The organism is Salarchaeum sp. III, assembly GCF_036418315.1.
In the GTDB taxonomy this organism is placed as follows: Archaea; Halobacteriota; Halobacteria; order Halobacteriales; family Halobacteriaceae; genus Salarchaeum.
Genome location: NZ_JAZHPG010000027.1, coordinates 164266 through 272829, shown reverse-complemented (window position 1 = coordinate 272829; position 108564 = coordinate 164266). Strand labels below are relative to the sequence as shown.

Here is a 108564-nt window from a genome sequence, read left to right as displayed (position 1 = left end):
ACGAGCCACACGCCGGTCAAGTTCGCCTTCGCAGGCCAGTACGCGACGACGCTCCGGTACTCGGATTCGAGATACCCGGGGATGTCGAGGTCTGTTCCATCGGTCGGTTCGATTGGCTCACCCGAACGCCCTACGCGGTGCGCGAACCGAATGCTCGCGAAGAGCATCCCGAACAGTCCGAACAGACCCAGCCAGGTCACCACGCCCGCGACGTTGACGTTAATCTCGGTCGGCGCGTCGATGAAGTACCCGGTCGGGTTCAGCGAACTGTTCGGCGCCGGCTGGAGAGCGATCTCCTCGCCCCCCGCGTGGCCGCCGCTCGCCAGAGCGACGAACCACATCGGCACCAGTACGGCGCTGATGAGCAGTACGATGACAGCGGTTTCCCGTCTCATATCAAGCTTCGTGTCCATGACGCCGCCCGGAAACCGGACGACAGTCGATAGTTGGACTTCTAGTGGGGAAATTGGGAGAGACATACATCGTTGTTTCGGTTACGACGAACGTGAGACGGCCGCCCAACCGAAACCACTTCAACACTCCCCGCCCCAAACCCAACTAGAACGGTCCACACGGACACACTAATCATGAACAGGAGGGAATTCCTCGCGGGCACGGCCGGGACGAGCGCACTCGCGCTCACCAGCACCACGGCCACCGCCCAAGAAGACGGCGAAGGCAGCGACCCGCGGCAAGGAAGCGGCACCGAAGACGACCCGTACGTCGTCGAGATGCACACCGAGAGCAGCGAATACTACTTCGACCCCGTCGGCCTCCACATCGAACCCGGCGACACCGTCCAGTGGGTGAACGCGTCCGGCGACCACAGCGCGACCTCCTACACCACGGACAACCCGAGCGCGTCCGTCCGCCGCATCCCCGAAGGCGCCGCAAGCTGGAACAGCGGCACGCTCACCGAGGACGGCGCGACCTTCACACACACCTTCGAAACAGCGGGCACATACGACTACTACTGCGTCCCACACAAAACGCTCGGCATGGTCGCCCGCCTCGTCGTCGGCGAACCCGGCGGACCCGCCACCGAAGGCTCCATCCCGGACAGCGTCGGCTCCGGCGTCGTCCCCGACTCCGAAACCATCGTCGAAGAACAAGCGCTCTCCTACCCCTTCATCCCGAACACCGGCTCCGGCTCCCTCCCCGGACTCGCCATCGGCGCACTCACCCTCTTCGGGCTCGGGAACGCCTACATGCTCAGCGAATACGACATCCTCTCCGGCCGCTACGAGAACTCTGACGACACCCAGACCGGCCTCGAATAACCACTCCGTCTCACGACCCGTCTCCGCACACACTCTCCCCCCGGGTTCACGCTTCGAAAACTACCGCGTAGCGTCGCCACTCAACAGTACGTGCAAACACGACTACAGTGAGTTACCGACTCACGAACTCAGTTAGAAAAGCCAAGGGCCGGAAGCCGAGTGGGTCTTTACAAATCCAGCCCGTTTCGGGGGTGGTATGACGGACGCCGACCCCCGCCACCAGGTCGATGTGCTCCGCCGGAAGCTCGACTCCGGCGAACAGTACGTCCAGTACGAACGAGATCGGGACTTGCTGCTGCGTATGTCTGATCATATCTTTCTCGTGCCGAGCGAAATCGGCGACCATCGTCATCTGAAACTCCTCCGCCACAACGTCCGAATCGCCACGCTCGCCCAACCCCCGAAACCCAGCGACTTCGAGGACGTCCCCGGGGAGACGGTCTACGACGAGGACGAAATCGAAGCCCTCCTGGCGGAAAACGGACTCCTCGGACTCGCCCTCGAGGAGCGTGGGGCAGCCCAGGCGCTCGTCCGCTGGATTCATCAAGAGTACTCGAACGAGCACACGAATCAGGACTACCGGACGGCGCTGCGGTCGTTCGGCCGGTACCTCTTCCAGATGGACGAACCGCCCGAGAGCCTGGAGTGGATTCCGACCGGCACGTCGAACGATTTCGACCCGGTGCCGTCCGAGCGCGACCTCCTGCTCTGGGAGTCCGAGGTCCGCCCCATGATAGAGAGTGTGCAGAACCCGCGGGACGCCGCGCTCATCGCCCTCCAGTTTGAGGGCGGGCTCCGCGGTGGAGAGCTCTACGACCTCCAGGTCCGCGACATCTTCACCGCTGAACACACGACCGGCGTCCAGGTCGACGGGAAACGCGGGGAGCGAACAGTCCACTTGCTCGTCGCTATCCCGTGGGTTCAGCGGTGGCTGACTGCACACCCGGGCGGTCCTGAGGACTATCTCTGGTCGAAACTCTCGACTTCCGAACGGCCGTCCTATTCCGGGTTTCTCGACATCTTCAAGCGCGCTGCCAGCCGTATCGACGTCTCGAAGGACGCGACTCCTACGAACTTCCGGAAGTCGAACACGCGCTGGCTCATCATCCGCGGCATGGATCCCTCGAAGATTGAGGATCGGCAAGGTCGGAAGCGGGGGAGTGAGCATACGGCGCGCTATAACGCGAAGTGGGGTGACGAGTCGCTCGAGAAGAGTTACGCCCAGCTCCACGGGAAGGACGTTGAGGTCGAGGACGACCACGATGAGGCGGCGCCGGTGCCGTGTCCGCGCTGCGGGAAGGACACGCCGGGGGACGGGGACTGGTGCATTCACTGCAATCAGGCGTTGGACATGGACGCTCGCGATCTCGTTGAGCGGGTGACCGAGCTCTTCGACGAGCGCGCCATCGAGGAGGATGACCCCGCTGTTCGCGAGGACTTGGTGACGGCGCGGCGGACGGTCGAGTCCCAGCCGTCGATGATGGAGCGCGACGAGCTTCATGAGTTGGCGGCCTCGCTGGATTCGAGCACCTGAGCGCAGACGTCGCCGAGGATGTCGCCGTCGTAGTGGTCGCGAAGCCGCTCGAAGGCGGCCTGCTGTTCGTCTGAAAGGCCGTTGGTGTCGGTGCTCGTGCTCATGGGTGTCCTCCAGAATTGGTGATGTCGCGAATCTGTCCGTAGCAGTCGGTGTGGACGAGGACGACGCGCGCTCGGCCAGGCGTGAGGTCGAGCTGGGTAGCGACCTCACCGAGCGTTTCGTTCTCCTCGGCGGCAGCCTCGATATCGTCGACTGTGACGCCATCCGGGAGGTCGGTGTCAGGACTGGCGGTGTCTTCGTCGACGGCCGCGGAGACGTCGGTGACCTCGAGGTCGGTCGCGGAGGCGTCCGTGCTGTTACCCCCAGTGGACGCGTCCTCGTCGCCCTCGTCGTCACGGTCGTCGGTGTCGGTGAGGGAGTAGAGTTTCCGGCGGCCGTCCTCGGGATCCTGCCGGGCAGTGATGCGGCCCTCCTGTTTGAGTTCTCGGAGGACGCGGTGAACGGCAGCGGTCGTCACGTCAAGGGGGGACGCAATCTCTTTCGAGGGCAGCTCTCCCTTCTGGTCGAGTGCATCGATGACGTGGTCTGCGGTTGTTTTCCGAGCGGTCTCGTCGGCCGTGTCGGGGGTGGAGTCTGACGCCGTGTCGGTAGCGTCATCGTCAGTCGACGTGGTGGAGGACGTCTCTGCAGGCCGTGCCTCTGAAAGCGCGGGTTCTGTTGCGTCCTCCTGGCCGGTCGACTCCGTGGCCCCGATTTCGCGTGGGTCGGGGAGGTCCATTTCGGCGAGGTCCTCGCACAGCCGCTGGGTTGCCTCGACGAGTCGCTGGAACTTCTCGGGGTCTGGGGCGCCACGACCGCCGGCGGCGACCCACTGCAGTTCGTCGACGAGGTCGTCGAGTTCGAGCGCGTTCTCCCGGACCTGACGGGCGTACTCGCGGGCCTCTCGGTATTCGTTCATCTGCGCGACACGGTCGGGGTTACTCATCGTCATCACCTGTGAGGCCGGGGAAGCAGTGGCGGCATCCCCGGTAGAAGATGGTCGCACGCGGGTGGAGGGCTGTCCAGGTGCGGTCGGTCACGGGCTGGGCGGCGCACGCGGGTTCGGGGTCGTCTTCGGTGGCGTCGGGGTCGAGGCGATGCTTGACCGTCGTGGAGGGGCCGCGGAGGACAACGTGGATGTCGACGTCGTCGGGCGTGGTGCCGCCGAAGACGTTGTGGTGACCGCGGCGCAGACAGTTCAGACAGAACTCCACGTCGTCGAGGTCGCCGACGGTCATCGGGTCGAGGTCGGTGACGGTGTGGACGTTGCACGCGGCCTCGACAGGGTCGGTGGTGGCGAGGAGGTGTGCGCGGGCGTCCTCCAGGTCGGGGAGCACACCGACGGGGGTGTCGTCATCGATGTCGGTGTGCGCGACCGCGTCGTCGACATCGAACGATTTCGCCGCCATCACGCACCACCCTCCGAAGCGTCAGTGGTGGACTTCTCGCAGTCAAGCGCGGTCTCGAACCAGCGGACATCGTCGGCGACGTGCTCGACGTGCGCCTCGAACTCCTCGCGGCACTCTGGCTCGAAGTCGGGTGAGCAACTCGTGTGGTCGATTGTCTCGCCGACCGGACGCGTCGCAACGCCGATCACCGTGCTCGGATAGTGTTGCTTTATCTGGCGTTTCTCGCCGAAGGAGACCGTACTCGCGCTCCGAACGTCGTTGGAGTCGTCCCAGCGGTAGAGGAAGACGGCGAGATAGTCGTTACTCATCGGTATCACCCGAGAGGAAGCATTTCGCGCACGGAAGCCCCGTACTCGAGTTCGGGCCGGGACAGCCCGGCGTGCCGTGCTGGCAGCTGGTCGTCTGGTCGCCGACACCGGCGTTCGTGTGTCCGGCGGACGCGATGCTCGCGTTGTAGAATCGGTCAGTCATCGTCGTCACCTCTGTCGTTGAAAATTTGGACTTCAGTTGCGCCGGCAAGCACGGCTCCGGCCGCGCAGTGGATGGCGTCGTACTCCGCGGTGTCCTCGTTCTCGGGCGTCCACTCGCGCCCGTCTATTCGGACTCGGACGTCAGTCATCGCGACCACCGTCCGTGGGGACGAGGTAGCGCGCGGTGATGACGCCGTGCTCGTCGAGGTCGCCGAACGTCGAAACCGTAACACCGACCGCAGCGTCCGGAATGTCGACGGTCTCGTCCGCGCTGAACGTCGTCGAGGCGAACTCGTACTCAGTCATCGCGGTAGTCACCTCCGGCGCGGAAGATGCCGCCGTCGACGGTCGTCTGCCCGCTCGGTTTACCGCCGTCGAGCGCGGTCTGTTCGACGCCCCACTCGCCGTCCGTGTCGGGCACCTCGTAGTCGTCCTCGAGGCGTGGGTCGTCCTTGGCGGGGACGATGTCGAGGGTGTGGTCGCTGACACGGTAGACACGCACGTCGTCGCCAGGGTTGAGGCCGAGTTCGTGGGTGACGAACTGGCCGATGGCGAGGTCGCCGTTCGCCTGGGCTTCAGGCCGTGTGTCGTAGGCATCAGGGCGGTCGTGGGTGGTGACGCGGAGAGTGCGCTCGTCGGGCTTCATGGCCGCGAACTCGGTGCCGGGGGTGAATCCGAGCGTGCCGACGTTGATACTGCAGCCGCGCGAGCGCACCCGGTACGTGCCCTCGTAGCCGTCGCCCGTCGGGTTCGTGTACTTCGACCCGCTGCCGTCGGTGATAGCGCGCCGGCGCTTGTTCAGCTGGTTCGCGTTCTCGAAGCAGTTCGTGCAGAACCGGAGATCGAAACGGTCTGCGATGTCTTCGGGGCTGTCGGCGTTGACTCGCTGCCAGTTAGACTCGGGCGGAAGGCGCTGTCCGCACTTTGGGTGGTGTTCGTAGTCGTGGGCGTCACCGGCCCACTCATCGCGCTCGTGGACGGTTCCAGACTGAGAGGCGACGAACCGGCAGTCCAAGCTCAACCCGCCGTCAGCGACGAGCTGGCCGTGGCCGCACTCGGAACAGTACACACCAGTCCCTTCGTCGATCTCCTCGGGAAGACTCGCCCCACACTCGCTGCACGTCCCTCCATCAGCGACGGCGAGAGGGACATCCTCGGGGACGAGGTCGGTTCGCACCTTGTGGCCGTCATCGGTCGCGATGACCGGATGGCGAACCTCGTGGTCGCAACCTGAACAGGCCGCAATGTAGACAGCGTTCTCAACGCGTGCCGTGCCGAGCGAGTTCTCGCCACAATTCGGGCAGTCCGCGAGCGCAAGTACCGAGTCGCGGTCGACCTCGCTGGGGTCAGCCCGTTCGAGACCGCCGTCGGCGACGGGTGGCGTTCCGAACTTGACGTCGTGGTGTTCTTTCTGGGCGTGTTCCTCCATTTCGTCGGTGACCTCGATGTGGTCGCCGGAGGTGTCCCAGCTGCAGTCGGTGCAGTACGCTTCGGGCATCATCGACCACCTCCGCGGGTGACCGGTCCCGGGCCGTTGAGCGCGACGTTCCTCGCGCCGGACGGCACTGGCGGACTGGGCGTGCACGGGTGGGTGGCGAGCTCGTCGAGCGAGTCGTGGACGGTCTGACAGAGGTCGCATTTGTGCGGCCCTTCCAGGTCGAGGTACGCGCCGGTGCCGTCGGTGACGAGCGGCGCCGGCCCGCGCTCGTCGTCCTCGTCGTCGACGCCGGCGTCGTCCGCCTCGGGACAGTCGTGGTTTTCGAGCTCGTCGCGGTCGTCGAACTCGGTGTTGCACATCCGGCAGTGGTAGTCGACGCGGGCGAGCGAGCGGTGGATGTCCGCCATCAGGCGTCACCTCGGGAGATGTGGGCGTGGCCGAGTGTCTCGATCTCCGCGATGCCGGCGATGTGCTGGTAGTCGCGGTCGCCGTGGATGGTCGCTGCGCCTTCGAGGACGAGTTCTTCGCTGTCTGGGTCGTCGCCGTTGGTCTTGCGGGTGTATCGGATGCGGGCGTGGTCGTACTCGCGGCCGTTCCGGCACGTCCCGAGGTCGCCACGGGTGGTGGCGACTGTCGCGCGCACTCGGATGTGGCCGGGGTAGTGGAGTTCGTCGCCGTCCGGCGTGAGTTCAGTGCGTTCCGGCTGGGCGTTCGCTTGCACGTCTTCGACGATGACTTCGATGTCGCGGTCGTCGTCGAGGGCGAGCCGGAGCTCCTGGGTGACGGCGATGTCGCGTGGATGCAGGTGGTCGGTGGTCGGGTCGGTGATGGCGCGCGCGGTGCTCTGCGACATTTAGAGACCACCCTGTTTTTGCGCCGGGACGGCGTACTGTCCAACTGGGCGAACCCTCTGGCCTGAACAACCGTTCGTCCCTTTTCCGACAACTGCCGGACGCTGTTTCTCGTGAGAACTATCGCTCCGCAGAGTGCTCACCGGCCGCTCCGTGCGGCCATTCGATTCGACTGGCTCATTGGGCGTATTCTTATTACGCCCGCTGTTTTCGTTCGACATGGCTTCTGAAATCCCAGGGTAGGGAGGTAGGAAGCCGCGTCCGAGGTGTCTCAGCACCTCGGGCATTCCTTATGCCCGCGAGGACCACGGCTTCCACTCTCAACGATGGAGCCCGAGCACTTAATGATACCGCTGGTTAGGTGGCGCGGCTGGGTTGCCGGTGGTTCTTTATCCCATCATACCGTTGGTAACATATATGCCTGCGACGTTGCCCGAACCGATGCGACTGCAGATGCCCACCGACCGCCTCATCCTCGAAACACTCCTCGAGGGGCGGAACCTCGCGGCCAACATCGCCGCCCGAATCGACCGCAGTCGCAACTACATCAACCAGCGCATGGGCCAGCTCACCGACTACGGCCTCGTCGACAAAGTCGGCCCCGTCGAAGGAACCGGCCTCTACGAACTCACCCCGAAGGGCGGCGCCGTCCTCGTCCTCGCCGACCAGTACGACGAGGCCGACGACTTCGATGCGCTCGTCGAGAAACGCACTCCCAACATCGAAATCCGGCCGCCACAGCTGGTCGACCACAGTTCCGAATCGGAGTAGTTGCATCACGGGCATCATCGCGCTCTCTTCTACTGTTCCCCGCTCCATATACAGGGGGTGGATTTCCGACCCTATCCGCGGCGTTGGAGTTGTGCGATGACGTCCCCCATCCAGTCCGGGATGTCGACATCGGCGAGCGTGCCGTGCCGCCAGGTGGTGATCGGGTCGATGCCGCCGTTCCGGTCGACGTCGAGCTTCCAGCGGCGGCCGTCCTCGCTGGTGACATCGATACGCTGACCGCCCCCTGGGAGGGGTTTTACGAGTTCGATTTCCACGTCGGTGCCGTCGAACGTCGACATCTCAAGCGTCTGCGGCATACAAGGGACGGGACGGCAGGAGAGAGTGTAAAGAGGGGGTGTACTTCCGACCCCAAGAGAACCGGGGGCGGTTGGTGATGCTATCGTTGGAGAAGATGTAAGAGTTCGAGAGAGTTGAATTTCCGGAATTGGGTAGACCCGACTGTCGATGAGATTTGGGAGAATTCTCTCTTAATTTCGCTGGTCGTTGGTAGTGGCTGGGATCCATGGAGCTCGCCAAGAATAGCGGTGAGAGCACCGGAAACGATAGCGGCTGAAAAGCTAGTCCCAATATCCATTTTCGGCTCTCTATCCGCAGTCACCTGAACCATGGTTCCTGGTGCGAAAACATCAATATCGCCTTCGTTAGAGGGGTTTCCAGCCCATAGCTGTTCAGTACGGTGGGTTTCGCAGGACTGAGATCCGAAACACTTCGTCCCTCCACAATAGCGCTTTGTCGGAGCCCATTCTTCAGTACCATCACCGGCGTACGGGACTCTGTAACTCCCCGGCGGGTCTGCAGTGTGGACTGGTCGATTCATTCCTCGGCCGCTTAGCTGGACTTCGTTGGTGCAGAGAGCTTCGTAGACACCGACGCTGATAGTTTCGGGAGTGCGCGCCGGACAATAGAGTCCTTCATCGGGATCCATCGTGTTCCCCGCACCAGCTACAATTTGAATCCCATCCGATTCGACATCTCGAACAGCTTCACAGATTCGACAACGCCCCCGGCAGTCATCGTGATGAATTCCCGCCGAAGAATTGATGATGTCCACATGGTTTGAACGCGCTGCGTCAAGCGCCTTTAGATAATTGCTCGGCCGGAAGTTCCGATCTTCGGCAACTACGCGATAGAGATTGAAGACCGCATCTGGTGCGAAGAAGTTGATGCCAGCTGCTACTTGACTACCATGACCGGTCGTATCTGGCGTCGAACTGGCGATAAAGTTCCGCTGCTCATCCGCCGTTATCTCCCAGTCAGACGGGAATTGATAGGCAGAATCAATAATCCCGATCGAGATAAACTCGCCAGATGATTGATCGGGCGGAAGGTGGTTAATTTCGGTCGCGTGTCGGGTAAAGACCCACTTTCGAAAGTGGTCGGGATTTTCTACACCGGCAGGAGGCTTCAGTTTCCCGAGAGAGTCTCCATACCTTCGTCGAGCTCCACGCTCTCAACAGAGGGCGTATTGCAGAGGCTGTCAACTTGGGGCTCCGAAAGAACGACCACGAGACTGTCGAAGGGGAGCTCTTCCACAACCTCCCCGTTAAGTTCTCGAACCCGCTCGACCACATCTTGAGTGGCTCCACGAACCCCTACAAGGAGGCGGATTTCCTCACCTCGCTCAGGGTTTTCGCGGATTTCAGCCACCTTACGATGGACGTAGCGGGGCATCACATCAGGACATACGGCACCAAACAGAATAAGTTTCCGGCTCTGACACCTCCCCCGTCTTCATACCAATTCTCGCTGTCGTCAGTATGCGGTCCGAATCTCAACGCGGGGGCGGACAGATTCATCTAAGACTACGTACGTTCGGTCGTGATCGGGGCCGGTGTGCTCGACCAGGTCGTACTCGCGGAGCTTCGCGAGCTTCGTCCGCCGCGCCCGCCTCGAGACTGGCGTCAACTCTTGGCCTCCGTATAGCGTCTCCGAGAGCGAATCGTAGCGGCGATGCAGCTCGTCCGACCCAATTGGCGCCCCCTCGTGAATAATCGCGTATAGCACCTGGTGGTGGTAGGGGAGGCTGCGGAGGTTCATCCGGCGGATACGCTGACGCGCATGGCTGAAGCAGTCGTCGACGTCCGCATCTCGAATCGCGCCGCCATGTCGATCTTCCGCGAGCAGCGCCGCCGACCGGAGACTCTGAATGCCACGGCGCGCGACACCGGAGACCTCGTCGGCGATCCACCGGAGCTGGTCAAGTGAGACTGCGCCCCGAGTGAGCCCTTCGCGAGCACGGGCATGGAGGATGTCCGCGAGTTCGTCGACGGAGAACCGGTCGACCTCCTGGTGGGCGCCAATCGACTGGCGGAAGCCATCGTCGACGCGGGCGAGCCACTCCTCTGCGTTGTGGCAAATCGCCACCACCGACACGTGCGGGAGACTGGCGACGAGTTCGGGAATCTGTTTCTCGGGGAGGTCATCAGCCTCGTCGAGCACGAGCACGTAGGGCTGGGTGACGACGTCCTGGACGGTCTCGACGAGCTCGTCGAGCGGCGTGCCGCGGTGGACATCCACGGGCTGGGGGTAGGCGTCGAGAGCATCGCGAAGGATGGTAGCCGTCGTCGAACCGAGGCAGTCGATGTGCGCGTAATGGACGTCGGCGTGCGTCTGGAGTTCGGTGAGAGTGTGGCGTGCGAGGACGGTCTTCCCGACGCCGCTGGGGCCGGAGAGAAGGACGTCGTCGGCGCGCTCGCCCTGCCGGGCGGGCTCGAAGGCGTTCGCGAGCACGCGCTTCGCGCCTTCCCGGTGTTTGAGTTCCCGCGGGAGATGTTCGTCCTCGAAGACCCGTGGGTCGGTTATCATATCAGGCGGTGAGGTGGTCTGGTGATAAAAAGGCCCCCTGCAATTCCGGCCCGCCACACCTGTGTTGACAGTCGGAATTATAATTTAAGACAGTTGTTTGCGGCCAATTTCGGTGATTTCGGCACTTCTGTAACCTGCGTCTCCAATTCCCACCTGACTATTCGTCTCTACCCAGCCGGCCGTTTTCAGAATGTATAGATTGAGGTCAATCTTTGTTTCCGAGGCATCAAAGTCGGCAAGGATTTGGTCGCGCTCAACGGCAGGCCGACTTGGGCTTTCGAGATAATAGTCGTGGAGATAGTCTATAAGTTCTTCTTGAAAGTCCTCGTCGACGGGAACGTCGTCGCGTATTTCATCCACTCGCTCAATACCCTCGTGGGAGAGTAGGTCGCTGTTCTTCGTCGGTCGCTCACTTACGTAACGGTCTTTGAATAGTTGCCAGACATCTTGTGCTTCCCGGCTGTCAACGTTCAGGATGTCCTCAATTTGCTGAACCGCGTGTCCAGCGCTAATATAGAATGTGTGGGGTTGTGGGTCGATGAATTCGTCGTAAAGGTGTTCAAGAACTTTATCGAGTTGTTGCTGTCGGTCAGTCGGAGTCATCAGGTGATAGTAATATTTTCTGTGACAAAGTTCTGGCGCAGACTTTGAACAGAAATTGGGATCGGCAAAAAGCCAGTAAGCACACTCACCTAACGGATGTTTCAAGGGAGGGTATTGAACAATAGAACTTCAACTGGAGCTTCCGGTCCTCCAAGAAAACTTGATGATCCGCGGCCCCACTCCCGAAGAGTAGCCTACTCGCTCATCATCGCACCCGCGTACCACCGACTATGCGCGAACCGATTCGGACACTCAGCGTCGTGCGGGATATCGTCGATGTTCACGTGGACGGCGCCACACTCCAGGCACTCGATTTCACCCGTCGGCTCGCCCTTCGCGAAGCCGTCGACGCTGACTGGGGTGTCGCTCTCGACGATTCGAAAATGAGTCTCGGGGTCGGCGAAGGACAACATCAGTCCTGCCCTCCGTGGGTCACCGCGAGGCGGTCCTCGAGCACGGGGTCGATGCGTCCCTGGTAGCCCGCGGGGAGCTGGGCGGCGCCGATGGCGAGCCGCACCCGGCGGAGGTGCTTGCAGCCGTGTTCGGGGTCGCGGTACTGGGCGTCGCCGCACTCGCACGCGCCGAGGTCGGGCTCGACGCGATACCGGCTCCCGTCCTCCGAGTAGACGTCGTAGAGGCCGGGGGCTGGTTCGTGGACGACCATGCACTCGCCGGCGGCGCGGACGGTGCGCTCCGTCCAGGGGAGGCGGTCGACTTCTGCGGACGTAGTGGGGTGGGCGGAGCTCATAGCTGGAGTTCCTCCGGGTTCACGCAGGCAATCCACGCGCCCGATGTCATCGCTTCGGTGCGGGTGTCGGCGTCAGCGATGACGAGCCGGCCGTCGCCGACAAACGTGTTCGGCATTAGGTCTCCCCCCGCTGGCCGACGCTCTCGCCGTCGTGGTCGAGCACCCACTCGCCGACGGCACCATACTCCTCGGGCGGGCCGTTGATGGACGCCGACATGTATGTGGTTCCGGTCCGCGGCTCAAGTCGGAACTCGATGCCGTAGTCCGTGACTGTCGCTCTGTCGAACCGAACGTTCGTCGTGACGCCGTCCGGGCCGTCCAGTACGAGGAGCGGTTCGCCGTGGCGGTTCCGGCCGACGGCGATTCGGGTATCGCCGTCGACCTCGTGTTCGGCGAATGCGTTGAACGTCATCACTTGCCCTCCTGGAGTGGTTCGCCGGCATCATCGGGGAGGTCGTCAAGCCGGAGTCCACCCGGCCCATCGCCCTCGCGCTCGTGAATCGGCTGCACCAACTCCAACCGACTCCGCGGGAACGCATAGCTCTTCGACGGATCCAGCTTCGTCTGTGTCCGGTCGACGTAGCAGACTTCGACGACCGGGTCGTCGCCGGGGTAGTCGGGATTGTAGTCGGCGACGGTCTGGCCGTCTCGGATTGCGTGGTTCGCGGCGGTCTCAGTCGGGAGTTTGGTGACGAGGAGGAGCTGGTTGTCGTCGCTCTCCTGGTCGTGGACGTGGTCGCCGACGTGCAGCTGGGGCTGGTCGTCGGTCATCACACACCACCGTCGTGGAGTTCAGCGAGGAGGCTGTTGCACCAGTCGACAGTTGAGTCGTCACCGCGGTGGAGTGCATCGTCGCGCGTCCGCCGAATCTGTTCGATGTCGAAGTCACTCATGATTACGCGCTCACCTCCAGTTCACTCGAGTCGGTCGTCGTCTCCGTGCTCTTGAGCCGGCAGTCGGCTGCGTGGGTGAGGTTGTGTTCGTGACCGTCGAGGATTTCACGCCCGCAGTCGGGACACCGCCAGTAGAGGGCGCCGCCCTGCTCTGGGGGTTCGACGAACGGGCCTTCGAGCTCTGATTCGATGCTGTGGTCGGTGGCGCTGGTTTCTTGAGCGCCGGATGCGTTGGTCGACATGCTGGTTTGCTCCAGCACGGTCAGGCGCGTTCCAGCGCGCCGGGCCAACTTCTGTGGCCGCGTCCCGTGCTCAGTTACGTCTACAACGCCCGCCCACTTAACACTTACTCTATAGAGTATACACCCTAAGTAGTGTATACTCTGTAGCGTAACTTACTTGGTGGCGTAAGCCGTGCCTGCAACCAGAGGAATATATGTCCACCAGTGGAACACCACCAGTAATGGCAGATGAAGGGCGCGCCCTTCTCACCGACCGCGAACGCGAAATCCTCGCCGGAGACGCCGATGTCTCCGACAACTACCGATACAAGGTAGAATCCACCGTCCGCAACCGCGTTCGCAACCGCTTCGGCGATGACCTCGACTTCCTCCACGAACACTTCCCGGAGGTCTTCGAACTCATCGTCGACGAGGTCGAGGAGGCCACCAATGAGCACGACACCTGAAACCGAAAACCCGTCAAGCACAGTCACCCTCGGCGACGTCCAGTTCGACCCCGTCCAAACCCAAGACTTCAGGCTCAGCGTCGAAGGCACCAGCGGCGTCGGGAAAAGCAACACGCTCGCCGTCATCCTCGAAGACCTCGCCGATGTCTCAATCCCGACGCTGATTATCGAGCGCCTCGGCGCACTCTCCACCGTCCGCCTCGAAGACGAAGACATCGTCGTCGTCGGCGCTCGCGACGAAGAGGGCGTCGACCTCGCGGTCAGCCTCGAAGACCTCGACCAGCTCGGCAACTGGGTTCTCGACCGCGGCATGAAAATCCTCCTCGACGTCTCGACGTACGCCGACTACGAGCAGGACGGCTCCCGCGTCCACGAGGCCGCCGCCCGCGCGGTCCGCAGCCTGAACGACCGCGCCCACGAGAAGTACCGCAGCGGCGACCGGACGAAGAGCCTCCTGGTCGTTGACGAGGTCCACTACCTCGCGCCGAAGAACTCCGCCCCCGAGCCCGAGCTCGACGAACACGTCAAGCGGTGCCGCGGCCAGCTCATCAAGGTCGCGACGGAGGGAGGAAACAAGGGGATCTCCGTCGTGTCCGGCTACCAGCGCCGGGCGTTCCTCCACAACGGCGTGATCCAGCTCTGCGACGACTACATCGCCCACAAGCCGGGCGACGAGGACGTCGACCGGACCGCCGACGCCCTCCGCTGCTCCGAGGACGAGCTCGCGAACCTCGCCACCGGGGAGATCCTCGCGCGCGGCGAGTCCATCACCGACGGCGACCTCGTGGGGCCGACGAAGGTCCGGAAGCGCCGGTCGCCGGACCCTCGCGAGGAGTCCTTCGAGCTCCCCGACACCCCCGACGAACTGAGCAACGTCCTCGAGGACATCCAGGCGGAGGTCGCGGCCGAACGCGAACGCCGGTCGGAGCGCGAAGACGAGCTCGAACGCCTCCGGGAGGAGAACGAGCGGCTCCGCGAGGAGAAGGCCGAACTCGAGGAGGAGCTCGCGAACGTCGACAAGCTCTCGGACGCAATGGAGCGTCTGGTCGGCTCGGGGAACGGCGGCGCCGGCGGCGGTGCTGCGGCGGAGGTCGGCGAGGGCGTTCAAGAACTCCAGACGCGGGTCGACGAGCTGAAGGAGGAGCGCGCTCGCCTCCAGGAGGAACTCGACGATGTCCAGGCCGAGCGCGACGACCTCCTCGATGAGAACGAGGCCCTGCAGGAGCGCGTCGCTGACCTCGAGGCCGATGTGCAGGAACTCCGGTCAGCGTTCGAGGGCGCGCGCGAGGACGTCGCCGCGCTCGTCGAGACGTTCGACGTCGACGTCGACCTGGCTCCGCCGACCGACGCGGGGACCGCGACCGATAACGCCGGCGACGAGCCGCAGACATCGTCGGCGGTCGAGGGCTCGATTATGACGGAGTTCCAGCAGGAGGCCGTCGACCGTCTCCTCAGTCAGGCCGCGAACCTGAACGAGCGCCAGTGCCGTCTCCTGAAGTACATCGAGGCGCACGGCCAGACGGTGAGCAGCCAGAAGGCGTGGGCGCAGCGGACGTTCGGCCTCCAGAGCGACCCGAGCGGCACCCACTACGAGGACATGAGCGAGGTCATCGACCGGGGGTTCGTCCGGAAGAACAACGACGGCTCGATCGCGCCGAACGTCCGCGCCCGGGTTGAGGACGAGCTCGCGAACTACGACGTCGACGACGCGACGGTCGAGGAGACCTACGAACAGGTGCTGGCGGAACTGGCGGCGAACTGACCCTCGTGCTGCGTGATTATACCGTGGTGGTGTCGATATCGTCTACGGAGTGTCCGTCTGCGATTCCGTCGTGACCGTCAGCGCGCTCGGTGACGTTGTCCAAGTAGGGTGATTCGAACGCCCATTTGCAGTCGGTGCATTCTACGCGATACCACTCGTCGAGATCGTCCGTGTCACTGTCGCGGCGCTCAGTGAGCCACCACCAATTGAAGTTCTGGAAGTCATCGTGTTCTTTCTCAAGGACGTACCCTCGGAACGACCGGTGGTCGTTCAGATACTTCCCGATTTGTTCGACCCGCGGTTTTTCTGGAGTACTGGCGTCCGTCTCGATGAGTTGCACCCAGATGAACCGCGAGCGAAACCTCCCGTCCTCGGCCGCGCCTTCGATAGCGAGCCGCTGAATCGCGTCTTCGGTTTCGGAGAGCATACCAACTCGTTGAAGCCAGACGGAATATACGTGCCGCTCCGCTACATTTCTGAGCTTTCAGGGAACAGCGCTCGTAACTCCGTATTCTTCTCGAACGAGACTGAGTTCCAGACTGCTGTGGACTCCTATATTACTCCACGACGTACCAGTCCTTCTCTCGGATAATTGAGTCCTGAATCGAGGGCCGGTCCCCTACTTCAAAAAAATCAGAATCTTCTGTTGAGAATATCTCTATCTTGATAAATACGGACCCGTCGCGATATACTCGATCTACCACTTCCCCTGCATAAGCTGGCTCGTAGCCAATATTGTCGGCAGGGATATCATGGTCGTCAACCTCTTCATCGGGCACATTGGCGATTTCAGCCGTCTTATGCCCTTTGTGACGTACTGTATCCCCAATATCGGCGACCGCTCCGTTTACTGAGACCATACCCGGTTCTGGACTGGTGTCGACTTAGTTGTTTGCGACCGAGAAGGCTTAACCGTCCACACAGCATCTATGTCGGTAACAACCTGAGCCACGAGGAGTGGCTTAATCGCATCTATGGCTGCCTCAACAGACCCCCCTGAACACCTCAACGGGACCGAGCAAAACTTCTACGAGGAGCACAGCGAGCGAATCGAACGGTTCATTCGAAACTACTGTGAGGAGGAGTTCTACGAGCTCGTCCAAAACTATCCGTCGAAGAAATCGCTCTGGATTGACTACAATGATATTGCCGTCTGGGATTTGAGTATAGCCGATGACATCCTCTCTAGTTGGCAATCCGTAAGCAAAGTATTCAACCTCTGCCTCTGGAAAATGTCGAATCCCGCTGCAGTAGATCTATCGGGGGATGAATCGACTGCCTCTGCTGAGATTCGACTCTATGGGTTGCCAGAAGAAGAAATTCACCCGGTTGGTTCGCCTCGTGGTGAAGAAGTTGGTCGATACATCGGGGTAAATGGGCAGATAGCTCGAGTCGGTTCAGCGAAACTAAATCCTGCGACACTTGCCTACGAGTGCCAGCGCTGTGGAGCGATTAACTATGTCCCGCAAACCGGTGGCGATATTCAAGAGCCCTACGAGTGCACCAGCTGCGAACGACAGGGCCCTTACCAGATTCGCGAAGACGAAACGGACTTTCGAGATCAGGTTCTCATCCAACTCCAACAGCCTCCAGAGCAGTCCGTCGACGGCCGGGGAGAAACTCTCACGGCAGTCGTAACTGACGATTTGGAAGAGTGGCTAACCGAGCGCGAATTGGGAGCGGGTGCTCGAGTCACGATTAACGGTATTCTTGAGATCGATAAATCGAACGAGTCGGAAGGGACGTTCGGCTATCGACTCCGCGCCAAATCAATCGAGGTCGAAGAAAATGACTACGAGGAGATTAACGTAAAGGAGTATATTGACGACATTGAGGAGCTAGCTGACGATCCCGAGGTTTACCAGAAGCTAATCAATTCTGTCGCCCCGGACATCAAGGGAGAAGACAAGCTGGACGACATTAAGCTCGGCATCATCTTCCAGATGTTTGGTGGGTACCGCCGCCAGAAGCCAGATGGAACGGCGATTCGTGGAGATCCTCACGTACTCCTAATTGGAGACCCTGGAACAGGAAAGTCGAGCTTGCTCGAAGCAGCTGAAAAAATAAGTCCACGGTCAGTTAAGACTTCAGCGAAGGGGGCGAGCGCAGCAGGAATGACTGCGGCGGTTGTGCAGGATGACTTCGGTGATTCGCCGTATTCGCTCCAAGCTGGTGCGTTGGCTCTGGCGAACAAGGGAATTGCATGCGTTGACGAAATCGACAAGATGCAAGGTGATGCCGTTGAGTCCATGCACTCTGCTCTGGAGGAGCAAACAATCTCCATCAACAAAGCCGGTATCAATGCCACAATTCCGGCGCAAACTGCTCTACTAGCTGCAGGAAACCCGAAGGAAGATCGATTCGATGAACATCTTCACATGGCCGAGCAGATTGACCTTGATGCCGCGCTCGTTTCCCGCTTCGACCTCTGGTTTATGCTGAAGGATCGACCGGATGAGGAGAAGGACCGGATGATTGCGGAGCACAAAACTCGGGTCTGGCAGCAATCCGCGGACCTCGATCAAGACCGACTGGAGGAAGAGTCTGCCGACGCGATTAAGCCAGAGATTCCGCATGATCTCCTTCGAGCATATATTGCCCATGCTCGTCGTGAAATCACTCCCCGTTTTACTGATGAAGCGAGTGAGCGGATTCACCAATTCTACCCAGATATTCGTGGGATGACCGACGGTGAGACTGTCCCGCTCACGCACCGAAAGCTGGAGGCGATTCGGCGGATGGCCGAAGCATCTGCAAAGGTTCGTCTTTCCCATGAGGTAACGCCTGATGACGTTGAGCGGGGAATCAGTCTCATCCGTGCGTCTCTTAACGACGTTGGGATTAACGAGGACGGGGAGTGGGACGCTGATATCATCGAGACGGGTGTTTCCTCCAGTCAACGAACTCGGAATAAGGACCTCATTGGGATTATCAAAGACCTCGAAGATGACTTCGATAATGGAGTTCCCGTCGACGAGGTAGTTGATACGATGGAAGAATTCGGCCATGATCGTTCCAAGATTGAACACGATATTGACAACCTGAAACAGAAAGGTGAGGTCTATCAACCGCAGAACGGTCGTCTCCGAACTTTGTAGACTGGGGCTGTTAGTTTCGCTTTCGGCGCTGACGTGAGGCTTCTGAATAGTGTTATGCGTTTGCGGCCAGAACAAGCGCGCCACCGAGGAGCCCACCAGCGATTGCTCCGCCTCCGCCTGCGACCGCTCCGCCTGCGATAATCCCTCCAGCAAAGAGGGCTGCTGGGCCGGTTATCTTCACTTCAGGACTACCGCGTGGTGGCAGAAGATCGAATTTCACTTTTCCCAAAAGGCCGCTGTCTCGATACTTCCCCGACTTGGTTAATCGTGCCATATTTTAGCATGGTGATGTCATCCTATATACTTGTCGCCGGAGGCGGCCATACTGACTTCGGAAAACTCTCGTGCTCTATATCTCGCTCACAGTGCACGCGCCATGCGTCACCCCCCCCCCCTGACGGCTATCAGCCATAGAAGTGGTTCATGAACTCTTGACGCATCCGGCTGGGGTTAGAGGGTTTCTTTCCGACGCCAACTCACCCACGTGACCAGAACCGCACCCACGAAAGACAGCATCAATCCAGTACCCCGTTCAAGATATCCCGCCCGAATCGTCCCGACACCTAATCCAGGGTCAATAAGATACAGGAGAGGCAGGAGTGCGGCGAGCCCAGCGAGAACAGCTGTCCCCAACGCCGCCCTCTTATCCCAGTCTGTCAGCACTGCGACCCCTCCTGCAATCAGGAGGAGGAGTACAGCATACTTTCCATCTCCACTCATCCCCGTGCGTGTAGCGGTTCCGAACGCGGACGTGAGCTTTATCCAGGGAAGAAATCCCCCGAAGATTCCGATGATGCTCCCCACCGCCACCCACTGTTGTTCGGTGATGGAAACACCGAGAATATCGAGATTTCGATCTTGCGGCGGAGTCTGTGCGTCGGTATGGGAGAGTCCATCGCGGTCCTCCGGGTCGGAATCAGCGTCCATACCGGGGTCGTGGCATACAGTAGCAAAATACTATGGGTGAGCGAAGTCAGATCGGAACTCTGGCTCTGAATCAGTCCTCCACAATATACAGCACTTTATCCCCCAGAATCTCGCCACTAGAGGGAGGATGCGGGGCATACCAGAATCTGTGGAGACTGAATTTCTTGACCTCGATATCGTTCCGGACGGCCCACAGTATGGCCTCGAGCGCGATTCGAGTGAGAACAACCAGCGAATAGACATCCACGGCGACCTCTGCGATTGTCTCAGGAGAGGGAAGTACGTCAAGGAACCCATCAAGGCCGATAGCTGGGATGAGTTCGGCGATGGCTTCAACAGTCTCAGCGCCGTTCTCGACGTGGGTAGCGAGCTTGTACCAGGGATCCTGGAAGAGCAGTTCTATTGGTTCTCCCGGTGGCGTGTCCTCTGTAATGAACGGGAAGTTCGATTCAATCCGAGTGTATGGATCATGAGGTAATTCAGAAGCCTGAGCCATATTCGTGTGTTTCTCTGCATCCAACTTATACGTGAGTGCGCACCCAGACTCAATTGGAGCGGCGACTTCGACACCAGATAGCTTTATTCCAGTATTTTACAGCGTAGAGGGTCTGTAGTACGCACATGACACGAGAATGGAGAGGGGTTCTTGAAGGGGAATATGTGGTTAGTTCGACCGAGAGCGAGCCCTCTTTTACGCAAGTGGGCACTAATCCAGTAGTGTTTGCCACGCGGTTCGCCCCATAGTTACCAGATATCCCAACAAGTCAGGGCATGAACCGCCGCAGCTATCCCCCGATTGCGGCCAGCATTACTGCCGGCGTTGACGGGAGAGCAATACGGAAGCCAGGACAAGCGCGACGAGTGCCATCGGCACTCCGAATCCAGGCGCACCGCCACTTGAGGATCCCGGAGTCGTTCCAGTCGTTCGCGTAGTTGTAGTAGTCTCCGGCGGCGATGTCGATGCTGCAGCTGTCGTTGTAGTCGTTGCGGTCGTAGTCGTCGAGGTCGTGGGTGTGGTGGCTGTCGTGGTCTGTGTCGTCTGTGTTGTTGTCTGTTCAGCCGCGACAGACACGTTCACCGACGTCCTCGCGGAGGAGTTCATCGACGACAAGAATACGGTATACTCACCAGGGGACACCGCGTCCGTCTGTAACTCAAGCTTGGTCGCTGTTCCCGCTGGCCGCTCCAAGACGGGGGCGCTGGCGTTCGGGAACACCTGCTCGGTCACGTTGTGTGAGCCGTTCGAAACTCGGACTTGGAGCTGGTAGGTCTCGTGATTACTCGACACCGTCACTACATCCCCGCTGCTGGTCGCGGATAACGACTGCACCTGGAGCGAGAACCGAGTAACTTCAGACTGATTCGAGAGTACTCGGTAGACGCCGGCATCCCAGTCAGACGTCCCGAGGTAGAGCGTTCCCGCTGTCGTCGACAACTGTCGTTCGACGACTTCTCCATCAAGGGTTTCGACTCGATAGATGGTGTTCGGGGAGGTCTCCGGGATTTTGAGGACAGTTGGCCGCCAATAATCATCGCCTCGGGAGACGGTGGCCACCCCTGGCGCGAGTGACGGTGGTAATACCGTTTCGTTCAGCCGGAAAATATTCACCTCGGTCACGCCGAGTTCGCGGTCTGTAGCCGTGAACGAGTATTTATCCGCGTCTAACCCAGCAAGCGAGGTCGTAAACGAAGCTTCGAATCCAACTCGAATCGTGTCCGCGTCTACTCGCTCCCCAGCACCGGAGACACGGGACGGGAAGTTATCGCCTGGGCCGGTGACGTAGAGAGTGGCGCCGCCACGGTTCGTGTCGATGTTAACTGACGCGATAGGCTGTAGTGGGTCTTCGCTGAGTTGCAGCTCGGTAATTTCGAGGCGGATACTCTCCTTCACGACCTCGAAGCCGATTCGGGTCGCATTCGGCGCCGTAACATAGTACTCTCCGCGCAGACCATCGGTTCTAATCGATAGATCGCCGTCGGAGAGCGCGATATCCCGAATCTTCTCCCCACTGCTGGTGTAGAGTTCTGCCGTGCTGGCGTTCGGTGCGTAGTCTTGCTTTGTGATGATGGTTCCACTCCAGTACGTCTGGCCCTCCTCGAGTTCGTGAGTGAGCCGGTCGTCAGTGTCTGAAGCTGGTGTGGTCGCCCCGCCAACTCCGGTGAAGGCTGCGCTCAACGGGAGTAGGGCGGCGAGGAAGACAACCCCCGTCGTTTTCTGCATACTGTTGTCACTATCTTCGAGTGGGATAATCATACCCCCTTCCCGAACGGATTTAACTCCGGCCGGCGAGCGCCCGCACGCGCTCCTGCAAGTCATCAAGCACGGATCCTGCGCCGCCATCACTCCGCAACTGGATCTGCGCGGAGCCGGGACGCGCGGACACGTCCCGCACCTGCACGTACTCTGTATCGTCGAACGGCAGGGGGTCGAGGCTCAGCGCACTGAGGACGTCCCAGCCGACCTCCGCCGCCGGCACGGTCACCGTCGCCGAGTACCGCGGCCGGCTCAAGACGGTCACGATGCGGCGCGCGGCCTGCCCACACGCCCGGTTCGTCGTCGCACCCACGTCCTGCGCGACGTAGGTCGACGGACTCTCGGGGGCGTCCGGCCGCGTGTACTCGCCGTAGGTCTGCCACTCATACGAGACCGCGTACTCCACGCCGCCCTCGAGGCTACCCGAGGAGAGCGCCGTCAACTCGCCCGCCGAATGGTCGACCTCGAAATCCTCGCCACGCGTGTACTGCGTTCCACTACTCGGGTCGTACACGCTCACGCTGCCTTCGAGAAGCCGGTCGTGCGTCAACGGCACGGGCGTCCCCAGCGAGGTCGTCCATCGTTCGTCAACCACCGACTGATTCGCGCCCTTCACCACCGCGGCATCCCGCTGGTTCCGCGTCGTCTTCGACGCCTCATACGCGGAGACCGCAACCGCCTGGTCGGACGGCCGGCCGCCTGGCGTCGTCCACGCCACCCGATACCCCCCGTCGCCGTCGGGGAGCGCGCCGAACACACCCTCCCCAATCCGACTGAGCTCCTGGAGGACCTCCAAAATGCTGCCGTCGAAACTCCGATTCAACACAAGCGGCGTACTGGATAGATCGGCAGAGAGGTCGTAGGACTCCACCCGCATTCCCTCCACGCCCTGCGACGGCGTCGACGTCGACGAGCCGTGGCCGGAGAGCGTAATCCGAGCGCGGAGGCTGCCACCAGGCTCCGCGAACGAGCCCGACACCGAACTTGCGTTCGCGGCGCTGACGGGATAGGTTTGGCCTTGGTCGTTCGACACCGCGACCGCCTGACTGCCGCCCGTACTCGAGAACACGCCCGTGAACTCGCCGGCGACCACGCTCTGACTCGACACGGCATCGTCGGTGACGACGTCAAGGACGCGATAGTGTTCCGGGCCGGGGAGCGCGCCGTTCTCGTCCCGGGTCGTTGCAAACGTGTATGAGAGGCGGTTATCGAGCACGGGACTCAACGCGTCCACCAGGAACGCGTTCGACGCGGACGTCGTTGCCTCCAACCGGAGCGTGTACGTCCCCGGAGAAAGCGCGCCGCCACTATACGAGCCGCCCGTTCCGTAGGGATTGGGCGCGAAGTCCGCCCAGCCGTCCGTAAGCCCCGCATCGTCGGGGATGACCGTCCACGTACTGCCGTTCAGGCTCGCGGTAATCTCGGGGCCGTTGTCGTACGCGCGCTTAAAAACCTGTACGGCGACCGCGCTCTCCGGGATCGTGTAGTCGACCGACACCGTGTACTCGACGTAGTCGCCTACCTCCTGAAGTTGGATGCCGGTGAACCCCGCACTATAATAGACGTTCCCGGAGGCCGCATCGTAGTCTTCCGCCTCCACCGTGAACGCGGACTGCAAGAGTTCGAGACCGCCATCGACCGCCTGAACGGGCTGCTGGTCGAGCTCGCCCGGCGGAATCGCGTCGACGAACTCTTGGGTGTCGTCCGCGGCCTGCAGGAGGACGTCCTCCGTGACTGTGCCCGTCGTGTCGTCGACATCCGCGGTGTAGTTGGTGTCGGTGGTGATGATGTTCTGGACGAGGTCGGTGACCGTATCCTGGGTGACCTCGCGTTGCACGCGCTCCTGGAGTTCGAGCGCGCCCTGTCCGACGAGCATGGTCTGGGCGCCGGACGGGCCTTGTTCGTCTTCGATGTCGACGAGCTCGTCGATAGGCTGGCGGCGGCCATTATACCAGACGCGTAAGGGTGCGCCCTCGAATCCGGGGTCTTGCCATTTCTCGCTCTGGGGGACGGGAATGCGGATTTCGGGGAGGCTGTTCGCCGAGGGTTGGCGTTCCGGTTCGTTGTCGAGCACCTGGGGCGTGAGGATGGTGCCGTCGGGGCGTTCGACTTCGACGTACCAGCCGTTGGAGCGGGCGCGGCGGTCCTGGTCAGTGCTGAGGGCGTCCGTTTCGACCGTATTCGTCCAGGCGGAGAACGCCTCGGTATCCTCGGTGAACGGCCTCGCTCGGTACCGATATGTGCGGTCGGGGTGTGCGGAGTCATCAACGACCTCGAACGACCCCGTTCCGGATTGGGGGCCGAGCTCCGCAACCACGGTCGCGTTCTGCCACTCCCCGCCGATGCGTTCCTCGCGAACGATATCGATGCCGTCCTCGTTGTCCGCGTTATCCTGCCCGGACAGCCCGACCGAGGTCGTGCCGGTGCTCGTAACTTGGAGGTTAGTGACGCCCGGGAACTTCGTGACGATGCTGATCGGACTCGTCCAGTTGCCGGTGACGTGCTCAGTTTCCGACCGCGCCCTGACTTCGTACTCCTCGCCGTCCTCACGACCGACGAAGACTGTGGCCGTTGTGTCATATGCGACGGTCTGTTCGCTAAAGCCGACCGCCGAGGCATCCCACTCACTCTGCCCGGTCTCCCGGATTTGAACGCGCACTTGGCCGTTGTTCGTCGGCGTGGTTTCGCGGTTGACGGCGATTTCGTCTTCAACGCCGTTCCCGAGCGACGGTTGTTGAGCGTCGGGGAGACTAGTAGTGAATGTTGATGGCATGGTTATTGGTCGTAGGTTTCCGTGTCGTCCGTATACACGCTCATCCGCGTGACGTACTGTTCGCCGTTCTTGAGACCGTCAAGGGTATGGCGGACGGGGAGAACTTTCGGCGCGTACTGTGACCCGTTCGATACGTCGAGCGCCTTCCCGCTGTTCTCCGTGTCGGGAACCGAATTGAGAGTATTGTCAGTGAACACCCAGTGGTGTTCGAGGCCGTCAGTAGGCGGATTGCCGTTCATCGTCGCTTGCTGCTCCGACTGAGAGAGAGCGCGTGAGTAAATCCAAATCTCGCCGATGTCACCCTTCCACCATCCCGCGCTCCCACCAGAAGAGAGAGCCATTTCGTTGCTGTCGCTGGCGAGCGTGATTTGCCCAACACTGTTGTTGCTGGTTTTTTCGGTGGCGTTCACCCAGTTCGCCATCCGTCCATTTGGACGGTCATACGTCAGTGCAAACAGCGATGGTTCGTCGTACTGGTAGCTGGCGTTTCCAGCACGGTAGGAGTTGCCTGCGTCGTCGCCGATAGTCGGGTCGAACGCGCCTGCGTCGTCAATTACGCCAAAAGCGTTACCACCGAACAGGCCGCTAGAATGTATCGCGCCAGCCCAGCCATTGAGGTCTTCTTGTCGTCCACGGAACGTGAACATCACCGTCATCGAGGTCGCTTGCCCCTCGATGGCGAGTGAGGACGGTCCTGTGGCGTACTGCCCGTCGGCAGTGAATCGCTGACTGTACTGCGGGGGGAGGTCGCCGTTGTCCTGCACCATACTCCCGCCGCCGTGCCACGTCGGGCTGCCGTAGACCGTCCCGTCCAGTCCGTTCGGCCCGTAATCCACAGCGGTCGAACCCGACCCCTGATTCAGTTCGTGGTAGAGAATCGGGTCGCTGGGGACGCCCCCGTTCTCCCACTCCGACACCTGCGAACTGTCCCAGACGCGGTTATCATAGCAGACGCGGTAGATGTGGCCCGCGTATTCTTGGCTGCTATCGGACGTGGAGAACCGCAGCGGGTACGTGAACGTGTCAAGTGTGCCTGTCGGACCGACGCCCGTGTTGTCCTGCGAGCCGTTAATCCAGTATACCCAGTCGCCACTGCTGGCATCGTAGGTGTACACAACGCTGACGCGCTCCCCGACAGATACGTTGTAATCGCTTCGTCCCGCGACGCGATTCCCACCGATGCTTACCGACCCGTTGAACTGCCCGTTTTGTTCTATCAGGAGACTATTGTTTCGCGTGCCGTTTGCTTGCTGGCAGACCTGCCGATAGTTGTTATTGCTGTCCACGTTCAGCGCGGTCGGTTCCAGTTCAACAGCGATGGTGAGGGCATCAGTCGCCTCCATCGCGGGGTCGTGGGGTATCTCCACGTAGTCGCCCGACCCGAATCCGCCGAACGACAGGTAGCCGTCTGGTCCGACCCAAGCGCGATACCCAGCCTTATTATTCGCGTTATCCCGCGCAGTCACCACCGCACTCGTACTATCCACACCCGACACCGACAACCCAGTCATCGCAGGCAGTATCGTCGTCGCACTCAACGTTCCCGACTCGGCGCTGGCGTGGTCAGTCCGCCGCTGCAGGCGGTAGGTGTAGGAGACGCCATCCAGAAGCCCGGTGTCCGTATAGCTGGTCTTCGAGAGGTCGGTGATGGTCGCCACCGTCGTCCATGTCGCCCCGCCGTCCGTCGACCGTTCGATGACGATATCGCCGTCCGTGGAGTTATCCGGGAGCGTGTACGAGACGGTGATTTCACGGAGCGTTCCTGCGTCCAGTGAGTCGAGCGTCGGCGCGGGGAGTGTGGTGGTGGCTACTTGCTCTTCAGTCAGGTTGCTCGCCGTATTCTCGTATGTCGCTCGTATCCGGTAGTAGTACGACTCGCCGTCCACCAGACTGCTGTCTGTATAGGTTGTTTCGCCGTTCGACAGCGATGCTATACGAGAGTAGTCCCCAGTTGCACTCCCGGAGTCTTCAGCACGGTAGACCTCAGTGGCTTTGACTCCGGGCGGGAGTGCCCACGAGAGGGCTACGTCTTCGCTGGCGTTGAGCGAAACCGTGAAGTCCCGAGGTGGAGCGTTCGCGACGACCTCATAGCGCGCAATCGACGGCGACGAGGTCTCAGTATCGCCGTTCGAGAGGCTACTCGTGAACGTGAATGCCGTAGCCGGGGAGACTGAAACCCCCGTGGTTATCTGGCCGTCCGGGAGAGATACTGTGTCCTCGCCGTTGATGTCGATGCTGGCGGTATCACCCTGGTCAGGGAGGCTGGCGGTGGCGATAAGCCGATTATAGGTTTTCTGTGTGGATTCAGAGAGTGAGTATTCGTGTGTGCCGGAGGAATACATGGGGAGTTCGCTCGGGTAGGACGCTGACCCTGTATCCGACACGGGATAGTTTTCGGTGTAATGCGCGTATGCCCGCTGTATCCCTTGGAAATCGACGAGTTCGATGTCAGCCGTAGATTCTACATAGGCTTCTGAACTCGTAATATCAACATAGACATAGAACGAGAGGCTGTTATGAGCGTGAATGTCGACACTCGGCGTGAACGTTTGTTCATGTCCGTAGCCAGTATCGCTGCTGTTGGAGACGAGAGTCTGGCCGGTGTCAGCATCAGAGATTGAATACTCGAAATTCGCGTCATAGACACTATCATCAGCGCTGAAATTGATAGTGAACGTCTCGTTTTGGCTCGTGCTCGGACTCGTGTTTTTCGCGATGAGCAAGCTGCCGCCGGACTCCACGGTCTGCGAGAACGTCCCGTCGTTCCAGTCCGCAGACGTGTCGACGATGAACCGTTCCGTCGCCATCTACGCCCGCACCTCCCCACGATCCCGAAGTACTTGACTCGGCTGCACGTCAACAATCGACCCCGAGGCGGTCGGACTCAGGAAGTCCTGAAGCCCGCTCGGCATCGCACCCTGCGTGTCCCGCGAGGGGACGTGGTAGAGCATGCGACTTCGGCCGCGGTGCGCCATCGCGTTCACCGCGTACGTCTCGCTCCCGTTCGAGAATTCGAGTTGGGCCTCAACGACGGGCGTCTTGATTTCGATGACGTCCACATCGACAAGACTCCACGAGCTGCTCGGCAGACTCACCGAACTCCACGCGCCCGACCCAGTGTCCCATTCCTCGAACGAAACTGAGCCACTCGTGGGGTTGAGGTGGAGCCGGCAGAGTCGGGTGTCGAGCACGAACGCGCCCTGGAGGTCGTGGGCGGGACTGAAGCAGCGCTGCCAGAGCACGTTCCCCGACGAGTCCGTCTTCGTCTGACTCCGGGTATCCCACAACTGGACGTCCGCCCGCCAGGCCTCGCCATAGTCGAGGTCGTAGACGAGGGTCGGCGTCGTGTAGGACGCGCTCTGCGGGTCGTAGCAGGCCACCGGCCCATGCTCGCCCTCGACTACGTTCGTGGGTGTCGCGGGCTCCGTCCCGCCCGTCGCGGCGTCGTACCAGCGTGTCCGCGATGCCGCATCCGGCACGGCGACGACGACATCGCTCTCGTCGTTTCCGAACGGATGTGTCAGGGTCGACGTGGCGGTCGTGACGCCGCGGAGACTGCTGCCGCGGCTGCCCTTATGCACGAGCCGGGCGTCCCGCACCGACTGCTGGAGGCTCGTTCGGGGGTCGACACGCGACGACTGCAGAGACTCGATACTGTAGTAGCCGTCCGAGGGCGCACCATGGACGCTGTAGAACGGGACGTAGTTGATGTCGGGTGCCTCGAGGAGTTCCGCGGCTTCCGCAGCGAGCTTGTCCGCGAGTTCGCCGCGGAATTCCAAGTCGAGGACGTAGTCGCCGGGTTCGGTGCTGATGTCCTCCACCGAGGCGATTCCTTGCAGCAATGGAGAGGTCGCGAGGTTCGCCTCCTGGCCGGTCTGGGAGCGGAGTTGGCTGTCGCTCGGGACTTCGAGAGGGCCGAGATATCGTCGTGACATTGTAGGAGTTAGCCGCGCTGATTCTGCCCGTCAATCACCTGTTCGAGCGAGAGCGTTTCGATGAACGTGATGGAGCCGTCGAATACTGAACTCTCGTTCTCCCCGTCGAACACCATGTTCGGGCTTTCGGGGACGACATCAAGCGGGCCGTATCGGCCCTCGCTGGAGTACTCGCTGACCGACAGCGTTGCGGGGTTCTGGGAGTCGAGCGTCGCCGTCTGCAGGTACCGGTCGAGCACCGCCATGCGAGCATGAAGGTCTTCTCCGGAGGCGTCGCCGCGCGTTCCGCCTTCTCCACTATCCCCCCAGCGGTCGCCCGCGTCCGACATCGCGCGGTAGTCTAAGGTTATTGCGTGGACTCCAGCGCCGAAATCAAAATTAAGGGACTGGCGGAAGCCCGTTCCAGGAAGGTCGATGCCTGTCTGGCTGGCGAGCCAATCGACGATAACCGCGGTCTCCCCGCCGCTCTCGAAGAACTTCTCAGTGCGCGTCTCGATTTCGACCTGGATGTCTTTCGAGAACTCGAAGACGCCGGTGACGGGGTCGCGATCATCGCCATATGGGTGGGCGTCCGGAATTGTGAGCGTCGGCGTGACCCACATCTATTATCGACCTCCGTTGAGCGACCGTTCGATGCGTTTTATCCGCCGGCGTAGCTCTGCGATGTCACGGTCGACCGCTCGTTCCAACCGCGAGAGGTCCGCGTTGATCGTCGGGCTATAATTGACGGTCGTCGCTCCACGTGAGCGGGATCGTGCTTGGTTCTCCGCCGTCTCTGTCGACGACGAATTGGTAGTTGACGAGTTCGTGGAATCAGATGTTGAGTTGTTCGTCGACGAGTTATTCGACCCAGTCTCACTCGACCCCGAGCTCGTTCCGGAGACCGAGTATCCGCGCTCGCGAAGCCATTGTTTCGCGCCTTTCTCACCGCTTTGCGCCAGCTCCCGGATGTCCTGTATATTCTGTTCCGATTCGGGAATCGTTTCTAGCGATCCGGCTCCGGACGGCGAGGAGCTACTGTTGCCCGGCCCCCCGGAGAGGTCGATGTCCTCCGGGACGTTGGTTTTCCACGTGGCCGTCCCTTGGACGTAGTTGTTCTGGTCAACCGACTTCCCACTGCCGCCAACGCTGATATTCCCTTTTACGTTGAAGATATCGCTCGCGAACACCGTCGCCACACCCGTCACCGCAAGCACCCCCGCTGCAGGCAGAGAAAGCGCTCCCGTGACAGCAAGCACGCCTGCTGCAGTAAGGCCGATGCTTCCCGCGACCCCGATGATGTTGTTGACATCGAGACCGAGGGTTCCCGCGACCGAAAGGACGCTCGCTGCGCCGAGCCCCAGAACGCCCGTGACTGCAAGTACGCTCGTCGCGGAAAGAGCGAGCGAGCCAGAGAAGGCGAGGGCCGCGGTCGCCGTGATCCCGAGCGCGCCAGTGACAGCCAGAACATTCTCAGCGCTCAGTCCAAGATGGCCCGTGACCGCGAGTACGCCGCTTGCAGCGAGCGCGAGCGACCCCGTCACCGAAAGGACGCTCGCTGCAGACAGAGCAAGCGTTCCAGACCCGAGCGAGGACAGGACTCCGAGCGGGAGGAGGGTGCTGGCGAGCCCGCCACCACCGCCGCCGTCGCCCGCGCCAGCAGCGGCGCGTTCAGTGTAGTCTCGAATCTCGGATAGGATGGCGTTTCGCTCGGTAGCGAGCTGCACGCCATCAGCGAGCAAGTCGGTCGTGCCCGCGAGACCGCCGGCAGCCATTCCTGAGGAGAGACTCCCGCCACCGCCAGCGCCGAGGCCGGCGCCGCCGCCAGCCGCGGGTTCAACGTCGACGGTGATACTCCCGAGTTCGTCTTGGATGGTTTGTTTGGTCTGTCGGAGTGACCCAGACGATACGCCGATGTCGAGTGTTGCACTGGTGCTAAAGTCGGACATGTACGGAAAACCGCGGTGCGCTGAGGTGCGCGAAGTTAGTCGGGTATCTGTGCGTCGAGACTCGAGTCGTGCGTGAACGTGACGTCGAACGCCGCCTGTGTGTTGTCGCGAATCGTGAGCACGCCTTCCCGGAGAGAGGTTTCGGGATGGAAGGTCACCCATCCCGTCACCGTCTCGCCGGGCGCTGCGGACTGTTCAGCGACCGCCCACGGTTCGTCCGTCATGATGGGTTCGTGGAGGTCGCCGCCAGCGTAGAGGACGTACTGGAACATCCTGAGGTCGCGAGGGTCCGCGCCACGGTTCGTGATGTCCATTCGGACGAGCAGCCACGTGTGGCCGTCCTCGGCGAGCGTAACTGGCTCCGTCGGGAGACGCTGCTGTGTTCGAGTCGCGTACCGAATATCGAGTTCGACATCCGGCGTGTCCGCCTGCACGTCCTCCGCAGACACCGTCATCGACGACGCTGTCGTCGTTGTCTCCTGCGTTGAGGTCGGCGTGGACGTCGTCTCCGTGGGCGGCCGAGATGTCGGTGTGCTCTCGGTGCTATTACAGCCAGCAGCGCTGGCGGTGAGGGCGGCCGCGAGGGTGGCGAGGTAGGTTCGGCGGTTCATACGCGGGTGTTTTGAACGGTTGGGGATAGACGTTACCCCAACTCATCCGGGACGCGGCCTTTCTCGTCGGCGATAATCGATAAGAGTTCCAGGTCGCGCCGGGCGTACTCCGCGACATCCCGGGGGTCGTGCCCCATCGTCATCGCCAATCCGGTCATGTAGTCCAGCCAGGCGTCGCCCTCTAACTCGCCTCGATCTCCTCTCGCAGCGCCTCGAAGTTCAGTTTCCCGTTTCCCCCTACGGTCGTGAGTTCGTTGATGCGGGCGTGCGCCCACCGGAGGAACGGGTCGGGGAGCCGGGACACCACGGCGACGCGGTCGTCTTCGGTTTGCTCGCTGGGTTTCGCGTCGACGTACGGAGCAGGCGAGTCCACGAGAATCCTGTCGCGGTCGGTGACGTCCTCGTCGCCGGGGTGGGGGCTGCCGGCGGCGACGAAGTTCACGCGGCGCGCACCCTCGCCGGTTCCGTCTGGGAGCGTGTCGTTTGTCTTCGCGACCTCGCCGCCGGTTAGGCCGGCGAGCGTGACCGCGTCCACTGGGTCGTCCCAGGCGGGGCAGTAGTCTGCGTCAGCGGCGTCCTCGGCCGCCCATCGCACGCCGTTGAGTTGCACGGAGAGCCGGTTCTTGATCTCAGCGAGTTCGCCACGAGCGGCGTGGTCTCCGTCCATGTCGCTGAGGAGGGATTCGAGTTCGCTGATGTCGTCTTCGAGCCGCTGCACTTCGTCGTCGAAATTGTAGGTTTCAGTCTGAAGAACCATTTTCACTGAACCTCGATGCCGCCGTTCACGTGTGCCGTGATGGAGTCCGTCGTGTCTTCTTCGCTGATGACGTTCTCCCACGACTGGTCGTTCAGCTTCACGCGAGGGAGCGTGTAGGCTGCGATGCTTCCGCTTGGGCCCTGGGCGTCGATGCTGCCGCTCACGGAGTCCATGCGGTCTTGGATACTGGTCGCGCTCGCGCCGCCATACGTGAGGTCAAGGCGGTCTTTCGAGCCGCTCGTGAAGGTGGCGGTCGCCGAGAGTTCGGCTTCGGGCGCGGCGATGGTCGCGTCGACGGGCTCCGCGCTCGCTCCGTAGTGGTAGCGGGCGATGTTACTAATCGTGAGTTCGCACGTCGACAGCTTCGTGACATCCGCGCCGTCGAGAGTGAGCGTGAACCCGTGGAAGGCGGCCGTAGAGCCGGTCGACGGCGTCGTCACGTCTGCCTGGTCGATGCTCGTCGGGGTGTCGGGTTCCGTTGCGTACCCCAGGATGAGACTGTACGTGACAGTCTCAGTGTCCTCGTCGAACGAGACGGAGTACTCCAGCGGAATGCAGCCGCGAAGCTCCCTGTCCACGCTGCCGTCGAGGTGGTTCACGCCAGTGAAGACGCGAGAGAAGGGCGGGCGTCCCGGGCTAAACCCAGTGCCACCGGGGAAGATGATGTCGTGGACGTGACTGTGCGTTTCCGCTGCGACAGCCGCCTCCACCGCGACACCGCCGTCGATCTTCCCAGCGATGGACTCGACAGCTTCCGCGCTGGTCGCGTCGCGGAGTCGCGCGAGCTGTCGGTCGAGGTCGAGTTCGGTGAGCGTTGCGTTCCGGCCGAACGCCCAGTACCCGGGCGTCCCGTCACTGTCTTCGTCGACGAGACTCCCGAGGAACTCCTGCTCCTTCCCGAACGCGAGTGTCGTCGCGCTTCCCGCACCGGTCATCGGTCGATACCTCCACTACTCGTGGTTCTGATTGCGTAACTCATGAGTCTAATAGGCCGTGGTTGCTACGGGAGTCCCTCGTAAGCGGAGAACCCGAAGTCAACCTCGTACGCGAAATAATTCGACTGCTCATCCGCCGGTGGACGTCCCGGGTTCGAGGGTACAATCGCGTAGTACACCGTCCCCCCAATCGTCGGGTAGGACGTCCGCTCAACGAGGATAGCGCGCCGTACCTCCTCGTAGAGCGACTCGAACTCACTCGGCCCGGACAGCTCACCACCGGCGTCAGCGTGCGCGCCCTCGACGGTGACGTTGACCGCGTCGTCAACCTTCAGGTCGTACTCTGTGCCAATCGGCTCCTCTTGACGATCCGGGCTTGAGTCGACCGTCACCAAGTTCGCCTCCTCGGGGTCGGGCTCGTATCGCCGCCCCAAATCCTCAAGACCACCGGCGTCCGTGATGCGGTAGACGGTGCCGTCTTCGTCGTCGACGAGCACCGGCGTTGCTGCCGGCGTGTTCTCAGGCGTGTAGTTGGCGGCGACTGTATCGAGCGTCCACTCGGCGATGGCGTAACTGGTCACGAGGACATCACCGCCTCGAACTCGCGGAGCGCATCACGGATGGCGCGCGACTCGGGGATACCACCGGTCTCGCTGCCCCAGTTGACCTCGTCGGTCTGAATCCACTGGTCTTTCGCGTCCCAGTAGAAGTGTAGGTCTCCACGAATCTGATGGGGTTCGACGCCGTGCTCGAAGAGCGCGGTCAGCTCCGGCCACTCGATGCGGACCCTTACGCCGTCACCCTCGCGCTCGACGGTAAGCGTGGCGTCCTCCCAGATGTGGTCAATGTCGTAGTCGTTCTCGGCCGCGTACGCCTCCCAGCGCTCTTGCGCGTACTGCTTCAGTTGTGGGCCATATTCCTCGCGGAACCGGGCTTCGACGTCATCGAGGAGCGCTTCCCTGAGGTCGTCCTCGAAGTCGCTATCAAGCTCCACGGTTACATCCTCCGGACGCTCGAGTACTCCGCCAGCTTGTTCTGGTACTCCTCGCTCCAACTATCGACCTTCGACTGCGCGGTGACGCTCGCGTTCTCACCGTCAACCTGTTCGAGGCTGGTGTCGTACTCGACGAGCTGCTCGGCGGTCTTCGCCGCGACCGCGTCACGGACATCCTTCGGACAGTAGTGCACGAACGCACCCTGGTCGTGGCTGGCTGCGTCCGTCCGCTCCTGGCCACGCACGACAGTGAGTTCGTCCGCCTCGACGTCGACGTCGGTCACGCGGACGTACTCGCCAGCGGTCGCGTCAGTCGCCGCAGGATCGACGACGTAGACAACGCCGCCATCCGCGGGCAGCCGCGACGCATCCGTAACGGAGAGCGTCGACGCGTCCGTGGTGGCGTTGCTCGAAAGTGTCGTTTGGCCGCCGCGCTCGCGGTCACCGCCGAGCGCGCCGTACCGGTAGCACGCCCGGAGGTAGCGCTCGTCAGGGGCTTCCCACCAGACGCGATGGACGAGGAGCTGGAAGAGTTTCAGGTCGCCCGACTCGTGGAGTAGCACCCAGTCGTCGCCTTCCTGGTCGGTGATGTTCTCCCAGGTGTCGCGGCCCGTCCGAATCTCGAGGACGTCACCCTCCTCAGGGTCGAGGGGGACGATGTCGTCGCCGTCGAGCTCGACTCGCAGCGGGAAGCCATCAGTTCGGTCGGCGTCGTGGTGTTCGTAGGTCCGGGGGGCGCCAGGGCTCCCCGAACGGACCTCGCGGAGTGGCGTTCCGGTCTTCGAGTCCCAGTCCTGACTGACGGCGCGGATACGCGCCCAGATCGTCTCGACATCGGGAGCGCCGAACGGGTTATCGGACGTGACCTCGTCAAGGGAGAGGTTGCCGTCGAACCGCCGCAGGACGTCCACCGGATGCGCGTAGGGGACAGGCATCGGTTACTGAGTTACCTCCGGGATGCCCGCGAACTGCGCGACGCGGTCGTTCTTCTCGCTGGTTGTGTAGCCGTCGTACTCGGGGTCCCGCTTGGGGAGCCAGTCCGGCACCATCCCCTGGGGGATGTGCCAGCCGACTTGCCCGACGCCGTCGAGGTCGACCCAGACGACCGCCCACTCCTCGCCGTTGACGTCGTCGGTGTCCGGCCACCACCCCACGGCGTCCGCATCGACATCAGTGAGGGCGCGGAGGAACGCGACCGCGAGCAGGTTCCGCTCGTGGTACACGTCGGTATTCGTCTTCGACTCGCTATCCGTGTTCGCCATCGGTTACGCCTCCGTAGTCTCGACGATGGTGAACTCGTCTCCCTCACTGAGCACGACTGGGTCCTCCGCATCCCCGAGCGGTTCTGCCTCACCGGCTTCGCGGATGATGCGGTGAAGTTCATGCCCGGCCTTCAGACCCAGTACCGAGTTGAGTTCACTGACGGTCGTGACGTCCTTCGGGACGCGAACCTCGCGACCGTCACTGGCTACGTCGGGCTTTCCGTAATCCGGGCGGACACGAACTGTGACCGACACCTTCTCGAGGAGCGCGTCGACGTCCTCCCGGATGGACCGGAGATCCCCGAGGGCGTACGCGTAGTTCGGACCGCTTTCGGGGTGGTTGTCGTCGAGGTCCGTCTCAAGGGCCTCGACTTGCATCTTGAGGTCATCGATGTAGTCCTCAACACTCCAGTCCGCGTCAACGTCCTCACTCTCCAGCCACTCCTGGAACTCCTCGAAGTGTTCCTCGCAGGCGTAGTAGATGTCTCCGATGTACGCGGTTGGAGTGTCCCGGCACTGGTCTTTACTTCCCGGTTCTGGCGTCCAGCAACAGGGCTGGTCGTGGACGAACTTAGGCATCTGTTACTCCTCGTCGCTGTCGTCCGTCTCGTACTCGCCAGCGAGTGCGTCGCGGACGTCGCCCGCGGGCTGGGTGGCGAGCCACTCCGCGAACTCCTGCTTCCCGACGTTCAGCGCGATGTCGTCGGTGTCCTCACGGAGGACCTCCGCGGCGTCCTTCAGGGCGGCGCGCGAGTGGTTCTCGATGTACTGCTGCTCGCGCTGCTTGTCCGCCGGCACCTCGTCCGTGGTGGCGTCGACGCCGGCGACCTCTGCGAGCTGGCTGCGGTACTCCTCGTGGCTACCAGGCCCACTGCCGATGTCGTTGAGTCCGAGCTGGTCGAACACCGCCTCCCGGACCTCGTAGACTGGGGTGATGCGTTCGCCGCCGGTCTGGTCGGGTGGACTCCCGAACACGGTGGGCGGAAGGAAGTTCGCCTTGAGCATCGCCTCGGCGAGTAGTTCGTCGTCGTAGATGACCTCGAAGTCCGGGAGCGCCTCAAGGCCGGCGAGCGTGCCGCCCTCGACGGTGTCGCGGTCTATCCAGTCGGGGTTGATGCCGATCTGGATAGGACCGGGCTCCCGCGCGGTGACCTTCCCGTTCTCGTCGGTGTCCGTGGGCTTGCCGCCCTGGAACGTCTGGCGGCCCGGCCAGCCGCCCTCGCGGCGCGGCTGCCGCGGGGCGACACTGGACTTGTTGCCAGTGTACCGGAGTCCGATGATGGCGGTTTCGGCGCGGTCCTCCTGTTCGAGTTCGAGCGTGAAGTCTTCGTGATGGAACATGGTCGTGGTAGTGGTCGTGGTTACTCGCTGGTCGCTGCGCTCTTCTGGAGTTCTCCGAGGAGAGCCTGGATGTCGGCGTCGTCGCCGTCGGTGTCGTAGACGAACTCGCCGGCGTCGCGGTCGAAGATGGTGATGAACTCGTCTGCGTCCACCTCGGCGACAGGGTCCGCAGCGTCGCTATCGGGGTAGACGTAGACGTCCTCGCCATCCACGGACCGCGTCCAGTGGTTGCCCTCAGCGGTGAGGAAGCCGGTGGTGGTGATGATGATGAACGTCGTCATGCAGTCGGGTTACTCCTCGATGTCGCGGAGCTTGCCGGTCGCGGAGAAGTCGCGGCAGACGACTTCGTGGCTCTGGAGGTAGTACGCCGCGTTCTTCTTCTTGCCCTGGCTGAGGTAGGGCGCGTTCTCGGGGTTGTCCCCGGTGAGCTCCTCGTAGTGCGGCGTCGCGACCTCTTCGACGCCGATGCGCGGCACCTCCGCCCCGCCGACGGACGTGGTGTCCGTCGGGATGACGTAGATACGCTCGAGGCCGTCGGCCGGCGCGTGCTGACTGGGGACGATGGGGATGCCCTTGTAGTGTCGGCTGTTCGTCATCGTCGGCACGCCCATGACCGTCTGGGCGTCCTCGATCTGGTCGCGGCCGACATCGTCGGCGTCGTAGTTTACGACGGCCTGCACGCCGTCCGTGGAGTCCGACTGCAGTTCGGAGAGGACGCGCGCGGTGTTGCGGCCGGTGAGGATGACGACGTTCTCGCGGCTGGCGGAGCCGTAGTCGAAGAACGACGCGAGGAACGCGTCCATCAGGCTCTCAGTGAGCTGGCGGACGGAGCCGTCGCTCGTGTAGTCGACGAAGGCGTCCGCCCACGAGGCCGCCGAGCGGTCGATGTCGTAGATGTCGAGGTCGCCGTCCGAGTACGCGGTGTCGGACGTGTCCTGGGCGTTCGTCTCCTCACCGCCGCTCGCGATGATGCGGTCGAGTTCCGTGATCTTCGTCCGGGAGGCGTACCCGGAGTTGTTCGCGGAGACCGCGGCCATGACGCCGTCGCGGTCGATGGCGAGCTCCTGGAAGAGCTCGTCGACGCGGGTGAGTTCGTCCCACGGGACGCCGTCGAGGATGTCGGCCTGGACCTGCTGGAGGTGGGACTGCTCAATCGTCGCTTCGCTGGTCTTGACGTCCGCGGAGACTTCCTCGGTGCTGTACTTCCGGCCGTCCGGCAGCGCCGCGCCCTCGCCAGTGGACTGGAGGGCGGGCGGGCTGTGGGCGGCGCGGAACGTCAGCGGCAGCGGCTGGTTCGCCTCGATGTTCGCGCCGCTGCGGTCGACCTTCGGGAGGACGCCGTAGCCGTTCGCCTCGAGGTTGGACTGGACGTACAGCGCGGCGCCGAAGAGGTCGTTGACGAGCGCGGCGTCGTTCGTGGTGTAGCTGGCCTGCTGTTCGACTGCCGAGAGGGCTTCGATGGCGCGGTCGAGCATCCCCTGCTGTTCAAGGAGCTCCCGCGGACCGAACCCGGAGATGAAGTGCTGACTGTTGGCGCTCATGGTTTACTCGCCCCCGTTGCTGCCGGCGACCGAGCCGAGGATCTCTTCCTTGTCGATGTCCGTGCCGCCGTCGTTGCCCGGCGCGGGGGTGTCGCCAGTCAACGCCTGCTCGACGGTGGAGTTCACTTCCTCGCCGACCGTCTCCGCGAAGGACTCCAGGGAGTCCTGGAGGTCCTCCTCGGTCACGACGCCGTCGAGGCGCTCCTCGAGCTCCTGGTCGACCGCCTCGGTGGCGGCCTCCGCGGCCGCGTCGGCGACATCGGCTTCCGCTTCGGCAGAGAGTTCGCCCTCCGCGTCGGCAGTGTCGCCGCCGTCGTCGTCCTCGTCGTCGCCGGCGCCACCGGTGGCGCCGAGGGCCTCGGCGAACGCCAGGGCCTCCTCCTCGTTCATGTCGGTGTTCGCGACGAGAAGATCGACGACGTCGCCGGCTTCCTGTTCCGTCTCGTCGTCCTCGTCTTCGACGCCGTCGGCTTCCTGCTCCGTGTCGTCGTCGGGGTTGGTTTCCTCACTGTCCGCTTCCTGCTCCGTCTCTGCATCCGAGTCCTCAGCCTCGTCGCCACTCTGGAGACTAAGCTGGGAGCGGATGCGCTCGCGGAGCGTCTTGTCAGGGTCGTTGTTGCTCATGGTCGGAGAGAAGTCGTGGGTGCGTTAGCCAGCGCCTCTGCCGCTTATGGGGGCGTCATCGGCGCCGGCTCAAGTTGCCTGGACGGCCACCCAACGTCACCGGCCAGGCCGATACTCGAACTGCGCTATCCTACTGGGTGTGCGTGAACGCTTGGTACTCCGCGACGCCGAACGTCGACCCGGCGTTCTTCACGATCTCGCCCTCGCCGAGCGTGACCGCGTGCAGGTCGCACTTCTTCACGAGGCGGCCAGTCTCGGTCTCCTCGTCGCGGTTCCGGTGGATGGTCACCGAGTAGCCGTTGAGGTCGCCCTCGAGGGCGCGGAGCCGCGTCTGCTTCGCCACCTCGGAGTCGTTCGCGAGGTTCGACAGCAGCCACAGTTCCGGGCGGCCGTCGCCGTCGCCATCCTCGACGTGCGTCGTCAGGACGTCGCCGGCGTCGAACTCGTAGACCTCCGGCTCCCCGTCGGGGGACTCCAGTTGGATGGACGCCGCCTCGTCGAGCTCGTGCTGCTTGACGGGGACGCCGACGGGGATGTCGTCGTGGTACAGACTGATGATGCCCGGCGCGTTCTCGGACTTGAAGAAGCGGTCGAGCGCGTCCTCGAGGGCCTCCATCTCGATCTTGATGGGGTCGTCCGTGCGGTCGTACTGCTCGATACTGGCCTTCCCGTACACGAGGAAGTCCTCGGCCTCGAGCGCCTGCTGGTACTCCGCGGGGAGCGACTCGACGTCGAGTTCGTTGCTCCCCGCCTTCGTGATGGCGTCCAGCGTCGTCCCGGGGCCGGCCGACGCTGCGACCGCGGCCTGCGCGACCGGCGCCGCGGGACCGTCCGCCGCGACGGCGTCCGCGTCGTCCGCCTCCTGGGCCGTCGCATCGTCGACGGTCTCCATCGCCTCAACGAGACCGGACGTCCACTCGGCGGCCGCATCGCCGCCCCACGCCTCCGTGGTGACGTCGTCGCCGGCGTCGGCGTGGAACGCCTGTATCTCCACGACGTACTCCGGCGGGAGTGGACGGTCGTCGGCGTGCGCCGCGACGAGTTGGCGCGCGCGCCGGGCGGGCTCACTGGCGTCGTCGCCGTCGAGGTCGTCGAGTGCCGCCTGGGCGATGTCCGCCGCGGCTTCCGGAGGGACGAACGCCTCGCGGCCGATGGCTTCGGTGTACTTCGCGGGGATGTCAGCGAAGTACGCGACCGCTTGGTCGGCGGACCGCCAGATGACGCGCCCGGGCTCGGGTTCGGCGCGCGAGAGGACGTCCATCTCGGTGGCGATGGCGTCGAGCTCGCGGACGCTCCAGTCGGACTCCGTCGCTGGCACTTCGTCGACACTGGCTTCCTCGTTGGTCTCCTCGCCGAACACGGAGAGCGGGTCCCCGCAGTGCGGGCAGTCCTCGGCGAGGTCGCCCATCGTCTCGGCATGGATGGTTTTTCCCGTCGACGCGCACGTGCCCTTGCCCGTTCCGGGGTCGAGATCGTGGCCGTTCGTCATCGGGTCAGCCTGCTGGCTCGCGGCGACGAGGTCCTCGGTGGCGACCGCCTCGCTATCGATGTACTCAACCTCGTTGCCCGTCGCCTTCTGGAGATCCTCCACGCTCCCGTAGACGGAGACGTGGGGGTCCTCGAGCGCGTCGGGGAACGCCTCGCGGCGCCAGTCGACGTACACGTCGGACTCGGGCATGTCGACGCCCACGCCGAGGAGGCGGCCGTCGTAGTCCATGTCGTCGTCGGGGTCCGCGAGGACGCGGAAGACGTCAACGTCGAACTCCTCGGGCATGGTCAGGCCGCCCCCAGGTCGACCGTCGCCGTGTCGCCGGCCGTCTGCCCGGCGGTGTTCCGAATGCGCACGCGGCGCGCGGCGACGGAGATGGTGTCCGCGACGGCGTCGGTGCTGTCGTAGGTTCTGAAGCCGGTCCGCCAGCCGTTGCCGAGGTCGACATCGATGGCGAACGAGCTCGCGACGGACGCCTCGACGATGGCGGTGACGGTCGTCGCCTCCTCGGTCTTGAGTTCGAGGAGCGTGCCGGTGCTACTGAGGTCCGCGTCGTCTGTGTGGTCGTGTAGGTACGTCATGGGTGTGGAAGCCGCTGGTTGGCCGCCGGTTAGAGCGCGCTCGCCGGGATGGCCTCGATGGTGTGGCGCTCGTTCGGATGCAGCGCCGCGTCGTCGAACTCGAGGCCGGCGAAGTGCTCGTCGTGGATGTCGCGCTGGAGGCTCCGGAACTCTCCGAGCGGCCGCGGTGTGCCGCCGTAGTCGGGGTTCGTCGCCTCCTTCAACTGGTGGCAGCCCTGGCTCGTCGAGTCGTCCTCCGGTCCCCGCCAGTAGTAGAGGATTTCCTCGTCGCTGCCGCCCTCGAGTTCGGCGTACGCCTGGTACTTCGCCTGGTTGAGGATGCGGGCGACACCCGACCGGACGACGCTCTGCGCGTAGTCCGTCTCGAGGTCCTCGCGGTCCACGAGGTCACGGGTGAGTGACTGGAGGCTCCAGCCCTGGCGCTGCAGGAGCTTCTCTCGGAAGAACGGCTGGAGGCTGCTCGCGGAGATGTCGTCGGCCATCGTCAGGTCCGTCCGTGCGATGGCGGTCCGGATGTGGCGCTTGACGTTTTCGGGGACGTCCTCGTCACGACTCCAGAACGGCTGGGCCGCCTGCTCGACGTCGTCGCCGTCAGCCCAGACGACGTGCTCGAAGACGTCTCCGAGCGTGCTCGCTGCGGACTCGACGTCGTCCACGCCCGGACGGCCGGGCTGGGGCGTGGTCGCTGCCGAGACGTCGCTCTCTGTCTTCGGTGTGTCGCGTTCGGGCGCCTCGAAGTCGCCGTCCTCGATGACGAGTTCGCCGTCCTCCCAGCGGGCGTCGAGTCCGGACTCGGCGGCGAGCTGGCCGGCGCGGACCTCGCGTTGCTGTTCGAGCGGGTCGCGTTCGTCCTCGCGAGCGGGGATGAACGCCACCTGCCAGTCGGTGATGCCGAGGCGCTTACACAAGGTGTCGAGCCAGCCTTCGCGGTAGTCCTTCTGCTGGCTCGCGATGCTGCGGTCCGTGACCTCGAGCTGGAGGCCCTCGTTGTTGAGGCCGCCGGCGTCCTTCAGGTCGGAGTCGTGGACGTTCGACACGCCCGTCGCCTGCCGGATGTCCTCCTTGTAGTCCTTCTTGACGTCTCGGGACTGTCCGAGCATCTCGTCGGGCATCGCGTCGACCACCTGGATCTCCGGCACCGAGGAGTCTTGGGGGCTGTACTCGTTCGAGAGGATGGGTGAGTCGTACGCGTCGTCCTCGCTGCGGATGCGGTTGAGTTGCTCCTCCCAGTGGTCCGGGTTCGTCGTGTGGAGGACCATGAACTGGTTCGGGAGACGGTCCGAGTTCTGGTCGTAGAACGCGGCACCGTACCGCACCATCATCTCGATGACGACCTGCCGGAGCATCACGCCGGCCGTCGGCGCGAGCCCGTCAAGGCCGTTCAGTTCGGGCTGCGGGTACGCCCAGGTGACGACCTCGTCGCGGAAGTAGTACGCCGGGTCGTCCTTCGACTTGTCGACGAAGTAGACGTCCCGGAGTTCGGCGCCGCAGTCCGAGCAGTGGCCCGGCTTCCCGCTGGGGTTCGCGCGGTGGAGGGGGCAGGTGTACCAGTGGCCGCCGACGCGTCCCTCGTCGTCGACGACTGGTTTGATGCTGGCGGGGTCGCCGTAGACGAGTTCCTGGGGTTCCTGCGCGATGACCTCGCCATCCTGGTAGAACGCGGAGTTTTGGGCGACGTGGTACTCGTACTGGACGACGATGCAGGAGACGCCGGCGAGCCACTGGTCGGGCTCGCAGTACTTCGCGAGTTCCCGGAGCGACTGGCCCTCTCGGTTGACGGACTCGAAGAGCTCCTCGGCTGCCCGGCGCTCCTCGGGGTCTGGCCTGCGGAGGTCTCCGCTGCCGCAGGACGGGCACTCGTCGGGGGACTCCTGAAGTTCGGTGCCGCAGTCCTCGCATTTCGCGGTGAACCGCGGTTCGAGGACGGGGAAGTCGTTCCGGTAGAGCTCGTCGCGGCGCTTCCGGACGTCGTTCCCGATTTCGTGCGACTGGAGGCCGATGGTGCGGAGCAGTTGGATGCCGAACTTCGCCCGGCGAGTGGTCGTGCGCGGGACGGGGCCGCCGCCCTTCTTCGAATATGAGGAGGACGGTGACGGCGTCCCGGCGGCGTTCCGGAGCTGCTGGGCGATGGACTCCGCGGCCTGCTTGTCGTTGAACGGTGCGACGAGGACGCTGCTACCGTCCTCTCTGTCGTGTCGAAGGGTATCATCCGGAGGCATGGCTTAGGAACTGGGTTAGAGGAGATCGCGCATCGAGCCGACCTGCTTCACTTCGCCGCCCTGGGTCGCGCGGTTCGCGAGTTCGATGGCGTCCAGGCGGTCGTCGTGGGCGGCGTTCGGGAAGCGCAGCCACTCCTTGACCTCCCAGTCGCGCCACCGCTCTTCGCTCGGGGCGCCGAGGATGCGGAGGTCGCTGGACTCGAACTCCGCGGAGAGGTCGTGGATACGGCCCTCCTTCGAGGACGTGGACTCGACGCCCCGTGCGGGGAGGCTGGTGTTGTCGCGGAGGCGCTGGGCGACGCCCGGCGCCTTGTTGGTCTCGACGAGGATCTCCCCGTACTCGATGCCGAACTCGCCGGCGACGTCCCGGAACTCGCTGGCCGCCCAGTCGGCGTTCCCCTTCGTCGAGAGGCCACGCTCCCGGGTGAGATGCACGACATACCCCCGGCTTGAGGACGGGTCCGTCGCGATGACCGCGACCGCCGAGAAGTCCGAGTCCGCTTGCGCGGCCGCTTGGACGTCCTCGACGACGCCGATGTCCATGCCGCCCACCCAGCGGTACGAACTCGCGGGGTTCGGGAGGTCGTCGACGTACGTGAGCCAGTCGCTCGAGAAGACCTCGCCGGCGAGCGCGCTGGGGTCCTGCTGGTTCTCACGCCGCCAGATGACCGAGGAGTCGTCGCCGGTGACGATGTCGTACAGCAGTGCCTCGGGGGGCTGGAGGTCCGGCCAGAGGACGTCGATGTCGGCCTCGGGGATGACGCCCTGGTTGGCGATGGAGACGTCGTCCGGGAGCTCGGAGACGTCGTCGTAGACCTCGCCGTCCTGCCCGCGAATCTTCCAGGCGCGTTGCTCGACGAGCGGCCAGTCCTCCTCGGCGATGGCCTTGTAGACGCGGGTGTCCCAGCGCTTGTCTCCGAGGATGTTCGTCGCGTAGATGTCCTCCTCGTGCTTCCGCGTCCCGATGACCACCTGCACGGGGCCATTCGGGAGAACCGAGTCGTTCGAGGGGAGGTTGTCGACGTAGTCCGCGAAGTACGACCGGACGTTCCGCCTTTGGGTGGCCGTCCGCTGGTTCTCCCAGTCCGCCACGTCGTCGAAGATGATGATGTCGAAGTGCTTCCCCGTGAGCTGGCTTTCGAGGCCGTACGGGGCGATGCTCGCCTCCTTGTGGTCGTTCGCGCCCGTCGTCAACTGGGTGCGCGAGGACTCCGCGATCTCCACGCCGAACTCCGGGGCGAACGTCTCGACGACATCGACGACCTTCTCCGTGCGCTCCGCGGCGAGCCCACGCGTCTTCGAGAGGACCGCCACCCGCACCTCGGGGTGCCGGAGCAGCAACCATGCCGGGAACACGACGCCACCGCTCTCAGTCTTCCCGTGGCCCCTGGGGAGGAGTCGGGCGACCCGCGTCGGCGCGTGGGGGAAGTCCTCGTCGACGGCCTTCCAGAGTGCGTCGTAGAACTCGAGGAGGTGGTCCCCCGGCGCTATCGAGTAGTCGAACAGCCGGACGGACGCGACCGCCGGATGCGCGAGGGGTTTCCGCTCCGCGAGATCGATGAGTGTCGCGGACATCTCTTACTGGGGGTCGCGAGCGCCGATGGCCTCGAGCTGTTCCTTCTCCTCAGGCGTGAGCCCGTGGTCGACGGCCATCTCGACCTGCTCGGGCGCGACATCGATAGCGCCGAACTCGCTCGCCCACTGCCGGGCTTCGCGGACGAATCGAGGGTCACCGCTACGTTTGTACTTGAGGATGAGTTCGCCGATGGTCTCCCGGACGAACGCGCTCGTCTGGGTGGGGTCGTCGAGGACATCGACGACGTTGTCGAGCGCGTCTTGCTCGCTGTCGGAGAGATCGCGCTGGAACTGCTCGCTGAACGCGCCGTGTTTGTACGCGCCGTTCGCTTCTCCAGAGGGCGCGCCGCCGCCACCACCGTGGTTCTTGCACGCACCTTCGGTGATGTCGCCACCAAGCCCCCAGCCGGCGCGCTGGAGACAGAACGGGTAGTCGTCACGCTCCCTGCCATGTTCCGACGGAGTCGTTCGGTCGGACTTCGCACGCCCACAAATCCGGTGCCCCTTCTCTGGGTGGACGGGGTGTCCGTCGTCATCGCGAGGGGCGTCCGGGTGGACTTGTTGAGTCATGGCGGCGTGAGATTTCGCGGCGTCGGCTCGCTCGTTCCGCGTGGCGCTGGCGGCTGGAGGTGGTCGTCGTCGACATCGCGGCCGTGCTGACCCTCGAGGTGACAGTGTTTGCAGAGCGCGACGAGGTTCGAGAGGTCGTTGTTCTGGGGGTTCTCGTCGCGGTGGTGGACGTCGACGCGGCCGACTTCGTCACGGGAGCGGCCGCAGCCAGGACACCGCCAGCCCCGGCCGTGGCGGTTCCAGAACTTCTCGCGCGCCTGGTCGCGAGCGGTCGCGTCGTCAGGCATTGAGGATGTCCCGGGTACAATCGCTGCAGAAGGTGATGGTGTCGCCGAGCTCGTAGTCGGCGGCCTGCAGGTGGTCGCCGAGCGGCGTGGTCATCCACGTCTTCTCCCTGAATTGCGCCATCAGCGCGGGTTCCTCCACGAGGCTACCGCACGAGTCGCATTCGGTCTTATAGCCCATCGGTCAGGTATCCTCGGAGTTGTCGTCGAGTTGTTTCCAGTGCGCGATTGCGAGGAGGGACAGGTACGCGCTCACGAGCCAGCCGAGGAGCCACGCGAGCTGCGCACCCACTAAGCCGTAATCGCCACGTGCGACCTGCGCCGCGAACGTCGGGATGCGGGTGAGCGGTGCGCCGAGGAGAACACCGAGGAGCGCGCCGCCGACTGCGTCCTTACTGATTGCGTCGTCGATGCGTCGCGCACCCCAGTACTCGATGCCGGGCAGCGCGTCGAGCATCAGAGATACTGGAGGATGTCTATCGAGAGGCCGAACGCTCGCGCGAGTGCGCCGGCGCCGAGTCCCGCGAGGAGCCCGCCGATGTAGTAGTGCACCTCGCGACGCACCTGGGTGAAGACGTAGTCGGGGACGTCCACGGAGGATTTGACGAGCTTCCGGAGCAATGCCTTCCGACCGGTGAACGCGTAGATGAGGATGCCGCCAGCGAGCGCGAGGAGCGCCGTGGAGTGCAGAGTGAGGCCGCCCGCGACGAGACCGAACCCCCAGATGAACGCGTGTACCTCGGCGAATGTGAGGTCCTTGAGCCACGCCTGAATGCGGGCGGGTGAGGACCCGGTGACATCGCTACTCATCGCGGCCATCCTCCGTGGAGTCGTTCTGGCTTGGGTTCTGGAGTTCGGCGTAGGTGGCGAGGAGTTCGCTGACCTCAATGCCGTTCAGGACGGCGAGGCCGGCGACCGCCACCCAGAACGTCGGCCCGGGGCTGGCGCCGTTCGCGATGGCGTAGAACGCGAGGATGATGATGGAGACGCTGATGAACCCGACCTTCAGCGCCTTATACGTCCTGAGATTCATGTGGGCGTGCGATTGGAGCCACTGGTCGAGCGCGAGATTCGACGCGCGAACGGTATCCGGGCAGTACTTCTGGACGGTGTCGTGTTTCGTGCTCATGCATCCCTGACGTCGTCTTCGGGGACGCGATACGTCGCCTCCCCACGAGCCACGACGAAGATATCGCGAGGTCCTCGACCGAACTCGGCTTCAACGTCGACGTCCGCAACCTCGCCCTCGAGTTGATGGCCGGCGAAGTCGAACTCGACTGTCCTCGGCGTGGCAGTTTCTGGAGCGCTGTTCTGACTGGTCGACATAGCTGCAGGCCGTCGTCGCGCATGACCGCGCTGCCCTCACCAGGGGGCGACGGTAGGGGTACGGGGATGGGTTGCCGGCGTGGGGTTGCACCAGGCCGACCGGGCCGGGCCGTCGTTGTCCGACGGGTAGTCGGCACGCTCGGCAGTACTTCGCCGGCAAGGCATGGAAGCCAGAGAGGGGAGTCGCGCCACCTGAAACGACTCCACAAGGGGGTGGTCGAGTGTCGATACAGTGCCCTCGCCCACACGTGGGGTCATCGGGATCGGGACGCCCCGGGGTTAGGTGTCGACGGCGTCGAGGCCGGCGCCGATAGCGCGCGCCCACGATACCTCACCGTCGACGTGCACGTTCCGGACGACCGCCTGCCCGTCCACGTGATGCGGGAGTTTCTCCTCCCGCGCGAGGTCGCGGAGCGCAGCGACGAGATTCCGCGCACGCCGCCGGACATCGTCGCTGTTGAACGCGGGTTCGTGGTGGTCGTGCTCGGTGTTTCCGCACGTGCAGATCGTCCGCCAGTCCGAGCTGTCGACGACGTCGTCGCGATGCCTGGTGCGCTCACCCTTCGTCGCTGACTCGGTGAGCGTCTGCAGGCCGGTCGCGCACTCCGGCGCGTCCTCCGGCGCCGGGTCAATCTCCTTCAGGCGCGCGAAGCACGTACCACACCAGCGATGGTCGTCGCGCAGCGTCGCGAGCGGCCCCTGGCCACGCGCCCGCAGCATGCAGTCCCGGCTACAGTAGGAGCCGTGGACGGCCATCCCGACCACGAACTCCGTCGTGCAGTCCGCGTAGGCGCACTCGTCAGTCTGGACGTCCGACTCACTCGGTGATTTACTCGTAGACATAGCTGGGAAGCCACCCGCGCTCTCAACACGGGGGCGATAGCACAACCGCGTTGACGTGTCATCGTCGCGCCCGCTATGAATATCCTCGCCTGATTGCGAAAACCGCACACCCATCACTCCACCTCGAACCGGCGGACACCGGGGTCGTCCGGGGCGACCGTTTCCTCAACCTCACCCGCCTCCAGGAGCACGTCGACCGCGCCGTAGCACGTCCGCCGCGGCAACCCCGTCTCCTCGACGAGCTCACGCACCGAGAGCGGCTCGTCGACATCCTCGAGAACGCGACGCACCAAACGGGCGCTCGGCGGCAGTGATGAGGCTGTCATGGGGTTGGTCGTGGCCACGGCTGGAGACGGGGGCTGTCATGGGGTCGGTGCGCCCGGGGTTCGGGCACGGTTAGGGGGGTGTGCCCCCTGGGTCGCGGTCGTTGTGGGTGGGTGCATCACCTCCGGAGAGGTCGAAGACGTCGCGTGCCCAGGCGAGCCAGTCGAGTCCGGACGTGGATTCAGCGAGAATCTGGCGGAAGCGGCGCGCAGCCGCTACTTTGAACCCAGCGTTATGGGAGAGTACTGATAGAGCCGATTTCAAAGTAGCCACATCCACCGCGTAGGACACCCCAGCGTGCTGTTCGTAGCGGTCGGGGTGGAGAAGGCCGATGTCCTCCAGAGCGTACACCCAGTTGTAGACCGTGCGCCGGGAGACATCGAGCCCGGAGAGTTGGGCGAGGCGGTGGTAGCCGTCGACCTTGTTCGAGACCTCGCCGTCCTCGATGTCGACGAGCGCCTGGGCGCGGAAGCCATCGGGGCCGTCGCCCTGGACGACATCGTGGACGGCGGTGAGGAGGGTGATGGCGTTTTCGGGGACGGGGAGCATCGCTTCGAGGGGGTCGGCGAGTTCTTCGAACGTCGCGAGTTCGTCGATGGGGAGTGATGTGGGGACGTTCGTGAGGAGGTAGGCGTGTTTCTGGGTGTCCGCGAGGAGTGGGCGGATACGGTGGAGGGCTTGGACGAGTTCTTTCTCCCGGCTTTCGCGGAAGAGGGTGCCGACCATGCCGGTGTAGTGTTTCGTCGGGACGGCGCGTCCCTGGCCGTGGTCGTCCTGGTAGTGGAGTTGGCGGTAGACGGGTGGGTTTGGGGCGTCGCGACGTGTGGAGTGTTCGCTGCCGCCGGCGCGCGGGCCGTTGTCCATCGCGAGCAGCTGGGCGTCCCGCTGGAGGTCTTCAACGTCGGGGTGGGGTGCGCCGATGCACATGACGGCGTCGCAGTCGTTCCGGTTGAGGCCGCGGGTGGCGTGGTAGTGGAGGACTTCGCCGTGGTCGGGGAAGTCGAAGGCCGGGATGAGGTCGCCCTTCACGACGAAGAGGGGTGTCTGGTGGATGTCGGCCGCGGTGTCGATGGCGGACTGAATGCGGTTGGCGAGCGTGCTGTCGTCCTCGAGGCTGTTCCGGATGGTGCCGGCGTGATACTGGCCGTCGAGTACCTGAGTGGCGTGGAGGCTGGGGATTTCGAGCGGGTCGTCCCCGGTGACGCGGACGTCCTCTCGGGGGATGTTCCAGAGTGCGGCGACCTTCTCGGGGGTGGCGGTCGCGTCGAGCACGAGCGTGTCCCGGGGGTTAGGGAGGTCGGAGGTGAGGGGGAGTTCGCGGTACTGGAGGGCGGTCGGCGCGTCGGTGGGGTCGGTGGCGAGCCACGTGGTCGCGCGCGCTGGTTCCGCGTCGTCCTGGACAAGCGTGTGAATCTCTTCGTGCCAGTCGCAGTCGTCGTCCGTGCAGGCGCGGGCGCCGTTGTCGTAGTAGACGTCGGCATCACACCAGGGGCAGCCGTCGAGCATCGGTGGGAGGGCGACGGCCTGCATGACGGGTGTCTCGTCGAGGCCGGCGGTGACGGCAGCGGAGAGGAGGGGGTCGATGGAGATCGGGGTGCCTTCCCAGGTGTCGTCGCGCATCCGTTCGAGGATGGTTTCGCCGTGTGCGACCTTCACGGTCGCGAGCGCTTCGGCGAGTTCGAGCGCGGTCTCGGGTGGTTCGCGTTCGACGTAACTGCCGGCGACATCGCTGCTGGTCTCGTAGGCGTTCGCGATGACCTCCGGGGGTTCGAGGTCGGCGAGCGTGTGGTCGTTTTCGGGGTCGGTGATGATGTCGACGACGTCGCGCGAGAACCGAGCGAGGCTGGCAGTGGTGTAGGTGACGGGGTCGTCGCGAGGGCGGAGGTCGCTAATGCGGTCGAGCGTGTTCGCGATGCGGGTAAGTTCGGTGGGACTGGCGGTGGTTTCGCGCGAGTGGAGGTCAGGGGTTTCGTCGATGATGTTCAGGCCCGTGGAGCGGACGCTCTTCTGGGTGACGTAGGGGTGGACGCCGACGATGTAGGAGTGGTTCTCGGCTTCCTGGTACTGAGCCTGCCAGGGGCATTCTTCGCCGTGCCACTGGTGGTCATCCTCGTCGTGGAGGCCGAGAATCTGGTGGGCTTTGTTCGGGCCGACTTCGGCGACGAGCGCGTCGTAGGCCTGCCGGGTCTCGTGTTCGGGGTCGAGGTCGTAGACGGGACACATGGACGGACAGTTCGAGGGGTGGCCGTGCTCGGGGCAGTCCTCGTCGGCGTGGTCAGCGTCCATGCAGACGCCGTGGCGTTTCTGACCCCCTCCCTTCAGGTGGAAGTAGTCGGCGTCCTGGAAGACATCGCCCTCGAAATCCTGAATGACGGAGTCGGTGACGAACTCGCGCGCCTTCTCGTGTTTGTCGAAGTAGATGACGTGGCTCTGGTCGCGTTCGAGCGCTGCGACGCCGGCGTTCGTCGTCTTCCCCGCGCCGGCCTCGTCCCCCCAGAGGCTGATGCCGTCATGGTCGAGGACGTCGTCGAAGCGCTCGCCCTGCAGTTCGCTCCAGCGTTGCTCGCGGTCGAACGGTTTGGCGTCCCGAATCGGGGGTGTGCACTCTTCGATGCCCCAGCTGGCGCTCGGCGAGGAGTCGGGCGTGGTGGAGACGAGCTCGGGGATGGGGAAGCCGAGGTCGCGGAGGTGGTCGACGGCGCGGAACCAGTCCTGTCCGCGGACACCACCGGTGGCCTGGTTCGGACGGATGTCGCCGCGGTCGATGGCAGCCATGACGGTCGGGCCGCCGTATCCGCCGCCGCCGGTGTCTTGCCAGATGTCTTCGTCGACGATGTTCGCGGTGCCGTTCGCGTTCCGTCCCCACGTGGGGGCGAACGCGCGCTTGCCTTCGGTGGTGTTCGCGTCGTCGTTCCAGGCGTGGACGATGGTGTTCTCGGCGACGCGGCGTGCGTCGAGGCGGTCGAGGGCGGCGAAGATGTCGCGGATGTCCGTGGTTGTCTCCTCGCTCGTCGACGCCGTGGGTTCGTAGTCGGCGAGGTCGTAGTCATCGCGGTCCGTCGACGGTGTCGTGTCGTTGTTCGTGGCTTCGAGCAGGGGTTCGAGGACGGCATCGTTCCACGGACGGATGTCGGTGGGGGTGCCGGGGACGTGCTGGCCGGTCATCACGCAGACGCGCTTGCCGGGGTAGATTTCGATTTCGGGGAGGTCGTCGTTCGCGCCCCAGGGTTCAGTGTCGAGTTCCCATGTCGCCTGTTTCACGCCCTCGGGGAGGTCGCCCTGGTAGTTCGCGTGGACACCGGCGCCGGACGTGGAGATGTCGGTGTACGTGGCGCCGAGGTGGGTGAGGATGGCGGTGAATGCGGGGTGGACGGCGCCGGTTTCGGGGTCGCGGACGTCGTCGCCGTCGACGTGGACGTAGGGGTCGTCGTCCTGTTGGAGGAAGGCGCGGCCGTCGAGGCGGTGGTCGTCTTCGGCTATCGCGATGGTTTCGCCGTCGACGTAGTTCTCGGTGTAGCTCCATTTCCAGCGGGCGTCGCAGTCGCATTCGCTGGCGTTCGTGTGGCCGTCTTTCGAGCACGGGGCGGGAGCGTTCCGGTCGGCCCAGGGAGCGAAGGGCTTCTTGTCGGCGTGTCCCATCCACTGCGTGCGTTCGAGGAGTTCCTGCGGCCAGACGTTCGACTCGGGGGTAGTCCAGTCTGCATCCGTGTATGAACCACTATCCGATTTATCGAACTGGCTGGGCGCGGTAGTGTTGCCACTCTCCGATGGTTGGACAGCGCTCGCGACCGCCCCCGTCTCGTCCGTGTGCTCGTCGCTGTCGGCGGCGAGGGCGAGCTCGGGGAATATGCCGTCGTCGGTCTCGACGAGGACCTCATCGTCGAGGGCGTCGTCGACGAGGCGTGCTGCAGGCTCGTCGATGAGGTCCTTGCTCTCGAGGACGTCGACAATCTCCCCGTAGGTCGGGGGTGTAGCGTCGTCGAGGACGGTCGCCCACTGCGCTTGGGAGAGCGTCATTCGCCGTCACCCCCATCGAAGTACGCGCCGAGGCCGGTGCTTGCGAGCGCGACGGTGAGGGCGAGATACGTGCCTGTGTCCCCAAGGAGAACCTGCGCGTTGACGGCGAGGAGGATACCGATGACCGAGCCGTAGAAGTGGGCGGCGACCCGGCTCATGCGGGAACACCCCCAGGGTGAGCGCCGGCTACAGCGGGCGCTCTATCGTGGATTGTGAAGAACGACTGAAAAGCCAAGGGCCGGATTCGAACCGGCGATGGGCGGCTCTGCAGGCCGCTGCGTTAGGCCGGACTCTGCCACCTTGGCACACTCCTCACTTACCCGCCAGCCGATTTAGGGATTGCGGAACACCGCCGACCGGCGCCACCGCTCCTCGACAGAAATGCAAAAAGCCCCGAACAGCGCTATCGCTGTTCGAGGCTAAGTATGAATGGTAGGCGGCGAACCGAATTTCCCAGAGGCTCGCGCACTCCAGTACTGACCGGAACGCAGGCGGGCTTATCTTCCGTGTTCGGGATGGGTACGGGAGTCGCCCCGCCGCTATGGCCGCCTTAACGCCGACCCACGGAATCGAACCGTGGTACGCCAAACGTCGGTGGTCAACCATGTGTAACGTGCAATCCAAATTGCGCCTGGACTCGCTCAACATCGTGTTGAGCGTACGAATGTGTGGCTTCGATCTGTTAGTGCTCGCGGACTGAACGCCTCGTTGCCTCGGCGCGTACATCCCGAGTCTATCGAACTCGTCTTCTACGAGTGATCTCAGCGGTGTCTCTTTTCCAAGTGGGTTTCGAGCTTAGATGCTTTCAGCTCTTACCCCGTGCTGCGTAGCTGCCCGGCACATGCCCTCTCGGACAACCGGTACACCAGTGGCAGCCGTTCGTAGTTCCTCTCGTACTATACGAACGTTCTCGTCAGACACCGAACACCCCCAATAGATAGCAGCCGACCTGTCTCACGACGGTCTAAACCCAGCTCACGACCTCCTTTAATAGGCGAACAACCTCACCCTTGCCCGCTTCTGCACGGGCAGGATGGAGGGAACCGACATCGAGGTAGCAAGCCACTCGGTCGATATGTGCTCTTGCGAGTGACGACTCTGTTATCCCTAAGGTAGCTTTTCTGTCGCTTATGGCCCGCATCGGGCGGGCTCATAAGATCGCTAGACCACGCTTTCGCGTCAGCGTCCCTCGTTGTGTAGGACACTGTCAGCTCATCTTATGCTCTTGCGCTCTTCTCCGAGTCTCCGACTCGGATGAGATGAACTTAGGGCGCGCTCGATATCTTTTCGAGCGCGTACCGCCCCAGTCAAACTGCCCGGCTACCGGTGTCCTCCTCCCGGAGTGAGGGTCACAGTCACTGACGGGTAGTATTTCACTGATGGCTCGGTGGCCCGCTAGCGCGGGTACCTGTGTAACGCCTCCTACCTATGCTGCACATCAGCGACCGTGTCCCAGCGACAGCCTGCAGTAAAGCTCTATAGGGTCTTCGCTTCCCCTTGGGGGTCTCCAGACTCCGCACTGGAACGTACAGTTCACCGGGCCCAACGTCGGGACAGTGAGGCTCTCGTTGATCCATTCATGCAAGCCGCTACTGAAGCGGCAAGGTACTACGCTACCTTAAGAGGGTCATAGTTACCCCCGCCGTTAACAGGTCCTTCGTCCCATTGTACTGGGTGTTCAGATACCTGCACTGGGCAGGATTCAGTGACCGTACGAGTCCTTGCGGATTTGCGGTCACCTATGTTGTTATTAGACAGTCGGAGCCTCCGGGTTACTGAGACCTGCCCCATTCCGGGGCAGGCATCCCTTATCGCGAACTTACGGGACCAATTTGCCGAATTCCCTGACGTCGGTTGTCCCCGACAGACCTTGGCTTTCGCCGCCAGAGCACCTGTGTCGGATCTCGGTACGGATACCATACTCGCCTTTTCATGGGCCCCAGGTACCATCGAGTTTCCCTATCTCAAGCTTCGCTCGCTTCGTGCCATTACGGCTTCCACGGGCTTCCTTGATTCGACCGGGCGATAGCCCGGCTCGATGTTTCCTAAGGCGTCAGCTTTGAGTGTATGGTAGCACAGAAATATTAATCTGTTTCCCTTTTGTCCCGCTCGAATTGCGACGGGACTTAGGACCGGCTAACCCTCGACTGATAAACATTGTCGAGGAACCCTTGCTCTTTCGGTCGTCGGGATTCTTACCCGACTAACGCTGCTACTATGGCCAGGATTTTCTTCCCTATTCGGTCCACACGATCTCTCGACCATGCTTCCGCCCGAACAGAGTGCCAACCTACAAGATCGCGATGTTACTCGCGCTGCTAGGTCTCGGTGACGAACTTGAGCCCCGATCATTTTGGGCGCTCCAAACCTCGGCCGGTAAGCTGTTACGCTTTTCTTAGAGGGTAGCTGCTTCTAAGCTCACCTCCCGGCTGTCTAGGGCTTGGAACAACCTTCAATCGCACTTAGTTCGTACTTTGGGACCTTAACCCAGCTCTGGGTTGTCTCCCTCACGGTGCACAGGCTTACCCCGCACACCGGATTCCCTGCGTCAGCGGCGTTCGTAGGTTCGGAGTTTGACAGGGGGGCCAACTCCTCTCGGAGTTGGACTCCCCAATCGGTCGCTCTACCCCACGAACTACCTCAGCAGAGGTCATGCTTCGACATGTTTCGGTTGGAACCAGCTGTTGCCGAACTCGATGGGCCTTTCACCCCTATACGAATGTCACGGGAGGGTATTGTAAGACACCAACCCTAACAGGCCTCCACATGGCTTTCGCCATGCTTCACCTTGCACTCGCATAGATCGTCCGGTTTCGGGTCGTGTCCGTTTGACTCCCCGCCCTTGAAGACGGCGGCCCTGGTCGTAAGACTGCGGCCGTGTCGGTTTCCCTATGCCTTCCTGGATACTCCAGTTAGACTCGCCAAACAAACACACTCCCTGGCTCGTTTTTCAAAACGTACGACGGAACATCGGCTCCTCTTCAGTCCTACTGCGACCTTGCGGTCGTGTCGTTCATGAAGAGGCCTTTTATGCCCCGTCGCTCCATCGCCACTTGATTTCAGGCCCTATTTCACCCCCCGTTTGAGGGTGCTTTTCAGCGTTCGCTCACGCTACTTGTTCACTATCGGTCTCGGAGAGTACTTAGTCTTAGCCGTCGATGCCGGCCATAGTCACGAGGAATTTCCGATCCCCGCTACTCTGGAACTGACGCACGCCGTACTCGACTGTATTACGGGGCTGTCACCCTGTATCGCGCTCCATTTCAGGAGACTTCAGACAGACGTTCGGGCGATGAGAGTCAGTCCGAACACCTCATTGCCCGTGAGGGCTTCGGTTTGGACTGTGCCGCTTTCACTGGCGGTTACTAACGGCGTCCCATCCGGTTTCTCTTCCTGTCGGTACTAAGATGTTTCAATTCCCGACGTTCCCCATTGCGCAAAGCAATTGTAAAGGGATTCCCATTAGGAAATCCTGAGTTCTTAGCCTCCGTGCGGCTCCCTCAGGCTTATCGCAGCTTGGCACGTCCTTCTTCGGCTTCCGAGCCGAGCCATCCACCAAGTGGCACAGTAGCCACGTTGATACTCACCACAAAGTGGTGAGAGACTCACCATCGAAATGGTGAGGATTTGGATTTCGCTCATCACGAGGATGAACGAGTCCAGTGGACGCCTGGATTGCACGTACACACGGTCTTCATCGCACGTCCCGTGGGTGACACGGGAGCGTACATCGACCCTTCCCAGCCTCGCTCTCGCCGGCTGGTGCATCAGTCGAACTCAACTCATCGTTGCGCCGTCTCCCACTTAAGGGGCACGGTTCACATCCGAGTTGAGAGTAATGGACCCACTGGGATTCGAACCCAGGGCATCCTCCTTGCAAAGGAGGCACTCTACCACTGAGCTATGGGCCCACCTCCGAACTGGAGGTTCGTTAGCCCTGATGGATTGTAGGTGTCCGATTGGGCTCAGAAGAGCCAATCGCCAAAGGTGAGCCAGAGCAACGCTCTGGTCTCGATCGTTGGAGGTGATCCAGCCGCAGATTCCCCTACGGCTACCTTGTTACGACTTAAGCCCCCTTGCGAAGCCCAGATTCGACCACCGCATGGTGGCCTCATCCGGACCTCACTCGGGTGCTTTGACGGGCGGTGTGTGCAAGGAGCAGGGACGTATTCACCGCGCGCTGCTGACACGCGATTACTACCGAATCCAGCTTCATGAGGACGAGTTTCAGTCCTCAATCCGAACTACAATCGAGTTTAGGAGATTAGCTTCACCTTTCGGTGTCGCATCCCATTGTCTCGACCATTGTAGCCCGCGTGTTGCCCAGAACATTCGGGGCATACTGACCTACCGTTGCCCGTTCCTTCCTCCGTGTTAGCCACGGCAGTCTCCCTAATGTACCCAGCCACGACATGCGTGCTGCTGGCAATTAAGGATGCGGGTCTCGCTCGTTGCCTGACTTAACAGGACGCCTCACGGTACGAGCTGACGGCGGCCATGCACCTCCTCTCAGCAGCCTCGGGTAAGGTCATCAACCTGACCGTCATCACTGCTGTCGGTTCTGGTGAGATGTCCGGCGTTGAGTCCAATTAAACCGCAGGCTCCTCCGGTTGTAGTGCTCCCCCGCCAATTCCTTTAAGTTTCATCCTTGCAGACGTACTTCCCAGGCGGCCCGCTTCTCGGCTTCCCTACGGCACAGCGCAGGCTCGTAGCCTGCGCCACACCTAGCGGGCATCGTTTACAGCTAGGACTACCCGGGTATCTAATCCGGTTCGAGACCCTAGCTTTCGTCCCTCACTGTCGGATCCGTTCTCCTGAGGCGCTTTCGCCACCGGTGGTCCGTCCAGGATTACAGGATTTCACTCCTACCCCGGACGTACCCCTCAGGTCTTCCGGTCCCAAGCCACACAGTTTCCGCTGGACGCCTGCTCGTTAAGCGAGCAGATTTCCCAACGGACTTGCGCGGCCAGCTACGGACGCTTTAGGCCCAATAATATCGGTCATCACTTGGGCTGCCGGTATTACCGCGGCGGCTGGCACCGGTCTTGCCCAGCCCTTATTCGTGAACCACCTTAGAGTTCACAAAAGCGAGGGCTCTATGCCCTCGCACTCGGAGTTCCCTTATCGCACTGTCGTGCAGTGTAAAGGTTTCGCGCCTGCTGCGCCCCGTAGGGCCCGGAATCTTGTCTCAGATTCCGTCTCCGGGCTCTTGCTCTCACAACCCGTACCGATTATAGGCACGGTGGGCCGTTACCCCACCGTCTACCTAATCGACCGCAGCCGCATCCTGTGGCGCCGTAGCGTTTCCAACTCAACTCCTTCCAGAAGAAGAGTCTTATGAGGAGTTAGCCTCAGTTTCCCGAGATTATTCCTCTCCACAGGGTAGCTTGGCCACGTGTTACTGAGCTATCTGCCGCGAGTATGAACTCGCACAACTAGCATGGCTAAATCGAACTCCGATAGCAATGACCTCCGGCAGGATCAACCGGAATGTGCTGGGATAAACCCAGCTGCTGGAGGTCAAGCCTCCAGCTTGGCGGGAGCACCAAGTAAATGATGCTTCCATTGCAATAATGATTGGCTCTAATGAGGCCAATCGGATATCACCAATCCATCAGGGCTAACATCAGATCCCATCTGTACGGCGGACCGCAGGGGTAGGATCCTCATTTCCTTCGGACCTGAATGTAGGGAGTTTCGGGTCATAAACCCATCGGAACTCCACAGGTCCGACTCGTGGAAGCGAGGGACGCTTCCACGCGACGTTCGCATTCCATCCAACGTTCGGGTATCACTTAAGGCCGTTGAATCAGATTCGCCGAAGGCGAACCGAGGCCAACCCCGGTTGAATGTAGAACATCAGTGACGTAGGAGTACTACGCCACCTCGTCGTTCACATTCATTCCGAAGTGGGATAACCACTTAAGGGCATCGTTCCCACCTCGGAAGAGGCGGGGTGTATGCCGACCCGGACGTCGAATGCGTGCGTCAGTAGCGTAGGAGTGCTACGCCACCTCGTCGTTCGCATTCGTACGAAAGTCCGAGTACCACTTAAGGGTGTTGAATCAGGTTCGTCGAAGACGACCCGGATTCGATTCCGAACAGGTTGGACGGGCGTGCGTCGGTGGCTCCGGATGACCGGGCCACGTCACGTCGTTCGCATTCAATTCGAATGCCGGGGTACACTTAACGCCGTCGAACCACCACCCGGTTCGGGAGACGGCGACACGGTGAACAGTCTCACAACGCATAGCAGGAGCTCGAGGATCGGTTTGTCAGAGAATATGGCGCGGGCGGAGGCCGACGGGTCATTCCTCGGTCGTCCGTTCGGTCGAGTCGGGTGTTTCCCGCGCGTACACACGTACGCGACTGGACGGTGTTAACGGCGCGGGTTCCGCGACGCGGAGCTACCCGCCTGTCTCGTGCGCACGAGCGCGTGGGGGTCAGATGTCGTCGACGTGCTCGATTCCCTGCTTAGAGACGTTCGCCTTGGTGATGCGACTCGGCATCCAGTCAGGCGAGTCTCCGGGCGCGTCTTCCTCCCACGCCCACGCTTCGTAGATGTGTACTTTATCGGATCCCTTCTCGCGGAGCTGTATCTCGTGGCGGGTCGCAGCGTCCTCGCCGTCGGCGACATCGTCAAGGCGCCGGGCTGCCTTGAGCGCTGCTTGCCGGGGCGTGTTCCCGCTGAAGACGCTGGTCTCTGTTCCATCCGTGTCGCGAAGTGCGAAGTTCCGTTTACCGTCCTCACGTGCCATGGTTTTGCACCATGCCAACCAAACACAGGACCTCTCATAAATATATCGGCAAATTCAACCGGATACGAGGTGAGTTCTGCGGGCGAACGGACCGAAGACGGGGACAGACGACCGCGGCGAGCGACGACCAGAGGTAAGGGCTTAAGTACGTGCTACGGCGAAGGGGGTGATACAGTAGCTCGATGGTCCGCAAGAAGAAACTCAGCCCGAGTGGCGCGAAAGGCGAGGACGGCGAGTACCACAACGCCCACGTGAACCTCCACGAGGACGAGCTCGCCGTCGCCGGCCTCAAAATCGGCGACGAGGTGTTCGTGCGCGTGCGTGAGGACAAGATTATCATCCAGAAGGCGGACCCGGACGAGGTCGAACACGACTTCTGAACCGTGTCCCTCTACAGCGCGGTTAAACCGCTGTTGTTCCGCCTTCCCGCGGAAACAGCGCACACCACAGTCCACGCCGGGCTGCGCGCCCTCCAGCGAACTCCGTTTCTCTCGACCGTCGACGACGCGTTGACCGTGGAGTCGTCACGCCTACGCGTGCGCGCGTTCGACAACACGTTCCCGAACCCCGTCGGCGTCGCCGCCGGGTTCGACAAGAACGCGGAAATCCCGCGCGCGCTCGCCGGCCTCGGGTTCGGGCACGTGGAGGTCGGCGGCGTCACCGCCGACCAGCAGGACGGCAACCCGCGGCCGCGGATGTTCCGCCTCCGCGAGGACGACGCCATCGTGAACCGCATGGGGTTCAACAACGACGGCGCGGACGCGGTCGGACGCCGACTCCGCGAAGAAGCGCTTCCGAGCGCGCCCGTGGGCGTGAACATCGGGAAGTCGAAGGCCGCCGACGACGCACCCGCGGACTACCGCTACACGTACGAGCGCGTCGCCGACACGGGCGACTACTTCGTCGTGAACGTCTCCAGCCCGAACACGCCCGGCCTCCGCGACCTCCAGCACCGCGACCGCCTCGAAGAGATCTTCACCGAACTCATCGACGCGGGCGCGAGTCCGCTCCTCGTGAAGTTCTCCCCGGACCTCTCCCGGGACGCCATCGCTGACGGCGTCGCGCTCGCCGAGGAACTCGGTCTCGACGGCATCGTCGCCACGAACACCACCACCGAACGCGAGGACAGCCTCCGCAGCCCCGCCCGCTTTGAACAGGGCGGTCTCTCCGGGCGACCGCTCCGCGAACGCTCCACCTCACTCGTGCGATTCGTCGCCGAACGCACCGACCTCCCGGTCGTCGGCGTCGGCGGCGTGTTCACCGCCGAAGACGCCTACGAGAAGATACGCAACGGCGCATCCGTCGTCCAACTCTACACCGGCCTCGTCTACCGCGGCCCCACCATCGCCCGCGACATCAACCAGGACCTCCTCGAACTCCTCGACCGCGACGGCTTCGATACCATCGAGGACGCCATCGGCGCGGACCTCTAAAACCCACCTTTTTTCGCTTCGGGTCGCGCGCGGCGCGACCGCTCAGCCAAAAAATCTGGACCAAAAAAGCGCTCGCTCGTTCCTCGCTCGCGGTCTATTCCAGTGCGTCCCGCCGCAGTTCAAACCCTGCGACCGGGACTTCGAGGTCGTGTTCGACAAGTACCTCGGGGTGGAGTTCGCCGATGACGCCCACGGGTTCGCCGTCAATTTCGATGGCGGCGGTGCGCCCGTCGATGAACGACGGATGCGTGGTGGGCGGGGTTTCGAGGTCGGCGTCGAACGCCCGGCAGAGCGACTGGAGGCGGGATTTCGCGTCCTCGTAGGAGGCGTCGTGGCGCGCGACGACGGCGGCGACCGTGTCGCGTTCGGCGACGCCAGTGTTCTCCGCGTCGTCCAGCTCGGCCGCGAACCCGACTTCCGCGAGGTCCTGCGGGTACGCGCGATGCGTGTTGTTCTCGAGAACCATCAGGAGGCTAGGGAGCGCCCACGTCCGCAGAATCTCGTAGTCCTCGCTGTACGGTTCGGCGATGGTGGCGGCGCGACCGCCGCCGACCGCGTCCGTGTCGGGCGCGAGAGTCATCCGGTCGTAGTTCTCGTCCTCGGCGATCATGTGGAAGTTCAGGAGGCCCTCGAAGCCGAGGCCGGCGAGCGTGTTCCGGACGGCGCGCGCGTGCCGGGAGTCGCTCGTGCGGCCGCCGACGGTGCCGACTTCGGGGTAGCGGGGGACGAGTTCGTTGAAGCCGTGCGCGCGCCCGACGTCGTCCACGATGTCGACGGCGTGCAGCACGTCCACGCGGTACGGCGGCACCTCCACGTCGTAGTCCACGCCGTCGCCCCAGACCTCGGTCTCGACGCCGAGACCGGCGCGTTCCAGGTAGTCGACGACCTCGTCCTCGCTGAGGTCGACGCCGAGCAGGGTCTCGATGCGGTCGTGAGTGACGCGTTTCTCCGTCGTCTCGAAGTCGGGGCGAACGAGCGTGCGGTCGGGGTACTCGACGTCCACGGACTCGATTTGGCCGCCGCGCGCGGAGAGCGCGTAGCAGAGGATGACGCACATCTTGTCGATGGTCCACTGGTCGGTCCCGGTGAGTTCGACGAAGAGGTCGCGGGACTCCGCGGTGACTTCGGTGCGGCGGCCGTTGATGACGGGCGGGAAGCTGAACAGCCCGAGGTCGTCGTAGATGGCCGGATAGGTGTCGTGGCCGTCCACGAGGTCGGCGTACGTCTCGCCCGTCGGGTGGTCGGAGAGCACCTCGTCGGGCGTGAGTTCCCGGTCGCTGTCGAGCGGGACGAACGTGTCGCCGTCGGGGCTGACGCCGCGGTACTCGACGGAGTTGTGGTCCTCGGTGGCGTCGGGTCCGAGTGCGCCGCCCTTGAGCATCGTGAGGTCGTGGATGCCGATAGCGCCCTTCGCGCGCTTGCGGCCCATCGTCGCGTGCAGTTTCTCCTGCAGCTGGATGAGGGAGTCGAGCGCGTCCTCGCTGAGGTTCACGCCCCGGACGACGGCGCCGGTGACGTACGGCCGGTAGTCGGGGATGGAGTCGTCGACCTCGATGGTCCACTCGGCGTCGTTCGCGTCCGGCACGAAGAGTCCCCGGGTGTCGCCGTACTGGTAGCGCAGCGAGCGCGCGACACCCTCGACGCTCAGGCGGTCGAGTCGGTCGGGCGCGAACTCCAGTTGGAACGCGCCGTCCTCGGTTTCGCCCTCGAATTCGAGGCCCAGCGCGAACAGGTCGTCCTTCAGTTCGTCGTCGGACTTCTCGTCGTGGCCCGTGAGCGTGCGGAGTTCGTCGGGGTCGATTTCGACGACGACCATCAGTACATCACCTCCTCACTGCGGAGGTAGTCCAGGTCGACGAGCGTCCCGTGCACGTCCCGGATATCCTCGGCGCCGGTGACGAGCATCATCAGGCGTTCGAGCGCGAGCCCCCACGCCATCACGTCGCACTCCACGCCGAGCGGTTCGAGAACCTCGGGTCGGAAGATTCCGGAGTTCCCGATTTCGATGATTTCGCCCGTGCGTGGGTGTCGGCCGAACAGTTCGAAGCTCGGCTCCGTGTAGGGGTTGTAGTGGGGTTTGAACGTCACGTCCTCGATGCCGAACTGGCTGTAGAACTCCGTGAACGTCCCCATCAGGTCGCGGACGCTGAGGTCCTCGGCCATCACCCAGCCCTCGATTTGGAAGAACTCCAGAAGGTGCGTGGCGTCGAGCGTGTCGTTCCGGTACACTTTCTCGACGCTGAAGTACCGCTGCGGGGGTTCGAGGTCGCCCTCGGCCTCCCCGGAGAGGTAGCGCATCGAGAGCGACGTTGTGTGGCCGCGGAGGTCGAGGCCGCGCGCCATCTCCTCCGTCCACGGACTGTGGTAGCCCTCGCCGTCGTCGCCGACGCCGTTCCGGTGCGCGTCCTCCACGCGCTCCACGAGGTCGTCGGGGAGGTCGTGGATTTCGCTCGGCTGGGAGAGCGCGAACTGGTCCCAGTGGGTGCGCGCGGGGTGGTCCTGCGGCATGAACAGCGCGTCGTTAATCCAGAACTCGGCGTCGGCGTGCGGGCCCTCCATCTCCTGGAACCCCATGCCGACGAGCACGTCCTTGACGTTCTCCGCCATCTCGCGGAGCGGATGGGTGCGGCCGGCGTTCACGCTCTCGGCGTCGGCTTCCACGTCGTAGGACCGGAAGTCGGCGTCCCGCCACTCGCCCGAGGAGAGCACGTCGGGCGTGAGCTGTCCGAGGCCGCCCTCGGTTTCGACGCCCTCCATGAGCGCGGTGACGCCCGCGTCGGTGAGCTGGAGGGTTCGGACGGTGCGTTCGGTGCGCGCGACGAGGTCGCGGCGGACGAGCGCGTCCACGACGGACTCGTCGGTGACGGGGTCGCCGTCGGCGAGGTTCGCGAGCGCCGCGGCCTCCGCGTCGCCGTCGGGGTCGGCGTCGGGGTTCGCGGCGACGCTCCCCGAGTCGATGGTGCCGTAGCCCTTCCGCGCGAGGTTCGACAGCGCGATGTCCACCTGCGGGCCGTCCAGGCCGGCGCGCCCGAGGAGTTCCCCGAGCGACACGGGGTCGTCGGTCGCGCCCGCCTGGACGGCCGCCCGGTAGAGCCGGACTTCGGGGAGGCCCTCGTCGAGGTACTCGCGGGCTTCCTCGGTGAGTTCGAGGTCCTCCTCGACCGTCTCGGTGACGGAGAGCAGTCCCTCGTCTTCGAGTTCGAACGCCGCGCCCGTCACCGTCTCCGGCGGCAGGTCGGCGTCGTCCGCAATGTCGTCGATTCGCCTGGGTTCGTCGGCGCTCGCGGTTTCGAGGACCGCGAGCTGGTGTCGTGGCAGTTGCATTGTGCGTGTTCGCGTAGAGTATTCGGAAAGCGGTTCCGATGCCCGCACGAGCGGTTTCTGCGCCGACCGGCCGGCGCGTTCACCCTCGTTACGGGTCGAAGAAGAACCCGAACCCCGGACCGTCGGCTTCGCGAACGATGCGGCGCGCGTGGGATTCGGACGCCATGCTCGAATCGTCAACCGTCGGCGGCAAAAGCGTGTCGTCTACGCTCGCGTGGACGTGAGCTGGATGTCCGTCTCCTCGAGGAGGTCCGCGACTTCCTCGCGTTTCTCCTGGTGGTCCTCGAGGAACTCCTCCATCAACTGGGCGGCCTGTTCCTTGCAGTCGCCGCAGAGCCGCTCACCGTTTCGGCACTCCTCGTAGACGCGTTCGGCGAACGCGTCGTCGTCCGCGGCGAGGAGGTACGCGTAGAGTTCGTAGACGGGACAGTCGTCGGGTCGCCCGCCCTTTTCGCGCTGTTCCTCGGCGCTCTGCCGGCCGCCGGTGGTTGCCGATTTGACCTTGTCGTAGCCCGTCTCGGGGTCGTCGAGGAGGCTGATGTGGCTCGCGGGAATCGAGGAGCTCATCTTCCCGCCGGTGAGACCGGTCATGAACCGGTGGTAGACCGAGGAGGGCGGAACGAACCCGTATCCGCCGTGCGCGACCTCCACGTCCTGCGCGAGGTCGCGGGCCTCGGCCTCGGTGAGGTCGAACGCGTCGACGTGCCCCTCGAACACGCGCTTCTCGCCGTCGACGGCGTCGATGAGCGCGTCGAACGCGTCGTCCGTGGCGTTCCGGTCGAAGAAGCGGGTGCGGGGGCGGAGCGGCTCCATCCCGGCGTTCTCCAGTTTCTCCACCGTGGCCGAGAGCGTCGCCTCGTCCACCGGCTCGGGGAACGCGTCGACCCCCCGTTCGGCGAGCCACTCGGCGGCCTCCGTACACCGTGGCGTGTCCGGGTCGTCCGCGTACTCGTCGCGGGTGGCGTAGGCGCGGGCGACGAGCGGGCGTTCGTCGTCGGTGAGTTCGAAGCTCGCGTACGCCTCGGTGACCTTGAAGAACCGCGCGCGGGACGCGAGGTCGCGAGCGAGCCGGATGTGGGGGTCCTGGTCGGGACCGACGGGAATCACCGTCGGCTTCGGTTCGTCCAGCTGGGGGTAGAGGATGTCCGCCATCTGCGTGACGACGGACTGCATGTGCGAGACGTCCGTCTCGCCGCCGAACCCGTAGATGGCTTCGAGCTCGCTGAAGTTCGCCTCCGCGCCGAGTTCGAACGCCAAGTTCTGGAGTTCGCGGTTCTCGGACTGCCGGTAGAGCGTTCCCTCCTCGGGGTCGAAGCCGAGCGCGAGCAGGCTGAGGAGGTAGTTCCGGGCGTGGTCGTCTATCTCCTCCCAGGTGAGGCCGCGCGCGGCGTGCGCTTCGAGGTCGGCGATGAGCGCGTACGCGTCCCCGCCCTGCTGTTGGTGCCAGATTATCTCGTCGAACACGAGCTTGTGGCCGATGTGGGGGTCGCCGGTCGGCATGAACCCGGAGAGCGCCGCGAACGGTTCGTCATCGCGCATCGCGTCGAGGACGCGGCGGTAATCGCGGTGGCCGAAGATGATGGCGCGCCGCATCAGGTAGTGGGGGTTCGGGACTTCGTCGAGGAGGTCGTCGAACGCCTCGATGCCGAACTCGCCGAAGAGCTTCTCGTAGTCGGAGACTGTGGAGGACCCCCAGGGGTCGAGGGTCACGTCGTCCGCGCCGGCCGTGTCGTCGTCGCGTGGTGTGTCGTCAGTCATGGAGTGAGTCGGGAGACCGCGAGCCAGTCGGGTGAATCCTGTGCGTCCAGCGCAAAAACCATTCGCTTCCGCACGCCGTGTGCGAGCCGAACGTCGAGCGCCACGTCCCGCGGGGAGAACGTGTGGTCGGCGGGGAGCGACCGCACGAGCCACGGTGAGTGCCCGAGGTTGTCGGCGTCCTCGATGTCGTGGTACACCCTGAAATCGGCGCCGAACTTGAATCCGGTTTTGGGCGTGTAGCCGGCGTCGCGGAGCGCGCGGTACGCGCGGAGCCGGCGGTCGAACCGGTCGCCCTCGGCGTCCCGGCCGTGCGCGACGACGGCTTCGACGCCGCCGTCGACGGCGAGCACGCCCACCGCCGCGAGGTGCGCGGCCTCCACGAGGGACAGCTGGAGCGGCGCGTGCTCGGCGGCGCGCCCGGTGAGGGGTTGGCCGTAGAAGAACTCGTGATGGAGGTTCGTCGGCGGCTCCCAGACGACGACGCGGTCGTCCAGCAGGACGCCGTCGGCCGCGGGTGGCGTCTCCGACGCGTCGTCGGGGAGCGCGAGGCGTTCGGTCTCGAAGTACGTGATGTCGCTCTCCTCGTCCACGACGGCGAGCGTCACATCCCCCAGCGCGCTCGCCGACACGTCGGCGCGTTCGCTCACGGTGCGAACCCGGTACGCCTCGGTGTCGTCCCAGGGGCCGTCCCCGCGCGGGTGCACCACGAAGTCGATACCGCCCGACTCGTCCACCCAGCCCTCGCGGGCGGGCGAGAGGTAGAACCCGCGGTCGCGGAGGTCGGCGTACACGACGAACCGCGCGCCGAACCCCGGATTCTGGCGGGCGAGGTAGTCCGCGAACCCGCAGTCGCTCCCCTCGACTTCGACGGCGTCGAGGTCGCCGCGGAAGAGGAGGTGAGCGGCCTCGACGGGCGCGAGCACCACGTCGTCGCCCTCCCGCGGTCGCCCGTAGCCGCGGGAGTCGTAGAAGCGCTGACGGGCGTCGCCGCCGACGTGGACGAGGCCGTCGCGCGCGTGTCCCTTCATACCCGCTGGGAGTCCGGCGAGCGCCCTATTGGTTGCGGTCGCAGGTCGCATCCAGACACCGCCGGCCGTTCGGCGTGTCGAAGACGGGGAGGCCGCAGTCGCAGGTGCCGTCCACGACACCGGACGGGATTCGGTAGACGGCGTCGCAGTCGTCGCAGACGGCGTCGAGCGCGCGCCGCCGCTCGACGCTGAAGAGGCTGCCGCAGCGGCACGTCCACTCGCCGTCGAAGCGCTCTCGAACGGCGTCGTCGAGTGAATCGCAGGTTCGGTCGAGACAGAGTTCGAACGTCTCGCCGCGCTCGGTTTGGAAGGTGGGGAGCCCGCAGTCCTCGCAGGTGTTCTCGGTGAGCGTCGCGTCCCGGGGGAGCGCGTAGGCGGTGCGACAGCCGAGACAGACGACGCGCGCGCCGTCCCGCACCAGCACCGAGTCGCAGTCGGGGCACTCGCCGATGGTGGGGCCGGCTGGCGTGACGGGGTAGTGCGCGCTCCCGTAGTCGGCGTGTGAGTCGACGCGGAGGCGTTCCTCGTTCTTGGTCGCGACGAGCGCGAACCCAGCGGTGTCGCGTTCGAACTGCACGGCGTTCGGGCGGGTGAGCCACGCCGCGGGCTGGTAGCCCGAATCGTCGTGGACGAGAACGGTGTTGTCGGGTTTCACGAGCACGACGACTTCGCCGCGCTGGGTGGTGGTGCGGCCGTTCTCGTACGTGACCGTGCAGTCGCCGGCGAGGACGCGAGTGGAGTCCTGCATACCGCGGGGTGGCCGCGGCTTCCTACGTGAACTCTCGGCCTACTCGACGCGCACCGTTCGCGTCTCGGAGACGGGCAGGAGCGGGAGGTCGGGGAAGACGACTTCGACCTCGTACGTGAGTTCGTCCGCGCTCGCGCCGAACACGCCCACGGGAACCTGGAGGGAGTCGGTGAGGAACGCGGTCTTCTCCGTCATCTCGGTGTCGTTCACGCGCACGCTCACGTACGCGCGAGCGCCGCCGCCGTCGTTCGTCACGCGGACCTCGCACATCTCGTTCTCGCCGGTGGCGATGGCGCCGGGGAAGTCCCCCCAGTCGAAGCGCACGCGCGGCGCCTCCGTCGCCTGGTCGTGCACACTCTCCGCGACGCCGCCGGACAGGCCGGCGTCAACGAGGCCGTCGACGCCCGCGTCGGAGGCGTCACCGGGCGTCTCGATGCCCTCGTCAGCGAGTTTGTGCGCGCGCCCCGCGCCCACGCCGTCCAGCGCGGTGAGCCCGACCGCCTGCCGGGGGACGCCGGTGTCGATGCGCGCCTCCAGTCGGTGCGCGAGGTTCGCGCCGCGCGGCCGGTCGAAGCGCTCGAAGAACTCCGCGAGCGCCGCGAAGAGCCGGAGCGCGTTCTGCGTGATGACCCAGGCGTCGCTCCGGAGTTCCGGCGGGACGCTCCCCCGGCTGTTCGCGCGGAGGATGGCGAGCACCTTCCGCGGCCCCGATTCGAGGTCGCTCCCGCGACTCCCGAGCGTCTCCTGAATCGCGTCCCGTTCGGACTGCCGGGCGCTCACGCTGTCGAACTCGCGGGCGGACGCGACCGCCGCGAGGATGGCTTCCTCGTCGGGGTCCGCCGTCGTCGCGAGGTCGTGGAAGGCCTCGGCGGTCTCCATGCGGAGGTAGTACGTGGACGTGAGAATGCCGAGCGTGGTGGCGGACAGCCCCAGGTCGTCGTCCGCTTCGACGAACCCGCGACTGCGGAGGGTGTCGAGGTGGTCGCGCACGCGCTCGCGGAGGCCCGCGAAGTCGTAGTCGTCGGGTTCCGATTGGGCGCGGTGGTAGTAGAAGGTGGTTTCGAGCCAGTCCATCACGTCGCCGACGCCGCGGATGGTTCCCATCGCGACCTCCGCGTTCAGGTGTTCGGGGAGGCTGTCCGCGAGCCGGGACTCGATTTCTTTTCCCTCCCGGAGCAATCGCCGGTACTTGTCCGCGTCCGACGAGTCGCAGACGACCCAGCCGTACCCCACGTCGTCGTAGCCGGGGCGGCCCGCGCGGCCGAGCATCTGGAGCACGTCGAGCGGGCTCATGTCCACCTCGCCTTCGAGGGGGTCGTGGAGTTTCGTGTCCCGAATCACGACGCAGCGCGCGGGGAGGTTGACGCCCCACGCGAGCGTCGAGGTGGAGAAGAGGAGTTCGATTTTGCCCTCGCGGAACCACTGCTCGACGAGGTTCTTGTCGTTCGTGGAGAGGCCGGCGTGGTGGAACGCCACGCCGTCGAGCACGCTCTTCCGGAGCGTGCTGTTGTCCAGCTGCTCGCTCTCCGTGTGGAAGTCGTAGTCGCCGCGCGCGCCCATCGGGATGTCGCGTTCCGCGATTTCGTCCCGTGACTTCTTCGCGGCCTGCACGGTGTCCTGCCGACTAGAGACGAACACCAAGGATTGTCCGTCCTCCCGCAGGTGCGGTTCCGCGAGGTCCAGCGCGGTAAAGAGGCGTCTGTACTTGTCGGCGAAGGCGTTGTCGCCGTGCGTGTACGTCCGCACGTCCGCGTGCAGGTCGACGGGCCGGTAGTCGTCGCCGAACTCGAACGTCGTCTCCGGGGGTGCGTCGAGCCAGTTCGCCACGTCGTCGATGTTCGGCATCGTCGCGGAGAGCGCGACGACGCGGGGGTCGCAGAGCCGACGCATCCGCGCGACCACGACTTCGAGCACGGACCCGCGGTTCTCCGAGTCGAGGAGGTGGACTTCGTCGATGACCACGAGGTCCACGTCCGTGACGAACGAGTACCGGGGCGAATCGTGTTTTCGGGTGGCTGAGTCGAGTTTCTCCGGCGTCATCACGAGCACGTCCGCGCGCTCGGCGCGCCGGGGGTTCAGGTCGCGTTCGCCCGTGACGACATACACTGAATAGCCGAGGTCTTCGAAGCGCTCCCACTCGGACTCCTTCTCGTTGGTGAGCGCGCGCAACGGCGCGATGAACACCGCGGTGCCGTTCTCGCGGAGGGTGCGACAGATGGCGAGTTCGGCGAGCGCGGTCTTCCCCGAGCCGGTGGGGGCGGACGCGACGACGTTCTCGGCGGTGTCGAGGAGCGCCGGCGCGGCCGCGGACTGCATCTCGTTGAACTCCTCGAAGGGAAAGGCGTCCGCGAACTCCGGGACCGCTTCGGCGACCTCCATTGGTGTGGGGAAGCCGACGCCCGGGGAAAGGGGTTTCTCTCTAGTCCGCGCTCGCCGCGTCGGCCGCGCGGCGGAGCATCCCGCCGTCCGAGGAGTACCAGAAGTAGACGCAGAGGCCGACGGCGGCGGCGACGTTCGAGAGCGTCACCGCCCAGAAGACGGCGTGGACGCCGTACCCGAGGCCGACGCCGAGGATGCCGGAGGCGATGGTGGCGATGGGGACGCGGACGCCCCAGTACTGGAGGAGCGACGCGTACATCGACACGTCGGTCTTGCCCGCGCCGTTGAACCCGGATTCAGCGGTGTAGATGGCGCCGAGCGCCCAGTAGCCGAACGCGAGAATCACGAGGTAGTCCACGGTGAGCGAGAGGCCGTCGGGGGTGAGCGTCGGCGCGAACACGGTCGCGATGGTTTCGGGTATCGCGAGCTGAATCGCGGCGAAGACGGAGAGGCCGATGACAGCGATGGCGACGGCGACCCACGTGGTTCGGCGGGCGCGGTCGGGGTTGCCCGCGCCGACGTTCTGCCCGACGACGCTGGTCGCGGCGTTCCCGAGGCCGATAGCGGGGACGAACGCGACGGTGGAGATGCGCGCGCCGACGGTGTACGCGGCGAGGCCGGCCGACCCGGCGGTGAAGGAGACGACGGCGATGACGGCGACGCGGGCGGCCTGCCGGGCGGTGCGCTGGCCGGCGGCGGGCCAGCCGACGGACACCAGCTCGCGCGCCACGTCGGTGTCGAACGTGAACGAGTCGAGGGAGAGCGAGAAGTTCCGGGTGCCGCGGAACGTGACGTACACGGCGAGCAGCAGGCCGAACAGGAACCCGAGGGCGGTGGCGAGGCCGGCGCCGAACACTTCGAGGCGGGGGAACGGCCCCCAGCCGAGGATGAGGAAGGGGTCGAGGACGAGGTTCGACCCGAAGGAGGCGACGTTGATGTAGAGCGCGGCTTTCGAGTCGCCGGACGCGAGCAGTCCCATTTCGAGCACGTCGCTCGCGCCGGCGGCGAGCGTGCCGACGGCGTACACCCGGAGGTAGACCGCGGCGTAGTCGGCGACAGCGCCCGTGCCGCCGAGCAGCGCGACGAACGTGTCGGCGAACAGGAGCGCGACGACGGCGACGACGATTTGGAGCGCGATAGAGAGGACGATGCCGGCCCAGACGACGCGGCGCGCGCCGTCGTCGTCGCCGGCTCCGAGGCGCTGGGAGGTGAGGACGTGCGTGCCGGTGATGGCGAGCATCGCGGGGACGAGCGAGAGCGCGGTCAGTGGGATGACGAGGCCGACGCCGGCGACAGCGTCCTCGCCCACGCGCCCGACGAAGAACACGTCGACGACCTGCTGGGCGACGGCGACGAAGTTCTGTGCGACGAGCGGGGCGGCGAGGAGGAGGAGGGTGCGCGTGAGACGACCGTCCACCATATCTTCGTTCGAAACATCAAGCATAGTTCAACGTTCGAGTTGTACCCAAATTACCTGAAGAGTTCATTAATCTATTGATATCTTCGTCGGGGCGCGCGGGAACCCCACGTTTTTGCCGTCGCACGCGAACGCTAGGATATGAGTCGCCGACGGAAACCGGACTGGCTGAAGATGCGGCCGCCGTCCGGCGAGCGGTTCACGGAGATAAAGCGCACCCTGCGCGACCACGACCTCCACACGGTGTGCGAGGAGGCGTCGTGTCCGAACATGGGCGAGTGCTGGAGCGGCCGGGACGGCCCGGGGACGGCGACGTTCATGCTGATGGGTGACCGCTGTAGCCGCGGCTGCAACTTCTGCGACGTGAAGACAGGCGGCATGGAGCCGCTCGACCCAGACGAACCCGCGAACGTCGCGGAGGCAGTCGCCGAAATCGGCCTCGACTACGTGGTGCTCACGTCGGTCGACCGCGACGACCTCGACGACCAGGGCGCGAGCCACTTCGCGGAGACGATTCGCGAGATAAAGAAGCGCGACCCCGACATCCTCGTGGAGTCCCTGATTCCGGACTTCCGGGGCGAGGAAGAACTCGTGCAGCAGATTATCGACGCGGGCCCGGACGTCATCGCGCACAACGTGGAGACAGTGGAGCGCCGGCAGTTCCCGGTTCGGGACCGGCGCGCGGGCTACGAGCAGTCGCTCTCGGTGCTCGAACAGGTCGGTGACGCCGACGACGTGTACGCGAAGACCTCGATAATGCTCGGCGTCGGCGAGCACGACCACGAGGTGTACCAGACCTTGAGCGACCTCCGGGAGCGCGGCGTGGACGTGGTGACGCTCGGGCAGTACCTCCAGCCCAGCCGTTCGCACCTCGACGTCGCGGACTACGTGCACCCCCAGAAGTTCGAGACGTGGCGCGAGGTCGCGGAGGACGAACTGGGCTTCCTCTACTGCGCGAGCGGGCCGATGGTGCGGTCGTCGTACCGCGCGGGCGAACTGTTCGTGGACGCGCTGCGGCGGGACGACCGGTCGGTGGCGGACGCGCGGGAGGCGGCGCGCGCCCGCGCTGGGGAGTGAGACGTTCGTCCACTCTCCGCCACGACCACGCATCCTAGCGGAAGAATCCTCGAAAATGGACTTGTTTTTTCGACAGTGAGATTTTCTGCCCTCTGTAAGTGGACGTAAGTCCACGAATCCGAGCGGTGTGTGGCTCGTTACGAAAACCATATGGTGTGGGCTGTGGCAATTATTACTATGCAAGGACGGGGATGCCCGTGACCTCGATACTGGACCGCGAGCCGGACGACCGCTTCCGCATCCTCGACGAGGACGGAGAAGTCGTCGACGGCGCGTCCGTCCCGGACCTCTCCGACGAGGAGTTGGTGGAGATGTACCGGACGATGAAGCTCGCGCGCCACTTCGACGAGCGCGCGGTGAGCCTCCAGCGGCAGGGCCGCATGGGGACCTATCCCCCGCTTTCCGGCCAGGAGGGCGCGCAGGTCGGGAGCGCGATGGCGCTCACCGACGACGACTGGCTCGTCCCGAGTTACCGCGAGCACGCGGCGACGCTCGTCCACGGCGTCCCGCTGAAGCAAACGCTCCTCCTCTGGATGGGGAACGAGCACGGGAACGACGTGCCCGCGGACGCGAACGTGTTCACCACGGCGGTCCCCATCGCGAGCCAGATTCCGCACGCGACCGGGCTGGCGTGGGCGTCGAAACTGAAGGACGAGGAGGGGAAGGGATTCCTCTGTTACTTCGGGGACGGCGCGACGAGCGAGGGCGACTTCCACGAGGGCCTGAACTTCGCGGGCGTGTTCGACACGCCGAACGTGTTCTTCTGCAACAACAACCAGTGGGCGATTTCGGTGCCCAGAGAACGCCAGACGGCGTCCGAAACCATCGCGCAGAAGGCGACCGCGTACGGGTTCGATGGCGTCCAGATAGACGGCATGGACCCGCTCGCGGTGTACGCGACGACGAGGGCCGCGCTGGAGAAGGCGAAGAACCCGGGCGAGGGCGAGCGCCGGCCGACGCTCGTGGAGGCCGTGCAGTACCGGTTCGGCGCGCACACGACCGCCGACGACCCCTCGGTCTACCGCGAGGAGGCCGAAGTCGAGAAGTGGCGCGCGAAGGACCCGATTCCGCGCCTGGAGAACTTCCTCCGGGCCACGGGCCGACTGGACGACGAGGCCGTGGAGCGAATCGAGGAGGCGGTCGAGGAGCACGTCGCGAACGCCATCGAGGCGGCCGAATCGACGCCGCGTCCCGACCCGCGGGAGATGTTCGAGAACGTGTACGCGGAGATGACGCCGCGGCTCGAACGCCAGCTCGCGGCGTTCGAGGAAGTGCGCGAGAAGCACGACGACGAGGAGATACTGGAGGACTGAGATGACTGAGACACAGAACTTGACGCTCGTTCAGGCGGTCAGGGACGGCCTGCACGACGCGATGGCGGCCGACGACGACGTGGTGGCGCTCGGACAGGACATCGGGAAGAACGGCGGCGTGTTCCGCGCGACCCAGGGGCTCCACGAGGAGTTCGGGGAGGAGCGCGTCATCGACACGCCGCTCGCCGAATCCGGTATCATCGGAACGGCGGTCGGGATGGCCGCGTACGGCCTGAAGCCCGTGCCCGAAATCCAGTTCTCGGGCTTCATGTACCCGGGCTTCGACCAGATCGTGAGTCACATGAGTCGGATGCGCACCCGAAGCCGGGGGCGGTACACGCTCCCGATGGTGTTGCGCGCGCCGTACGGCGGCGGCATCCGCGCACCCGAGCACCACTCGGAGTCGAAGGAGGCGTTCTACGCGCACGAGGCCGGGCTGAAGGTCGTCGTCCCCTCGACGCCGTACGACACGAAGGGCTTGCTCATCTCGGCCGTCCGCGACCCCGACCCCGTGGTGTTCCTCGAACCGAAGAAGATCTATCGCGCGTTCCGCGAGGAGGTGCCGGACGACCCGTACGAGGTCCCGCTCGGCGAGGCATCAGTGCGTCGGGAAGGCAGCGACGTGTCCGTGTTCACGTGGGGTGCGATGACGCGCCCGACGCTCGAAGCCGCGGAGAACCTCGCGGGCGAAATCGACGTGGAGGTCGTGGACCTCCGGACGCTCAGCCCGATGGACGAGGAGAGCATCGTGGAGTCCTTCAAGAAGACCGGGCGCGCCGCGGTCGTGCACGAAGCCCCGATGACGGGCGGACTGGCGGGCGAAATCGCCGCGACGCTCCAGGAGCGCGCGCTCCTCCACCAGGAAGCACCGGTCGAGCGCATCACGGGCTTCGACACGCCGTTCCCGCTGTACGCGCTTGAGGACTACTACCTCCCCGGGCCGGCCCGAATCGCTGAAGGTCTGCGGAACGTCATGGAGTTCTAGAGATGCCAACTGAATTCAAACTGCCCGACGTGGGCGAAGGCGTGGCGGAGGGCGAAATCGTCGCGTGGCTCGTGAGCGAGGGCGACACGGTCGAGGAGGACCAGCCGGTCGCGGAGGTCGAGACGGACAAGGCGGTCGTCGAAGTCCCGTCGCCGTACGACGGGACGGTGAAGCAACTGCACTACGAGGAGGGCGACGTGGTGCCCGTCGGCGAGGTCATCGTGACGTTCAACGTCGCGGGCGAGGACGACCTCGACGCCACCCCCGAACCGGACGAAACGCCCGCCGCGGACGAGGACGCGGACACGGAAACCGCGGAAGCCGCGTCCGCCGCGTCCGGCGGGTCGGGTCGGACGTTCGCCCCGCCGTCGGTGCGGCGGTTGGCGCGCGAACTCGGCGTCGACCTCGCGAGCGTCGCCGGGAGCGGGCCGAGCGGCCGCATCACCGAGGGCGACGTGCGCGCGGCCGCCGAATCGGGCGGGGAGAGCGCGGAGGAGTCCGCGCCGAAGTCCGCGGTGACGAAAGTCACAGACGACGACGGCGAAGCGGACGAGCCGAAATCGGCCGTGTCGACGGTCGAGTCGGGGAGCGCCGCGGAGGCGGCGGGACGGGAGCAGACGCTGGCCGCGCCGGCGACGCGCCGCGTGGCGGAGGAGCTCGGCGTGAACCTCGACGACGTGCCCGCGACGGAGCAGCGCGAGGACGGCGCGTTCGTGAGCGAGGCGGCGGTCCGCGAGTACGCCGAAGCCCAGCAGGCCGCGCAGGCCGCGGACACCGCCGAAGTGCGGGCGGGCGACGCCGGAACCGGGGCGCGTGAGGAGCGCGTGCCCTACCGCGGCGTCCGGCGCACCATCGGGAAGCAGATGGCGGAGTCGAAGTACACCGCGCCGCACGTCACCCACCACGACACGGCCGTCGTGGACGCGCTCGCCGACGTGCGCGAGGAACTGAAGCCCGTCGCCGACGAGCGGGGCTTCCGGCTGACCTACATGCCGTTCATCGTGAAGGCGGTGGTCGCCGGCCTCAAACAGCACCCCTACCTGAACTCCCAGTTGGACGAGGAGAACGAGGAGATCGTCCTGAAGAACTACTACAACATCGGTATCGCCGTCGCGACCGACGCGGGCCTGATGGTGCCCGTCATCACGGACGCGGACGAGAAGACCATCCCGGAAATCGCCGCGGAGATGCGCGACCTCATCGAGAAGGCGCGCGACCGCAGTATCAGCCGGGAGGAGATGCAGGGCGGGACGTTCACGCTCACGAACTTCGGCGCCATCGGCGGCGAGTACGCGACGCCCATCATCAACTACCCCGAGACGGCGATTCTCGGCCTCGGCGCGCTCGAAGAACGCCCGGTGGCGGAGGACGGCGAGGTCGTGGCGAAGGAGACCCTGCCGCTGTCGCTGTCCATCGATCACCGCGTCATCGACGGCGCGGTGGCGGCGGAGTTCGCGAACACAGTGCAAGACTACTTGGAGAACCCCACCATGCTTCTACTCGAATAATGGTCGTCGGAGATGTCTCAACCGGAACGGAACTCGCGATAATCGGCGCCGGCCCCGGCGGGTACGTCGCCGCGATTCGCGCGGGCCAGCTCGGCCTGGACGTAACGCTCATCGAGAAGGACGCGTGGGGCGGCACCTGCCTGAACTACGGCTGCATCCCCTCGAAGGCCCTCATCACCGCGACCGACGTGGGGTACGAGGCCGACACCGCGGAGGAGATGGGTATCCACGCGGATGTGAAGGTCGACGTGAACCAGATGACGACGTGGAAGGACGGCGTCGTCGACCAGCTCACGTCGGGCGTGGAGAAGCTCTGCAAGGCGAACGGCGTGAACCTCGTCGAAGGCGTCGCGGAGTTCGAGAGCGAGAACAAGCTCCGGGTCGCGCACGGTGGCGACGGCCAGGGGTCGGAGACCATCGAGTTCGAGAACGCGGTCATCGCCACCGGGAGTCGCCCCATCGAAGTCCCCGGCTTCGAGTACGACGGCGAGCACGTGCTGAGTTCGCGGGACGTGCTCGACCTCGACCGCGTCCCCGAATCCATGGTGGTCGTCGGCGGCGGGTACATCGGGATGGAGCTCTCGACCGTGCTCGCGAAGATGGGGTGTGACGTGACCGTCGTGGAGATGCTGGACGACATCCTCGCGGGCTACGAGGAGGACGTGACGAGCGTCGTCCGCCAGCGCGCGCAAGACCTCGGTATCGACTTCCGGTTCGGCGAGGCGGCGAGCGACTGGGAGAAGCGCGACGGCGACATCGTCGTCACCACGGAGAACGAGGACGGCGAGGAGTTCCGGTACGCGACGGAGAAGGCGTTCGTCGCGGTCGGCCGCCAGCCCGTACTCGACACGCTCAACCTCGACGCCATCGGCCTCGAACCGAACGAGGACGGCCACCTCGAAACCGACAATCAGGCGCAGACCGACGTGGAGGGCGTGTACGCCGTCGGGGACGTGGCGACGGGGCCGATGCTCGCGCACAAGGCCTCGAAGGAGGGGCAGGTCGCCGCGGAAGCCATCGCGGGCGAACCCGCCGCGCTCGACTACCAGGCCGTGCCCGCCGCCGTCTTCACCGACCCCGAAATCGGCACCGTCGGGATGACCGAGCAGGAGGCCGAAGACGCCGGGTTCACGCCAGCCGTCGGGAACTTCCCGCTGCGTGCGTCGGGGCGCTCCCTGACGACGGGGAACGACGACGGGTTCGTCCGCATCGTCGCCGACGAGGAGTCCGGGTTCATTCTGGGCGCGCAAATCGTAGGGCCGGAGGCGAGCGAACTCGTCGCGGAACTCGGACTCGCCATCGAGATGGGCGCGACCCTGGAGGACGTGGCCGCGACCATCCACACGCACCCGACGCTCTCCGAGGCCGTGATGGAGGCCGCCGAGCACGCGCTCGGCCACGCCATCCACACCCTCAACCGCTAATCCGCACCCGGGCGTCCGTCAATATCGGCGACGGCTTTTTCTCCCCCTCGCGGCGTACGAAGCGTATGAAGGTCGTCACCCTGGGACCGTCCGGAACGTACTCACACCGCGCCGCCACCGCCGTCTCGGAGGACGCGGACGTGGGGTTCCGGGAGTCCGTGCACGCCATCGTCTCCGCGGTCGCGGACGGCGACGCCGACCGGGGCGTGGTCCCCATCGAGAACTCCATCGAGGGGTCGGTGACGGAGTCGCTTGACGCGCTCGCGGAGCGCGAAGTCGCGGTCGTGCAGGAGGTCGTGACACCAATCCGGCACGCGCTGCTCGCGCAGACCGAGACCGTGGAGACCGTCGCGAGCCACAGCCAGGCGCTCGCGCAGTGCCGGAGCTACCTCGACGAGAACTATCCGGACGCCGAGCGGCAGGCGGTCGCGTCCACGGCGCGCGGCGTCGAACTCGCGCGGGAGACCGCGGGCGTCGCCGGTATCGGCCACCCCGACAACGCGGGCGACGACCTCACCGTGCTCGCGGAGGACATCCAGGACCGGAACTCGAACGCCACCCGGTTCTTCGTCGTCGCCGGCGTCGACGAGCGCTCCGACGCCGGCGGGAAGTCCACGTTCGTGGTCTACCCGAACGCGAACTACCCCGGACTACTCCTCGACCTGCTCGAACCGTTCGCGGACCGCGACATCAACCTCAGCCGGGTGGAGTCCCGGCCGAGCGGCGAACGCCTCGGCGACTACGTCTTCCACCTCGACGTGGCCGCCGGCCTCTACGAGCAACGCACGCAGGACGCGCTCGCCGAAATCGACGCAATCGCCGAAGACGGCTGGGTGCGCCGCCTCGGCTCCTACGACGTCCGCCACGTCGTCTGAGCGGGTCGACGGCTCGAACCGGCCGCCGAGTTTTAGCGTTCGCACGCCCTACGTTGGCGTGTATGACGCGACGACGAAGCCCCTTCGACGAGTTCGAACGACTGTTCGACCGAATGAGCGACCAGTTCGAGGACTTCGACGTGGAGAGCCGCCTCGCCGTGGACGTGGAGGACACGGGTGACGCGTTCGTCGTCACCGCCGACCTCCCCGGATTCGAGAAGGAGGACATCGACGTGCACCTCCGGGACGACGCGCTCCAGATCGACGCGACCCACGAGGAGTCGCCCGAGAAGGACGTGAAGGAGCAGTACATCCGCCGCGAGCGCTCGAAGCGCTCCGTGTCGCGGTCGCTTTCGCTCCCCGAGGCCGTCGACGAGGACGCGGTGTCCGCGTCGTTCAACAACGGCGTCCTCACCGTGGAACTCCCGAAGTCTCGCGACGAGGACGACTCGACCAGCATCGACATCGCGTAAGGCTAAGTTCCGGGAGTCCGTGTACCCGGTATGCTCGAACCCGGTGACGGCGCTCCGGACGTATCGGCAGAGAATCAGGACGGCACCCTCGTCGACCTCAGCTTCGAGGAACCGACGGTCGTCTACTTCTATCCGAAGGACGACACGCCCGGCTGTACGGTCGAAGCGAAGCAGTTTAACGCCGAGCTCGACGCGTACGCGGAGGCCGGCGTCGACGTGTACGGCGTCAGCCTCGACGACGTGGACTCCCACGAGGAGTTCGTGGAGAAGTACGGCCTCGACTTCGACCTGCTCGCGGACCCGGACGGCGACATCGCGGACGCGTTCGGCGTGGACACGAGCGAGGGGTACACCGAGCGCGTGACGTTCGTGCTCGCCGGCGGCGAGGTCACGCACGTCTACGAGGGCGTGAAGCCCGACGGTCACGCCCGCGACGTGCTCAACGACATCCTCGACGACGGCCTCGCGACCCTAGACTGACCCCGCGATTCGGTCGGCGAGCGCTGCGACCGCCGGACGCCACTCCTCGGCGTACTCCCCGTGTTTCGGCGGCGCGAGCGACAGGTCGAGCGCGCGGTACGCGAACCCGGGGACGTGGTCGTCCGCGAGGCCGCCGACGAACTCGGCGTTCGCGCGTTTGCTCGAAACCCCGCCCGCGTCGAGCGCGTAGTAGTCGCTGAACGCCTGCACCAGAAGCACGGGCCGGTCGAAGTCGCCGGCGTCCGCGTACCGCGCGAGCTTCACCGGGTTGTTCGCCGGGTCGGCTCGACGCATCTCCACCTCGACGAACACCCGGCGGTCGGCGGTCTTCCCGGCGACATCTACCGGGGTGCGGCGAACGCGTTCTTCGGTCGTCCAGTCGAACTCCGGGAGGCGCTTCGCGAGCGCGTCGGCGAGGGCGTCGTGAACGGCGTCCGTGAAGGCGGCCACGAGCTGGGCGTCCCGCCCCAGCAAGGTGGCGTTTTCGGTGACGCGAACAGGGAGAGCAGTCAGTATGAGAGGGCTTTAGGCGTGCGGCCGTGAGGGTACGGACATGAGCTACGAGCCACGGGAACTCGAACGGAAGTGGCAGGACCGCTGGGAGGACGGCGGTCGATACGAGGCCGACCCCGACGGCGAGGACGAGGACGCGACGTTCGTCACCGTCCCCTATCCCTATCCGTCGGGCGGGATGCACGTCGGACACGTCCGCACGTACACCGTCCCGGACGTCTACGCCCGCTACCGTCGCCTCCAGGGCGATAACGTCCTCTTCCCCATCGCGTGGCACGTCACCGGCACGCCCATCGTCGGAGCGGTGAACCGCCTGCAGAAGGGCGAAGAAGACCAGATTTCGGTTCTCCGGGACACGTACAACGTCCCCGAGTCGAAGCTCCACGACCTGGAGACGCCGATGGGCTTTGCGAGGTACTTCCTGGAGAACCACTACAAGAAGAACATGAAGTCGCTCGGCCTCAGCATCGACTGGCGCCGGGAGTTCACGACGAACGACGACCGCTACTCGAAGTTCATCGAGTGGCAGTACCAGACGCTCCGGGAGCGCGGCCTGCTGGAGAACGACCTCCACCCCGTGAAGTACTGCACGGAGGAGGAGAACCCGGTGACGACGCACGACCTCGCGGAGGGCGAGGAAGCCGAGGAACAGAACTACACGCTCGTGAAGTTCCGGCGCGGCGACACCGTCGTTCCGATGGCGACGCTGCGCCCGGAGACCGTTCGCGGCGTGACGAACGCGTACATCAATCCCGACGCGGAGTACGTCGAGGCCGAGGTCGACGGCGAACGGTGGCTCGTGAGCCACGACGCCGTGCAGAAACTCGTCCTGCAGGCGCGCGACGTGGAGATTCTGGAGCGGTTCACGGGCGACGCCCTCGTGGGCGAGCGCGTGGAGAACCCGGTGACGGGCGAGGACGTGCTCGTCCTCCCCGCCGGCTTCGTCGACGCGGATAACGCCACCGGCGTCGTGATGAGCGTGCCCGCGCACAGCCCCGACGACTGGGTCGCGCTTGAGGAGGCGAAGGCCGACGAAGAGCGCATGCGCGAGTACGGCATCGACCCCGCGGAAGTCCGGGAGATAGAGCCGAAGTCCATCATTGACGTCGAGGGCTACGGCGTCTTCCCCGCGCGGGACGCCGTCGAGGAGTACGGCATCGAGTCGAGCGACGACCCTGCGCTCGAGGACGCGACGCAGGACGTGTACAACCGCGAGTTCCACGCCGGCCACATGAAGGACATGTACGACGAGTTCGCCGGCGACCTCGTGGAGGACGTCCGGGAGCGCTTCGCGGACGCCTACGAGGAGGCGGGCGTGTTCGACTCGATGTACGAGTTCTCGGAGGAAGTCGTCTGCCGCTGCGGCGGCGACGTCGAGGTCGCGAAACAGGAGACGTGGTTCCTCCGGTACAACGACGAGGACTGGAAGGCCAAAGCCCGCGAGGTCGTCGCGAACCTCGATGCGACTCCGGAGAACACGCGCGACCAGTTCTACCACACCATCGACTGGCTGAAGCAGTGGCCGTGCATCCGGAACTTCGGGCTCGGCACTCGGCTGCCGTGGGACGACGACTTCGTCATCGAACCGCTCTCCGACTCCACCATCTACATGTCCTACTACACGGTCGCCCATCGGATTCAGGACATCCCGGCGGAAGACCTCACGCCCGAGTTCTTCGACGCGCTGTTCTACGGCGCGGACGCGGTGGAGGACGCGCCCGAGCGCGCGGTCGAACTGCACGAGGAGTGGGACTACTGGTATCCCGTCGACTACCGGTTCTCCGCGAACGACCTCATCAGCAACCACCTGACGTTCTACCTGTTCCATCACGCAGAACTGTTCGACGAGCCGAACTGGCCGCAGGGCACGACCATCATGGGGATGGGACTGCTGGAAGGCCAGAAGATGTCGTCGTCGAAGGGCCACGTCGTCCTCCCCGAGAACGCCATCGAGAAGTACGGCGCGGACACCGTTCGGTTCTTCCTGCTGAACTCCGCGGAGCCCTGGCAGGACTTCGACTGGCGGGCTGACGAAGTGGAGAACACGAAGAACCAGCTCGCGCGGTTCCACGAGCGCGCCCGAGAAATCATCGACGCCGACGTGCCCGAGGAGCGGCCCGACCTGAAGCGCATCGACCGCTGGCTGCTGTCGAAACTTCAGGACGCGGTGCGGGAAGCGACCGAGGCGATGGACGGGTTCGAGACGCGGAAGGCGAGTCAAGCCGCGTTCTACGGGTTCCAGGACCACATGAAGTGGTACCGCAAGCGGACGAGTCTCGACCGTCCGGGCGCGGCGTGGACGCGTCGCGAAGTCCTGCGGACGCGTGTGCGGCTGCTCGCGCCCATCGTGCCGTTCCTCGCGAACGAACTCCACGAGGACCTCACGGGCGTGCCCGCGGAGGATGCGACGTGGCCGGAACCCGACACCGAGTTCGAGTCTGCGCGTATCGAGACCGAGGAGTCCCTGGTGAAGTCGCTCGTCGAGGACGTGCGCGACATCGTGGACGTCACGGGCACCGACCCCGACGAGGTTCGGGTGTTCACCGCGGCGAACTGGAAGCAGACGGTGTTCGACGAGGTCGCCGAAACCGGCCCGGACGTTGGCGCCGTGATGGGGACGGTGATGCAGCACGAGAGCCTGCGCGAGCGCGGGAACGAGGTGAACGACCTCGTGCAGGAACTCGTCGCCGACGTGCGCGGGCGCTCCGACGAGGAGATAGAGACGCTCCGCGAGACGGACGAAACCGAGGTGTACGAGGCGGCGGCCGGGTTCCTCGCGCGGGAGTTCGACGCGAACGTCGCCGTCATCCCCGAGGACGAAGCGGACGCGGAGAAAGCGAGTCAGGCGGTTCCGTTCCGGCCGGCTATCCTGCTCGACTAGGGGCGTTCACGCCGGACATCGAATCCGGAACGGCCGTCCGGCGGGGTTTCGCGGTGCCGTTCCGGGCGAGCGCTATCGCACGCCCGGTCTGGCCGCGGCTTCCTACTTGTACTATCGGACGCCGAGCAGGTCGAACTCGGTGCCGTTGTCCTTCTCGTTCGCGTGCTCGTAGACGACGTGCGCGGCCGCCACGTCCTGAATCGCGAGGCCCGTCGAGTCGAAGACTGTGACGCCGTCGTCGCTCGTTCGACCCTCCGCCTTCCCGGTGACGATTTCGCCGATTTCGCCGTAGATGTCGTCCTCGTCGAGCACGCCCTCGCTCCACGGGACGTTGATTTCGCCGGAGTGCGTGGTCTGCGCGAAGTCGTCGATGACGACTTTCGCGTCGAGGAGGATGTCGTTCGCTATCTCGTGTTTGCCCGCGGCGTCCGCGCCCATGGCGTTGACGTGCGTGTGGTCGGCGAGGTCGCTGGAGTGAACGATTGGGTCCTCGACGGGCGTGACGGTGGAGAGGATGTCGCAGTGACCGGCGTCGGTGATGGTTCCCTCGCGCACGTCGAAGTCGTCGCCGAAGTAGTCGATGAACTGCTCGATGCGCGCCTCGTTCAGGTCGCTGACGACGACCTCCTCGATGTCCCGAATCTGGCTGATGGCTTCCAGCTGGGTGTAGGACTGGACGCCCGCGCCGACGAGGCCGAAGCTCGACGCGTCCTCGACGGCGAGGTAGTCGGTGGCGACGGCGGCGGCCGCGCCGGTGCGCTTCATCGTGAGTTCGGTGCCGTCCATGATGGAGAGCGGGTAGGCGTTCTCGGGGTCCGAGTACACCATCGTCCCCATCACCGTGGGAAGGTCGAAGCGGTCGGGGTTGTCCGGGTGGACGTTCACCCACTTGATGCCGGCGGCGTCCCAGCTCCCGGCGTCGAGGTACGCGGGCATCGACCGGAAGTCGCCGTTGTACTGCGGCAGGTCGATGTAGGACTTCGCCGGCATCTGGGCGTCGCCCGTCTCGTACGCCGCGAAGGCGTCCTCGACGGCCGAGATGAGTTCGGCCATCGGCGTGTTCTCGTGTACGTCGTCCTTGTTCAGGAGCAGCGTGTCCATGCCCGCAAATCTTGCAGGCCGGCACTTAGAACGTCCGTTTCCGGGTTAGGCGTCCGTGACCTCGACCGTCCGCTCGAAGTCGCCACACGGCGTCCGGAACGCGAACGACACCCGGTCGACATCCTGGCTTCCGACGTGAGTGTCCAGGAAGCCAGTCACCTCCTGAGACTCGCCCGGACCGATGTCGATTTTGACTGTCTCGAACCGGTAGGCAGGCCCGGTTTCGTTCAGTGCCGCACGAAACCGCCCGATTCCAGCGCCTTCGTTCGTGACGCGCACGGACACCTCGATTGGCTCGTCGCTGGCGACAGACTCCGGCGCGCTGAAGTCGGTACATTCGAAATTCGGCGGTTCCTGGAGCCGGCCGGTGATGTAGTTGGGGAGGGACCAACTGACGGGTTCGTCGCTCTCGTCGCCGAACTGAACCCGGAGCCGTGGGTCGTCGGTGGCGACGGGTTTCGGTGCGTCGAAGCCGACCCAACTGGTTCCGTTCCGGTCGGCGTCGTAGACAGCGCCGCGCTCCCAGAACTCGCTCCCGGACACGTCGTCGTACGCTACCCACCCGGGAACGTCGTCTTCGATGCCGAGCGAGAAGTCGCTGGGCGCGGGTCGTGGCTCGCCGTTCACCGAGACGGCGGCGATGACGGCCTGCCGGTCGTCGAACGAGAGCACGTCGAGCGTATCGGGCGTCGCGAGGTAGTACGCCGAGTCCTGCACGGCCACAGCACGGGGCGTGACGTCCGTCCCTTGGACGGTCGTCGTCTCTCTCCACGGGAGACGGGTCGGCTCCGAAGTCGAGGCGTCGGCTGTCGTGGACGTGTCCGCGGACGTCGGTTCGGAAGCGGGACCGGGACCGGACTCCACGCACCCGGCGAGCGCCGCGAGCGCGGCCGCGCCGCCGCCGAGGTAGTCGCGTCGAGAGGGCATGGGCCGCGATACAGCCGCGGCTGGTAAATGTCTTGTCGCGTCGAAAGAAAGCCGCGTGTCGGTGAGCGTGCGGTGCGAGGCAGTGTGGGGTGGGCGTGTGTCCTGAAGCGGGACTTACATCGCGCCGCCCATGCCACCCATGCCGCCCATGCCGCCCATGCCGCCGGCGCCACCGGGGCCGCCGGGGCCTTCGTCGCCGCCGGAGTCGGAGTCGATCTGGCCGCCGGCGAGGTCGCCCGCAGCGATGACGTCGTCGATGCGGAGGATCATCGTCGCGGCCTCCGTGGCGGATTCGATCGCCTGCGTCTTCACGCGGAGGGGTTCGACGACGCCCTCGTCGTCCATGTCGATGACTTCGCCCGTGTAGGCGTCGAGACCGGCCGCGGTCGCGCCGCCGTCGTGCTGGCTGCGGAGGTCGACGAGCGAGTCGATGGAGTCGAGGCCCGCGTTCTCGGCGAGCGTGCGCGGGATGACTTCGAGCGTGTCGGCGAACGCCTCGACCGCGAGCTGTTCGCGGCCGCCGACGCTGTCCGCGTAGTCGCGGAGGCGCATCGCGAGTTCGGTCTCGGGCGCGCCGCCGCCGGGGAGCACCTGACCGTCTTCGAGCGTGACGCGGACGACGCCGAGCGAGTCGTCGATTGCGCGCTCGACTTCGTCGACGACGTGTTCGGTGCCGCCGCGGAGGATGAGCGTGACGGACTTCGCGTCAGCGACGTCCTCGACGAAGATGCGTTCGTCGCCGCCGATGTCCTTCTGCGCGACGTTCCCGGCGTGGCCGAGGTCTTCCGCCTCGATGTCCTTCACGTTCGAGACCGGGACGGCGCCGGTCGCGCGGGCGAGCCGGCTGATGTCGTCGCTGCTGGTGCGGCGGACGGCGAGGATGCCGTGCTGCGCGAGGTAGTGCTGGGCCATGTCGTCGATACCGCCGTCGACGAACACGACGTTCGCGCCCACGTCGTGGAGCGCGTCGACCATCTCCTCGAGCTGCTGTTCTTCCTGGTCAAGGAACGCCTGGAGCTGGTCGGGGTCAGTGACGTTGACCTCGGTGTCGATTTCGGTCTCCTGGACTTCGAGCGCGTCGCCGAGCAGGGCGACGTTCGCGTCCTCGACGGCGAACGGCATGTTCTCGCTGACGCGCTCCTTGTCGACGATGACGCCCTCGACGAGTTCGGAGTTCTCGATGGCGCCGCCGGTGACTTTCTCGACCTTGATGTTGTCCGTGTCGACGACGCCGTCGTCGGCGACGGACTGGACGGCGCGAACGACGAGTTCGCTGAGGACGTCCTTCGCGTTCTCCGCGCCCTTGCCGGTCATGGCGGTGGCGGCGATTTTCTCGAGGTACTCGGTGTCGTCGGAGCCGATGTCGATGGCGATGTCCTCGAGGATTTCACGCGCCTGCTGGGACGCCTCTCGGTATCCCTGAGCGAGCGTGGTCGCGTGGATGTCCTGTTCGAGGAGTTCTTCGGCCTCCTTGAGGAGTTCGCCGCTGACGATGACCGCGGACGTGGTGCCGTCGCCGACCTCGTTCTCCTGGGTCTCGGCGACTTCCACGATCATGTTCGCGGCGGGGTGCTCGATGTCCATCTCCTTGAGGATGGTGACGCCGTCGTTCGTGACGACGACGTTCCCCGAGGAGTCGACGAGCATCTTGTCCATGCCTTTCGGGCCGAGCGTGGTGCGGACGGACTCCGCGACGGCCTTTCCGGCGGTGATGTTCATCGACTGTGCGTCCTTCCCCGATGTTCGCTGCGAGTCGTCGGAGAGTACGATAAGCGGCTGATTACCCATTTGCTGCGCCATAGCTACTCGAATGATTGATTGTCCTTCTACATAAAACCACCGCCAAGTATGCTAACGAAGCGTGTGGAAGGCGTTAACGCGTGTGAACAAGTACCAAGAACCGGTTGTTTAAGTACTACCCGTGGTACTCGTGGTAGTCCATCCCCTGATGCTTGAGTTCCTCCGCGCGCTTTCGCTCCAGGAAGGAGTACACCGCACCGTGGGGCGCGCCGTCGAGAATCATCTCTGCCGCCGACCGTGCGATTTCGACCTCGTTCGGACCGCCGATAACGCCGAACGTCGACCCGTAGATGACGACGGTCGCACCCGTGAGTTCCTCGATAATCTCTCGGGTCCGGCCGTTCTCGCCGATGAGTCGTCCCTTCTTCCGGCGGAGGTCGTTGTCGTTTCGCGCCGCGCGGCCGATGTCGATGGTGTCGAACAGTCGCATGTCGTCGTCGAGCAGGGTGAGTGCGTCGTCCGGTCGGAACCCCCGACCGATTGCGCGCACGATGTCCGGGCCCTTCAGGCCGCGAACCGGGTCGCCCGTCTTCTCCACCGCGACCGCGCCGTTCTCGGAGTCCACATCGAGTTCGACCTCCGCCTCCCGCTCGATGCGGCGGAGCGTCTCACCGCCCTCACCGATGAGGACCCCGATGCGGTCCTGCGGAATCTTCACGTGCTGAGTCATTGGCGAATCCTAAGAGATGAAGCCGTTTAAGCGTTCAGTCCTCCGCTCCCCCGCTACAGCCCGACCGCCGCCCGCGCCCGCTCGCGCTCGTCCGCGGTGAGCCGATAGGACGCGAGTTCCTCGTCCAGCGACCCCAGGCTCGCCTTCCGTGACTGGTGCTCGCGGAGGAACGCCACTATCTTCTCGGCCGCGAGTGTCTTCAGTTCGCCCGAGAGCAACTCGCCCTCGCGGTACGCGGCCTCAATGTCGCGGAGGCGGTCGTCGTCCGGTTCGAAGAACGCCTGCAGGTACTGGAACGGCACATCCTCCTCGGGAATTCCGCCCTTCTCGCGGTGCTCAGCGACGGTCGCGCGCCCGCCCGTGTAGGCGTGCGACGTGATTTTCTCGCGGACGGTGTCGGGGTCGTCGTCGAGGTGGATGGCGACGCCCTCGCTCGAACTCATCTTCCCCGGGCCGTCGAGACTCGGGAGGAACTTCCCGAGGAGCGCGCCGGGTTTCGACACGTCGTATTTCGCCTTCGCCGCCACGTCCCGGGAGACGCGAACGTGCGGGTCCTGGTCGACGGCGATGGGCACCAGAGTGGCGTGCTCGCCCTCCACAAGTTGGGGGAGGAGGAGGTGGGCTGTCTGGACGGCGGGGTAGAACGCGAGGCCGACGTTCGGCGGGTCGCCGTACGTCGCCGTCATCTGACTGTGCGTGATATCGCCCGCGAACGCCGACGCGACGGGGTACACCACGTCAGCGTCGTCCGTGTCCACGATGATGCGGGTGTTCTCGGGGTCGAACCCCACCGCGAGAACGTCCCGGAGGTTGTCGCGGAGGTAGTCCCGGGTCTCCCGATAGGTCTGGTCCTTCGCGTAGTACTTCTCGTCGTCGGACAGTGGAACGTAGACGGTGGCGTCGAACGCCTCCTGCAGGTGTTTCGCGAAGTAGAACGGGAGAACGTGCCCGAGGTGCATCGGCCCGCTCGGCCCGCGGCCCGTGACGACCGACCGCTGGTCCGCGTTGAGGAACCGCTCGACATCGCGGCCCGCGTAGAACACGTCACGGCGCGCGAGCGGATGGCCGAGGCGTTCCTGGTCGGCGTCCCGGAGGCGGTCCGCGCCGAAGTCGTCGAGGAGTCGTTCGTAGTCGATATCGCCCGAAACGCGGTATGGTGTGACTGTCTGGGTCATGTAGGGGTGGCTGCGTGGCTCTCTGTGTGCGGTGCGCGAGGAGAGCGAGTGAGCGCCACCTCCACGGGAAGCGCGGTTAGGCCGCGACCCCGAGGCGAGCGACACTGTCCGCTCCCGGGCCGTGCCAGCGCCAGTCGGGAGCGGACTGCATACGCGGAGGTCAGCGTGACGGCGGAAAAAGCCTATCGCTCTACTCGCGCGTGACGAACGCGTACAGGTCGTCCACGTTCGCGTCGGCGCCCGCCCGCGAGAAGAAGTTCGCGACGTTCCGGCAGTCCCGCCGCAGGAACTCGTCGGCGTTCGGGTGGTAGGTGGTGACCGCCTGCCCCACGTCGATAACCGTCAACTCGCCCTCGTGGACGACGATGTTGTACTCGGAGAGGTCGCCGTGCACGAGCTTCGCGTCGTACAACCGCCGCATGTACTCCTTCACAACCTCGTACGCCGTCTCCGGGTTCTCCAGCGTCACGTCGGTGAGCGTCGGGGCGGCCTCGTCCTCCCCGCCGATGTACTCCATCGCGAGCACGTTCCGCTGGACGGCAATGGGTTCCGGGACCTTCACGCCCGCCTCCGCCGCGCGCTGGAGGTTCGCGAACTCCTTGCGCGTCCACGCCAGCACGACGGATTTCTTGTCCCCCCGGATGCCCTCGAAGCGCGGGTCGCCCTCCAGGTAGTCCCGCATCTGCCGGAAGTCCGAGGCGTTCACGCGGTACACCTTCAACGCGACCGTCTCACCCTCCGGCGCTTCCGCGGCGTACACGTTCGCCTCCTTCCCCGTCGAGATGGGGCCGCCGAGCGCCGCGACGTACCCGTCCTGCACGAGTTTGTAGATTGCCGCGTACGTCGCGTCGTCGAACGCGCCCGCCTCGACCTTGAACTGGTCCGCGTCCTTCACGCGCTTGCGGAACTCCGCGAACTCGCGGTCGCGCTTTCGCGCGATGCGGTCGGCTTCCGTGTCGGAAACGTCGATTTCCTCGAACTCGTCCCCGGGCGCTCCCTCGGTCTCCTCCACGAAGTCGTCGTCCTCGGTCACTGGTCGCGACTACGCAGCGCGCTCGTAAAAGGTCACGGAGAATTCTGCACTCCCCGCCACAGCCGGGAGACGAGGTACAGGCCGGCGACGAAGAGCGTCGTCGCCGTGAGCGCGATAGCGACCACGTTCGGCAGCGGGGCTGGAGTCCCGAGCGCGACGAGCAACCCGAACACGAGGACGCTCACGAGATAGGTCGCTTGCCACTCGCGCACGGACGCCGGGAATCGGAGGGTCAAAGCCATACAGAGAAAACTCACCAATAATATAAACAATTTTTTACTACCACTCCCACCAACTGTTGTAGAAAATATATAGTTAAGATGATTTCTAGTAGGAAAATTTAATAGTGCCTCTGTCCGATTATTCAGCTGCGTATGACTGCTAAAGAGGAGGACAAGACGGTGAATAGACGATCGGTACTCAAAGGAACGGCAGGGCTGCTTTCTATCGGAGGCCTAGCCTCCACTGCCCAAGCAGCTTCGGATAATGAGGACGGAGGACCTGAAGTCGAACCTGAGGTCATGACTAATGCAACCCATAGGTTCGACCCGCAAACGGTCTCAGTCGGTGATACCACTTACGCTCGTGGGACTGGTTCGTGGACAACCCCCACCATCGGCGATATCGTTCAATTCGACATGTTCATTGCCGCAGAGAATATTGGGCGCCCAACGATTACAGCATCGAATTTCCCGAACATCGAGAGCGGATTCCACTACGATAGCGGGTCTGACAATCCGCTCGGAGAATCAGCGTACCACTTCAGCACTGGCCAGTTCACGATTATCGCTCCGTTCGGAACCACCCGCTACCTCGACGTTAAAATCCCGACGTTCCATAGAGGACGTGTAGAAGGTAAGAGCGGGACGCTGTGGCCCTGGTGGGATTTCGCAGTGGGGTATCTCGACATCAAATGAGGCGAAATCGGCCATAGTACAGTCGAACCCGAGGTAGTAGATGCCCCATCCCTCGTTCGCACCTGAAAAACCGTGTAGTGTGCACTATCTACACAGTCGGAGATCGTTAATCCAGGTGGCCCTCCTCTCTGAGTTGTTCCGCGTCCGCCTTCTCGTAGCGCCACGTCACGTCCGCCTTCTCGTCCTGCCAGTCCCACGGCTCCACCAGCACGATGTCGCCCTCGCGAATCCAGATGCGCTTCTGCATCCGCCCCGGGATGCGGGCGGTTCGCTCCGTCCCGTCCGCACAGCGGACTTTCACTCGGTTCGCGCCGAGCATGTTCGTCACCTCGGCGAACACTTCGTCCTCGTCGGGCATCCGCAGGTTCTTGCGGCTCCCCTCGTCCTCGCTCATACGCCCGCGTAGTCGCGGCAGACTTTTAAATCCCTACTCTCTTCCACCGAAACCGGCTTCCCCGCCGCGAAAAACTACCACGTATGCTCGACAAACTCGGCACGCAGGGCGTCCTCGGCATCATTCTTGTACTCGCCGGCCTCGGCGTCGTCGCCTACAACGCGCCCATCGTCGCGCTCGGCCTGTTCGTCGTCCTCCTCGGACTCGCCGTGCTCGTCCGGCGCGGCCTCCGCGCCGGCATGGAAATGATGGGGATGGCCTGAACACCGAAGACGCGCTCGCCCGAACATAGACCGTGCACCCACCGTACGTCGCCGCCGTCCTCGTGCTCGCCGCGCTCGCGCTCGTCGCAGCCGCGGCGTTCCGCGGCTGGTGGCGACACGAACACTCCCGCCCCATCGGCAGGGTCGAACTCGCCGCGCTCGCGGTCGCCGCGGTCGGCAGCGCGCTCGCCGGACTCGCCGTCCTGTTCCACATCCACATCATCGCACACCCCTATCCGGCCGTTATCGGCGCTACAACTCTCGTTCTCTCCGCACTCGTTCTCTCCGTCCGCGCCCGATAGTTCAAACCGGAAGCCGACACAGCCACGGCTATCACTCAGTAAGCCACCGCACGGACACAGGAATCGGAGAGCGGCAGTCACCCCCGTGCGACCCACGCGACTGCCCGAACGCCCCCAGCGCCTCAGCTCAGGAACGGAGCTCCCGCAACCGCTCCCGGCCCGGTGCGATAAGTTCGTCGAGGTAGTCCGCGAGCGCGCCCTTCGCGTCCGCCGGATGGAGTTCGCCGGATTCGAGGTCGTGGGCGAGCGCCTCGTACTCGTCGTACGTCAGGTCGCCGCCGTACTCGTCCGGCCGCTGGACGACGACTTCGTCGAACCGCGGGAACACGTGGTACTCGAAAATCTGGATCACGGGGTTTTCGAGGTCGCCCTCGGGGTCGCGGGTCGGCGGACAGAACGCGCTGTTGACCTTCTCCGCGATGTCCTCCGTGGAGTCCTCCATGCTGATGTTCACGCCGGACGAGGAACTCATCTTCCCCTCGCCGGATTCGAGGTCGGCGATGAGCGGCGTGTGCAGGGATGTCGGCGCGTCGTACCCGACGTTCGGCAGCACGTCTCGCGCGAGCATGTGCACCTTGCGTTGCTCCATCCCGCCGACCGCCAGATCCACGTCGAGGTACTCGATGTCGAGCGCCTGCATCAGCGGGTAGACGGCCTGCGAGACCTTCACGGAGTCACCGCTCTTGATTTCGCTCATCGCGCGCTCCGCCCGCGAGAGCGTCGTCTCCAGTTCGAGCGCGTGCAGGTCGAGCACGTAGTCCTCGTCGAACTGGAAGGACGACCCGTAGACGAACTCCGTCGACTCCTCGTCCAGTCCGTACGCGAGGAACTGCTCGCGCATCCGCTCCGCGATCTCCTCGATCTCGTCGAACGACCCCTTGTCGTTCAGGTAGGCGTGCACGTCCGCGAGCAGGACGACCACGTCGAACCCCGCGTTCTGGAGGTCGATGAGTTTGTTCGCGCCGAGGAGGTGGCCGATGTGGAGCACACCGGACGGCTCGTACCCGACGTACACCCGCTTCCCCTCGGGGTCATCGGCGAGCGCTCGGACTTCCTCTTCGGTCACGACTTCCGCGGCGTTCCGCGTGACCAACTCGTACGTGTCCATACACGACCCTCCCGACGAGCGGGAAAGAAACTCTCGGTTCTCCGCGCGCCGTCAGTCCCGGTCCGCGCGGTGTTCCCGGACCGTTTCGCTCGCTGTGCGAGCGAAAATCTCCACCAAAAAACCGCACGTCAGTCCCGGTCCGCGCGATGTTCGCTGATGATCTGGTCAACCATCGCCTCGTTCTGCTCCTGTTCGCGCTCCTCGACGCGCTCGCGGTAGTCGGCTTCGACGGCTTCGACAGCGTCCTCGCTCGCGATGGCGAGTTCGTCGATTTCCCGAATCCGCACGTCGTCGGCGGGCCCGAACGCCACGTTCTCCTCGTAGAGCACGTCGCGGGCGGCGTCGGCGGTGCTGCCGGAGAGCAGGACGACGCGGGGGTCGTGCTCGGCGAGCAGTTCCGCGGTCCCGCGGCCCGCGCCGGACGCGTCCCGGAAGTACACCACGTCGCCCGCGGCGATACCGTACTCCTCGACGGTGGAGTCGATAGCGTCCCGCGTGAACTGTGCGACGGGCTTCACCGCGACGAGATTCCCCGAGTTCACGTCCGCGAAGTTCGAGTGGTCGAGCTTCCAGAGGTCCTTCAGTCGCGCGAGCTTCGACTCCAGTTCGTCCGCGCGCTCGCGCTCGGCGTCGAGTTCGTCCTCCAGCCGCGAGTTCTCCCACTCCAGTTTCGTCACCTCGCGGCGTTCCCGGGCACGCTCGCGCTCCTCCCGGCGGGCGTCGGAGAGTTCGGACTCGTACTCCGTGATTTCCTCTTCCTTCTCCGCGAGTTCGGCTTCGAGTTCGTCGACGTGGTCCGAGAGCCGTTCGACCTGGCGTTCGAGGTCGCGGATGCGCTCTTCCTCCTCGGAGAGTTCGCGGACCTCGTGTTCGGTCTCGTCCGCCTCTGTCTCTTCGGTCGCGGTGAGGTCGTCGACGACCGCGTCGACGTGTTCGCCGTTCCCGACGACGCGCGCGAGCACGTCCCCCCTATCCACCCGGGGCGGAATCTGCTCCGTGACGCGGCGTATCTGGGTTTCGTGGGCGTCGTACGCGAACAGGGCGGCGGCCATCGCGTCCCGCTCGTGGTCGTTCTCGTAGCCCTCCTCGCGCGTCCGGTGCTGTTTCTCGTCCACGGGCAGGTCGGTGTCGGGCTCCCAGCCCGCGGCGTCGAACGTCCGCCGGAAGCTGTCCACGGTTTCCGGCATCGGCGTCACGTCCGCGGCGACGAGAACGGGCCGCCCGTGTTCGATTATCCACTCCACCATGTCCGCGGTATCAGCGGTGCGCGTGCTGAGCACGTCGAGCACGCGGCCGTCGAAGTCCACGAGCGCGACCGCAGTGGTGGTTCCGGGGTCGATACCGACGAACACGCGGTCGCGGCGGCGCGCGAGCGGCACGAACTCGATACCGTCCCGCCGAACGGGCTCGATTTCGACGCGGGTGTCCCCGGAGCGCCGACTCGACACGGGGATGTCCTCCATGCGCGCCTGCACGGTGAACACGGCGTTCGAGAACCCGCCGTACTTCTCCGTCTCGTCCATCTCGTAGTCGAGGCCGGCGTCGTCGAGTTTCGAGGCGATGTCGCGGGCGTCCGTCTTCACGTTCCCGTGGATGCGCCGCGTGTACCTGTCAGAGCTCCACCCGCCCTTTCCGGTGGAGCGGCCACGAGAGACCTTGATTTCGGTCTCGTCCGTGAACGCCGACACCTCGTAGCCGACGTTCCGCGCGGCGAGGCGGGCGGCGGCCTCCGCTTCCTCCATCGCGGGTTTGCCGTACGGGACGCCGTAGCGCTTCGCCACCCGGGAGAGCGGTTCCGGGCGCTCGTCACCGGTCACCTGCACGAGTTTCGTCTCGGCGGGGAGGCCGCGGAGGAAGTGGACGAGCTGGTCCTTGTCCGCCGCGAGCTCGTACATGTTATCGGTCGCGAGGAGGTCGGGTTCCTGGTCGTCGACGAGCCGACGGAGTTTGCGGCGGCTCACGACGTCTCGTTCGATGTCTTCGCCGTCGTACACGACGAGCGCGTAGGAGGGCGCGTCACCGCGGACGTCACCGCTCTGCACGTCCACGCCGAACACCAGCGCGTCCAGCGCGCGGGTACGGGTACTCACGGCGAAAAGTAGGCGATTGCGAAATATAAGCGCACGGCCGCCCTACTGTGGGTAGGCAACGTCGAGTTCGAGGCCGTCGTGCGCGACGACGGTCTTCCCCGTGAACGTGCGCTCCGCCTGCTGCTTGAGGTCGCTCGCGTCGCCCGCGTACCGGCTGGAGATGTGGGTGAGCGCGAGGCGTCGCGCGCCGGCGTCCCGTGCGACTCGCGCGGCCTCGCCAGCGGTGGAGTGTCCGGTTTCAGCGGCGCGTTCCGCGGCGTCGTCGGCGAACGTCGCGTCGTGAATCAGGAGGTCGGCGTCGTCGGCGGCCTCCACGGTCGCGTCGACGGGGCGCGTGTCGCCCGTGTAGACGACGGTACGGCCGGGCCGCGGGGCGCCCACGACCTGTTCGGGCCGCACGACCGTGCCGTCGTCGAGTTCCACGGGGTTGCCCGCGTGGAGTTCGCTGAACTTCGGGCCGACCGGAACGCCGAGTTCCTCCGCCTTCTCGCGGTCGAACCGGCCGTTCCGGTCGTGCTCGCGGAGCGCGTACCCGACCGACGTGGTGCGGTGTTCGGTCTCGAACGCCCGGACCTCGTACTCGTCGCGTTCGAGAACGACTTCGCCGGGGGTGACTTCGCTCACGCGAACCGAGAACCCTGACGGGGAGCCGATGGCGCGCACGAGCTGGTCGAGCTTCGACTTCGTCCCGCGGGGCGTGTGAATCGTCACCGGCTCCGAGCGGTCGTTGAAGTCCCACGTCTGCACGAGCCCGGGGAGGCCGAGCACGTGGTCGCCGTGGACGTGCGAGACGAACACGTCAGACACGTCGAACCCGGTGCCGTACGTCATCATCTGGCGCTGCGTCCCCTCCCCGGCGTCGAAGAGGAACGCGTCACCCCCGCGCTTCACGAAGACGGAGCTCGGGTTCCGGGTCGTCGTGGGGACGGCCCCGCTCGTCCCGAGGAAGGTAACGTGGAGAGTCATGGGTGAGCGTCGGGCTGGCGGCCGGAAAGCGGCTTCGACTCGTCGTTCAAACCGTCCAAAACGGTTCGAACGGGTGAACGGCCGTCCGGCTTAATCCCCGTCGCGCCCCACGGGTCGAGTACATGAATCGCACACTGGCCACGCTCGTCGTCGCGGTGACCGTCGTCCTCGCCGGGTGCGCCGGCGCGGGCGGCCCCACCACGGCGGCGACCACCACGGACGGTACGACGACCGACGGAACAACGACCGACGGGACGGCGCAAGTCGCGTTCTACGTGAGCGACCGGCCGGGCGCTATCGGTGACTTCGAACACCTGAACGTCACCATCACGCGCGTCGGCTTCCACCTCGTCGGAAGCGCGAACGACACGGCGGACGCGACCTCGACGGTGAACGCGACGAGCACCACAACCAACGAAACCACGACGGCGACCAACACGACCACGACGACCGCCGCCACGACCGAGGAGTCCGAATCCGAGTGGGTGGAGCGGGACGTGAACGACACGACGGTCGACCTGACGCGGTTGCAGGGCGAGAACGCGAGCCTGCTCGGGAATGTCTCCGTGCCCGCGGGCACCTACGACACGGTGTTCGCGTACGTGAGCGAGGTGAACGGCACGCTCACGACCGGCGAGTCGGTGAACGTGAAGCTGCCGTCGCAGAAGCTCCACGTGAACAGCGAGTTCACGCTGAACGCGAGCAGTTCCGCGCACTTCGTCTACGACATCAACGTCGTGAAAGCCGGGAACAGCGGGAAGTACATCATCAAGCCCGTGGTGAGCGAGACGGGTCTGAACAAGCCCGTGAACCCAGTCCGGATGCACGGAGAGTGCATGTGCGGGAGTAGCGGGAGTCTGAACGTCTCCGTCGCGGGGAACGTCTCCGCGGGCGAGAACGCGACCGTGCGCGTCACCGAGAACGGGAGCGCCGTCGCGAACGCGACCGTCACCGTGAACGGCGAGCGCGTCGGCACCACGGACGCGAACGGCACCACCACCGTCACCGTGCCGGACGCCCACCACGTCCGCGTGCTCGCTGAGGCGGGCGACGACCGCGGGAAACTCTCGGTGCGGTTGAGCGACCGCGGGGGCGGTGACCGCGGCGGCGACGGCGGAAGCGGCGGCGGACGATAGGCGTAACCGACCGATTCTTACCCGCGCCGCGACTTCTTTCGGTATGGACGACCCGCTCTGGATAGAGACGCACGCGCCCTCCCTCGCCGACCTCCCGCAGGAGGACGTGCGCGAACGCCTCCAGGACGCCGTGGACGAACCCGTGAACCTCGTGCTCCACGGGCCCGTCGGCGTGGGGAAGACCGCGGCGGTGCGCGCGCTCGCGGACGCCGCACACGACAGCCGGAACGACCTCGTCGAGCTGAACGTGAAGGACTTCTTCGGGATGACGAAGAAGGAGATAGCGAACGACCCGCGCTTCGAGCACTTCATCACGCCGAAGCGCAAGCGCAACTCCTCGAAGGCGGACCTCATCAACTACGTGCTGAAGGAGTCCGCGAGCTATCCGCCGGTGTCGGGCAACTACACGACCGTCCTGCTCGACAACGCCGAATCCATCCGCGAGGACTTCCAGCAGGCGCTGCGTCGCGTGATGGAACAACACCACGAGGCGACCCAGTTCGTCATCGCGACCCGCCAGCCGACGAAGCTCATCCCGCCGATTCGCTCGCGGTGTTTCCCCGTGTCCGTGCGCGCGCCGACGGCGGACGAAACCGTCGGCGTGCTCCGTGACATCGTCGAAGCCGAGGAGGTCGCGTACGAGGACGACGGTCTGGAGTACGTCGCGGGGTACGCCGCCGGCAACCTCCGGAAGGCCGTCACCGCCGCCCAAGCCACGTACGAGGCTGAGGGCGAGGTGACGATGGACGCCGCCTACGAGACCCTCCAGGACGTGGGGTTGGACGACGAAATCACAGGGATGCTGGACGACGCCGAGGCCGGCGACTTCACGGACGCGCGCTCCACCCTCGACGACCTGCTCGTCGACGAAGGACTGGAGGGAACCGAAGTCCTCGACGAGATTCTCAGAGTCGGCCGGTCGCGGTACGCGGGCGACGACCTCGCGGAACTCCACGAACTCGCGGGCGACGTGGACGTGATGCTCGCCGAAGGCAACTCGGACCGCGTCCAACTCGGGCGGATGCTCGCGGAACTCGGACGCTGACGCGCGGAGAAGGTTTTTGTCGGCCGAGTAAGTGGTTCGCGTATGGCCCTCCCCGATACGTTCGAGCGAATCGGCATCGTCATCGGCTGCGTGTTCCTGAACGCTATCGCCGTGAGCGGCCTGACCGCCGTCGTCTTCGGTGCCGATCCACCCGTCCTTCTCGGCCTCCTGATACTGATGGGTCCGGGCGCCGTCCTCGGATGGCTCATCGCGACCGGCCGCCTCGAAGTCCCGTACAGCCGGGTGTGGTGGTTCGCGATCGTGACGATGCTAGTCTCGATAGGGTTGTACGCCCTGACTGGGCTCACCAGCACGCCCGGCCCACATCCCGCCGAGGGAACTGTGCTCTGGCTCGTCGCCGCCGCAATCGGCGCGCTCGTCGCGGACTACGACTCGCTCGTCGCGCGCCTGCGGTAGGTGACGAACGCGAACGCCTCGCGGTCGTCGCGCTCGACTTCCTTCCACGCCTCCCGGTCCCAGTCCGGGAACCGGGTGTCGCCCTCGTACTCCGCTTCGAGTTCGGTGAGAATCAGTTCGTCGGCGCGAGGGAGGAACTGCTGGTAGACGGTTTCGCCGCCGACGACGTACGCTTCGTCGTTGCGGGCGCGGGCGGCTGAGACGGCCTCCTCGACGCTCCCGACACCGACGACGCCGTCCGGGAGGCTGTCGGGATTGCTGGTGAGGACGACGTTCGTGCGGTCGGGGAGCGGGCCGCCGATGCGCTCGCGGATGCTCTCGAACGTCCGCCGTCCCATGATGACCGGATGGCCGGTCGTGGTCTCCTTGAAGTGTTCGAGGTCCTCGGGGTAGTGCCACGGCATCCCGCCCTCGCGGCCGATGACGCCGTTCGCGGCGACGGCCGCGACGATACTGAGTTTCATTCCGCCACGCCGAAGTCCAGGCCGGGATGCGACTCGTACCCCGCGAGCGCGATGTCGTCGAATTCGAGGTCGTCGAGCGGCTTGTCGGCGACTTCGATTTCGGGCTTGGGTTTGGGGTCGCGCGCGAGCTGTTCGAGGAGGCCGGGGACGTGGTCGTACGGCTTCCCACGCGGGTCCGTCGAACCGTCGGGAGCCTCGGCTTCGACCCACGATTTCACGTCGAACGGGTCGTCCTCGGCGAGTCGGGACTGGAGTTCGGCGAGGTTGTCGCCGTACCACGCGCCGCGAGCGCCCTCGCCGCAGTAGACGTGGGCGTCCACGACGGTGTGCGCGAACGTCCCGGGTTCGAACCCGGTGCGCTGCGCGACGGCGGTGAGGAGGAGCGCGTACGCGGCGAGATTGAACGGCACGCCCAGGGCGATGTCGCCCGAGCGCTGTGTCAGGTGGAGGTTGAGTCGGTCGCCCTGCACGTTGAACACGAACGTGTAATGGCAAGGCGGGAGCGTCGAGACCGCCGCGTTCGCGGGATGCCAGGCGTTCACGACGAGACGCCGCGAGTTCGGGTTCTCCTCCAGCTGGTCGAGGACGTACTGTATCTGGTCGAACGTCCCCTCCTCGGTCACCCAGTCGTTTTCGTTCCCTGCCCACGTCTCACCCGGCAAGCCCTCGTCCGGAATCGGGTAGCGCCGCCAGAACCGCCCGTAGGCGGTGTCGAGGTGGCCGTCCTCGTCCGCCCACTCGTCCCAGATACCGGTCTTCTCGCGGAGGTCGCGGACGTGCTCCTCGCCGGAGAGATACCAGAGGAGTTCGTGCAGCATCGACTTCCAGCGGAAGCCGTCCATCTTCTTCGTCGTCAAGAGAGGGTAGCCGTCCGCGAGGTCCGTCTCGTAATGCCGGCTGAACGCCGAAATCGTGTCGACGCCCGTCCGGTTCGGCTTGTGGTTGCCCTCCCGGAGGGTGTCAGATACGAGCCCGAGGTACTGCTCCATACGCATGGAGAACACGCCTGCGACCTAAAGTGGTACTCCTCTCGGTCAGCGCGCATCGGCGCTGGTGGCGCGCGCCATGTAGTAGACGGCGACCGCGCCGAGCGCGAGGTCGAGCGCGCCGAGCACGGCGACGGCGGGGACGAGCGTGTCCCACATCCCGCCGAACGCGGTGACCTCGATGACGGTCATGGTGTCCCGGCCGAACATCAATGCGCGGGCGGCGTCCACGCCGTACGTGATGGGGTTGAACGCGGCGATGGTCTGCACCCAGCCCGGCAGGCTGTTCAGGGGGAGGAAGGCACTGGAGAGGAAGAGCAGGGGGAACTGGAGGACGTTCACGGCGATCATCGTGGACTCCTGATCGCGGGTGGCGAGCGCCATGACGTTCGAGAACGCCGTGAACCAGATGGAGAAGAGGATGCCGACAGCGACGATGCCGAGCGCGCCGAGGACGCCGGTGTCGATGTAGTCAGTGAACCGCCCGCCCTCGCCCAGGAGGAGGAGGACGTAGCCGAACGCGAGGATGATGACGACCTGGACGACGATGCGGAGGACCTCGGAGAGCGACTTCCCGAAGAAGACGGCGCCGCGGTGCATCGGCGAGACGAGCGCCTTCTCGAACATCCCGGACTCGATGTCCTCGACCAATCCGACGCCGGACGTGGTCGCGGCGATGAGCGACACCTGGATGGCGATGGCGGGCACGAGGTAGGTGACGTAACTCACGTCGCCGCCGACCATGCCGCTGATGGCGCCGCCCGCGAGGTTCCCGAACACCTCCGTGAACAGCACGAGGAACATGATGGGGTTCAGGAGGCTGAACGTCACCACGAACGGGTTCCGAACCGTTCTGATGAGCCAGCGCTTGAGGTTCACCCAGGTGTCCACGACGAAGCCGTTCCCGGCCGCGCGCCCGTCGCTCATTCGCCATCACCCGCGCCGCTCTCGTCCGCGGGGTCGGCGTCGTACTCCTCGCCGGTGATGGCGAGGAACACGTCGTCCAGGGTCGGACTGCGGACGTTGAACCCGGTGACGGTGAGGCCGGCGTCGGAGAGCGCGACGAGGAGGTCGGTGCCGTGCCGGCGCGCCTCCGCGGACGTGACGACGATGCCCGAGTCGGTCGTCTCGACCGCGTCGGGACCGTCCACGAGCGGCGAGTCGAGTGCGAGGTCGCGAGCGCGCTCGATGTCGTCCGCGGTCGGGTCGTCGAGGTCGATTTCGAGCACGTCCCCACCCACCTGCGATTTGAGTTCCTGTGGGGACCCGTCCACCGCGATTTCGCCGTCCCGGATGACGGCGATGCGGTCGCAGAGCTGGTCGGCCTCCTCCAGATACTGGGTGGTGAGGAACATCGTGGTGCCGCGGTCGTTCACGCGCTCGAAGTAGTCCCAGAGCCGGTTGCGCGCCTTCGGGTCGAGGCCGGTCGTCGGCTCGTCGAGGAAGACGATTGGGGGTTCGTGGACGAGCGCGGTCGCAACGTCGAGGCGTTTTTTCATCCCGCCCGAGAAGTCCTTCGCCTGCTTGTCCGCCACGTCCGCGAGGTCCACGAGGTCGAGCAGTTCGTCGATTCGGTCGCCCCGGTTTGCGGCGCGAACGCCGTACGCCTCGCACGCGAACCGGATGTTCTCCCGCGCAGTCAGCTGTGGGTCGATACTCGTCTCCTGCGCCATGTACCCGATGGACTTCCGTACCTCGCGGGGGTCGTCCTCGACGTCGTAGCCGTTCACCGTCACCGACCCCGCGGTCGGTTTCAGGAGCGTGACGAGCGTCTTGATGGTAGTCGTCTTCCCGGCGCCGTTCGCGCCGAGGAACCCGAAGAACTCGCCCTCCGGCACGTCCAGCGACACGTCCGTGACGGCCTCGGTTCCGTCGGCGTACGTCAACGCCAGGTGGTCGGCATCTATCGCGCTCACGGGAACGTGGAGACGCTCTACCAACTAAGCCGTTTTGACTGAACGGTCAGTCACTTTTGGTGGTTGCGTAGTAGAGCGCCGGGACGCCGAGCGGGAGCGCGAGCACACCGAACGCGCCCGCCGCGACCGCCGCCCGGTTGCCGTCGGTTCGAGCGACGAGGAACGCGGCGACGCCGACGACGGCGATAGCGTACGCGAGCGTACTCCAGGCTGGGACGTACGACGAGCAGTACGCCCAGCAGACGAAGGTGTACGCGGGCGCGTTCCACGTCGCGGGCGCGAGTTTCGGCCAGAAATACCGACAGTACGTGGTGAGCGCGACCATGAGGGCGGCGGGCGCGCCGACGAGCCAGGCCGAACGGCTGCCCGCGGCGGGGGCGAACCGGCGGTACGCGGCGAGCAGCGCGAACGGGAGGCCGAACACCCAGAGCCAGACGGCGAGCGTGTACGACACCGGCCAGTGCTCGATGCGGGGCTGCGTGTAGGGGAGGCGGAGCGACGGCGGGAGCGTCGCCCACGGGAACGAGGGGTCGGGGACGGGGTTCGTGACGAACGCGACCAGGCCGAGGAGCGTGCCGACGACGAGCGCGTACACGCCCCAGTCGGCGGCGCAGTCGAGACGGCCGGGGAGGGAACCGGTAGCCGGACGTGGCATACCCGGCCGTACGTACTCGTCGTTCACGGGCGTTTCCCGTTCGAAGCCCCGACGAAACACCCGCCTCGTCGAACAGTTCCGAACGTTCGTCGGGGAAAACGTCGGAATCCGAACCGGGCGGGCATCAGCGACGAACGCCGGTCACTTCAAGACGAGGACGTGACGGTCGAGCGAGCGGTGGACGCGCCGCACGAACCGGGATTCGACGGTCCAGCCCGCATCCCGGGCTTCGTCGCGCCAGTCGCGGTCGGCGACGAACACGCATCGACCCTCGGTGACGCGTTCGACCTCGGTGAGCGCGCCGCCGACGAGGTCGCTGAGGTCGTGCGTCTCGATTTTCGACTGGCGGCCGTACGGCGCGTCGAAGACGGCGGCGTCGACCGCGCCATCACGGAGGGGGAGGCGGGTGGCGTCGCCCCGCCACACCGCGAAGTCGTCGGCGTAGGCGGCGAGGTTCTCGCGCGCCCCGCGCACCATCTTCTCCTGCGCGTCGTTTCCGAGCGGTCGCGCGCCGACCAGGCCGGCCTCGATGAGCACGCCGCCCGTCCCGCACATCGGGTCGAGGAGGCGGGTTCCATCGCGCGCGCCGGCGAGGTTGACGAGGCCGCGGGCGAGCATCGGGTCCATCGACCCGGGCTGGAAGAACGGGCGTTTCGTGGGTTTGCGGGCATCGTAGTCGCGGTCGGTGGCGACCGCGAGCCAGCCGAGCGCGCACGTGTCGTCGCTGAACGCGGCGCGCAGGACGAAGTCGGGGTCGTCGAGGTCCACGGAAAACCCGCGGTCGGTGAGCACGCCGCCGAGTTCGCGCTCCGCGCGCTGCGTGTCGACGCCCGCGCTCCCGCGCACATCCGCCGCACGCACCGCGACAGTCCCCTCGATACCGACGTTCGCGGCGTCGAGGAGGGCGGCGGCGCTCTCGACGCTGGCGTCAGTGCGGCCGACGAGGCGGCTCGCGTACCGGGTGAACGCGAGGTCGCTCGCTCGGTCGAGGTCGAGCGACGGCGCGACGGCGAGACCGGGCGCGACGCGCTCGACGGCGGGCGCGGCGGCCGCGCGCGCCTCCGCGACCGCGAAATCGTCGTCCGAACCGACGAGTTCGAGGAGGTACACACCGGGCGTTCGCGGCGTCAACACAAGGCGTTTGTTAAAAGCAGGTGGGGGCTCGGCTCGCCGGACCGCCAAACTTTATAAAGGTTAAATACGATATTTAAGTCGTATATGACCGACCCCAAGGAAACCATCAACATTGAAAACGTGGTCGCCTCCACGGGAATCGGCCAGGAGCTCGACCTTCAGAGCGTCGCCATGGACCTCGAAGGCGCCGATTACGACCCCGAACAGTTCCCCGGCCTCGTCTACCGCACCCAAGAACCGAAGAGCGCCGCGCTCATCTTCCGCTCCGGCAAAATCGTCTGCACCGGCGCGAAATCCACCGCGGACGTCCACGAAAGCCTCCGCATCGTCTTCGACAAACTCCGCGACCTCAACATCGAAGTCGAGGACGACCCCGAAATCGTCGTCCAGAACATCGTCACCTCCGCCGACCTGGGACGACAGCTCAACCTCAACGCCATCGCCATCGGATTGGGCCTCGAGAACATCGAGTACGAACCCGAGCAGTTCCCCGGCCTCGTCTACCGCCTCGACGAACCCGAAGTCGTCGCGCTCCTATTCGGCTCCGGAAAACTCGTCATCACCGGCGGGAAGAAGCCCGAGGACGCCGAGCACGCCGTCGACAAGATCGTCAGCCGCCTCGAAGAACTCGGCCTGCTCGAGTGAATTTTTAGCGTCGGGGTCGCTCCGCGACCCGCTCCGCTAAAAAGTAACATAAAAAGGCCGCTCGCCGCCGGCGAGCGGTGAATCCGCTCGTTCGGGCTCCTTGAGCCGTTCGACAGATGCTGAGTTACAGCGACTGAACGGCCTCACGGGGTTTTTCGGGGAGCAGGTCGAAACGCGGGGTATGGAGCCCTCCCCTCGCGAGCAGGTGTTCCGGGCGAGCGCGGTGATGGTCGGCGTCGCCGCCGCGCTGTTCTCACTGAGTTACGTACTGGAGCCGTCGACGGCGTTCGCGGCGGTACTCGGTGTCGCGTGCGTGGGCGTGTTCACCGGCGTCGTCGCGGACGCGCTGGGTGACCGGTTCGGACTGGTGTGGCTTTCGTTCGGTCTCGCCGCGGCAGTCGTCTTCCTGAGCGGCGACGCGACCGCGCTCCGGGAGTCCGCGCTCGGCCTCCTCGGCGTCGCAATCGCGGGTGCGTTGTTGTGGTTCGTGCCGGCGAAGGCCGCGGAACTCGGTGAACGCCTCCGCGACTAGTCCCGATTACTCGACGAGCCGCTCGATTTCGGTGACCAGTACGTCGCTCGCACCCCTCTCCTTGAGGTCGGTTATCGTCTGGAAGACCTCTCGTTCGGGGACGACGGCGTGCACGGCGACCGTGTTCGGTTCGTCCACGTCGAGCACTGTCGGGCCGCCGAGCCCGGGAATCACGTCCTCAATGTCGTCGAGGCGGTCCGCGGGCGCGTTCAGCATGAGGTAGCGTTTGTCCTCCGCGGCGATGACGGAGTCGAGTGCGGTCTCGACCTGACTGGCCTTCTCGCTCTCGACATCGGGGCGACCGAACAGCCTGACGGAGCTCTTGAGGACCTCGTCCACGATTTCGAGGCGGTTCACGCGGAGCGTCGTTCCCGTCGAGGTGATGTCGATGATGGCGTCAGCCATCTCCACGTGCGGCGTGAGTTCGGTCGCGCCCGACACCTCCACGATATCGGGGTCGACAGCGGTGGTGTCGAAGTACTCGCGGGCGATACGCGGGAACTCGGTGGCGACGGTCTTCCCGGCGAGGTCGCCGACGGAACGCACGTCGTCCTCCTCGGGCGCGGCGAGGACGAGCCGGCACTCCCCGTAGCCGAGGTCGAGGCGGTCGTCCAGGTCGACGCCGGACTCCCGGACCTGGTCGAGACCAGTGATGCCGAGGTCGGCCGCGCCGTCCGCGACGTACTCCGGGATGTCGGCGGCGCGCGCGAACAGCACCGTGATGTCGGGGTCGACGGTGTCGGCGTATAGCTGGCGGTCCGCGGTCGGCTCTATCGAGAGGCCCGCGCGGTCCAAGAGGTCGACGGTCGGGTCGTGCAGGCGGCCCTTGTTGGGGACGGCGATGCGCATACGCGGGAATCGGCGGCGACCGGGAACTAGCTTTTCCTTCCGACGATTCCACCGGACCCGGGGAGGCGGCTCCGCACGCCGTTGTTCCCGCCGTCCCCGCCGTCGCCGTCGTCCCCGAACTCGATGCCGTCGAAGTACGCGGGCGTCTCGTCCTCAGTGGCGTAGACGTAGAGCGCGGTCTTCGCGATGCCCGTCAGGGTCTGGCCGACGAGTCCCGCGAGGAGGACGCCACCCACGAGCACGACGAGGGCGACTGCCGTTGCGCCGGGGACGGCGACGAGGAGAACGACACCGGGAAGCGCGCCGAGGAGGACGAGCGCGACGGTAACGAGTCCGACGCCGCCCGCCGCACCGAGGGACTCCCCCCACGTCTGCTGGACAGTCTCCTTGCTCCGAGAGAACATCTCGAAGACGTCGACATCCTCGAACACGATGACGGGAACGACGAAGTAGGTGAGAATCCCCCACGCGACGCTGAACACGCCAGCAATGAGTTTCGCGGGGAGGGAGTCGTTCGACTCGATGAGCCGGATGATAACGCCGACGACGGCGCTAATGGCGGCCCACGCGAGCAGCGGCCCGAGGTTTCGGCCGGCGGCGCGCAGGCCGTCCCGGATAGACGGCTCGTCGTCCTCGAACACCTGCTTCGCGCAGAACATCAACGCGGCCGTGAAGTATGACGCGAGGAGGGTGGAGCCGAAGTACAGGCAGAACAGCGCGGCGACGAGGAGGGGCTGGTTCGGGGACGGTTCGACCGAGAGGACGACTCCCCAGAGCGCGGCAACGTACAACAGGCCGGCGACACCGGCGACCGCGGGGAGGACGGCGAGACGGGGGTGGTCACGGAGGACGCGCACGCTCCGTCGCGCGAACGCGAACCCGGTTTTCAGGCGGCCGAAGATACCCATGTCGGGGAATTCGTCAGACGGCAGGTAAGTCTTCCGCCGAGTTTCCAACAGATTCACAGCCGGCACCCGCGAACGCCGCGACATGAGTACGCTACGGGTCGCTGGCGGACGGGTTCTCCGTCCCGACTTCTCGGTCGAACGCGCGGACGTGCTCGTCGACCAGGACGCCGGCGAGATTCTCGACGTGGGCGACGTATCGGACGGCGACGAGACGCTCGACGCCGCGGGCTGTCTGGTGATGCCCGGTCTGGTGAACGCGCACACGCACGCCGCGATGACGCTCCTGCGGGGGTACGCGGACGACAAACCCCTCGACGCGTGGCTGCAGGAAGACATCTGGCCGGCGGAGGCCGAACTCACGTCCAAGGACGTGCGCGCCGGTACTGAACTCGCGCTCGTGGAGATGATTCGGGGCGGCGTGACGGCGTTCGCGGACATGTACTTCGAGGAACCGACGGTCGCCGAGGCCGTCGCGGACGCCGGCGTTCGGGCGCGACTCGGCCACGGCGTCGTCACCGTCGGGAAGAACGGCGAGGAGGCCCGCGCGGACAACGAGGAGAGCCTCGAATTCGCTCGCGAGTACGACGGGTACGCGGACGGCCGCGTGCGAACGGTGTACGCGCCGCACAGCCTCACCACCGTGGACGACGACCTCCTCGCGGAGTTCACGGCGGAGGCGCGCGACGCGGGAATTCCCCTGCACTTCCACGCGAACGAGACAACGGGCGAAGTCTCGCCCATCGTCGAATCCGAGGGCGAACGCCCGCTCACGCACGCGGACGGCCTCGGGATGCTCACCGAGGACGACTTCCTCGCGCACGGCGTCCACGTGGACGACGAGGAGATCAGCCTCCTCGCGGAGCGCGGGACGGCGGTCGTGCACTGCCCGGCGTCGAACATGAAGCTCGCGTCCGGGATGGCGCCCGTCCAGCGGATGCGGGATGCGGGCGTGACGGTCGCGCTCGGGACGGACGGCGCGGCGTCGAACAACGACCTGGACGTGTTCGACGAGCTGCGGGACGCCGCGATGCTCGGGAAGCTCGCCGCCGAGGACGCGGCCGCAGTCCCCGCGGAAGCCGCAGTCGAGATGGCGACCGCGGGCGGCGCGGACGCGCTCGGGTTCGACTCCGGCCGCGTCGAGGCGGGCGCGAACGCCGACCTCGCGGTCGTGGACTTCGACGCCCCCCACCTGACGCCCGTCCACGACCACGTCAGCCACCTCGCGTACGCCGTCCGCGGGAGCGACGTGCGCCACACCGTCTGCGACGGCCGCGTGCTCATGGAAGACCGCTCCCTCCTGACGCTCGACGAGGCCGAAATCAGGGGGCGTGCCGCCGACCGCGCCGCCGACCTCGCGGACCGCGCTGAATAACTCATTTGGCCGTTTTCGACGCCAGTGAACGGTCCTGAACGGAATTTCTCGCTCGCTCGAACCGACTGAACGGGTCGAACGTTCGTCCCCCCTTTTCTCCGTCCCGCTGGTACGGTGGGATGCGATGCGCTCGATGAAATTCACCGCCGCGCTCGTCGCGGCCATGGCAGTGCTCGCGGTATCGGTACCCGCAGTCGCCGGTGCGACGGCGACCGGCGAACTGAGCGTCGGCGTCGACCAGCCCGACGCCGGAAGTGACGCGACCGTCACCGTGACGGCGAACGACACCGCGGTCGCGAACGCGACCGTGAACGTCACGGAGACGACGAACACCACGTACAACGGCACGGGGACGTACGCGACGGACGCGAACGGCACCGTCGCCCTCCCCGCGCCCGACACGAACGTCACCGTCGCGGTGACGGCGACGCACAACAACACCACGGCGTCCACGACCGTCACTCTCCTCGCGGAGACCGCGAGCGACGAGCAGACGAACGAGACGGCCGAGAACGAAACAGTGACCGAGGAGAGTCCGTTCGGCCAGCAGGTCCAGCAGTTCCTCGCCGTCACGTTCGGTGACGGCGCGGTCGACGGCCGCGTGCTCGCGGACTTCGTTACGGCGAACAATCCGGGCGCTGACGACCGCCCCGACCACGCCGGCCCGCCCGAGGACCGCCCCGGTCACGACGCTGGAAACGAAACGGATGACGTGAACGAGACGGCCGAGAACACCACGCAAGGCCCGCCCGAAGACCGCGGCCCGAACGGTGACGACGTGAACGAGGACGGCGAAAACGACACGCAGGGCCCGCCTGAGGACCGCGGTCCCGACCACGAGGCAGCCACGAACGACGACACCGACGAAGACGATAGCGACGACGAGGACGAAGACAGCGACGACGAGGACGACGAATCGAACGGCAACGGGAACGGCCGTGAGGGCGCGCCCGGCCGGAACTAACGCGCTCGTCGCGACGAGCGGGTGATCGAAGCGGCCATCGGTCTTTTTCTGCACGCGGTCGAAGTGCTGGTGTCGTCGCGGTGCCGAGTCGACGGTTGGTCGTATCGGAACCACCGCGACGGCTCGCCGTCTCCCACCCTCACGCGGTCTTCTCGCTTCGGTAGGGTTTTGGGTCGCGTACGTAAGGGATAGGTATGGAAACGGCTGCTCCCATCAGCGAGCGCGTCCCGGACGTGGACGCGAAACACGAGTCGGGCCGACAGAAGATAGACTGGGCCCGCGAACACATGCCGATTCTCTCCGCGCTCGAAGACGAGTTCACGGCGGAACGACCGCTCTCCGGGCAGACAGTCGGAATGGCGCTGCACGTCGAAGCGAAGACCGCGGCGCTCGTCGAACTGCTCGCGGAGGGCGGCGCGGAGGTCGCCATCACGGGCTGCAATCCGCTCAGCACGCACGACGACGTGAGCGTCGCGCTCGACGCCCACGAGAACATCACGTCGTACGCCGAGCACGGCATCGACGACACCGAGTACTACGAGGCCATCGACGCCGTCATCGACCACGAACCCACCATCACGGTGGACGACGGCGGCGACCTCGTCTTCCGCATCCACGAGGAGTACCCCGAGCTCGTGGAGTCCATCATTGGCGGCACCGAGGAGACGACGACGGGCGTCCACCGGCTGCGCGCGATGGACGCTGACGGCGCGCTCGACTACCCGATGTTCAACGTGAACGACACCCCGATGAAGCACCTCTTCGACAACGTGCACGGCACCGGGGAGTCCGCGCTCGCGAACATCGCGATGACCACGAACCTCTCCTGGGCCGGCAAAACGGTAGTCGTCGCCGGGTTCGGGTACTGCGGCCGCGGCGTCGCGAAGAAGGCGAGCGG

General features: G+C 65.0%; 117 protein-coding genes, 2 tRNA genes and 3 rRNA genes (2 of these 122 cut by a window edge). 28 read left to right on the top strand and 94 right to left on the bottom strand.

The features are described from left to right. Positions 1-395, bottom strand: the 5' portion of a protein-coding gene (locus tag U3A55_RS12120; protein WP_330991763.1) for a hypothetical protein. 187 nt of this gene lie to the left of the window's left edge; the window shows 395 of its 582 coding nt (coding positions 1-395); the start codon lies at positions 393-395; the stop codon falls past the left edge of the window. Positions 396-587: 192 nt separating this feature from the next. On the opposite strand from U3A55_RS12120, the gene U3A55_RS12115 reads away from it, so the two are divergent. Together U3A55_RS12115 and U3A55_RS12110 are read left to right on the top strand one after the other, a co-directional pair. After that, the gene (locus tag U3A55_RS12115; protein WP_330991762.1) at positions 588-1280 is read left to right on the top strand and encodes a plastocyanin/azurin family copper-binding protein; all 693 of its coding nucleotides are present in this window, start codon (positions 588-590) and stop codon (positions 1278-1280) included. Positions 1281-1476: 196 nt separating this feature from the next. Continuing rightward, positions 1477-2814, top strand: a complete 1338-nt coding sequence (locus tag U3A55_RS12110) for a tyrosine-type recombinase/integrase (RefSeq protein WP_330991761.1) — start codon at positions 1477-1479, stop codon at positions 2812-2814. Here the strand turns inward: U3A55_RS12110 and U3A55_RS12105 are convergent. The 10 genes from U3A55_RS12105 to U3A55_RS12060 are packed head-to-tail and all read right to left on the bottom strand — an operon-like array spanning position 2778 to position 7026. Further along, entirely contained in the window at positions 2778-2918 is a 141-nt protein-coding gene (locus tag U3A55_RS12105; protein ID WP_330991760.1) for a hypothetical protein, read from the bottom strand. The genes U3A55_RS12110 and U3A55_RS12105 overlap by 37 nt on opposite strands. Continuing rightward, positions 2915-3802, bottom strand: a complete 888-nt coding sequence (locus tag U3A55_RS12100; protein ID WP_330991759.1) for a MarR family transcriptional regulator — start codon at positions 3800-3802, stop codon at positions 2915-2917. Before U3A55_RS12100 ends, U3A55_RS12105 begins: the two co-directional genes overlap by 4 nt. Continuing rightward, the gene (locus U3A55_RS12095) at positions 3795-4265 is read right to left on the bottom strand and encodes a hypothetical protein (RefSeq protein WP_330991758.1); all 471 of its coding nucleotides are present in this window, start codon (positions 4263-4265) and stop codon (positions 3795-3797) included. The genes U3A55_RS12100 and U3A55_RS12095 overlap by 8 nt, the downstream gene beginning before the upstream one ends. Further along, entirely contained in the window at positions 4265-4573 is a 309-nt protein-coding gene (locus U3A55_RS12090; protein WP_330991757.1) for a hypothetical protein, read from the bottom strand. The genes U3A55_RS12095 and U3A55_RS12090 overlap by 1 nt, the downstream gene beginning before the upstream one ends. Continuing rightward, entirely contained in the window at positions 4566-4736 is a 171-nt protein-coding gene (locus tag U3A55_RS12085; RefSeq protein WP_330991756.1) for a hypothetical protein, read from the bottom strand. Before U3A55_RS12085 ends, U3A55_RS12090 begins: the two co-directional genes overlap by 8 nt. Further along, positions 4729-4884: a hypothetical protein gene (locus U3A55_RS12080; protein ID WP_330991755.1), complete on the bottom strand. Its 156-nt coding sequence runs from the start codon at positions 4882-4884 to the stop codon at positions 4729-4731. Before U3A55_RS12080 ends, U3A55_RS12085 begins: the two co-directional genes overlap by 8 nt. Next, positions 4877-5041, bottom strand: coding sequence for a hypothetical protein (locus tag U3A55_RS12075; RefSeq protein ID WP_330991754.1), 165 nt, complete (start codon positions 5039-5041; stop codon positions 4877-4879). The genes U3A55_RS12080 and U3A55_RS12075 overlap by 8 nt, the downstream gene beginning before the upstream one ends. Further along, the gene (locus tag U3A55_RS12070; RefSeq protein WP_330991753.1) at positions 5034-6233 is read right to left on the bottom strand and encodes a hypothetical protein; all 1200 of its coding nucleotides are present in this window, start codon (positions 6231-6233) and stop codon (positions 5034-5036) included. The genes U3A55_RS12075 and U3A55_RS12070 overlap by 8 nt, the downstream gene beginning before the upstream one ends. Beyond that, positions 6233-6580: a hypothetical protein gene (locus tag U3A55_RS12065; RefSeq protein ID WP_330991752.1), complete on the bottom strand. Its 348-nt coding sequence runs from the start codon at positions 6578-6580 to the stop codon at positions 6233-6235. The genes U3A55_RS12070 and U3A55_RS12065 overlap by 1 nt, the downstream gene beginning before the upstream one ends. Beyond that, the gene (locus U3A55_RS12060) at positions 6580-7026 is read right to left on the bottom strand and encodes a hypothetical protein (protein ID WP_330991751.1); all 447 of its coding nucleotides are present in this window, start codon (positions 7024-7026) and stop codon (positions 6580-6582) included. The genes U3A55_RS12065 and U3A55_RS12060 overlap by 1 nt, the downstream gene beginning before the upstream one ends. A 415-nt stretch (positions 7027-7441) precedes the next feature. Here U3A55_RS12060 and U3A55_RS12055 point away from each other — a divergent pair, with 415 nt between their 5' ends. Continuing rightward, positions 7442-7795 carry a hypothetical protein gene (locus tag U3A55_RS12055; protein ID WP_330991750.1) on the top strand — a complete coding sequence of 118 codons (354 nt, stop codon included), beginning with the start codon at positions 7442-7444 and terminating at the stop codon, positions 7793-7795. Between the two features lie 71 nt (positions 7796-7866). Here U3A55_RS12055 and U3A55_RS12050 read toward each other — a convergent pair whose 3' ends face one another. The 11 genes from U3A55_RS12050 to U3A55_RS12005 form a co-directional block, all read right to left on the bottom strand. Then, positions 7867-8112 carry a hypothetical protein gene (locus U3A55_RS12050; protein WP_330991749.1) on the bottom strand — a complete coding sequence of 82 codons (246 nt, stop codon included), beginning with the start codon at positions 8110-8112 and terminating at the stop codon, positions 7867-7869. A gap of 80 nt (positions 8113-8192) precedes the next feature. Beyond that, positions 8193-9035 carry a S8 family serine peptidase gene (locus U3A55_RS15290; protein WP_442978311.1) on the bottom strand — a complete coding sequence of 281 codons (843 nt, stop codon included), beginning with the start codon at positions 9033-9035 and terminating at the stop codon, positions 8193-8195. A gap of 185 nt (positions 9036-9220) precedes the next feature. Next, positions 9221-9487 carry a hypothetical protein gene (locus U3A55_RS12045; RefSeq protein WP_330991748.1) on the bottom strand — a complete coding sequence of 89 codons (267 nt, stop codon included), beginning with the start codon at positions 9485-9487 and terminating at the stop codon, positions 9221-9223. A gap of 81 nt (positions 9488-9568) precedes the next feature. Continuing rightward, positions 9569-10621: a Cdc6/Cdc18 family protein gene (locus tag U3A55_RS12040; RefSeq protein ID WP_330991747.1), complete on the bottom strand. Its 1053-nt coding sequence runs from the start codon at positions 10619-10621 to the stop codon at positions 9569-9571. Between the two features lie 84 nt (positions 10622-10705). Further along, positions 10706-11224, bottom strand: coding sequence for a hypothetical protein (locus U3A55_RS12035; RefSeq protein WP_330991746.1), 519 nt, complete (start codon positions 11222-11224; stop codon positions 10706-10708). Positions 11225-11418: 194 nt separating this feature from the next. Next, positions 11419-11637, bottom strand: coding sequence for a hypothetical protein (locus U3A55_RS12030; RefSeq protein ID WP_330991745.1), 219 nt, complete (start codon positions 11635-11637; stop codon positions 11419-11421). Next, positions 11637-11972, bottom strand: a complete 336-nt coding sequence (locus U3A55_RS12025) for a hypothetical protein (RefSeq protein ID WP_330991744.1) — start codon at positions 11970-11972, stop codon at positions 11637-11639. Before U3A55_RS12025 ends, U3A55_RS12030 begins: the two co-directional genes overlap by 1 nt. A 115-nt stretch (positions 11973-12087) precedes the next feature. Then, positions 12088-12384: a hypothetical protein gene (locus U3A55_RS12020; RefSeq protein ID WP_330991743.1), complete on the bottom strand. Its 297-nt coding sequence runs from the start codon at positions 12382-12384 to the stop codon at positions 12088-12090. Continuing rightward, complete coding sequence (locus tag U3A55_RS12015; RefSeq protein ID WP_330991742.1) at positions 12384-12743, bottom strand: hypothetical protein; 360 nt, start codon at positions 12741-12743, stop codon at positions 12384-12386. The genes U3A55_RS12020 and U3A55_RS12015 overlap by 1 nt, the downstream gene beginning before the upstream one ends. Continuing rightward, on the bottom strand, positions 12743-12865 hold the full coding sequence (locus tag U3A55_RS12010) for a hypothetical protein (RefSeq protein WP_330991741.1): 123 nt from the start codon (positions 12863-12865) through the stop codon (positions 12743-12745). The genes U3A55_RS12015 and U3A55_RS12010 overlap by 1 nt, the downstream gene beginning before the upstream one ends. Before the next feature lie 2 nt (positions 12866-12867). Beyond that, entirely contained in the window at positions 12868-13107 is a 240-nt protein-coding gene (locus U3A55_RS12005; RefSeq protein WP_330991740.1) for a hypothetical protein, read from the bottom strand. A 221-nt stretch (positions 13108-13328) separates the two neighbouring features. Here U3A55_RS12005 and U3A55_RS12000 point away from each other — a divergent pair, with 221 nt between their 5' ends. Together U3A55_RS12000 and U3A55_RS11995 are read left to right on the top strand one after the other, a co-directional pair. Then, on the top strand, positions 13329-13553 hold the full coding sequence (locus U3A55_RS12000; protein WP_330991739.1) for a hypothetical protein: 225 nt from the start codon (positions 13329-13331) through the stop codon (positions 13551-13553). After that, on the top strand, positions 13537-15315 hold the full coding sequence (locus U3A55_RS11995; RefSeq protein WP_330991738.1) for a hypothetical protein: 1779 nt from the start codon (positions 13537-13539) through the stop codon (positions 15313-15315). The genes U3A55_RS12000 and U3A55_RS11995 overlap by 17 nt, the downstream gene beginning before the upstream one ends. Positions 15316-15331: 16 nt before the next feature. On the opposite strand, the gene U3A55_RS11990 is transcribed toward U3A55_RS11995, so the two are convergent. Next, complete coding sequence (locus U3A55_RS11990) at positions 15332-15742, bottom strand: hypothetical protein (protein WP_330991737.1); 411 nt, start codon at positions 15740-15742, stop codon at positions 15332-15334. Between the two features lie 130 nt (positions 15743-15872). Further along, entirely contained in the window at positions 15873-16175 is a 303-nt protein-coding gene (locus U3A55_RS11985; RefSeq protein WP_330991736.1) for a hypothetical protein, read from the bottom strand. Positions 16176-16289: 114 nt separating this feature from the next. Here U3A55_RS11985 and U3A55_RS11980 point away from each other — a divergent pair, with 114 nt between their 5' ends. Continuing rightward, the gene (locus tag U3A55_RS11980) at positions 16290-18413 is read left to right on the top strand and encodes a minichromosome maintenance protein MCM (protein ID WP_330991735.1); all 2124 of its coding nucleotides are present in this window, start codon (positions 16290-16292) and stop codon (positions 18411-18413) included. 52 nt (positions 18414-18465) lie between these two features. Here the strand turns inward: U3A55_RS11980 and U3A55_RS11975 are convergent, their stop codons facing one another. The 43 genes from U3A55_RS11975 to U3A55_RS11765 form a co-directional block, all read right to left on the bottom strand. Then, complete coding sequence (locus U3A55_RS11975; protein ID WP_330991734.1) at positions 18466-18687, bottom strand: hypothetical protein; 222 nt, start codon at positions 18685-18687, stop codon at positions 18466-18468. A gap of 176 nt (positions 18688-18863) precedes the next feature. Further along, positions 18864-19340, bottom strand: a complete 477-nt coding sequence (locus tag U3A55_RS11970; RefSeq protein ID WP_330991733.1) for a hypothetical protein — start codon at positions 19338-19340, stop codon at positions 18864-18866. A gap of 70 nt (positions 19341-19410) precedes the next feature. Then, positions 19411-19836 carry a hypothetical protein gene (locus U3A55_RS11965; RefSeq protein ID WP_330991732.1) on the bottom strand — a complete coding sequence of 142 codons (426 nt, stop codon included), beginning with the start codon at positions 19834-19836 and terminating at the stop codon, positions 19411-19413. A gap of 312 nt (positions 19837-20148) precedes the next feature. Beyond that, positions 20149-21561: a PGF-CTERM sorting domain-containing protein gene (locus tag U3A55_RS11960; protein ID WP_330991731.1), complete on the bottom strand. Its 1413-nt coding sequence runs from the start codon at positions 21559-21561 to the stop codon at positions 20149-20151. Between the two features lie 52 nt (positions 21562-21613). Beyond that, positions 21614-24367: a hypothetical protein gene (locus U3A55_RS11955; protein ID WP_330991730.1), complete on the bottom strand. Its 2754-nt coding sequence runs from the start codon at positions 24365-24367 to the stop codon at positions 21614-21616. A 2-nt stretch (positions 24368-24369) separates the two neighbouring features. Next, positions 24370-26709, bottom strand: coding sequence for a LamG-like jellyroll fold domain-containing protein (locus U3A55_RS11950; RefSeq protein ID WP_330991729.1), 2340 nt, complete (start codon positions 26707-26709; stop codon positions 24370-24372). Between the two features lie 465 nt (positions 26710-27174). Continuing rightward, on the bottom strand, positions 27175-28302 hold the full coding sequence (locus U3A55_RS11945) for a hypothetical protein (protein WP_330991728.1): 1128 nt from the start codon (positions 28300-28302) through the stop codon (positions 27175-27177). A gap of 8 nt (positions 28303-28310) precedes the next feature. Continuing rightward, on the bottom strand, positions 28311-28904 hold the full coding sequence (locus tag U3A55_RS11940; protein WP_330991727.1) for a hypothetical protein: 594 nt from the start codon (positions 28902-28904) through the stop codon (positions 28311-28313). Between the two features lie 3 nt (positions 28905-28907). Next, a complete protein-coding gene (locus U3A55_RS11935; protein WP_330991726.1) occupies positions 28908-30230 on the bottom strand; it encodes a hypothetical protein in 1323 nt (440 codons plus the stop codon). Positions 30231-30265: 35 nt separating this feature from the next. After that, positions 30266-30841 carry a hypothetical protein gene (locus tag U3A55_RS11930; protein ID WP_330991725.1) on the bottom strand — a complete coding sequence of 192 codons (576 nt, stop codon included), beginning with the start codon at positions 30839-30841 and terminating at the stop codon, positions 30266-30268. A 32-nt stretch (positions 30842-30873) separates the two neighbouring features. After that, on the bottom strand, positions 30874-30999 hold the full coding sequence (locus U3A55_RS11925; RefSeq protein ID WP_330991724.1) for a hypothetical protein: 126 nt from the start codon (positions 30997-30999) through the stop codon (positions 30874-30876). A 23-nt stretch (positions 31000-31022) separates the two neighbouring features. Further along, positions 31023-31598, bottom strand: a complete 576-nt coding sequence (locus U3A55_RS11920; protein WP_330991723.1) for a hypothetical protein — start codon at positions 31596-31598, stop codon at positions 31023-31025. Positions 31599-31600: 2 nt separating this feature from the next. Continuing rightward, on the bottom strand, positions 31601-32533 hold the full coding sequence (locus tag U3A55_RS11915; protein ID WP_330991722.1) for a hypothetical protein: 933 nt from the start codon (positions 32531-32533) through the stop codon (positions 31601-31603). A gap of 65 nt (positions 32534-32598) precedes the next feature. Then, entirely contained in the window at positions 32599-33114 is a 516-nt protein-coding gene (locus U3A55_RS11910; RefSeq protein WP_330991721.1) for a hypothetical protein, read from the bottom strand. After that, positions 33111-33527, bottom strand: a complete 417-nt coding sequence (locus U3A55_RS11905) for a hypothetical protein (protein WP_330991720.1) — start codon at positions 33525-33527, stop codon at positions 33111-33113. Before U3A55_RS11905 ends, U3A55_RS11910 begins: the two co-directional genes overlap by 4 nt. A gap of 2 nt (positions 33528-33529) precedes the next feature. Continuing rightward, complete coding sequence (locus tag U3A55_RS11900; RefSeq protein ID WP_330991719.1) at positions 33530-34462, bottom strand: hypothetical protein; 933 nt, start codon at positions 34460-34462, stop codon at positions 33530-33532. A gap of 3 nt (positions 34463-34465) precedes the next feature. Next, positions 34466-34789, bottom strand: a complete 324-nt coding sequence (locus U3A55_RS11895) for a hypothetical protein (RefSeq protein ID WP_330991718.1) — start codon at positions 34787-34789, stop codon at positions 34466-34468. A gap of 3 nt (positions 34790-34792) precedes the next feature. Then, a complete protein-coding gene (locus U3A55_RS11890) occupies positions 34793-35368 on the bottom strand; it encodes a hypothetical protein (protein WP_330991717.1) in 576 nt (191 codons plus the stop codon). A gap of 3 nt (positions 35369-35371) precedes the next feature. Beyond that, positions 35372-36130: a hypothetical protein gene (locus tag U3A55_RS11885; RefSeq protein WP_330991716.1), complete on the bottom strand. Its 759-nt coding sequence runs from the start codon at positions 36128-36130 to the stop codon at positions 35372-35374. A 20-nt stretch (positions 36131-36150) separates the two neighbouring features. Continuing rightward, positions 36151-36411, bottom strand: coding sequence for a hypothetical protein (locus U3A55_RS11880; protein WP_330991715.1), 261 nt, complete (start codon positions 36409-36411; stop codon positions 36151-36153). A gap of 9 nt (positions 36412-36420) precedes the next feature. Beyond that, complete coding sequence (locus U3A55_RS11875) at positions 36421-37671, bottom strand: hypothetical protein (protein WP_330991714.1); 1251 nt, start codon at positions 37669-37671, stop codon at positions 36421-36423. Between the two features lie 3 nt (positions 37672-37674). Further along, on the bottom strand, positions 37675-38295 hold the full coding sequence (locus U3A55_RS11870; protein ID WP_330991713.1) for a hypothetical protein: 621 nt from the start codon (positions 38293-38295) through the stop codon (positions 37675-37677). Between the two features lie 130 nt (positions 38296-38425). Continuing rightward, the gene (locus tag U3A55_RS11865) at positions 38426-40069 is read right to left on the bottom strand and encodes a hypothetical protein (RefSeq protein ID WP_330991712.1); all 1644 of its coding nucleotides are present in this window, start codon (positions 40067-40069) and stop codon (positions 38426-38428) included. A gap of 2 nt (positions 40070-40071) precedes the next feature. Further along, positions 40072-40365: a hypothetical protein gene (locus U3A55_RS11860; RefSeq protein ID WP_330991711.1), complete on the bottom strand. Its 294-nt coding sequence runs from the start codon at positions 40363-40365 to the stop codon at positions 40072-40074. Positions 40366-40394: 29 nt separating this feature from the next. Then, the gene (locus U3A55_RS11855) at positions 40395-42584 is read right to left on the bottom strand and encodes a hypothetical protein (RefSeq protein ID WP_330991710.1); all 2190 of its coding nucleotides are present in this window, start codon (positions 42582-42584) and stop codon (positions 40395-40397) included. A 15-nt stretch (positions 42585-42599) separates the two neighbouring features. Further along, positions 42600-44159 (bottom strand): terminase large subunit domain-containing protein, encoded by a 1560-nt coding sequence (locus U3A55_RS11850; protein ID WP_330991709.1) that lies wholly within the window; start codon positions 44157-44159, stop codon positions 42600-42602. Between the two features lie 3 nt (positions 44160-44162). Then, the gene (locus U3A55_RS11845) at positions 44163-44729 is read right to left on the bottom strand and encodes a hypothetical protein (RefSeq protein ID WP_330991708.1); all 567 of its coding nucleotides are present in this window, start codon (positions 44727-44729) and stop codon (positions 44163-44165) included. Then, a complete protein-coding gene (locus U3A55_RS11840) occupies positions 44726-45016 on the bottom strand; it encodes an HNH endonuclease signature motif containing protein (protein ID WP_330991707.1) in 291 nt (96 codons plus the stop codon). Before U3A55_RS11840 ends, U3A55_RS11845 begins: the two co-directional genes overlap by 4 nt. Continuing rightward, positions 45009-45137, bottom strand: a complete 129-nt coding sequence (locus U3A55_RS11835) for a hypothetical protein (protein WP_330991706.1) — start codon at positions 45135-45137, stop codon at positions 45009-45011. Before U3A55_RS11835 ends, U3A55_RS11840 begins: the two co-directional genes overlap by 8 nt. A 60-nt stretch (positions 45138-45197) precedes the next feature. Then, a complete protein-coding gene (locus tag U3A55_RS11830; RefSeq protein ID WP_330991705.1) occupies positions 45198-45470 on the bottom strand; it encodes a hypothetical protein in 273 nt (90 codons plus the stop codon). After that, positions 45470-45823 carry a hypothetical protein gene (locus U3A55_RS11825; RefSeq protein WP_330991704.1) on the bottom strand — a complete coding sequence of 118 codons (354 nt, stop codon included), beginning with the start codon at positions 45821-45823 and terminating at the stop codon, positions 45470-45472. Before U3A55_RS11825 ends, U3A55_RS11830 begins: the two co-directional genes overlap by 1 nt. Next, positions 45816-46142, bottom strand: a complete 327-nt coding sequence (locus U3A55_RS11820) for a hypothetical protein (RefSeq protein ID WP_330991703.1) — start codon at positions 46140-46142, stop codon at positions 45816-45818. The genes U3A55_RS11825 and U3A55_RS11820 overlap by 8 nt, the downstream gene beginning before the upstream one ends. Next, entirely contained in the window at positions 46139-46339 is a 201-nt protein-coding gene (locus U3A55_RS11815; protein WP_330991702.1) for a hypothetical protein, read from the bottom strand. The genes U3A55_RS11820 and U3A55_RS11815 overlap by 4 nt, the downstream gene beginning before the upstream one ends. 279 nt (positions 46340-46618) lie before the next feature. Continuing rightward, the gene (locus tag U3A55_RS11810) at positions 46619-47182 is read right to left on the bottom strand and encodes a hypothetical protein (RefSeq protein ID WP_330991701.1); all 564 of its coding nucleotides are present in this window, start codon (positions 47180-47182) and stop codon (positions 46619-46621) included. A gap of 113 nt (positions 47183-47295) precedes the next feature. Further along, positions 47296-47472 (bottom strand): helix-turn-helix domain-containing protein, encoded by a 177-nt coding sequence (locus U3A55_RS11805; protein WP_330991700.1) that lies wholly within the window; start codon positions 47470-47472, stop codon positions 47296-47298. A gap of 106 nt (positions 47473-47578) precedes the next feature. Further along, complete coding sequence (locus U3A55_RS11800; protein ID WP_330991699.1) at positions 47579-51523, bottom strand: hypothetical protein; 3945 nt, start codon at positions 51521-51523, stop codon at positions 47579-47581. Continuing rightward, entirely contained in the window at positions 51520-51681 is a 162-nt protein-coding gene (locus U3A55_RS11795) for a hypothetical protein (protein WP_330991698.1), read from the bottom strand. The genes U3A55_RS11800 and U3A55_RS11795 overlap by 4 nt, the downstream gene beginning before the upstream one ends. A 71-nt stretch (positions 51682-51752) precedes the next feature. Next, positions 51753-51828: transfer RNA gene (locus U3A55_RS11790), tRNA-Cys, on the bottom strand. A 126-nt stretch (positions 51829-51954) separates the two neighbouring features. Then, positions 51955-52076: ribosomal RNA gene (rrf, locus tag U3A55_RS11785) — 5S ribosomal RNA — on the bottom strand. 110 nt (positions 52077-52186) lie between these two features. Then, a 23S ribosomal RNA gene (locus U3A55_RS11780) occupies positions 52187-55103 on the bottom strand. Between the two features lie 259 nt (positions 55104-55362). Further along, positions 55363-55434: transfer RNA gene (locus U3A55_RS11775), tRNA-Ala, on the bottom strand. Between the two features lie 108 nt (positions 55435-55542). Then, positions 55543-57015 (bottom strand): 16S ribosomal RNA (locus U3A55_RS11770). Together the 16S, 23S and 5S rRNA genes with 2 tRNA genes alongside form the textbook arrangement of a ribosomal RNA operon. 951 nt (positions 57016-57966) lie before the next feature. Next, positions 57967-58281: a non-histone chromosomal MC1 family protein gene (locus U3A55_RS11765; protein ID WP_330991697.1), complete on the bottom strand. Its 315-nt coding sequence runs from the start codon at positions 58279-58281 to the stop codon at positions 57967-57969. 182 nt (positions 58282-58463) lie between these two features. Between U3A55_RS11765 and U3A55_RS11760 the strand changes: the two genes are divergently transcribed. Beyond that, positions 58464-58661, top strand: coding sequence for an AbrB/MazE/SpoVT family DNA-binding domain-containing protein (locus tag U3A55_RS11760; RefSeq protein WP_330991696.1), 198 nt, complete (start codon positions 58464-58466; stop codon positions 58659-58661). Between the two features lie 3 nt (positions 58662-58664). Continuing rightward, positions 58665-59714 (top strand): quinone-dependent dihydroorotate dehydrogenase, encoded by a 1050-nt coding sequence (locus U3A55_RS11755; RefSeq protein ID WP_330991695.1) that lies wholly within the window; start codon positions 58665-58667, stop codon positions 59712-59714. 94 nt (positions 59715-59808) lie between these two features. On the opposite strand, the gene pheT is transcribed toward U3A55_RS11755, so the two are convergent. The 7 genes from pheT to U3A55_RS11720 all read right to left on the bottom strand — a co-directional run bounded on the left by pheT (position 59809) and on the right by U3A55_RS11720 (position 70371). After that, positions 59809-61530 (bottom strand): phenylalanine--tRNA ligase subunit beta, encoded by a 1722-nt coding sequence (gene pheT / locus U3A55_RS11750; protein ID WP_330991694.1) that lies wholly within the window; start codon positions 61528-61530, stop codon positions 59809-59811. Further along, the gene (gene pheS, locus U3A55_RS11745) at positions 61530-63038 is read right to left on the bottom strand and encodes a phenylalanine--tRNA ligase subunit alpha (protein ID WP_330991693.1); all 1509 of its coding nucleotides are present in this window, start codon (positions 63036-63038) and stop codon (positions 61530-61532) included. Before pheS ends, pheT begins: the two co-directional genes overlap by 1 nt. A gap of 204 nt (positions 63039-63242) precedes the next feature. Then, positions 63243-64796, bottom strand: coding sequence for a tryptophan--tRNA ligase (locus U3A55_RS11740; RefSeq protein ID WP_330991692.1), 1554 nt, complete (start codon positions 64794-64796; stop codon positions 63243-63245). Then, positions 64793-65824 carry a tRNA-intron lyase gene (gene endA, locus U3A55_RS11735; RefSeq protein ID WP_330991691.1) on the bottom strand — a complete coding sequence of 344 codons (1032 nt, stop codon included), beginning with the start codon at positions 65822-65824 and terminating at the stop codon, positions 64793-64795. Before endA ends, U3A55_RS11740 begins: the two co-directional genes overlap by 4 nt. A 25-nt stretch (positions 65825-65849) precedes the next feature. After that, positions 65850-66572: a DUF91 domain-containing protein gene (locus U3A55_RS11730; RefSeq protein WP_330991690.1), complete on the bottom strand. Its 723-nt coding sequence runs from the start codon at positions 66570-66572 to the stop codon at positions 65850-65852. A 39-nt stretch (positions 66573-66611) separates the two neighbouring features. Continuing rightward, complete coding sequence (locus tag U3A55_RS11725; RefSeq protein WP_330991689.1) at positions 66612-68951, bottom strand: DEAD/DEAH box helicase; 2340 nt, start codon at positions 68949-68951, stop codon at positions 66612-66614. A gap of 40 nt (positions 68952-68991) precedes the next feature. Continuing rightward, entirely contained in the window at positions 68992-70371 is a 1380-nt protein-coding gene (locus U3A55_RS11720) for an MATE family efflux transporter (protein WP_330991688.1), read from the bottom strand. A gap of 138 nt (positions 70372-70509) precedes the next feature. Between U3A55_RS11720 and lipA the strand changes: the two genes are divergently transcribed. The 8 genes from lipA to U3A55_RS11680 all read left to right on the top strand — a co-directional run bounded on the left by lipA (position 70510) and on the right by U3A55_RS11680 (position 78503). Next, positions 70510-71445, top strand: coding sequence for a lipoyl synthase (gene lipA, locus U3A55_RS11715; protein ID WP_330991687.1), 936 nt, complete (start codon positions 70510-70512; stop codon positions 71443-71445). 197 nt (positions 71446-71642) lie between these two features. Further along, positions 71643-72758: a pyruvate dehydrogenase (acetyl-transferring) E1 component subunit alpha gene (gene pdhA / locus U3A55_RS11710; protein ID WP_330991686.1), complete on the top strand. Its 1116-nt coding sequence runs from the start codon at positions 71643-71645 to the stop codon at positions 72756-72758. A 1-nt stretch (position 72759) separates the two neighbouring features. Continuing rightward, positions 72760-73743 (top strand): alpha-ketoacid dehydrogenase subunit beta, encoded by a 984-nt coding sequence (locus U3A55_RS11705; RefSeq protein ID WP_330991685.1) that lies wholly within the window; start codon positions 72760-72762, stop codon positions 73741-73743. A gap of 2 nt (positions 73744-73745) precedes the next feature. Continuing rightward, the gene (locus U3A55_RS11700) at positions 73746-75251 is read left to right on the top strand and encodes a dihydrolipoamide acetyltransferase family protein (RefSeq protein ID WP_330991684.1); all 1506 of its coding nucleotides are present in this window, start codon (positions 73746-73748) and stop codon (positions 75249-75251) included. Beyond that, complete coding sequence (gene lpdA / locus U3A55_RS11695) at positions 75251-76675, top strand: dihydrolipoyl dehydrogenase (RefSeq protein WP_330991683.1); 1425 nt, start codon at positions 75251-75253, stop codon at positions 76673-76675. The genes U3A55_RS11700 and lpdA overlap by 1 nt, the downstream gene beginning before the upstream one ends. A 65-nt stretch (positions 76676-76740) precedes the next feature. Then, positions 76741-77550, top strand: a complete 810-nt coding sequence (gene pheA / locus U3A55_RS11690) for a prephenate dehydratase (RefSeq protein WP_330991682.1) — start codon at positions 76741-76743, stop codon at positions 77548-77550. 62 nt (positions 77551-77612) lie between these two features. Next, positions 77613-78023 (top strand): Hsp20/alpha crystallin family protein, encoded by a 411-nt coding sequence (locus tag U3A55_RS11685; protein WP_330991681.1) that lies wholly within the window; start codon positions 77613-77615, stop codon positions 78021-78023. 30 nt (positions 78024-78053) lie between these two features. Then, a complete protein-coding gene (locus tag U3A55_RS11680) occupies positions 78054-78503 on the top strand; it encodes a peroxiredoxin (protein ID WP_330991680.1) in 450 nt (149 codons plus the stop codon). On the opposite strand, the gene U3A55_RS11675 is transcribed toward U3A55_RS11680, so the two are convergent. Next, entirely contained in the window at positions 78495-78953 is a 459-nt protein-coding gene (locus tag U3A55_RS11675) for a hypothetical protein (RefSeq protein ID WP_330991679.1), read from the bottom strand. The two genes, U3A55_RS11680 and U3A55_RS11675, sit on opposite strands and share 9 nt — an antisense overlap. 103 nt (positions 78954-79056) lie before the next feature. On the opposite strand from U3A55_RS11675, the gene leuS reads away from it, so the two are divergent. Then, positions 79057-81897, top strand: a complete 2841-nt coding sequence (leuS, locus tag U3A55_RS11670; protein ID WP_330991678.1) for a leucine--tRNA ligase — start codon at positions 79057-79059, stop codon at positions 81895-81897. 111 nt (positions 81898-82008) lie between these two features. On the opposite strand, the gene U3A55_RS11665 is transcribed toward leuS, so the two are convergent. The 7 genes from U3A55_RS11665 to U3A55_RS11635 form a co-directional block, all read right to left on the bottom strand. Then, a complete protein-coding gene (locus U3A55_RS11665) occupies positions 82009-82998 on the bottom strand; it encodes an ornithine cyclodeaminase family protein (RefSeq protein WP_330991677.1) in 990 nt (329 codons plus the stop codon). 45 nt (positions 82999-83043) lie between these two features. Beyond that, positions 83044-83925, bottom strand: coding sequence for a hypothetical protein (locus tag U3A55_RS11660; RefSeq protein WP_330991676.1), 882 nt, complete (start codon positions 83923-83925; stop codon positions 83044-83046). Positions 83926-84039: 114 nt separating this feature from the next. Beyond that, a complete protein-coding gene (gene thsA, locus U3A55_RS11655) occupies positions 84040-85713 on the bottom strand; it encodes a thermosome subunit alpha (protein WP_330992340.1) in 1674 nt (557 codons plus the stop codon). A 127-nt stretch (positions 85714-85840) separates the two neighbouring features. After that, positions 85841-86395, bottom strand: a complete 555-nt coding sequence (locus U3A55_RS11650; RefSeq protein ID WP_330991675.1) for a KH domain-containing protein — start codon at positions 86393-86395, stop codon at positions 85841-85843. 53 nt (positions 86396-86448) lie between these two features. Further along, entirely contained in the window at positions 86449-87570 is a 1122-nt protein-coding gene (locus U3A55_RS11645; RefSeq protein WP_330991674.1) for a tryptophan--tRNA ligase, read from the bottom strand. Positions 87571-87760: 190 nt separating this feature from the next. After that, on the bottom strand, positions 87761-88603 hold the full coding sequence (gene rio1, locus U3A55_RS11640; protein WP_330991673.1) for a serine/threonine-protein kinase Rio1: 843 nt from the start codon (positions 88601-88603) through the stop codon (positions 87761-87763). A 32-nt stretch (positions 88604-88635) separates the two neighbouring features. Then, positions 88636-88845: a hypothetical protein gene (locus U3A55_RS11635; RefSeq protein WP_330991672.1), complete on the bottom strand. Its 210-nt coding sequence runs from the start codon at positions 88843-88845 to the stop codon at positions 88636-88638. Positions 88846-88977: 132 nt separating this feature from the next. Between U3A55_RS11635 and U3A55_RS11630 the strand changes: the two genes are divergently transcribed. Next, complete coding sequence (locus U3A55_RS11630; protein ID WP_330991671.1) at positions 88978-89520, top strand: hypothetical protein; 543 nt, start codon at positions 88978-88980, stop codon at positions 89518-89520. A 106-nt stretch (positions 89521-89626) separates the two neighbouring features. Here the strand turns inward: U3A55_RS11630 and eif1A are convergent, their stop codons facing one another. Beyond that, positions 89627-89914 carry a translation initiation factor eIF-1A gene (gene eif1A, locus U3A55_RS11625; protein WP_330991670.1) on the bottom strand — a complete coding sequence of 96 codons (288 nt, stop codon included), beginning with the start codon at positions 89912-89914 and terminating at the stop codon, positions 89627-89629. Between the two features lie 83 nt (positions 89915-89997). Here eif1A and U3A55_RS11620 point away from each other — a divergent pair, with 83 nt between their 5' ends. Both U3A55_RS11620 and U3A55_RS11615 read left to right on the top strand, forming a co-directional pair. Beyond that, positions 89998-90177: a DUF7470 family protein gene (locus U3A55_RS11620; RefSeq protein ID WP_330991669.1), complete on the top strand. Its 180-nt coding sequence runs from the start codon at positions 89998-90000 to the stop codon at positions 90175-90177. A 32-nt stretch (positions 90178-90209) separates the two neighbouring features. Then, positions 90210-90479 (top strand): hypothetical protein, encoded by a 270-nt coding sequence (locus tag U3A55_RS11615; protein WP_330991668.1) that lies wholly within the window; start codon positions 90210-90212, stop codon positions 90477-90479. Positions 90480-90606: 127 nt separating this feature from the next. Here the strand turns inward: U3A55_RS11615 and U3A55_RS11610 are convergent, their stop codons facing one another. The 3 genes from U3A55_RS11610 to rnz form a co-directional block, all read right to left on the bottom strand. Next, entirely contained in the window at positions 90607-91587 is a 981-nt protein-coding gene (locus tag U3A55_RS11610; protein ID WP_330991667.1) for a tyrosine--tRNA ligase, read from the bottom strand. 128 nt (positions 91588-91715) lie between these two features. Then, positions 91716-93677 (bottom strand): DUF460 domain-containing protein, encoded by a 1962-nt coding sequence (locus U3A55_RS11605; protein WP_330991666.1) that lies wholly within the window; start codon positions 93675-93677, stop codon positions 91716-91718. 42 nt (positions 93678-93719) lie between these two features. After that, positions 93720-94643 (bottom strand): ribonuclease Z, encoded by a 924-nt coding sequence (gene rnz, locus U3A55_RS11600; RefSeq protein ID WP_330991665.1) that lies wholly within the window; start codon positions 94641-94643, stop codon positions 93720-93722. Between the two features lie 122 nt (positions 94644-94765). Between rnz and U3A55_RS11595 the strand changes: the two genes are divergently transcribed. From U3A55_RS11595 to U3A55_RS11585, 3 genes are read left to right on the top strand one after another with little or no spacing between them, the layout of a single operon-like run. Then, entirely contained in the window at positions 94766-95779 is a 1014-nt protein-coding gene (locus U3A55_RS11595) for a DUF4382 domain-containing protein (RefSeq protein ID WP_330991664.1), read from the top strand. Positions 95780-95822: 43 nt separating this feature from the next. Next, on the top strand, positions 95823-96824 hold the full coding sequence (locus U3A55_RS11590) for an AAA family ATPase (RefSeq protein ID WP_330991663.1): 1002 nt from the start codon (positions 95823-95825) through the stop codon (positions 96822-96824). Between the two features lie 42 nt (positions 96825-96866). After that, positions 96867-97241 (top strand): hypothetical protein, encoded by a 375-nt coding sequence (locus U3A55_RS11585; RefSeq protein ID WP_330991662.1) that lies wholly within the window; start codon positions 96867-96869, stop codon positions 97239-97241. Here the strand turns inward: U3A55_RS11585 and U3A55_RS11580 are convergent. The 6 genes from U3A55_RS11580 to U3A55_RS11555 all read right to left on the bottom strand — a co-directional run bounded on the left by U3A55_RS11580 (position 97211) and on the right by U3A55_RS11555 (position 102372). Next, entirely contained in the window at positions 97211-97705 is a 495-nt protein-coding gene (locus tag U3A55_RS11580) for a dihydrofolate reductase (protein ID WP_330991661.1), read from the bottom strand. The genes U3A55_RS11585 and U3A55_RS11580 overlap by 31 nt on opposite strands. Then, positions 97702-98694, bottom strand: a complete 993-nt coding sequence (gene thyA / locus U3A55_RS11575) for a thymidylate synthase (protein ID WP_330991660.1) — start codon at positions 98692-98694, stop codon at positions 97702-97704. The genes U3A55_RS11580 and thyA overlap by 4 nt, the downstream gene beginning before the upstream one ends. Positions 98695-98739: 45 nt before the next feature. Then, entirely contained in the window at positions 98740-99618 is an 879-nt protein-coding gene (locus tag U3A55_RS11570) for an ABC transporter permease (RefSeq protein WP_330991659.1), read from the bottom strand. Next, positions 99615-100607: an ABC transporter ATP-binding protein gene (locus tag U3A55_RS11565; protein ID WP_330991658.1), complete on the bottom strand. Its 993-nt coding sequence runs from the start codon at positions 100605-100607 to the stop codon at positions 99615-99617. Before U3A55_RS11565 ends, U3A55_RS11570 begins: the two co-directional genes overlap by 4 nt. Positions 100608-100653: 46 nt before the next feature. After that, the gene (locus U3A55_RS11560) at positions 100654-101262 is read right to left on the bottom strand and encodes a hypothetical protein (protein WP_330991657.1); all 609 of its coding nucleotides are present in this window, start codon (positions 101260-101262) and stop codon (positions 100654-100656) included. 141 nt (positions 101263-101403) lie between these two features. Continuing rightward, positions 101404-102372 carry a TIGR01177 family methyltransferase gene (locus tag U3A55_RS11555; protein WP_330991656.1) on the bottom strand — a complete coding sequence of 323 codons (969 nt, stop codon included), beginning with the start codon at positions 102370-102372 and terminating at the stop codon, positions 101404-101406. Between the two features lie 108 nt (positions 102373-102480). On the opposite strand from U3A55_RS11555, the gene U3A55_RS11550 reads away from it, so the two are divergent. Next, complete coding sequence (locus U3A55_RS11550; protein WP_330991655.1) at positions 102481-103041, top strand: TATA-box-binding protein; 561 nt, start codon at positions 102481-102483, stop codon at positions 103039-103041. A gap of 181 nt (positions 103042-103222) precedes the next feature. Beyond that, on the top strand, positions 103223-103573 hold the full coding sequence (locus U3A55_RS11545) for a hypothetical protein (RefSeq protein WP_330991654.1): 351 nt from the start codon (positions 103223-103225) through the stop codon (positions 103571-103573). Between the two features lie 6 nt (positions 103574-103579). Here U3A55_RS11545 and hisG read toward each other — a convergent pair whose 3' ends face one another. Then, complete coding sequence (hisG, locus tag U3A55_RS11540; RefSeq protein WP_330991653.1) at positions 103580-104422, bottom strand: ATP phosphoribosyltransferase; 843 nt, start codon at positions 104420-104422, stop codon at positions 103580-103582. 26 nt (positions 104423-104448) lie between these two features. Continuing rightward, the gene (locus U3A55_RS11535; protein WP_330991652.1) at positions 104449-105330 is read right to left on the bottom strand and encodes a DUF6159 family protein; all 882 of its coding nucleotides are present in this window, start codon (positions 105328-105330) and stop codon (positions 104449-104451) included. Positions 105331-105412: 82 nt separating this feature from the next. Between U3A55_RS11535 and U3A55_RS11530 the strand changes: the two genes are divergently transcribed. From U3A55_RS11530 to U3A55_RS11520, 3 genes are all read left to right on the top strand, one after another. After that, positions 105413-106702, top strand: coding sequence for an amidohydrolase (locus tag U3A55_RS11530; RefSeq protein ID WP_330991651.1), 1290 nt, complete (start codon positions 105413-105415; stop codon positions 106700-106702). A 124-nt stretch (positions 106703-106826) separates the two neighbouring features. Continuing rightward, positions 106827-107666 (top strand): hypothetical protein, encoded by an 840-nt coding sequence (locus U3A55_RS11525; protein WP_330991650.1) that lies wholly within the window; start codon positions 106827-106829, stop codon positions 107664-107666. A gap of 194 nt (positions 107667-107860) precedes the next feature. After that, positions 107861-108564: the 5' portion of an adenosylhomocysteinase gene (locus tag U3A55_RS11520; RefSeq protein ID WP_330991649.1), read on the top strand. It continues 580 nt past the right edge of the window; the window shows 704 of its 1284 coding nt (coding positions 1-704); it begins with the start codon at positions 107861-107863; its stop codon lies beyond the right edge, outside the window.

What these genes read in the sequence shown, in the direction of transcription:
- U3A55_RS12115 (WP_330991762.1), top strand. Translation starts at nt 588, where the DNA reads ATGAACAGGAGGGAATTCCTCGCGGGCACGGCCGGGACGAGCGCACTC.
- U3A55_RS12110 (WP_330991761.1), top strand. Translation starts at nt 1,477, where the DNA reads ATGACGGACGCCGACCCCCGCCACCAGGTCGATGTGCTCCGCCGGAAG.
- U3A55_RS12105 (WP_330991760.1), bottom strand. Translation starts at nt 2,918, where the DNA reads ATGAGCACGAGCACCGACACCAACGGCCTTTCAGACGAACAGCAGGCC.
- U3A55_RS12100 (WP_330991759.1), bottom strand. Translation starts at nt 3,802, where the DNA reads ATGAGTAACCCCGACCGTGTCGCGCAGATGAACGAATACCGAGAGGCC.
- U3A55_RS12095 (WP_330991758.1), bottom strand. Translation starts at nt 4,265, where the DNA reads ATGGCGGCGAAATCGTTCGATGTCGACGACGCGGTCGCGCACACCGAC.
- U3A55_RS12090 (WP_330991757.1), bottom strand. Translation starts at nt 4,573, where the DNA reads ATGAGTAACGACTATCTCGCCGTCTTCCTCTACCGCTGGGACGACTCC.
- U3A55_RS12085 (WP_330991756.1), bottom strand. Translation starts at nt 4,736, where the DNA reads ATGACTGACCGATTCTACAACGCGAGCATCGCGTCCGCCGGACACACG.
- U3A55_RS12080 (WP_330991755.1), bottom strand. Translation starts at nt 4,884, where the DNA reads ATGACTGACGTCCGAGTCCGAATAGACGGGCGCGAGTGGACGCCCGAG.
- U3A55_RS12075 (WP_330991754.1), bottom strand. Translation starts at nt 5,041, where the DNA reads ATGACTGAGTACGAGTTCGCCTCGACGACGTTCAGCGCGGACGAGACC.
- U3A55_RS12070 (WP_330991753.1), bottom strand. Translation starts at nt 6,233, where the DNA reads ATGCCCGAAGCGTACTGCACCGACTGCAGCTGGGACACCTCCGGCGAC.
- U3A55_RS12065 (WP_330991752.1), bottom strand. Translation starts at nt 6,580, where the DNA reads ATGGCGGACATCCACCGCTCGCTCGCCCGCGTCGACTACCACTGCCGG.
- U3A55_RS12060 (WP_330991751.1), bottom strand. Translation starts at nt 7,026, where the DNA reads ATGTCGCAGAGCACCGCGCGCGCCATCACCGACCCGACCACCGACCAC.
- U3A55_RS12055 (WP_330991750.1), top strand. Translation starts at nt 7,442, where the DNA reads ATGCCTGCGACGTTGCCCGAACCGATGCGACTGCAGATGCCCACCGAC.
- U3A55_RS12050 (WP_330991749.1), bottom strand. Translation starts at nt 8,112, where the DNA reads ATGCCGCAGACGCTTGAGATGTCGACGTTCGACGGCACCGACGTGGAA.
- U3A55_RS12045 (WP_330991748.1), bottom strand. Translation starts at nt 9,487, where the DNA reads ATGCCCCGCTACGTCCATCGTAAGGTGGCTGAAATCCGCGAAAACCCT.
- U3A55_RS12040 (WP_330991747.1), bottom strand. Translation starts at nt 10,621, where the DNA reads ATGATAACCGACCCACGGGTCTTCGAGGACGAACATCTCCCGCGGGAA.
- U3A55_RS12035 (WP_330991746.1), bottom strand. Translation starts at nt 11,224, where the DNA reads ATGACTCCGACTGACCGACAGCAACAACTCGATAAAGTTCTTGAACAC.
- U3A55_RS12030 (WP_330991745.1), bottom strand. Translation starts at nt 11,637, where the DNA reads ATGTTGTCCTTCGCCGACCCCGAGACTCATTTTCGAATCGTCGAGAGC.
- U3A55_RS12025 (WP_330991744.1), bottom strand. Translation starts at nt 11,972, where the DNA reads ATGAGCTCCGCCCACCCCACTACGTCCGCAGAAGTCGACCGCCTCCCC.
- U3A55_RS12020 (WP_330991743.1), bottom strand. Translation starts at nt 12,384, where the DNA reads ATGACGTTCAACGCATTCGCCGAACACGAGGTCGACGGCGATACCCGA.
- U3A55_RS12015 (WP_330991742.1), bottom strand. Translation starts at nt 12,743, where the DNA reads ATGACCGACGACCAGCCCCAGCTGCACGTCGGCGACCACGTCCACGAC.
- U3A55_RS12010 (WP_330991741.1), bottom strand. Translation starts at nt 12,865, where the DNA reads ATGAGTGACTTCGACATCGAACAGATTCGGCGGACGCGCGACGATGCA.
- U3A55_RS12005 (WP_330991740.1), bottom strand. Translation starts at nt 13,107, where the DNA reads ATGTCGACCAACGCATCCGGCGCTCAAGAAACCAGCGCCACCGACCAC.
- U3A55_RS12000 (WP_330991739.1), top strand. Translation starts at nt 13,329, where the DNA reads ATGGCAGATGAAGGGCGCGCCCTTCTCACCGACCGCGAACGCGAAATC.
- U3A55_RS11995 (WP_330991738.1), top strand. Translation starts at nt 13,537, where the DNA reads ATGAGCACGACACCTGAAACCGAAAACCCGTCAAGCACAGTCACCCTC.
- U3A55_RS11990 (WP_330991737.1), bottom strand. Translation starts at nt 15,742, where the DNA reads ATGCTCTCCGAAACCGAAGACGCGATTCAGCGGCTCGCTATCGAAGGC.
- U3A55_RS11985 (WP_330991736.1), bottom strand. Translation starts at nt 16,175, where the DNA reads ATGGTCTCAGTAAACGGAGCGGTCGCCGATATTGGGGATACAGTACGT.
- U3A55_RS11980 (WP_330991735.1), top strand. Translation starts at nt 16,290, where the DNA reads ATGGCTGCCTCAACAGACCCCCCTGAACACCTCAACGGGACCGAGCAA.
- U3A55_RS11975 (WP_330991734.1), bottom strand. Translation starts at nt 18,687, where the DNA reads ATGGCACGATTAACCAAGTCGGGGAAGTATCGAGACAGCGGCCTTTTG.
- U3A55_RS11970 (WP_330991733.1), bottom strand. Translation starts at nt 19,340, where the DNA reads ATGGACGCTGATTCCGACCCGGAGGACCGCGATGGACTCTCCCATACC.
- U3A55_RS11965 (WP_330991732.1), bottom strand. Translation starts at nt 19,836, where the DNA reads ATGGCTCAGGCTTCTGAATTACCTCATGATCCATACACTCGGATTGAA.
- U3A55_RS11960 (WP_330991731.1), bottom strand. Translation starts at nt 21,561, where the DNA reads ATGCAGAAAACGACGGGGGTTGTCTTCCTCGCCGCCCTACTCCCGTTG.
- U3A55_RS11955 (WP_330991730.1), bottom strand. Translation starts at nt 24,367, where the DNA reads ATGCCATCAACATTCACTACTAGTCTCCCCGACGCTCAACAACCGTCG.
- U3A55_RS11950 (WP_330991729.1), bottom strand. Translation starts at nt 26,709, where the DNA reads ATGTATTCCTCCGGCACACACGAATACTCACTCTCTGAATCCACACAG.
- U3A55_RS11945 (WP_330991728.1), bottom strand. Translation starts at nt 28,302, where the DNA reads ATGTCACGACGATATCTCGGCCCTCTCGAAGTCCCGAGCGACAGCCAA.
- U3A55_RS11940 (WP_330991727.1), bottom strand. Translation starts at nt 28,904, where the DNA reads ATGTGGGTCACGCCGACGCTCACAATTCCGGACGCCCACCCATATGGC.
- U3A55_RS11935 (WP_330991726.1), bottom strand. Translation starts at nt 30,230, where the DNA reads ATGTCCGACTTTAGCACCAGTGCAACACTCGACATCGGCGTATCGTCT.
- U3A55_RS11930 (WP_330991725.1), bottom strand. Translation starts at nt 30,841, where the DNA reads ATGAACCGCCGAACCTACCTCGCCACCCTCGCGGCCGCCCTCACCGCC.
- U3A55_RS11925 (WP_330991724.1), bottom strand. Translation starts at nt 30,999, where the DNA reads ATGACCGGATTGGCGATGACGATGGGGCACGACCCCCGGGATGTCGCG.
- U3A55_RS11920 (WP_330991723.1), bottom strand. Translation starts at nt 31,598, where the DNA reads ATGGTTCTTCAGACTGAAACCTACAATTTCGACGACGAAGTGCAGCGG.
- U3A55_RS11915 (WP_330991722.1), bottom strand. Translation starts at nt 32,533, where the DNA reads ATGACCGGTGCGGGAAGCGCGACGACACTCGCGTTCGGGAAGGAGCAG.
- U3A55_RS11900 (WP_330991719.1), bottom strand. Translation starts at nt 34,462, where the DNA reads ATGCCTGTCCCCTACGCGCATCCGGTGGACGTCCTGCGGCGGTTCGAC.
- U3A55_RS11895 (WP_330991718.1), bottom strand. Translation starts at nt 34,789, where the DNA reads ATGGCGAACACGGATAGCGAGTCGAAGACGAATACCGACGTGTACCAC.
- U3A55_RS11890 (WP_330991717.1), bottom strand. Translation starts at nt 35,368, where the DNA reads ATGCCTAAGTTCGTCCACGACCAGCCCTGTTGCTGGACGCCAGAACCG.
- U3A55_RS11885 (WP_330991716.1), bottom strand. Translation starts at nt 36,130, where the DNA reads ATGTTCCATCACGAAGACTTCACGCTCGAACTCGAACAGGAGGACCGC.
- U3A55_RS11880 (WP_330991715.1), bottom strand. Translation starts at nt 36,411, where the DNA reads ATGACGACGTTCATCATCATCACCACCACCGGCTTCCTCACCGCTGAG.
- U3A55_RS11875 (WP_330991714.1), bottom strand. Translation starts at nt 37,671, where the DNA reads ATGAGCGCCAACAGTCAGCACTTCATCTCCGGGTTCGGTCCGCGGGAG.
- U3A55_RS11870 (WP_330991713.1), bottom strand. Translation starts at nt 38,295, where the DNA reads ATGAGCAACAACGACCCTGACAAGACGCTCCGCGAGCGCATCCGCTCC.
- U3A55_RS11865 (WP_330991712.1), bottom strand. Translation starts at nt 40,069, where the DNA reads ATGCCCGAGGAGTTCGACGTTGACGTCTTCCGCGTCCTCGCGGACCCC.
- U3A55_RS11860 (WP_330991711.1), bottom strand. Translation starts at nt 40,365, where the DNA reads ATGACGTACCTACACGACCACACAGACGACGCGGACCTCAGTAGCACC.
- U3A55_RS11855 (WP_330991710.1), bottom strand. Translation starts at nt 42,584, where the DNA reads ATGCCTCCGGATGATACCCTTCGACACGACAGAGAGGACGGTAGCAGC.
- U3A55_RS11850 (WP_330991709.1), bottom strand. Translation starts at nt 44,159, where the DNA reads ATGTCCGCGACACTCATCGATCTCGCGGAGCGGAAACCCCTCGCGCAT.
- U3A55_RS11845 (WP_330991708.1), bottom strand. Translation starts at nt 44,729, where the DNA reads ATGACTCAACAAGTCCACCCGGACGCCCCTCGCGATGACGACGGACAC.
- U3A55_RS11840 (WP_330991707.1), bottom strand. Translation starts at nt 45,016, where the DNA reads ATGCCTGACGACGCGACCGCTCGCGACCAGGCGCGCGAGAAGTTCTGG.
- U3A55_RS11835 (WP_330991706.1), bottom strand. Translation starts at nt 45,137, where the DNA reads ATGGCGCAATTCAGGGAGAAGACGTGGATGACCACGCCGCTCGGCGAC.
- U3A55_RS11830 (WP_330991705.1), bottom strand. Translation starts at nt 45,470, where the DNA reads ATGCTCGACGCGCTGCCCGGCATCGAGTACTGGGGTGCGCGACGCATC.
- U3A55_RS11825 (WP_330991704.1), bottom strand. Translation starts at nt 45,823, where the DNA reads ATGAGTAGCGATGTCACCGGGTCCTCACCCGCCCGCATTCAGGCGTGG.
- U3A55_RS11820 (WP_330991703.1), bottom strand. Translation starts at nt 46,142, where the DNA reads ATGAGCACGAAACACGACACCGTCCAGAAGTACTGCCCGGATACCGTT.
- U3A55_RS11815 (WP_330991702.1), bottom strand. Translation starts at nt 46,339, where the DNA reads ATGTCGACCAGTCAGAACAGCGCTCCAGAAACTGCCACGCCGAGGACA.
- U3A55_RS11810 (WP_330991701.1), bottom strand. Translation starts at nt 47,182, where the DNA reads ATGTCTACGAGTAAATCACCGAGTGAGTCGGACGTCCAGACTGACGAG.
- U3A55_RS11800 (WP_330991699.1), bottom strand. Translation starts at nt 51,523, where the DNA reads ATGACGCTCTCCCAAGCGCAGTGGGCGACCGTCCTCGACGACGCTACA.
- U3A55_RS11795 (WP_330991698.1), bottom strand. Translation starts at nt 51,681, where the DNA reads ATGAGCCGGGTCGCCGCCCACTTCTACGGCTCGGTCATCGGTATCCTC.
- U3A55_RS11765 (WP_330991697.1), bottom strand. Translation starts at nt 58,281, where the DNA reads ATGGCACGTGAGGACGGTAAACGGAACTTCGCACTTCGCGACACGGAT.
- U3A55_RS11760 (WP_330991696.1), top strand. Translation starts at nt 58,464, where the DNA reads ATGGTCCGCAAGAAGAAACTCAGCCCGAGTGGCGCGAAAGGCGAGGAC.
- pheT (WP_330991694.1), bottom strand. Translation starts at nt 61,530, where the DNA reads ATGGTCGTCGTCGAAATCGACCCCGACGAACTCCGCACGCTCACGGGC.
- pheS (WP_330991693.1), bottom strand. Translation starts at nt 63,038, where the DNA reads ATGCAACTGCCACGACACCAGCTCGCGGTCCTCGAAACCGCGAGCGCC.
- U3A55_RS11740 (WP_330991692.1), bottom strand. Translation starts at nt 64,796, where the DNA reads ATGACTGACGACACACCACGCGACGACGACACGGCCGGCGCGGACGAC.
- endA (WP_330991691.1), bottom strand. Translation starts at nt 65,824, where the DNA reads ATGAAGGGACACGCGCGCGACGGCCTCGTCCACGTCGGCGGCGACGCC.
- U3A55_RS11730 (WP_330991690.1), bottom strand. Translation starts at nt 66,572, where the DNA reads ATGCAGGACTCCACTCGCGTCCTCGCCGGCGACTGCACGGTCACGTAC.
- U3A55_RS11725 (WP_330991689.1), bottom strand. Translation starts at nt 68,951, where the DNA reads ATGGAGGTCGCCGAAGCGGTCCCGGAGTTCGCGGACGCCTTTCCCTTC.
- U3A55_RS11720 (WP_330991688.1), bottom strand. Translation starts at nt 70,371, where the DNA reads ATGGTGGACGGTCGTCTCACGCGCACCCTCCTCCTCCTCGCCGCCCCG.
- lipA (WP_330991687.1), top strand. Translation starts at nt 70,510, where the DNA reads ATGAGTCGCCGACGGAAACCGGACTGGCTGAAGATGCGGCCGCCGTCC.
- U3A55_RS11705 (WP_330991685.1), top strand. Translation starts at nt 72,760, where the DNA reads ATGACTGAGACACAGAACTTGACGCTCGTTCAGGCGGTCAGGGACGGC.
- U3A55_RS11700 (WP_330991684.1), top strand. Translation starts at nt 73,746, where the DNA reads ATGCCAACTGAATTCAAACTGCCCGACGTGGGCGAAGGCGTGGCGGAG.
- lpdA (WP_330991683.1), top strand. Translation starts at nt 75,251, where the DNA reads ATGGTCGTCGGAGATGTCTCAACCGGAACGGAACTCGCGATAATCGGC.
- pheA (WP_330991682.1), top strand. Translation starts at nt 76,741, where the DNA reads ATGAAGGTCGTCACCCTGGGACCGTCCGGAACGTACTCACACCGCGCC.
- U3A55_RS11685 (WP_330991681.1), top strand. Translation starts at nt 77,613, where the DNA reads ATGACGCGACGACGAAGCCCCTTCGACGAGTTCGAACGACTGTTCGAC.
- U3A55_RS11680 (WP_330991680.1), top strand. Translation starts at nt 78,054, where the DNA reads ATGCTCGAACCCGGTGACGGCGCTCCGGACGTATCGGCAGAGAATCAG.
- leuS (WP_330991678.1), top strand. Translation starts at nt 79,057, where the DNA reads ATGAGCTACGAGCCACGGGAACTCGAACGGAAGTGGCAGGACCGCTGG.
- U3A55_RS11665 (WP_330991677.1), bottom strand. Translation starts at nt 82,998, where the DNA reads ATGGACACGCTGCTCCTGAACAAGGACGACGTACACGAGAACACGCCG.
- U3A55_RS11660 (WP_330991676.1), bottom strand. Translation starts at nt 83,925, where the DNA reads ATGCCCTCTCGACGCGACTACCTCGGCGGCGGCGCGGCCGCGCTCGCG.
- thsA (WP_330992340.1), bottom strand. Translation starts at nt 85,713, where the DNA reads ATGGGTAATCAGCCGCTTATCGTACTCTCCGACGACTCGCAGCGAACA.
- U3A55_RS11650 (WP_330991675.1), bottom strand. Translation starts at nt 86,395, where the DNA reads ATGACTCAGCACGTGAAGATTCCGCAGGACCGCATCGGGGTCCTCATC.
- U3A55_RS11645 (WP_330991674.1), bottom strand. Translation starts at nt 87,570, where the DNA reads ATGACCCAGACAGTCACACCATACCGCGTTTCGGGCGATATCGACTAC.
- U3A55_RS11635 (WP_330991672.1), bottom strand. Translation starts at nt 88,845, where the DNA reads ATGGCTTTGACCCTCCGATTCCCGGCGTCCGTGCGCGAGTGGCAAGCG.
- U3A55_RS11630 (WP_330991671.1), top strand. Translation starts at nt 88,978, where the DNA reads ATGACTGCTAAAGAGGAGGACAAGACGGTGAATAGACGATCGGTACTC.
- eif1A (WP_330991670.1), bottom strand. Translation starts at nt 89,914, where the DNA reads ATGAGCGAGGACGAGGGGAGCCGCAAGAACCTGCGGATGCCCGACGAG.
- U3A55_RS11620 (WP_330991669.1), top strand. Translation starts at nt 89,998, where the DNA reads ATGCTCGACAAACTCGGCACGCAGGGCGTCCTCGGCATCATTCTTGTA.
- U3A55_RS11610 (WP_330991667.1), bottom strand. Translation starts at nt 91,587, where the DNA reads ATGGACACGTACGAGTTGGTCACGCGGAACGCCGCGGAAGTCGTGACC.
- rnz (WP_330991665.1), bottom strand. Translation starts at nt 94,643, where the DNA reads ATGACTCTCCACGTTACCTTCCTCGGGACGAGCGGGGCCGTCCCCACG.
- U3A55_RS11595 (WP_330991664.1), top strand. Translation starts at nt 94,766, where the DNA reads ATGAATCGCACACTGGCCACGCTCGTCGTCGCGGTGACCGTCGTCCTC.
- U3A55_RS11590 (WP_330991663.1), top strand. Translation starts at nt 95,823, where the DNA reads ATGGACGACCCGCTCTGGATAGAGACGCACGCGCCCTCCCTCGCCGAC.
- U3A55_RS11585 (WP_330991662.1), top strand. Translation starts at nt 96,867, where the DNA reads ATGGCCCTCCCCGATACGTTCGAGCGAATCGGCATCGTCATCGGCTGC.
- U3A55_RS11580 (WP_330991661.1), bottom strand. Translation starts at nt 97,705, where the DNA reads ATGAAACTCAGTATCGTCGCGGCCGTCGCCGCGAACGGCGTCATCGGC.
- thyA (WP_330991660.1), bottom strand. Translation starts at nt 98,694, where the DNA reads ATGGAGCAGTACCTCGGGCTCGTATCTGACACCCTCCGGGAGGGCAAC.
- U3A55_RS11570 (WP_330991659.1), bottom strand. Translation starts at nt 99,618, where the DNA reads ATGAGCGACGGGCGCGCGGCCGGGAACGGCTTCGTCGTGGACACCTGG.
- U3A55_RS11560 (WP_330991657.1), bottom strand. Translation starts at nt 101,262, where the DNA reads ATGCCACGTCCGGCTACCGGTTCCCTCCCCGGCCGTCTCGACTGCGCC.
- U3A55_RS11550 (WP_330991655.1), top strand. Translation starts at nt 102,481, where the DNA reads ATGACCGACCCCAAGGAAACCATCAACATTGAAAACGTGGTCGCCTCC.
- U3A55_RS11545 (WP_330991654.1), top strand. Translation starts at nt 103,223, where the DNA reads ATGGAGCCCTCCCCTCGCGAGCAGGTGTTCCGGGCGAGCGCGGTGATG.
- hisG (WP_330991653.1), bottom strand. Translation starts at nt 104,422, where the DNA reads ATGCGCATCGCCGTCCCCAACAAGGGCCGCCTGCACGACCCGACCGTC.
- U3A55_RS11535 (WP_330991652.1), bottom strand. Translation starts at nt 105,330, where the DNA reads ATGGGTATCTTCGGCCGCCTGAAAACCGGGTTCGCGTTCGCGCGACGG.
- U3A55_RS11530 (WP_330991651.1), top strand. Translation starts at nt 105,413, where the DNA reads ATGAGTACGCTACGGGTCGCTGGCGGACGGGTTCTCCGTCCCGACTTC.
- U3A55_RS11525 (WP_330991650.1), top strand. Translation starts at nt 106,827, where the DNA reads ATGCGCTCGATGAAATTCACCGCCGCGCTCGTCGCGGCCATGGCAGTG.